This is a genomic window from Agromyces sp. H17E-10, assembly GCF_022919715.1.
Lineage (GTDB): Bacteria > Actinomycetota > Actinomycetes > Actinomycetales > Microbacteriaceae > Agromyces.
In genome coordinates this window covers 3,863,586-3,978,928 of the sequence record NZ_CP095042.1, presented here as the reverse complement: position 1 = coordinate 3,978,928, position 115,343 = coordinate 3,863,586, and the positions used below count along the sequence as shown (strand labels likewise).

96 protein-coding genes and 2 tRNA genes (2 of these 98 cut by a window edge) are annotated in these 115,343 nt (G+C 69.7%); 22 read left to right on the top strand and 76 right to left on the bottom strand.

What is annotated here, in order from left to right:
• A protein-coding gene (locus MUN74_RS17980; protein ID WP_244853974.1) for an aminotransferase crosses the window boundary here: on the bottom strand, positions 1–2,159 show its 5' portion. 736 nt of this gene lie to the left of the window's left edge; the window shows 2,159 of its 2,895 coding nt (coding positions 1–2,159); its start codon is at positions 2,157–2,159; its stop codon lies off the left edge, out of view.
• A 97-nt stretch (positions 2,160–2,256) separates the two neighbouring features.
• Between MUN74_RS17980 and MUN74_RS17975 the strand changes: the two genes are divergently transcribed.
• Positions 2,257–2,745 (top strand): Lrp/AsnC family transcriptional regulator, encoded by a 489-nt coding sequence (locus tag MUN74_RS17975; protein ID WP_244853973.1) that lies wholly within the window; start codon positions 2,257–2,259, stop codon positions 2,743–2,745.
• A gap of 105 nt (positions 2,746–2,850) precedes the next feature.
• Here the strand turns inward: MUN74_RS17975 and MUN74_RS19335 are convergent, their stop codons facing one another.
• From MUN74_RS19335 to MUN74_RS17915, 13 genes are all read right to left on the bottom strand, one after another.
• Positions 2,851–3,978 (bottom strand): GNAT family N-acetyltransferase, encoded by a 1,128-nt coding sequence (locus MUN74_RS19335; protein ID WP_370647316.1) that lies wholly within the window; start codon positions 3,976–3,978, stop codon positions 2,851–2,853.
• 121 nt (positions 3,979–4,099) lie between these two features.
• Complete coding sequence (locus MUN74_RS17970) at positions 4,100–5,428, bottom strand: flavin monoamine oxidase family protein (RefSeq protein ID WP_244853972.1); 1,329 nt, start codon at positions 5,426–5,428, stop codon at positions 4,100–4,102.
• A 160-nt stretch (positions 5,429–5,588) separates the two neighbouring features.
• A complete protein-coding gene (locus MUN74_RS17965) occupies positions 5,589–7,106 on the bottom strand; it encodes an APC family permease (RefSeq protein ID WP_244853971.1) in 1,518 nt (505 codons plus the stop codon).
• A gap of 126 nt (positions 7,107–7,232) precedes the next feature.
• On the bottom strand, positions 7,233–8,207 hold the full coding sequence (locus tag MUN74_RS17960; RefSeq protein ID WP_244853970.1) for a phosphotransferase family protein: 975 nt from the start codon (positions 8,205–8,207) through the stop codon (positions 7,233–7,235).
• Positions 8,197–9,024 (bottom strand): alpha/beta hydrolase fold domain-containing protein, encoded by an 828-nt coding sequence (locus MUN74_RS17955; RefSeq protein ID WP_244853969.1) that lies wholly within the window; start codon positions 9,022–9,024, stop codon positions 8,197–8,199. Before MUN74_RS17955 ends, MUN74_RS17960 begins: the two co-directional genes overlap by 11 nt.
• A gap of 13 nt (positions 9,025–9,037) precedes the next feature.
• Positions 9,038–10,441, bottom strand: a complete 1,404-nt coding sequence (locus tag MUN74_RS17950; protein ID WP_244853968.1) for a GH1 family beta-glucosidase — start codon at positions 10,439–10,441, stop codon at positions 9,038–9,040.
• Complete coding sequence (locus MUN74_RS17945) at positions 10,438–12,798, bottom strand: beta-glucosidase family protein (protein WP_244853967.1); 2,361 nt, start codon at positions 12,796–12,798, stop codon at positions 10,438–10,440. Before MUN74_RS17945 ends, MUN74_RS17950 begins: the two co-directional genes overlap by 4 nt.
• A 69-nt stretch (positions 12,799–12,867) precedes the next feature.
• A complete protein-coding gene (locus MUN74_RS17940; RefSeq protein ID WP_244853966.1) occupies positions 12,868–14,205 on the bottom strand; it encodes a family 4 glycosyl hydrolase in 1,338 nt (445 codons plus the stop codon).
• A 19-nt stretch (positions 14,206–14,224) separates the two neighbouring features.
• Entirely contained in the window at positions 14,225–15,184 is a 960-nt protein-coding gene (locus MUN74_RS17935) for an N-acetylglucosamine kinase (RefSeq protein WP_244853965.1), read from the bottom strand.
• A gap of 62 nt (positions 15,185–15,246) precedes the next feature.
• The gene (locus MUN74_RS17930) at positions 15,247–16,035 is read right to left on the bottom strand and encodes a 6-phosphogluconolactonase (RefSeq protein ID WP_244853964.1); all 789 of its coding nucleotides are present in this window, start codon (positions 16,033–16,035) and stop codon (positions 15,247–15,249) included.
• A gap of 37 nt (positions 16,036–16,072) precedes the next feature.
• Positions 16,073–16,879, bottom strand: a complete 807-nt coding sequence (locus tag MUN74_RS17925; RefSeq protein WP_244853963.1) for a carbohydrate ABC transporter permease — start codon at positions 16,877–16,879, stop codon at positions 16,073–16,075.
• 2 nt (positions 16,880–16,881) lie between these two features.
• On the bottom strand, positions 16,882–17,781 hold the full coding sequence (locus tag MUN74_RS17920) for a carbohydrate ABC transporter permease (protein ID WP_244853962.1): 900 nt from the start codon (positions 17,779–17,781) through the stop codon (positions 16,882–16,884).
• Between the two features lie 81 nt (positions 17,782–17,862).
• On the bottom strand, positions 17,863–19,200 hold the full coding sequence (locus MUN74_RS17915) for an ABC transporter substrate-binding protein (RefSeq protein WP_244853961.1): 1,338 nt from the start codon (positions 19,198–19,200) through the stop codon (positions 17,863–17,865).
• Positions 19,201–19,371: 171 nt separating this feature from the next.
• Here MUN74_RS17915 and MUN74_RS17910 point away from each other — a divergent pair, with 171 nt between their 5' ends.
• Positions 19,372–20,091 (top strand): GntR family transcriptional regulator, encoded by a 720-nt coding sequence (locus MUN74_RS17910; RefSeq protein WP_244853960.1) that lies wholly within the window; start codon positions 19,372–19,374, stop codon positions 20,089–20,091.
• A 58-nt stretch (positions 20,092–20,149) separates the two neighbouring features.
• On the opposite strand, the gene MUN74_RS17905 is transcribed toward MUN74_RS17910, so the two are convergent.
• From MUN74_RS17905 to MUN74_RS17870, 8 genes are all read right to left on the bottom strand, one after another.
• Positions 20,150–20,938 carry a GNAT family N-acetyltransferase gene (locus MUN74_RS17905; RefSeq protein WP_244853959.1) on the bottom strand — a complete coding sequence of 263 codons (789 nt, stop codon included), beginning with the start codon at positions 20,936–20,938 and terminating at the stop codon, positions 20,150–20,152.
• Between the two features lie 52 nt (positions 20,939–20,990).
• Positions 20,991–22,664: an amidohydrolase gene (locus tag MUN74_RS17900; protein WP_244853958.1), complete on the bottom strand. Its 1,674-nt coding sequence runs from the start codon at positions 22,662–22,664 to the stop codon at positions 20,991–20,993.
• Positions 22,665–22,780: 116 nt separating this feature from the next.
• Positions 22,781–24,466 carry a nickel ABC transporter ATP-binding protein NikE gene (gene nikE / locus MUN74_RS17895; RefSeq protein WP_244853957.1) on the bottom strand — a complete coding sequence of 562 codons (1,686 nt, stop codon included), beginning with the start codon at positions 24,464–24,466 and terminating at the stop codon, positions 22,781–22,783.
• Positions 24,463–25,326, bottom strand: coding sequence for an ABC transporter permease (locus MUN74_RS17890; protein WP_244853956.1), 864 nt, complete (start codon positions 25,324–25,326; stop codon positions 24,463–24,465). Before MUN74_RS17890 ends, nikE begins: the two co-directional genes overlap by 4 nt.
• Complete coding sequence (locus MUN74_RS17885; RefSeq protein WP_244853955.1) at positions 25,323–26,276, bottom strand: ABC transporter permease; 954 nt, start codon at positions 26,274–26,276, stop codon at positions 25,323–25,325. The genes MUN74_RS17890 and MUN74_RS17885 overlap by 4 nt, the downstream gene beginning before the upstream one ends.
• Positions 26,277–26,326: 50 nt before the next feature.
• Complete coding sequence (locus MUN74_RS17880) at positions 26,327–27,976, bottom strand: ABC transporter substrate-binding protein (RefSeq protein ID WP_244853954.1); 1,650 nt, start codon at positions 27,974–27,976, stop codon at positions 26,327–26,329.
• 66 nt (positions 27,977–28,042) lie between these two features.
• A complete protein-coding gene (locus MUN74_RS17875) occupies positions 28,043–28,522 on the bottom strand; it encodes a DUF3237 domain-containing protein (RefSeq protein ID WP_244853953.1) in 480 nt (159 codons plus the stop codon).
• Positions 28,519–30,195, bottom strand: a complete 1,677-nt coding sequence (locus tag MUN74_RS17870) for a CocE/NonD family hydrolase (protein WP_244853952.1) — start codon at positions 30,193–30,195, stop codon at positions 28,519–28,521. The genes MUN74_RS17875 and MUN74_RS17870 overlap by 4 nt, the downstream gene beginning before the upstream one ends.
• Before the next feature lie 147 nt (positions 30,196–30,342).
• Between MUN74_RS17870 and MUN74_RS17865 the strand changes: the two genes are divergently transcribed.
• Positions 30,343–30,915 carry a TetR/AcrR family transcriptional regulator gene (locus tag MUN74_RS17865; RefSeq protein WP_244853951.1) on the top strand — a complete coding sequence of 191 codons (573 nt, stop codon included), beginning with the start codon at positions 30,343–30,345 and terminating at the stop codon, positions 30,913–30,915.
• A 461-nt stretch (positions 30,916–31,376) separates the two neighbouring features.
• Here the strand turns inward: MUN74_RS17865 and MUN74_RS17860 are convergent, their stop codons facing one another.
• The 12 genes from MUN74_RS17860 to rplU form a co-directional block, all read right to left on the bottom strand.
• Entirely contained in the window at positions 31,377–32,693 is a 1,317-nt protein-coding gene (locus MUN74_RS17860) for a tyrosine-type recombinase/integrase (RefSeq protein ID WP_244853950.1), read from the bottom strand.
• A gap of 60 nt (positions 32,694–32,753) precedes the next feature.
• Entirely contained in the window at positions 32,754–32,981 is a 228-nt protein-coding gene (locus MUN74_RS17855; RefSeq protein WP_244853949.1) for a helix-turn-helix transcriptional regulator, read from the bottom strand.
• Positions 32,982–33,157: 176 nt separating this feature from the next.
• Positions 33,158–33,233: transfer RNA gene (locus MUN74_RS17850), tRNA-Ala, on the bottom strand.
• Positions 33,234–33,369: 136 nt separating this feature from the next.
• On the bottom strand, positions 33,370–33,732 hold the full coding sequence (rsfS, locus tag MUN74_RS17845; RefSeq protein WP_244853948.1) for a ribosome silencing factor: 363 nt from the start codon (positions 33,730–33,732) through the stop codon (positions 33,370–33,372).
• Between the two features lie 68 nt (positions 33,733–33,800).
• Positions 33,801–35,090 (bottom strand): hypothetical protein, encoded by a 1,290-nt coding sequence (locus MUN74_RS17840; RefSeq protein ID WP_244853947.1) that lies wholly within the window; start codon positions 35,088–35,090, stop codon positions 33,801–33,803.
• Entirely contained in the window at positions 35,087–35,650 is a 564-nt protein-coding gene (nadD, locus tag MUN74_RS17835) for a nicotinate-nucleotide adenylyltransferase (RefSeq protein ID WP_231430974.1), read from the bottom strand. Before nadD ends, MUN74_RS17840 begins: the two co-directional genes overlap by 4 nt.
• A 52-nt stretch (positions 35,651–35,702) precedes the next feature.
• Positions 35,703–35,927, bottom strand: coding sequence for a hypothetical protein (locus tag MUN74_RS17830; protein ID WP_244853946.1), 225 nt, complete (start codon positions 35,925–35,927; stop codon positions 35,703–35,705).
• Positions 35,928–35,995: 68 nt separating this feature from the next.
• Positions 35,996–37,264 carry a glutamate-5-semialdehyde dehydrogenase gene (locus tag MUN74_RS17825; RefSeq protein WP_244853945.1) on the bottom strand — a complete coding sequence of 423 codons (1,269 nt, stop codon included), beginning with the start codon at positions 37,262–37,264 and terminating at the stop codon, positions 35,996–35,998.
• Positions 37,265–37,347: 83 nt separating this feature from the next.
• Positions 37,348–38,130 carry a glutamate 5-kinase gene (proB, locus tag MUN74_RS17820; protein ID WP_244853944.1) on the bottom strand — a complete coding sequence of 261 codons (783 nt, stop codon included), beginning with the start codon at positions 38,128–38,130 and terminating at the stop codon, positions 37,348–37,350.
• Positions 38,127–39,686 carry a GTPase ObgE gene (gene obgE / locus MUN74_RS17815; RefSeq protein WP_244853943.1) on the bottom strand — a complete coding sequence of 520 codons (1,560 nt, stop codon included), beginning with the start codon at positions 39,684–39,686 and terminating at the stop codon, positions 38,127–38,129. Before obgE ends, proB begins: the two co-directional genes overlap by 4 nt.
• A gap of 81 nt (positions 39,687–39,767) precedes the next feature.
• On the bottom strand, positions 39,768–40,025 hold the full coding sequence (gene rpmA, locus MUN74_RS17810; RefSeq protein ID WP_022888079.1) for a 50S ribosomal protein L27: 258 nt from the start codon (positions 40,023–40,025) through the stop codon (positions 39,768–39,770).
• A gap of 27 nt (positions 40,026–40,052) precedes the next feature.
• On the bottom strand, positions 40,053–40,361 hold the full coding sequence (rplU, locus tag MUN74_RS17805) for a 50S ribosomal protein L21 (protein WP_231430969.1): 309 nt from the start codon (positions 40,359–40,361) through the stop codon (positions 40,053–40,055).
• Between the two features lie 238 nt (positions 40,362–40,599).
• On the opposite strand from rplU, the gene MUN74_RS17800 reads away from it, so the two are divergent.
• Positions 40,600–40,890 carry a DUF4031 domain-containing protein gene (locus tag MUN74_RS17800; protein ID WP_244853942.1) on the top strand — a complete coding sequence of 97 codons (291 nt, stop codon included), beginning with the start codon at positions 40,600–40,602 and terminating at the stop codon, positions 40,888–40,890.
• Here MUN74_RS17800 and MUN74_RS17795 read toward each other — a convergent pair.
• Positions 40,882–43,419, bottom strand: coding sequence for an Rne/Rng family ribonuclease (locus MUN74_RS17795; RefSeq protein WP_244853941.1), 2,538 nt, complete (start codon positions 43,417–43,419; stop codon positions 40,882–40,884). The genes MUN74_RS17800 and MUN74_RS17795 overlap by 9 nt on opposite strands.
• Positions 43,420–43,691: 272 nt before the next feature.
• Between MUN74_RS17795 and MUN74_RS17790 the strand changes: the two genes are divergently transcribed.
• Complete coding sequence (locus MUN74_RS17790) at positions 43,692–44,315, top strand: vitamin K epoxide reductase family protein (protein WP_244853940.1); 624 nt, start codon at positions 43,692–43,694, stop codon at positions 44,313–44,315.
• Positions 44,316–44,460: 145 nt separating this feature from the next.
• On the opposite strand, the gene ndk is transcribed toward MUN74_RS17790, so the two are convergent.
• The 5 genes from ndk to MUN74_RS17765 form a co-directional block, all read right to left on the bottom strand.
• Positions 44,461–44,883 (bottom strand): nucleoside-diphosphate kinase, encoded by a 423-nt coding sequence (ndk, locus tag MUN74_RS17785; RefSeq protein WP_244853939.1) that lies wholly within the window; start codon positions 44,881–44,883, stop codon positions 44,461–44,463.
• Positions 44,880–45,377, bottom strand: a complete 498-nt coding sequence (locus MUN74_RS17780; protein ID WP_244853938.1) for a DUF4233 domain-containing protein — start codon at positions 45,375–45,377, stop codon at positions 44,880–44,882. The genes ndk and MUN74_RS17780 overlap by 4 nt, the downstream gene beginning before the upstream one ends.
• Positions 45,374–46,738, bottom strand: coding sequence for a bifunctional folylpolyglutamate synthase/dihydrofolate synthase (locus MUN74_RS17775; protein ID WP_244853937.1), 1,365 nt, complete (start codon positions 46,736–46,738; stop codon positions 45,374–45,376). The genes MUN74_RS17780 and MUN74_RS17775 overlap by 4 nt, the downstream gene beginning before the upstream one ends.
• Complete coding sequence (gene ileS / locus MUN74_RS17770; protein WP_244853936.1) at positions 46,735–50,037, bottom strand: isoleucine--tRNA ligase; 3,303 nt, start codon at positions 50,035–50,037, stop codon at positions 46,735–46,737. The genes MUN74_RS17775 and ileS overlap by 4 nt, the downstream gene beginning before the upstream one ends.
• Before the next feature lie 221 nt (positions 50,038–50,258).
• A complete protein-coding gene (locus tag MUN74_RS17765; protein WP_244853935.1) occupies positions 50,259–50,675 on the bottom strand; it encodes a GntR family transcriptional regulator in 417 nt (138 codons plus the stop codon).
• A gap of 123 nt (positions 50,676–50,798) precedes the next feature.
• Here MUN74_RS17765 and MUN74_RS17760 point away from each other — a divergent pair, with 123 nt between their 5' ends.
• From MUN74_RS17760 to MUN74_RS17730, 7 genes are all read left to right on the top strand, one after another.
• The gene (locus tag MUN74_RS17760) at positions 50,799–52,451 is read left to right on the top strand and encodes an ABC transporter substrate-binding protein (protein WP_244853934.1); all 1,653 of its coding nucleotides are present in this window, start codon (positions 50,799–50,801) and stop codon (positions 52,449–52,451) included.
• Between the two features lie 4 nt (positions 52,452–52,455).
• On the top strand, positions 52,456–53,457 hold the full coding sequence (locus tag MUN74_RS17755) for an ABC transporter permease (RefSeq protein ID WP_370647315.1): 1,002 nt from the start codon (positions 52,456–52,458) through the stop codon (positions 53,455–53,457).
• Complete coding sequence (locus tag MUN74_RS17750; RefSeq protein ID WP_244853933.1) at positions 53,454–54,320, top strand: ABC transporter permease; 867 nt, start codon at positions 53,454–53,456, stop codon at positions 54,318–54,320. The genes MUN74_RS17755 and MUN74_RS17750 overlap by 4 nt, the downstream gene beginning before the upstream one ends.
• Complete coding sequence (locus MUN74_RS17745; protein WP_244853932.1) at positions 54,317–56,086, top strand: dipeptide ABC transporter ATP-binding protein; 1,770 nt, start codon at positions 54,317–54,319, stop codon at positions 56,084–56,086. Before MUN74_RS17750 ends, MUN74_RS17745 begins: the two co-directional genes overlap by 4 nt.
• A 163-nt stretch (positions 56,087–56,249) precedes the next feature.
• Positions 56,250–58,832: a valine--tRNA ligase gene (gene valS / locus MUN74_RS17740; RefSeq protein ID WP_244853931.1), complete on the top strand. Its 2,583-nt coding sequence runs from the start codon at positions 56,250–56,252 to the stop codon at positions 58,830–58,832.
• 8 nt (positions 58,833–58,840) lie between these two features.
• A complete protein-coding gene (locus MUN74_RS17735; RefSeq protein ID WP_244853930.1) occupies positions 58,841–59,287 on the top strand; it encodes a GNAT family N-acetyltransferase in 447 nt (148 codons plus the stop codon).
• Entirely contained in the window at positions 59,287–59,511 is a 225-nt protein-coding gene (locus tag MUN74_RS17730) for a hypothetical protein (protein WP_244853929.1), read from the top strand. Before MUN74_RS17735 ends, MUN74_RS17730 begins: the two co-directional genes overlap by 1 nt.
• Before the next feature lie 45 nt (positions 59,512–59,556).
• Here the strand turns inward: MUN74_RS17730 and MUN74_RS17725 are convergent, their stop codons facing one another.
• On the bottom strand, positions 59,557–60,378 hold the full coding sequence (locus MUN74_RS17725; protein ID WP_244853928.1) for a methyltransferase domain-containing protein: 822 nt from the start codon (positions 60,376–60,378) through the stop codon (positions 59,557–59,559).
• 9 nt (positions 60,379–60,387) lie between these two features.
• Positions 60,388–60,828, bottom strand: a complete 441-nt coding sequence (locus tag MUN74_RS17720) for a YdeI/OmpD-associated family protein (protein ID WP_244853927.1) — start codon at positions 60,826–60,828, stop codon at positions 60,388–60,390.
• Positions 60,829–60,941: 113 nt separating this feature from the next.
• Here MUN74_RS17720 and MUN74_RS17715 point away from each other — a divergent pair, with 113 nt between their 5' ends.
• Complete coding sequence (locus tag MUN74_RS17715; RefSeq protein WP_244853926.1) at positions 60,942–63,002, top strand: M3 family metallopeptidase; 2,061 nt, start codon at positions 60,942–60,944, stop codon at positions 63,000–63,002.
• 115 nt (positions 63,003–63,117) lie between these two features.
• Here the strand turns inward: MUN74_RS17715 and MUN74_RS17710 are convergent, their stop codons facing one another.
• From MUN74_RS17710 to sufB, 5 genes are read right to left on the bottom strand one after another with little or no spacing between them, the layout of a single operon-like run.
• Positions 63,118–63,447: a metal-sulfur cluster assembly factor gene (locus tag MUN74_RS17710; protein ID WP_231430951.1), complete on the bottom strand. Its 330-nt coding sequence runs from the start codon at positions 63,445–63,447 to the stop codon at positions 63,118–63,120.
• Positions 63,448–63,467: 20 nt separating this feature from the next.
• Positions 63,468–64,244 carry a Fe-S cluster assembly ATPase SufC gene (sufC, locus tag MUN74_RS17705; protein ID WP_244853925.1) on the bottom strand — a complete coding sequence of 259 codons (777 nt, stop codon included), beginning with the start codon at positions 64,242–64,244 and terminating at the stop codon, positions 63,468–63,470.
• 51 nt (positions 64,245–64,295) lie between these two features.
• A complete protein-coding gene (locus MUN74_RS17700; protein ID WP_244853924.1) occupies positions 64,296–64,622 on the bottom strand; it encodes a non-heme iron oxygenase ferredoxin subunit in 327 nt (108 codons plus the stop codon).
• A gap of 1 nt (position 64,623) precedes the next feature.
• Positions 64,624–65,793, bottom strand: a complete 1,170-nt coding sequence (sufD, locus tag MUN74_RS17695; RefSeq protein WP_244853923.1) for a Fe-S cluster assembly protein SufD — start codon at positions 65,791–65,793, stop codon at positions 64,624–64,626.
• A gap of 15 nt (positions 65,794–65,808) precedes the next feature.
• Positions 65,809–67,227, bottom strand: a complete 1,419-nt coding sequence (gene sufB, locus MUN74_RS17690; protein WP_244853922.1) for a Fe-S cluster assembly protein SufB — start codon at positions 67,225–67,227, stop codon at positions 65,809–65,811.
• A gap of 253 nt (positions 67,228–67,480) precedes the next feature.
• On the opposite strand from sufB, the gene MUN74_RS17685 reads away from it, so the two are divergent.
• Positions 67,481–68,383, top strand: a complete 903-nt coding sequence (locus MUN74_RS17685) for a COX15/CtaA family protein (RefSeq protein WP_244853921.1) — start codon at positions 67,481–67,483, stop codon at positions 68,381–68,383.
• 99 nt (positions 68,384–68,482) lie between these two features.
• On the opposite strand, the gene MUN74_RS17680 is transcribed toward MUN74_RS17685, so the two are convergent.
• Both MUN74_RS17680 and MUN74_RS17675 read right to left on the bottom strand, forming a co-directional pair.
• Positions 68,483–69,100: an endonuclease domain-containing protein gene (locus tag MUN74_RS17680; protein ID WP_244853920.1), complete on the bottom strand. Its 618-nt coding sequence runs from the start codon at positions 69,098–69,100 to the stop codon at positions 68,483–68,485.
• Between the two features lie 445 nt (positions 69,101–69,545).
• On the bottom strand, positions 69,546–70,466 hold the full coding sequence (locus MUN74_RS17675) for a heme o synthase (protein WP_244853919.1): 921 nt from the start codon (positions 70,464–70,466) through the stop codon (positions 69,546–69,548).
• A gap of 316 nt (positions 70,467–70,782) precedes the next feature.
• Here MUN74_RS17675 and tkt point away from each other — a divergent pair, with 316 nt between their 5' ends.
• From tkt to pgl, 6 genes are read left to right on the top strand one after another with little or no spacing between them, the layout of a single operon-like run.
• The gene (gene tkt, locus MUN74_RS17670) at positions 70,783–72,876 is read left to right on the top strand and encodes a transketolase (protein ID WP_244853918.1); all 2,094 of its coding nucleotides are present in this window, start codon (positions 70,783–70,785) and stop codon (positions 72,874–72,876) included.
• A 25-nt stretch (positions 72,877–72,901) separates the two neighbouring features.
• Entirely contained in the window at positions 72,902–74,011 is a 1,110-nt protein-coding gene (gene tal, locus MUN74_RS17665; RefSeq protein WP_244853917.1) for a transaldolase, read from the top strand.
• Complete coding sequence (locus tag MUN74_RS17660) at positions 74,008–75,612, top strand: glucose-6-phosphate isomerase (RefSeq protein WP_244853916.1); 1,605 nt, start codon at positions 74,008–74,010, stop codon at positions 75,610–75,612. Before tal ends, MUN74_RS17660 begins: the two co-directional genes overlap by 4 nt.
• Before the next feature lie 20 nt (positions 75,613–75,632).
• A complete protein-coding gene (zwf, locus tag MUN74_RS17655) occupies positions 75,633–77,174 on the top strand; it encodes a glucose-6-phosphate dehydrogenase (protein WP_244853915.1) in 1,542 nt (513 codons plus the stop codon).
• Complete coding sequence (locus tag MUN74_RS17650; protein ID WP_244853914.1) at positions 77,171–78,130, top strand: glucose-6-phosphate dehydrogenase assembly protein OpcA; 960 nt, start codon at positions 77,171–77,173, stop codon at positions 78,128–78,130. Before zwf ends, MUN74_RS17650 begins: the two co-directional genes overlap by 4 nt.
• On the top strand, positions 78,127–78,897 hold the full coding sequence (pgl, locus tag MUN74_RS17645; protein ID WP_244853913.1) for a 6-phosphogluconolactonase: 771 nt from the start codon (positions 78,127–78,129) through the stop codon (positions 78,895–78,897). The genes MUN74_RS17650 and pgl overlap by 4 nt, the downstream gene beginning before the upstream one ends.
• Before the next feature lie 78 nt (positions 78,898–78,975).
• Here pgl and MUN74_RS17640 read toward each other — a convergent pair whose 3' ends face one another.
• The 12 genes from MUN74_RS17640 to coaE form a co-directional block, all read right to left on the bottom strand.
• Entirely contained in the window at positions 78,976–79,341 is a 366-nt protein-coding gene (locus tag MUN74_RS17640) for an RNA polymerase-binding protein RbpA (protein WP_244853912.1), read from the bottom strand.
• A gap of 12 nt (positions 79,342–79,353) precedes the next feature.
• Positions 79,354–79,605 carry a preprotein translocase subunit SecG gene (gene secG / locus MUN74_RS17635; protein WP_231430937.1) on the bottom strand — a complete coding sequence of 84 codons (252 nt, stop codon included), beginning with the start codon at positions 79,603–79,605 and terminating at the stop codon, positions 79,354–79,356.
• 102 nt (positions 79,606–79,707) lie between these two features.
• On the bottom strand, positions 79,708–80,496 hold the full coding sequence (gene tpiA / locus MUN74_RS17630; RefSeq protein WP_244853911.1) for a triose-phosphate isomerase: 789 nt from the start codon (positions 80,494–80,496) through the stop codon (positions 79,708–79,710).
• Positions 80,487–81,701, bottom strand: coding sequence for a phosphoglycerate kinase (locus MUN74_RS17625; protein WP_244853910.1), 1,215 nt, complete (start codon positions 81,699–81,701; stop codon positions 80,487–80,489). Before MUN74_RS17625 ends, tpiA begins: the two co-directional genes overlap by 10 nt.
• Positions 81,702–81,712: 11 nt before the next feature.
• Entirely contained in the window at positions 81,713–82,717 is a 1,005-nt protein-coding gene (gene gap / locus MUN74_RS17620; RefSeq protein WP_244853909.1) for a type I glyceraldehyde-3-phosphate dehydrogenase, read from the bottom strand.
• Between the two features lie 96 nt (positions 82,718–82,813).
• On the bottom strand, positions 82,814–83,440 hold the full coding sequence (locus MUN74_RS17615; RefSeq protein WP_244853908.1) for a superoxide dismutase: 627 nt from the start codon (positions 83,438–83,440) through the stop codon (positions 82,814–82,816).
• A gap of 260 nt (positions 83,441–83,700) precedes the next feature.
• On the bottom strand, positions 83,701–84,681 hold the full coding sequence (whiA, locus tag MUN74_RS17610; RefSeq protein WP_244853907.1) for a DNA-binding protein WhiA: 981 nt from the start codon (positions 84,679–84,681) through the stop codon (positions 83,701–83,703).
• Between the two features lie 33 nt (positions 84,682–84,714).
• Entirely contained in the window at positions 84,715–85,593 is an 879-nt protein-coding gene (gene rapZ / locus MUN74_RS17605; protein WP_244853906.1) for an RNase adapter RapZ, read from the bottom strand.
• Positions 85,594–85,637: 44 nt separating this feature from the next.
• On the bottom strand, positions 85,638–87,602 hold the full coding sequence (uvrC, locus tag MUN74_RS17600; RefSeq protein WP_244853905.1) for an excinuclease ABC subunit UvrC: 1,965 nt from the start codon (positions 87,600–87,602) through the stop codon (positions 85,638–85,640).
• A 4-nt stretch (positions 87,603–87,606) separates the two neighbouring features.
• The gene (gene uvrA / locus MUN74_RS17595) at positions 87,607–90,498 is read right to left on the bottom strand and encodes an excinuclease ABC subunit UvrA (RefSeq protein WP_244853904.1); all 2,892 of its coding nucleotides are present in this window, start codon (positions 90,496–90,498) and stop codon (positions 87,607–87,609) included.
• 124 nt (positions 90,499–90,622) lie between these two features.
• The gene (gene uvrB / locus MUN74_RS17590) at positions 90,623–92,689 is read right to left on the bottom strand and encodes an excinuclease ABC subunit UvrB (protein WP_244853903.1); all 2,067 of its coding nucleotides are present in this window, start codon (positions 92,687–92,689) and stop codon (positions 90,623–90,625) included.
• Positions 92,690–92,698: 9 nt separating this feature from the next.
• Positions 92,699–93,328: a dephospho-CoA kinase gene (gene coaE / locus MUN74_RS17585; RefSeq protein WP_244853902.1), complete on the bottom strand. Its 630-nt coding sequence runs from the start codon at positions 93,326–93,328 to the stop codon at positions 92,699–92,701.
• A 50-nt stretch (positions 93,329–93,378) separates the two neighbouring features.
• Between coaE and MUN74_RS17580 the strand changes: the two genes are divergently transcribed.
• A complete protein-coding gene (locus MUN74_RS17580; RefSeq protein ID WP_244853901.1) occupies positions 93,379–93,990 on the top strand; it encodes a DUF4126 domain-containing protein in 612 nt (203 codons plus the stop codon).
• A 124-nt stretch (positions 93,991–94,114) separates the two neighbouring features.
• Here MUN74_RS17580 and rpsA read toward each other — a convergent pair whose 3' ends face one another.
• From rpsA to MUN74_RS17560, 4 genes are all read right to left on the bottom strand, one after another.
• Positions 94,115–95,566 carry a 30S ribosomal protein S1 gene (gene rpsA / locus MUN74_RS17575; RefSeq protein ID WP_244853900.1) on the bottom strand — a complete coding sequence of 484 codons (1,452 nt, stop codon included), beginning with the start codon at positions 95,564–95,566 and terminating at the stop codon, positions 94,115–94,117.
• 192 nt (positions 95,567–95,758) lie between these two features.
• A complete protein-coding gene (locus MUN74_RS17570; protein ID WP_244853899.1) occupies positions 95,759–97,432 on the bottom strand; it encodes a DUF885 domain-containing protein in 1,674 nt (557 codons plus the stop codon).
• Positions 97,433–97,534: 102 nt separating this feature from the next.
• Positions 97,535–100,228 carry a DNA polymerase I gene (gene polA / locus MUN74_RS17565; RefSeq protein ID WP_244853898.1) on the bottom strand — a complete coding sequence of 898 codons (2,694 nt, stop codon included), beginning with the start codon at positions 100,226–100,228 and terminating at the stop codon, positions 97,535–97,537.
• Between the two features lie 141 nt (positions 100,229–100,369).
• Positions 100,370–100,978, bottom strand: a complete 609-nt coding sequence (locus MUN74_RS17560; RefSeq protein ID WP_231430921.1) for an ANTAR domain-containing response regulator — start codon at positions 100,976–100,978, stop codon at positions 100,370–100,372.
• A gap of 36 nt (positions 100,979–101,014) precedes the next feature.
• On the opposite strand from MUN74_RS17560, the gene MUN74_RS17555 reads away from it, so the two are divergent.
• A tRNA-Leu gene (locus MUN74_RS17555) sits at positions 101,015–101,097 on the top strand.
• 25 nt (positions 101,098–101,122) lie between these two features.
• On the opposite strand, the gene MUN74_RS17550 is transcribed toward MUN74_RS17555, so the two are convergent.
• The 11 genes from MUN74_RS17550 to MUN74_RS17500 form a co-directional block, all read right to left on the bottom strand.
• Positions 101,123–101,542 carry an SRPBCC family protein gene (locus tag MUN74_RS17550; protein WP_244853897.1) on the bottom strand — a complete coding sequence of 140 codons (420 nt, stop codon included), beginning with the start codon at positions 101,540–101,542 and terminating at the stop codon, positions 101,123–101,125.
• A 152-nt stretch (positions 101,543–101,694) separates the two neighbouring features.
• Entirely contained in the window at positions 101,695–103,110 is a 1,416-nt protein-coding gene (pyk, locus tag MUN74_RS17545; protein ID WP_244853896.1) for a pyruvate kinase, read from the bottom strand.
• 86 nt (positions 103,111–103,196) lie between these two features.
• Entirely contained in the window at positions 103,197–104,654 is a 1,458-nt protein-coding gene (locus tag MUN74_RS17540; RefSeq protein WP_244853895.1) for a glutamate synthase subunit beta, read from the bottom strand.
• 53 nt (positions 104,655–104,707) lie between these two features.
• Entirely contained in the window at positions 104,708–109,300 is a 4,593-nt protein-coding gene (gene gltB / locus MUN74_RS17535; RefSeq protein WP_370647314.1) for a glutamate synthase large subunit, read from the bottom strand.
• A 100-nt stretch (positions 109,301–109,400) separates the two neighbouring features.
• Positions 109,401–110,390, bottom strand: a complete 990-nt coding sequence (gene lgt, locus MUN74_RS17530; RefSeq protein ID WP_370647313.1) for a prolipoprotein diacylglyceryl transferase — start codon at positions 110,388–110,390, stop codon at positions 109,401–109,403.
• 59 nt (positions 110,391–110,449) lie between these two features.
• Positions 110,450–111,244 carry a tryptophan synthase subunit alpha gene (gene trpA, locus MUN74_RS17525; protein WP_244853894.1) on the bottom strand — a complete coding sequence of 265 codons (795 nt, stop codon included), beginning with the start codon at positions 111,242–111,244 and terminating at the stop codon, positions 110,450–110,452.
• Entirely contained in the window at positions 111,241–112,449 is a 1,209-nt protein-coding gene (gene trpB, locus MUN74_RS17520) for a tryptophan synthase subunit beta (RefSeq protein WP_244853893.1), read from the bottom strand. The genes trpA and trpB overlap by 4 nt, the downstream gene beginning before the upstream one ends.
• Position 112,450: 1 nt before the next feature.
• Positions 112,451–113,221: an indole-3-glycerol phosphate synthase TrpC gene (gene trpC, locus MUN74_RS17515; protein WP_244853892.1), complete on the bottom strand. Its 771-nt coding sequence runs from the start codon at positions 113,219–113,221 to the stop codon at positions 112,451–112,453.
• Entirely contained in the window at positions 113,222–113,452 is a 231-nt protein-coding gene (locus tag MUN74_RS17510; protein ID WP_244853891.1) for a cytochrome c biogenesis protein ResB, read from the bottom strand.
• Between the two features lie 36 nt (positions 113,453–113,488).
• Positions 113,489–114,208 (bottom strand): Trp biosynthesis-associated membrane protein, encoded by a 720-nt coding sequence (locus MUN74_RS17505; protein ID WP_244853890.1) that lies wholly within the window; start codon positions 114,206–114,208, stop codon positions 113,489–113,491.
• Positions 114,205–115,343, bottom strand: the 3' portion of a protein-coding gene (locus tag MUN74_RS17500; RefSeq protein ID WP_244853889.1) for an anthranilate synthase component I. Its footprint extends 385 nt past the window's final position; only the last 1,139 of its 1,524 coding nucleotides appear in the window; its start codon lies beyond the right edge, outside the window; the stop codon is at positions 114,205–114,207. Before MUN74_RS17500 ends, MUN74_RS17505 begins: the two co-directional genes overlap by 4 nt.

Here is a 115,343-nt window from a genome sequence, read left to right as displayed (position 1 = left end):
CGGGCGTATCGATCTCCGGCGTCTGCACCGCGGTATCGCCCGCGGTAGGCATTCGGCGCCTCGAGCACGTGGACCCATGCGGGCCTTGTCTGCTCGGCGAGCGGATTGTCCGACACGCTCGTCGAGACCGCATCTGCCGCGACCGACCATCCGTGGTATGACTCGCTCACGCAGGCGACCGCCTTCCGCCCGGTGTGCGCACGCGCCAGCCGCAGCGCGAGGTCGACGGCCTCCGTGCCGCTGTTCACCAGGAGGACGGTGTCAAGCGCAGCCGGGACTGTTTCGAGGAGGCGTTCGCTGAATTCGGCGACCGAGGCGTAGTTGAATCGCGAGTTCGTGTTGAGCATGCGCCATTGATCGGCGACGGCCTCAGCGAGCCGAGGGTGACCGTGGCCGAGAACGGTCACGTTATTGACCATGTCGAGGTAGTGGCGGCCGTCGACATCGATCATGAACTCGCGCCATCCGCGCTCGATCCGTGGCGGCCGCCGGTAATAGTGCCCTTGCAGCGGAGCATACGATTCCGTGCGCCGCGTCAGGACGGATTTCTCCGTGAGCTTGGAGCGACCCGTGTGCCCGACGATGAGTGGCGTCGGGTCAAGGAACCCAGTCAGCCATCCAGGTGCTTCACTCGGACGCACGAAGAGCGGAAGCCGCACCATCGCCTCGGCACGATCGACCAGCAGATACCACAGCCTGACCGGTCCGTCGAACACGGCGATCCGCTGGCCGGCGCTGATCTCACCCTCATGGGTTCTTTCCTGTGGCTGGCCCTCGATGATGAGCGCGTATTCGCCGGCCGTGAGCGTGATCAGCCCGCCGTCGGCGTCGACCCGCCCGTCGACCGGCGCAATGAGCTCGACTGGCGCATGCGAGGCGACGTCGATGAACAGCGGCACGTTGACCGGCTCCTCAGGTCCCGCACCTCCGGCACGGGTAAGGCGCGGCTCGGCGAAGCGGGTGACGGCGAGTCCGCGGGAAGCGACTCTGCCGAGTTGGATTGCTTCCACAGCATCGGCGTCACCGAGCCACTCCCCGGCTTCGAGAGTTCGACTGTCATAGCCGAGCACCACCTCGTCGAACTCGTTGATGCCGTCAACCAACGGCCCAGGCGAATGCCATCCGCGCGGCCGAACAGGGTCGGGGCGAATCGCCGCACGAATCGCCGCGGTCATGGCATCGGCATCCCGATCGTGGGCGGCCGCGAACACAGCCCACTCCCGCTCGAGAGCGTTTCGGGCGTAATCGTTCTGCGGATCGATACTCACCTGCTGCAGTCCGCTCACGACGAGCGACGCGCCTCGCAGCACCAACAGCGGCCAGATGACACTGAGCTCCTCGTCCGTAAGGCGAACCTTCCGGTCGAACGCCGCAACGAGCGGCAGAATGGCGAGCGGCCGGCTCGGCTCGTGATGCAGAACGAAGCTGCAGGCGATGACGAGTTCAGCGACACGCCAGCTCTCAACGGCGTCACCGAAATCGATGATGCCACCCACCATGCCCTCACGATCGACCACGAGGTTGTCGTCGGTGAGATCACCGTGCACGGGCTGGACCGGAAGCTTGTTCGCGACCGGCTTGATCGCACGGAGCGACCGCACGGTCGCGTCCTCGATCGCCGACCGGTGGCTTTGATCGCCAACGAATCCCAGCAGCTCGAAAATCACGTCGCCCGCGCGACGAAGATCCCACTGGATGACACGGTCAAGACCCGGATGCGAGAACCCGGCAAGCGCCACGCTAACGTCCGCAACGAGATCACCGACGCTCTCGAGCACCTCCTCCGACAGGTGCGATCGCTCGATCAGCGGGGTGCCATCCACCCACGACAACAGCCGGACGACATGGCGGCCTTCACTGAGTTCGACAGAAGCTGTATCGCCGCCCTCGATCGCGAGCGCGGGGTGCGGAACATCGAGGCCGCGTTCGTGCAGACGGCGCATGAGCGAGTTCTGCGCCTCGATCTCCGCCTGAGAGAACGCGGGGTTGCTGACCTTGAGGAGCCAGCGGCTACCGCCGGCCTCCTCGATGAGGAAATTCCGGTCCTGCTGACTCCCGAGTTCGGTCGCGCGTCCTTCGATACCGAAGGTCCGCGTCGCGATCTCGCTCGCGGACACAGCATCGATCACCGGCCGAGGAAGCTCCCACGATTGATTCATCTGTCTAATCCGCCTTTCACTGCTGATTTTGCAGTCTAGCAATGTTGTCAAGGCTGATTCGGCATGCAGTCGTCTCGGTGGGGTCATACTGGTTGACATGAACACCGAGCCCGCGCATGGACGCAATCACGACTACGGGCTCGACGAGATCGACCGACAACTACTGACGCTGCTGCAAAAGGACGGCCGCCTCTCGTACTCCGAGCTCGGAGACGCCACAGGCCTCTCAGCCGGCGCGGCGCGCGCCCGAGTCCTGAAGCTGCAGGACGACGGCACCCTCCAGATCGTCGGCGTAACAGATCCGCTTCGACTCGGCTATCGCAATATGGCAATGCTCGCCATCAACGTCGACGGCGACATCGACGAAGCCGCCGATGCGATCGGACGAGTGAACGGCGTCATCTACGTCATCCTCGCCGCGGGTTCGGTCGATCTCCTCGTCGAAGTGATCGCAAGCAGTTCCGACGAACTCTACGAGATCATCAACCGTCACCTCCGCACGATCCCCGGAGTACGTGCGGTCGAGACGTTCACGTACTACCGCACCCACACGCACCGCTTCGCATGGGGAGCCGTGCCCGACTGAAGCAGAGTGTCCTCGAGCGAGCCGCACCAGGGCCGCGGCTGTAGTAGAGGCACCCAGCGTGTGGCGGCATCGACATGCGAGATCTCACACAGACGTGGGTCGCTCCTACGACCGCGGTGCCGAGCAGCGCTCGTGACAATTCCTGCCTGAGGTCGGCGATAGCCAGCGCCCTAGACAGTCGAGCCCGACGATCTCGAGATGTCTGCGTTCCCGGCCGCGTAGCTCAGGCGCAGATGCCTTGACGCCCGGACGCTGTCGCGCCTCCGAGGCTCGCCTCGTCGATGTGGACGCACACCAGTTCGACTTACACCCCGGCGTCCTCGCTCCGCCGTCCGACGCAACCACGATCAGTAGCGCTTCCAAGACGACCTGTCCGCCGAGCCTGCGCGACCAGGACCTCACTGCAGACGGCCTGTTTTCGATCGGCCTGGCCGGATCGTGGGGTAAACGACGGACCAATCGCTCCAAGCAGGTCGCGAATCCGGCGGCACGCAAGCTCGCTCGAAGAGACACCCCGCTGGAAGATGTAGGGACGTCCACCTGAATGGTCCAATAGCCGACACTCTGCAGTGCATCGACCGCCCGAGGCACAGCGGGTGGATTCGGACCCTTCTCGAGCGCGGAAGCGCTGAGTACGGCTATGCGATCGGACGACTGCCAGGTGTCGTCGGGACCGGGAACGATCGTCAACTGGAATCCGGACCGTTCAACAAGCTCAGACAGGCTCGCAGGCGTCCGCTCAGTGACCTCGCCGGCGGCCGGTCTCGATCGCATCCACAGCTCCGAGTTCGGCTCGAATCCTTGCCGGAGGTAGAGCGACTTCGCTCGTTCGTTCCCGGTCATGACGTCGAGCGCGGCGACCAAGCCGCGTCGGTGTACCTCACCGTCGAACGCAGCCATCAATCGTGTCCCCAGGCCGCTCCCCCGAGCCTCGGGAGCAACGCTCAGCGTCTCCAAGATCCTGCCCTCGGATCCATCGATGAGCTCGTCGAACGCGACCGCGTATCCGACCGCCGTGGATTCCCGCCGGGCGACCCAGAGAGTTGCGTTCGCCTCGCCAGCGAAAATGCGCTCGTAATGCGCGCGACGAAGCGACCAGGTCCACTCCCGAGGAATCACGGCGAACCCCGCCGCACCGATGGAGCAGTGATGATCGAACAGCGCCTCCCACAACGGCGCCACGACATCGATCGACTCGAAGCCGGCCTCGGCTACTGTCGCGCCCGCGCTCATACGTTCCTCCCCCGACGCCCTCGGGAGGAGGCATCCGTCTCACGATAGTTCGACTGCGCACCCGGCCGACAGGGCCGCGATCCGTTGTGGATCGCGGCCCTCATGTGGTGAGCACGTGTGATCAGTCGGTCCAAGCGGCTTCGATCGGGATCTCTTGGTGCAGGATGTTCGATGCGGCGCGGTGGCCGGAGTAGAGCGCTGCGGCGACGGTCGCCGGGTCATCGGTCCAGGTAGCCTCCCCTGCGAGGTGCAGCACCCCGCCCCCGATTGGGGTGGCGAGGTCGTCGTGGTCCGCTGTGGTCGAACCCACCGTCATGTACGCGTACGAACCCCGGGCAAAGGGGTCGTCCTGCCAGGTCGTCATCACGACATGCTCGGGCTGTTCGACGCGGTCGCCGTACAGTCGGCGCAGTTGAGCGAGTACGGACTCCACGACACGCTCTTGCGGCCAGTCCCGCGTCTCGATGGCGGCGGGCCCGGCCGGAAAGACGAGGAGGGTCGGCGTGCCGTGCATTTCGGTGAGGTCGTACCAGGAGTGCCACCAGACTCCTTCGGGTCCCAGTTGGCGGACGGCGTAGACCTCTTCGTCCCAGAACTTGGACGGGAAGCGGAGGAACAGTTTCTCGAACGCGTTCATCTTGAGGCGGCCGAGTGCGCCGGCGATCGGCTCGGGAAGGGGCGGCTCGATGACGAAGTCGTCCGACTGCAATACACCGACCGGAACCGTCACGACGACCGAACCCGCCGTGAAATCACCATTCGTTGTCGTGACCGTCGCGCCGCTTTCCGACCAGTGCACCTGGGAGACAACGTGCCCGAGGCGGATGTCGAGGCCCTGCGCCAAGTGCGCCGGGAGCCGGTCGTAGCCGTCGGGGAACACGACTTCGATGCCATCGATGCTGTCATCATCAAGCCCGTGTGCAGCCAAGTCCGCCGTGCGCACGCCGTACTGCTCCTCGGGGCGGTGATCCACATACTCGCGCACGCGTTGCGTGCGCGACTCGTCCCACCCCTGACGTTCCAGGGCTGCCTCGGTCACTTCGCGGTACGAAGCATCAGCCGCCGCATTCGCGATCTCCTCGACAATCGTGGCGTCCACCACAGTGAGATCGTCAACGAACTGCTGGACCTCCTCATCGGACATTCGCTGCCCGTCCGGCCCGTAGTACGCGATCGGCCTGCTGTCAGGCTGGTAGCCGCCGACGGTGTACTCCTTGGTCCGCATCCCGATCGCTTCGGCAGCAGCGGTGGTCGGGCTGCCATTGATGCCATGGATCCAGGACGCACCACGGTCAGTCACCCAACCATCGACACGTTCAGTGTGGACTCGTCCACCCACCCGATCGCGTGCCTCCAGCACCACCACTCGTCGACCGGCCCGCGCGAGGAGCCGAGCTGCAGTCAACCCTGCAACCCCGGCGCCCACGACGATCGTATCCAGGTCACTCATTTCCAAATCATCCTTCTGTGTGTGTACGGGTGGGTTGTCGATTTGTACCGTCATGCGGAAACGGCCTACTTTTCCTGCGTCTCCGCAACCAACGTCTGGCCATCCGGTCGGCACTCGGGCACAGCAGAGAGCGCGAAAAGTCACGGCCGCCGAAGACGGGCTACTCGGGGGCGAGCACCTCGGTGTCGCGGTTGAGCGAGCGCTTCTCGAAGAAGTCGCGCGCGCCCGGGAACATCGCCCACACGAACATGAGCACGGCGCCGAGCAGGAGCGAGCCGACGCCGATGATGAAGGCGCCGCCCACGCCCGCGAGCTGCGAGTAGCCGTAGTCGGGGTTCAGCATGTCGATCGCCGACTGCACGAAGGCCCAGGTCATGAAGACGCCGCCGATGAGCGGGAAGACGAGGCGGTAGAACACGTTGCGGCGGCTGGCGAAGAGCGTGCGGCGGAAGTACCAGACGCACGCGAAGCTCGCGATGGCGTAGAAGAATGCGATCGCGAGGCCCATCGAGAGCAGCGAGTCGGCGAGCACGTCGGTCGAGACCAGGTTCATTCCCGCGTAGTAGATGATCGCGATGACGCCGAGGAGCGTCGTCGAGAACGTCGGCGTCTTCGTGACCTCGTTCACCTTCGCGAACCGGGCGGGCAGTGCTTTGTAGATGCCCATCGCGAAGGTCCCGCGGGCGGTCGGCAGGATGGTGGTCTGCGACGACGACAGCGCCGAGATCGCGACCGCGATGACGAGGAACCAGCCGAAGGGACCCATCGCGGTGCCGGCCAGCACCGAGAACACGTCGTCGGCGTGCGCCTCGTTGGCGAGGCCCGTGCCGGTGTCGCCGAGGCCGGCGTACATCATCGCGACGACCGTGATGCCGACGTACGTGACGAGCAGGATCACCGTCGTGAGCGTCGCGGCGCGGCCGGGCGTGCGCCTCGGGTCCTTCGTCTCCTCGGTGAGCGCGAGGCACGTGTCCCAGCCCCAGTAGATGAACAGGGCGAGCAGGATCGCCTGCACCATGCCGGTGCCGTCGGCGAGGAACGGGTTGAACCAGTCGAGCGAGACCGGAGTGGGGTCGGGCGCGGTGCCGTTGAAGAAGCCGATGAGGCAGCCGACGACGAACGCCGCCATCGCGAGGTACTGGATGGCGAGCAGCACCTGCTGCATGCGCTCGCCGATCTCGACGCCGCGCAGCGACACCCAGGTCATCACGGCGATGATGACGCAGCCGAACGTCGTCACGACGAACCGGTTCTCGGCGAGGGCCCCGTCGCCGATGAGGCTCAGCAGGTAGGCGGAGGCGATCTCGGCGAGGTTCGCCATCACGAGCACGCCCGCGACGGCGATGCTCCAGCCGGCCATCCAGCCGGTGCGAGGCCCGAACGCCTTGGCCGCCCACGTGAACACGGTGCCGCAGTCGGGCACGTCGTCGTTGAGCTCCTTGTAGGCGAACGCCGTGAACAGCATCGGCACGAACGCGAGCACGAACGCGATCGGCGCCTGCGCGCCGACCGCGATCACGACGTAGCCGAGCGTGGCGGCGAGCGAGAACAGCGGCGCCGTCGAGGCGATGCCGATGACGGTCGAGCCCCAGAGCCCGAGCTTGCCGATCGCGAGCCCCTTCGTCGGGGTGCCGCCGGTCGGGTGCACGGGGGCGGTGGTGGTCGCCGTTGAGTTCATGGGGGTGCCTTCTCGTCGTCGAGTTCAGGGGACTCGACCGAGCATACATGACCGACCGACTAGTTGGTCGGTCCGTCCTAAGCGCGCGATCAGGAGGTGCAATCGGCCGCTCTTGATCCGCTTGCGTTAGGTCAAGAGTCGGCCGAGCGACGCATCGATGAGGGTGTGAGCTCGCTCGCGGTGTGCGGGTACCCACTCGGCGTCATAGCCACGGATATCGATCTCAGTGGCGAGAATGAGCGAGTAGTAGAGGCGGTACAGCGCGAACCGAACGATTCCGGTGGGCGAGCCGAGTTCGGTAGAGAGGACACCCCCAGCGGCCGAGTTGCCGGCGAGGAGGTCCGGGTCGATGTCCCATAGTCCGAGTTGGTCGGCGCCGATGAGGTCGAGCAGCGGATCCCCCCACACGGTCCGTTCAGTGTCGATGACGCCCGTGATGCTCCCGCGCTGATCGAGGAACAGGTTCGCCGGCCAGAGGTCGTTGTGCACGACGGCTGGCCGTTTGACCGCATCCAAGGCTGGTGCGTGCCGAGTCATCGCATCACGGATGCCAGCAGTGGGGAGGGTCGTGCTGGCGCTGGCCGCGTCTTGGAGGATGCCGTCGACCATGGCGGTGAACGCGGCGCTCCAGGTCGCCGCACGCATGTTCGCCTGCGGTGCCGGGTATCCGAACGCCGGGGGGTGAATGCGGTGCATCCTGGCCATAAGGCTCCCGAGACCACGGCGGACCCTTGCCGCTTCGACTCTGTCGAGGTTGCACTCACTCCACGGAGCCCCCGCGACGTGACTCGTCACGACAACATCGGCGTCGACAATCGTGCGGGAGAAGTCCGTGAGGAGCAGGTCCGGTACTGGGAGTTCGTGCTGAGCGAGCATCGTGTACGTTCGCGCTTCGGTCTGAGCGATGCCGCGTTCGTAGCGGCAGAGTCCACCGATATCTGTGGCGGTCAGCTTCACCACAACCAGCAGGCCAGAGTCGAGCGTCACACGATACGTGGAAGCGAACATGCCCCCGGTCAACGGTTCCGCATCGAGCAGTTCCCCAAGCGGCCGTACCAGTGCGTCCAGCGGCGGCTGGTCTCCAGGAGTGTCAGGCGCCATGCCGGTTCCCTGCTCCGACTCGTTCGAGCCAGCGCGTGATCTCGAGCATCCCCTGCTCGAAGTCTCCGCTCACCGGATCGTTGAGGAACCCATGCGACGAGCCGGGAACAACTGTCTCCGTGACGCAGACGCCGGATTCTCGGAGTTGTTCAGCGAAGCGCTGACCCGAGGCACGCAGGCTGTCACGCTCGGCATCCAGAATCAGTGTGTCGGGGAGCCCGGTTGGGGCGCCGGCTCCTGGAAACACCTTCGGGTCGGCGAGGAGCCCCCGCGAACCCGCGTAGTTCAGTGTCATGCGCTCCACCCACTCCCCTGCCCGCGCGTGCGTCGGGGACATCGGAGGATCGTCTTCCGCGCCGGTCGGCATCGGCAGTCTCGCGTGGAACACACCGTACGCGAGCACAAGGCCCAACGGAGGCGGGCCGCCTTCCTCTCTCAACCGTACGGCGACGCTCGCAGCGATGCAGGCTCCTGCGCTTGCGCCGCCCAGGAAGGCTGCACCGTGCGGTGCGACGTCGAGGAAGGCGGTGGTCACGTCGTCTTGCGCGGCGGGGTAGCGCCCCGGCGCAGGGTTGAGGTTGAGCGGTCCGTGCTCCGGCCACGGCGGAGCCAACCGATACTCCACCGTTCGGACCGGCCGACCGCCAGCGGCCAGCTGACGGGCAACGGCATCGGACTCCGCCATATCGATGCTGCCCCCGGCGAAGCCGCCCCCGTGCACCCAGAGCAACGCGGAACCCCGTGGCTGCTCGGGTACGTAGTCGCGAATCGTCGTCCGTGACTCCGTGAGCTGCCGGTTGTGCACGACGAACCTCACCGAGACTCCTTTCCTACTCCGCGATCGGAAAGCGCGCCTCACGATGAGCGTCGAGCACCTCGCGGTAGGCCGCACCCGACTGCTTCACGGTGCGCCGCTGCGTTTCATAGTCGACGCCGACGATGCCGAACCGCTTCGTGTAGCCCTCGGCCCATTCGAAGTTGTCCAAGAGCGACCATGCGAAATACCCCCGTAACGGCATCCCCGTATCGGTGCACCGAGTCGCCGCCGCAAGATGGTCCAGGAGGTACGCGACCCGGGACGAATCGACGATCGATCCGTCGGCGGCCTGCTCGTCCTCCCATGCGGAGCCGTTCTCTGTGATGTAGATCGCCTTCGGGGCATAACGTTCGTGCGTCTGGGCGACGATGTCGGTGAGCCCCTGTGGGTACACCTCCCAATCCATCGCCGTGTAGGTGCCATCAGGTCGGGTCTCGCGGGCGCGAGTCACTGGGACGGTTTCGTCACCCACCACCACGGCTCGCGAGTAGTAGTTGATGCCGACGAAGTCGATCGGTTCGGCGATCGTCTCGAGGTCGCCTTCTTCGACGGGGATCTTCTCGCGGAAGAGGTCCTCCGTGAGCGGGTGGTACTCGCCGTGCGTGATCGGGTGGAGGAAGAGCCAGTTGCGATACAGGTCGTTGCGCTCGGCCGCCGCAATGTCCTCGGGCGTGGGAGTGGCCGGTTCGGTCGGACTCATGCTGAGCGCGATCCCGATCTCTCGTTCGGTGGGGAGGGCCGCGCGGAGCGCCTGCACGCCGAGGCCGTGCGCCAGCAGCGAGTGGTGCATTGCACGCACGGCGCTCTCCTCGGAGGTCAGGCCTGGGGCATGGACGCCGGCGAGGTGCCCGAGGAAGACATACACCCACGGCTCGTTGAGCGTCATCCAGTGCTGCACCCGGTCCCCGAGCCGTTCCCCGACGTGCACGGCGAACTCCGCGAACCGGTGCGCGGTGGAGCGATCGGTCCACCCGCCGACGGTTTGCTGCCACTGTGGCAGGTCCCAGTGATAGAGGGTGATGAACGGATCGATCCCGCTCGCCAGCAGCTCGTCAACGAGTCGGTCGTAGAAGTCGAGTCCCGCCCGGTTCACGACGCCGTACGGCGAGGGCACGACGCGAGGCCACGCGATCGAGAAGCGGTACGCGCCGAGGCCGAGGTCGCGCATGAGCGCGACGTCGTCACGCCACCGCCGGAAGTGGTCGTCGGCGACATCGAGCGTGTCGCCCCCCGCGACGGCGCCCGGCACACGGGCGAACGTGTCCCAGATGCTGGGCGTGCGGCCCTCCGCCGAGACGGCGCCTTCGATCTGGGGCGCGGCGGTCGCCGCGCCCCAGACGAAGTCGGCGGGGAAGCGCCCGCCGAGGTCGCGTGCGCGTGCGGTCAGCGCGGCAGGCAGACGAGGGATGCCGCTCATCCGGCGTGCCCCTGGACGAAGCGGGAGGTGCTCGAGCCCTGCAGTTCGGCGTCGGTGACCAGCGTCGGGATCGTGGTGTCATCAGGCAACTCGATGACCTCAGAGAGGCGGATGTCGCGCGAGGACGCCCCGACCTCGATGCGGAACTCGCCCCCTTCCCTGCGCCAGAGCCCGAGACGACCTTCGCCGCGTTCGGCGACCGAGTCCCAGTATGAGAAGTCGCGGTTCTCGAGCTCGAACGCGACGCGGTTGGACTCTCCGGGCGCGAGTCGGACCTTCTCGAACCCCCGCAGCTCGCGGACGGGACGGTACACCTCGGCGTCGGGGTCGCCGACATAGAGCTGCACGATCTCGTCGCCGGCGACCGGACCGTCGTTCGCGATCGTGACCGACACGAGAACACGTCCGGCTGTGGCATCCGTGATCTCGACAGAGAGGTCGGAGTAGGCGAACGAGGTGTACGACAGTCCGTGACCGAACGGGTATCGCACCGACCGGTTCAGAGCGTCGTACCAGCGATACCCGATGAACACGCCCTCGCCGTAGAGCACGGTGCCGCGTTCACCGAGCCAGTTCGGCTGGCCGGGTGTGTCCTCGAGGGCGAGCGGGAAGGTCTCGGAGATCTTGCCGGCGGGGTTGACGCGTCCGAATAGGACGTCGGCGACGGCGCCGCCGAGTGCTTGCCCCGTGAGCCAGGACTCGACGACCGCATCGACGCGGTCGTGCCACGGGTCCATCGTTACGGCCGTGCCGTTGGAGAGGACGACCACGAGCGATGCTCCGGTGCGCTCCCGGAGGTCGGCGAGGCGACCGATGAGGGCGACCTGGTCTTGCGGCAGAGCGAGAGTATCGCGATCGTTGGCCTCCTGCTCGAAGGCGAGCGGCAGGCCGGCGAAGACGACGATCGTCTCGGCGGCTCCGGCAGCGGCGACGGCCTCGTCGATGAGTCGCGCTGCGGTCGGTGAGACCGGGCCGTTCACGGCGTGCTGCACGGCCTCCGCGAGCTGGAGTTCTCGTGCGAGGGTCGCCGAGCGGCGTGCGACGGTCGGGCGCTCCTCGACGAACTCGACCTCGTGCGCGGCGAGGGTGGCGATGTTGTCGTCCTGGTACGCGTTCTTGGGCAGGTAGACGTAGCCGGGCGCGTAGACGACGCGTTCTCCGGCGATCGCGCGGATGGCGTCGAGCGGCGCGTCGACTCGGGTGGGATCCACGCCCGACGAGCCGCCGCCCTGGATGCGGGTGTGCTGGGCGAAGGCACCGACGACCGCGACCGTGCCGGTGGCATCTTCGGCCAGTGGCAGGGCAGCAGCGCCGTGGGGCGCGGGTTCGTTGCGCAGCAGGGTGACGCACGCTGCGGCGGCTTCACGCGCGAGCGCATGGTGCTCGTCCGCGCGCAAGAGCTCCAGTTGCGCGGGAGTGAGGCGGTCACCGGCCTTATGACCAAGACGCATCACGGGGCCGTCGACGAGGTCGGCACCCGGGTAGGCGCGCGCCACGAGACGCAACACTCGACGGGCGGCCTCATCAACCACCGACTCGTCGAGCTCACCGGCGCGCACCGCTGCGACGACGTCGGCATCAGTGCGGCCCTCCGTGCCCGGCATCTCGAGGTCAAGCCCCGCGCGGATGGCGGCGACGCGGTCGTGCACGGCGTTCCAGTCCGAAACCACTGCGCCTTCGTAGCCCCAGTCCTCACGCAGCACCTCGGTCAGCAGCCACCGGTTCTCCGACGCATGCACACCCCGCAGGCGGTTATAGGAGCACATGACCGTCCATGGGTCCGCTTTGAGAACCACCCGCTCGAATGCGGCCAGGTAGGTCTCGCGAAGCGTCCTCTCGTCGGCGACGACCGAGATGCGGGTGCGCTCGATCTCCTGGTTGTTCGCCGCGAAGTGCTTGAGCGACGTGCCGACGCCGGTCGACTGCACACCCTCGACGTAGGCGGCGCCGAGCTCGCCGGAGTGCATCGGGTCCTCCGAGAAGTACTCGAAGTTCCGACCGCAGAGCGGTGAACGCTTCATGTTGACCCCCGGGCCGAGCACGACCTGGACCCCCTGCGCCCGCGCCTCTTCGCCGATCGCGGCTCCGACGCGGCGCATCAGGTCGCGGTCCCACGACGCGCCCATCGCCGACGCGGTCGGAAAACCGGTGGCCGGCACCCACACCATGTCGACACCGGTCTCCTTGCGCAGTCCGTGGGGGCCGTCACCGACCTCGATCGGCGGCACCGGGTCGGTCAACCCCGGGCGGTCGATCGGCTGTGTGAACCAGTCATCGCGCCCCGAGAGCAGTGACGCCTTCTCCTCGAGCGTGAGCTCTGACAGTACGGTGTCGACGTCGAACGGCGGGAGGGTCATGTTTCTGCTTTCTGGTGGAGGTCGTGTTGGCTGGGGGCGCGAACCCCGACGTGGGCCGCGCCCGGATGCTCAGGTGAGCGGGGGCAGGGCATCCTTCTGGAGTTCGAGGAACTCGTCGAGCATCGCGACCGCGCGGTTGTGGTTGTCGACGATCGGGTCGAGGAGGATCGCCTGCAGCAGCTTCGCCTTGGACCGCTCGACGTAGGCTTCGACGAGCAGCTTGTGGATCGATCCCTGGAGGCGCACCATCGCGAAGATGCCCTCGGGGAGCGCCTCCATCGACAGGGGCACCAGGGTGCCGTTCTCAGCCCGCGCGGGAACCTCGACCACCATGTCGTCGGGGAGCCCCGGGATCGCCCCTCGGTTCGGGATGTTCACCGCCGGGAGCGGTCGCTCGACGCCGCAGGCGACCCACTCGATGATGGGGATCGCGAGCTCTTCCGAGGCTTCGAGCGGTTGGTCTTCGAGCGCGCCGCTCGGGCGCGGAGCATGGAACGGACGGTCGGTGTCGGCGAGCCCGATGTGGTAGTGCCACTCGGGCGTCGATGCGCCTTGACGCCAGGGCGAACCATCGCCGGGGTCGTTGAAGTACTGCAGCTGCGCGGGCACGTAGTCGTCGGCCCACGAGATGTACTCGCCGATGTGGTTCGCGCTCGGCGACGGCCACAGGCCGAAACGGCGGAAGAGGATGCGGGAGAGCCCGATCTCGTGCCAATCCGACACCCAGTTCGCCTCGTGCTCGAGCTCACGCAGTCGCGGGTAGAGGTCTTCGCCCGTGCTCTTGTCGCGGACCGCCTGGAACCACGTGAAATGGTTGATGCCGGCGGCGGGCAGCTCGAGCTGATCGCTTGGAATGTCGAGCAGCGCCGAGATCTGCCGTACACCGTAGAAGTAGCCGTGGCAGAGCCCGACCACCTTCACCGAGGTGAGCCGCGAGATCGCCTCGCAGACCTTGTGCTCCGGGTTCGAGAAGTTGAGGAACAGCGCTTCAGGGGCATGTGCCTCGATCGCACTGGCGATCTCGAGGAGCGGGCCGAACTGGCGAAGGGCGTGGAAGAGGCCGCCGGGGCCGCCGTTCTCGCCATATACCTGCTTGAAGCCGTACTTGCGCGGAATCGTGAAGTCCTGCGACCAGTAGTGGTAGCGGTCGACCTCGATCGCGGTGACCACGAAAGCGGCCCCGGCGACGGCGTCGTTCAGGTCGGTGGTCGCCGAGACGGTGGCGGCATGGTCGAGCCGCTCGATGAGCTGTCGGGTATACATCTCCATCTGCGCGAGCGGCTCGACGGCGATGTCCATCAGCACGATCTCGAGGCCCTTTTCGGCGATGGGCTCGCTCAAGAGGAGGTCGCGGACGATCTTTCCGGCGAACTCGCGGCTGCCTGCTCCGATCAAGGTGACTTTCATGTGCGCGAACGCTCCGTTCTCAGGGGTTGTTGGTGGCTTCTCCGGCGATGCCGCGCGCGAGTGCGACGGCGCCCGTTACGGGCGACCGGGAAAGGATGTGCAATTCGACGTCGGCATGGTGCCGTACGAGGGCCGACCGCAACGCGTTCTGCAGCCGGGGTTGGCGTTCGATCACCGAGCCGCCCGCGACGACGGCATTCGTACGGACGCCGCGCGCGAGGAGCTGGTCGACGAGTCCAGCGAGTTCGCCGCCCGCGTTCCGGATGACGTCGACGGCGATCGCGGACCCTTCGTCCGCGGCGGTGAACACCTCGGGCGCATGAACGCCCCAAGCCCCGGCCGACGCGGCCCTCGTGACCGCGAGCGCGAGTTCGGCACCGTCACGGGCGGCGAAGGCGGCCAGCAACCGTTGCCCGAGCACGTCGATCGCCTCGCCCCGGTCGAGGTGGGCCAGTACGGCCCGAGTGGCATCGCGCACGAGGGCGGGCGCACTGCCCTCGTCACCGAGCAGCCAGCCCCAGCCCCCCGCCGTCAGCAGTTCGCCGCCGCCGTCGCGAGCTGTTGCGATCGATCCCGTGCCGACCACCACGCCGATCGCGCGGACCACGCCCATGGCCGGAGCCATGAGCTCCGAGTCGTTCACCACGACGACGGGACCGGTGAAGAGCCGGCGGAGTACGTGCTCGAGCTCGCGGCATTGATCGGTGTTGTCGCAGCCGTGCGCCCCCACCGCGAGCGGCGCCGAGAGCACCGACTCGCCGAGATGGCCGACGAGGAGGTCTCGCAGTGCGACACCGTCGGCCCGGAAGTCACCGAGCGCACCCCGCCAGGAGGCCGACGGGACGACGAACTCGCGGATCGGCCGACTCCTGACGGCTTCGATTCGTGCGACAGCCACATGGGTCTTGGTGCCGCCGATGTCGACGCCGACGACATGACCCGACAGCGCCAAGGCGCTGTCCGTCTCCAAGAGGGTCATGTCGTGCTCCTTCCTGTGCTGCTGAGATTCGGCGAGGACGCCGCCAGTCTTGTCGATGGGGCTCAGACCGGAAGGGCCGCAGCTTCGCGATCGACGAGCAACTCCGCATTGCGGCACTCGGTGACGATCGTGGCCGGCCAATCCGCTTCGTACGATTCCGCCGTCGTGATGCGCGCGAACGCGTCGCGCTTGTGCTCGCCGCACAGGATCATCGCGACCTCCGCGGACAGTCGCGCGATCGTGTCGATGCCGACCGTGACGCCGTTGCGCGGCACCATGTCGAGACGGGTGAATTCGGGGAACGTGCCCATGTTGTCGCGGCGGGTCGCCTCGCCGAGGTCGACGATGTGCGTCTTGGTCGCACGGGGGGTGCCCGGCTGATTGAACGCAATGTGGCCGTCGCTGTCGCCTGATGCGAGCAGGAACAGGTCGATGCCGCCGGCTGCGGCGATGCGCGCATCGAATTCCTCGGGGGCCTTCGGATCCGCGGTCCACAGTTCGGTCGGGGGCACGGTGCCGGCAGCGGCGCAGGCCTCGGCGATGGGCGCGAGGATGTCGCGACGGGCGAAGCCGAGACACGAGTACGACGCCTCGGGGTCGACGATGTGCAACTCGCCCCGCTCGTCGGGAACGACGTAGTCGTCCATCATCACGATGACCAGTCGGGACAAGTCGCTTCCCTCGGCGGCATGACGCGTGAGGGCGGCATAGACCGGCATCGCCGTACGGCCGCTCGGGCAGCCGAGCAGGAAGGGGGCATCGCCCTTCGCCGTCATCCGGTCGACGATGCGCGCCGCGAGGAGGTCGCCGATCGCGTTCGCGGTAGGGAGGATCTGTGGTGTCAGTTGCACGTTGTTGCCTTTGCTTGAGATTCGCGTCCGAGCGCGGTCATTCCTTGATCGCCCCGGCGAGCATGCCCGAGATGAACTTGCGCTGGAAGATCACGTAGAGGATGAGGACCGGTGCGGCGACGATGAGGCCGCCTGCCGCCATCAGGTTGATCTGCGTCACGTACTTGCCCTGGAAGACGCCGAGCGCGACGGTTGCGGTCTGGTTGTCACCATGGAGGAACACGAGCGAGAGGAAGTAGTCGTTCCAGGTCCACATGAAGCTGAGCAGGACCAGCGTGTACACCGCAGGCATGAGGTTGGGCACGGCGATCGACCACAGCATCCGCATCGGCCCGGCGCCATCCAGTGAGGCCGACTCGAAGATCCCCCGCGGCAGGGCCCTGAAGGCCGCACGCATCCAGAAGATCCCGAACGGCACACCCATTCCCAGGTGGATGAGGATGACGCCGAGGAGATTGTCGGTCAGCCCGAGCGTTCGGAACTGGTAGTAGAGCGGCACGATGATCGCTTCGAGGGAGATCATCATCCCCAGCAGGATCAGAGGGAAGAACCATCGATCGCCGATGACGCCCAGGACGCCGAACGCGTATCCGCCCATGAGCGCGAGAATGACGCCGATGACCACCACGGAGACGGTGATCACGAGCGAGACCGTCATGGAGCGGGCGAACTCGGCGTTCTCCCAGGCGGTGACGAAGTTGCCCCATTGCAGGTCGGCGCTCGGTCGCCCGGCCCGGTCCGGGCTGAGGGCCGCGGCCAGGAACGTGCCGACCGGCCACAGCACGACCAGTGCGAGTAGGCCGAGAATGAGATAGTTCCAGATCTTCTCCGCACGGGAGGACATGTTCACTCCTTCTCCGAGATGCGGGTGATCACGAGAGCGATGACGAGGCAGAGGATGGCCATGACAACTCCGATCGCGGCCGCTTGGCCGACATTCGGGTTGACGAAGGCCGCCTTGTAGAGCGCGACCGCCGGCGTCAGCGTGGACGTGCCCGGGCCACCCCGAGTCGTGATCCAAATGAGGTCGAACGCGCGCAACGCGGCGGTGATCGTCAGGGTGAGGGCGACGGCGAGCTGACCGCGCAGCCCCGGGAGGGTGACCGCGAAGAACTCGCGCACGGGGCCGGCGCCGTCCATGCGGGCGGCCTCGTACAACTCCGGCGAGATCGAAGACGCTCCGGCGATGAACAGCACCATGCAGAAGCCGAACGTCACCCAGGTTCCGATCAGTCCGACGGCGGGCAACGCCCAGGTGAAGTCTCCGAGCCAGTTCTGGGCGAGTTCACCGAGGCCGACCGCGCGCAGGGCTTCGTTGATCGGACCTTCAGGTGCGTACATGCGCTTGAAGATGAGCGCGATGACCACGCTCGTCAGGACCTGCGGCAGGAAGAAGATCCACCGGAACACGGCCATTCCGCGTCGGTTCGAGCTCGTGATCATCGCCGCCGAGAGCAGACCGAGCGCGATCGGCAGAATCGCGAAGAAGACGAGGAGGACGAGCACGTTCCCCAAGGTCGAACGCAGCACGGGATCGGTGAAGAAGTTCACGTAGTTCTGGAAGCCCACCCAGGTGGCGCTGCTGAACCCGTCCCACTTGTAGAACGAGTACTGCAGTGACTGCAGCAGCGGCCAGAGCACGACGGCCGCGTACAGCAGCAGCCCGGGCGCCGCGAACAGCAGTCCGACCCGGCGCGTCCTACGGTTCGCGTGCGAGCCGCGGCGCCGCTTTCGCGGGAGCAGCATCGCCCGAGTTGCGGTGGGGCCGCCGCCGTCCGCTACCGAAGTCGCGGCGGCCCCAACCTGCGTGATGCTCATCGTCGGTGCTTACTGCGCCAGGAAGGCGTCGCGGTCCGCGTCGACGGCGGCAGTGAGGTCTTCGGGCGTGGTCTTGCCTGCGAGCAGGAGCTGCGTGTTCTGCGTCAGGATGTCGAGCATCGTGGGGCTCGCCCAGTCGAAGTAGGGAACGTAGCCGTCATCGGCGTCGAGCGTCGCGGTGGCCGCGGCTTCGCCGCTCTGGCTGAGCACATCGGGGATGGTGACCTCGTTGAGCATCGGGACGAGGCCCAGGTCGACGGCAGTCTGGCTCGCGTCCTCCGACATGAGGAAGTCCAGGAACGCGGCGGCGACGTCGGGGTGCTCGGCCTTCGCCGAGATCACCATGGCGCCGGGGGCGGCGCCAACGCCGACGGTGGTGTCGTCGGCTGCCTGGGGCAGCTGAATGTATCCGAACTGGTCGAGCTGGTCACCGCTCAGGCCGAGTGCACCGGTGTAGTCGAAGCGGAAGACGCCGTCTCCGTCGAGGAAGTCGGCCAGTGAGGTCTGGTAGTCGATGCCCTCGAAGTCAGGGGTGAGCCAGCCCTTGTGGTTCCAGTCCTCGAGGGTCGTCGCGGCGTCGGTGAGTCCAGTGTCCTCCGCCTTGACGTCAGGGTCGCCGTAGACGAAGTCGTTGATGTCGGCTTCGGCGCCGTAGAGCGACTGCAGACCGAGGAGCGCTGCGGTGTTACCGTCCAGTCCGCTGTAACTGAACGGGATCTCGCCGGCATCCTTCGCAGCGGCTGCTGCCGACTCGAGTTCATCGAGCGTGGCCGGCGCCTCGATGCCGAGTTCCTTGAGCTTGGCGGCGTTGTAGTAGATGCCGATGAGGGACGCGCGGGCGGGAGGCGTGGCGAACCAGGATCCTTCGCCGATCGTGGCGAAGTCGGTCGTGAACTGGTTCTGCCGTGCGATCGTCGTCGGCACGCTGTCGTTCCAGTCATACAGGTCGGCGTACGCGTCGAGGTTGAGCACGAGGCCGGCCTTGGCGAGCGTCCCGAGCGACGACCAGCCGTTGTTCGCGGATGCGATGTCGGGCCCGCCCTCGTCCTGGAGCTGCAGGTTCAGCGTGCTCGTGAGCTGGCCCCAGTCCTCACGAGTTCGGTCGATGGTGACATTCGGGTATTTCTCCTCGAACTGGTCGATGAGGGAAACGATCCACTCCTCCTCGGCCGAAGTCCAGAAGTCCGAGAGCTTGAGCGTGACGTCGCCGGCGGCGGCCACGTCATCGGAGACCGACGTCGGCGCCGCCGGGCCGGGTGTGCTCGCCGCTGGGGCGCACGCGGTGAGTGCGAGCGCCGCCATCGAGCCGATCGCGACCGCCGCGAGGCGGGTCTTCTTCGAGTACATGTTCACTCCGTCGTGGTGTGTGGGGACGAGAAACCTCAACAGGCCTGATGCAGCAGCCCGGACGGCGGGGGGACCGTCACGGGCAAGCTACCACGAATAAACCAGTTATTCCAGTTGTAAACCAATTCTCAAGAATCTTGCACCAGTCTCGACGTGTGGTACCGTGTCGTCGTGACTCTCGCTGCCGCCGCCACGCAGGCCTATGACCAGCTCGCTCAGGAGTTGGACCAGGGCGTCTACGCCGCTGGAACGAGGCTGCCCGGCGAACGCGAGCTGTCTGCACGCTTGGGCGTCAGCCGCGTCACGCTTCGCGCAGCGCTCGCCGCGCTTGAAGACGAGGGCCGCCTCACCCGCTCGGCGCAGCGCGGCTGGTTCGTTCCCGCGAATGTGGTCGGCGAGCCGCCGAGCACCCTGCAGTCGTTCACCGAGATGGCACGCGCCCGAGGGCTGCGACCGACGGCGCGAGTGCTCCGACAAGAGGTGCGCCCGGCCACGTTGTCCGAAGCCGACACCCTCCGCGTCGCGCCCACCTCCCCCGTGATTCAGATCGATCGGCTTCGCGGCCTCGATGGGCGTCCGGTGTGTTTCGATGTCGTCGTCGTGGCCGAGGAACGAGCGCCCCAATTGGCCGATGCTCCACTCGACGACGCCTCGCTCTACGAAACACTTCGCGAGCGCTGCGGCATTGCCATCCACCGGAGCGCGTACAGCGTGATGGCCGCAACCGCCGATGCGTCGATGGCCCGGCTGCTCGACACGGTCGTGGGCGCCGCCGTGCTCATCGGCGAAGAGGTCGCTTACTCGACCGACGGCACTCCCATCCTCCTCGGCACGAACACGTACCGGGGCGACGCCTATCGTTTCCAGGCCGACCTCTTTCGCCGAGCCTGAGCGTTCACGATCTCGTTGCGAGCAGGCGGCTCTCGACGGCAACGGCTGCATCGCTTCGTCAACGCCGGACCATTCGCTCCAGACAGGGCGCGAACCCGGCGGCGCGCAAGCTCATTCGAAACGACACCCCGCTGGGAGACGCCGGCATCACGACCTGGATGGTCCAGCAACCGACACGCTGCAATGCATCGATCGCCTCGAGCGTGGCAAGTTGGTTCGAACCGGCCTCGATCGCTGAAGTGATGAGTACTGCGATTCGATCGGACGACTGCCAAGTGTCGTCAGGACCTGGAACGATCGTCAACTGGAGTCCTGCCTGCGCAACGAGTTCCGACAAGCTCGCAGGCGCCTGCTCAGTTCCTTTCCCGGCGGCTGGTCTTGATCGCATCCAGATCTCCGAGTGCGGCTCGAATCCTTGCCGAAGGTAGAGCGACTTCGCTCGATCGTTTCCACTCATGACGTCGAGCGCGGCGACGAGGCCGCGTCGGCGCACCTCGCCGTCGAACGCCGCCATCAGTCGTGTTCCCAGGCCACTCCCCCGCGCGTCGGGAGCAACGCTCAGCGTCTCCAGCATCCTGCCCTCGGATCCGGCGACGAACTCGTCGAACGCTACGGCGTACCCGATCGCCGTGGATTCCCGCCGGGCGATCCAGAGGGTGGGGTTCGCCTCCCCCGCGAATACACGCTCGTAGTGGGCGCGGCGAAGCGCCCATGTCCGCTCCCGTGGAATGACGGCGAACCCGGCCGCGCCGATGGAGCGATGATGGTCGAACAGCGCCTCCCACAGCGGCGCGACGACGTCGATCGACTCGAAGCCGACTTGGGTGATGGTCGTCCGCGCGCTCACGAAATCCTCCTTCCACGCTCTGGGTGAGTCATCTGTCCCTCACGATACGGGCTCACCGCTCGTACACGATTTCGCCCCCGACTACGGTGACGGCCGTCTGCAGAGAGACGATCGCCTCGGCGGGCAGGTCGAACGGGTCGCCCGTGGCGACCGCGAGGTCGGCTCGCTCGCCGACCCGCACACGGCCCGGGCGGCCGAGCACGAGCTCGGTCGAACCCGACGTGTAGGCCGCGAACGCCTGCTCGAGCGTGAGAGCCTGGTGCTCCGCGTCGAGGGTCGGCGGCAGGGCGCCGGACTCGGCACCCTCGGGCATCGGCGGCGCGGGGGCCTCGGGAGGCGGCGGCGCCCAGCGGTTCACGACCACGTGGATCGCGAGCCACGGGTCGGGAGGTGACACCGGCCAGTCCGAGCCCATCGCGAGCTGCGCCCCGCCGTCGGCCATCGCGCGGAAGGGGTAGCCGGCGAGCATCCGCTCCTCGCCGATCATCGGCACGACGTACGGGTCGGGAGCGGCCCACAGGCCCTGGATGTTCGCGGTGATGCCGAGCGGGCCGAACCGCGCGGCATCCTCGGGCTGCACCATCGAGAGATGCGCGATGTGGTGGCGCGGTGCCTGCGCGTGCACCGGCCCGTTCGCCGCGCGCGCCGCCTCGATCGCGTCGAGCGCGACCCGGATGCCGCGGTCGCCCATGATGTGCAGGTGCAGCGCGAAATCCGCGGCGTCGAGCTGGGCGACGAATGCCCGGATCACCGCCTCGTCGAAGTGCAGTTCGCCGGCGAATCCGTCGCCGTGGTTGCAGTACGGCTCGAGGAGCGCCGCCGTCTCCCCGTGCGGCACACCGTCGATCATCACCTTCGCGGTCGAGGTCGAGAATCCCGCACGAGCATTCCGCTCGCGCAGCTCGACGAACCGAGCGACGAGCGCGGGCACCTCGTCGAGCTGTAGCCCGGGCGCGATCCAAAGCGCACCAGAGACCGCGCTGCGCAGCCCGCCGTCGGCGATACCCTGTAGGTACGCGGGTGTGCAGTCGCCCTTGCCGTTGTACTCGCCGAGGATCGCCTCGTGCCACCCCGTTACGCCTATCGACCACAGGTACTCCTGCGCGTTCAGCAACCCGGCGAGCACCTCGTCGTCGGTGGCCCGTGGGATCGCCCGCCCGACCAGCTCGGCCGCGGTCTCGTTGAGGTAGCCGGTCGGGTCGCCGTCGGCGTCGAGATGGATGCGCCCGTTGTGCGGCTGCGGGGTGTCGCGGTCGACGCCCGCGAGCTCGAGCGCCCGCGAGTTGACCCACAGCGTGTGGTGCCCCGCGTCGCTCAGTGCGACGGGTCGGTCGGGCACGATGGCGTCGAGCTCGTGACGCGTCGGCGTCGGGAAGAGCTCGTGGCTCCAGCCACCGCCCGTGATCCAGCCGGCTTCGCTGCCCTCGGCGGCGGCCCGGATGAGTGCGAGCGTCTGCTCGATGCTCGTCGCGGGCGTCAGATCGAGACTCAGCCGCTCGACCCCCGCGAACGCCGCGTGCACGTGCGCGTCGACGAAGCCGGGGTGGATGACCCCGCCGGCCGCGTCGACGACGCGCGTTGCGTCGCCGCGGAGCTCGAGCACGCGTGCGTCCGAACCAACGCGCACGATGCGGTCGGTCGCGACCGCGACGGCGGTGTGCACAGTGCGCACGCGGCCGTCGAAGACTCGGCCGTTCACGATGACGAGGTCGGCTAGTTCAGTCATGTCGTTCTCGATTCTCTCCGCAAGTGCTGGGTCGGGGATGCCTCCGCCGCGGCATCCCAAGTGAAGCCCGCCTCAGACGAGCCGAAACAGCCTGATCGGCGATCCGGTCGACAGGGTCAGGCGTCGGGGATCATGGCGCTCGATCGGGTGACGGTCGGCAGGGACTGCGTACGACCCAGTCTGCGCCGTCTGGGCGTCCAGCCCTCGCGCGGGATCGAGTCGAGCAGCAGCCGGGTGTACTCGGCCGAGGGTTCGTCGAGGATCTGCGCGGCGGTGCCGCGCTCCTCGATGCGCCCCTGCCGCATGACGACGACCTGGTCGCACAGCCGCCGGATGACGGTGAGGTCGTGCGTGATCATGAGCAGCGCGACGCCTGTCTCGCGACGGATCGAGTCGAGGAGCGTCAGGATCTCGACCTGCGTCGTCACGTCGAGCGCCGATACCGCCTCGTCGAGCACGAGCAGCACGGGGTCTGCCGCGAGCGCGCGGGCGATCGCGACCCGCTGCCGCTGACCGCCCGAGAGGGCGCGCGGCCGGCTGTCGAGCAGCCCGGCGTCGAGGCGAACCTGCGACATGAGCTCCGCGATGCGGGCGTCGACGGCGGCCTTCGCGTCGCGCGGCCGGTGCACCCGCACCGCCTCGACGAGGCACTGCCGCACCGTCTGGCGGCGGTCGAGCGACTGGTACGGGTCCTGGAAGACCATCTGCGCGATCTTCGCGCGGCGCCGCCGTTCGGCGCCGCGGCGCGCGGGCACGCTCCAGTCCTCGCCGTCGACCGTGATCGTGCCGCCGTCGGCGCGCTCGAGGCCGAGCAGCAGGCGCGCGGTGGTCGACTTGCCCGACCCCGACTCGCCCACGATGCCGAGGGAGCCGCCCGGCGCGAGCTCCATCGAGACGTCGTCGACGGCGACGAGGGTGTCCCGGCGGCCGTTCGCACCGCGCACCAGGTACGCCTTGCTGAGGTTCGCCAGCGTCATGATCGGGCGCGCGGCAGGGGCATCCGTCTCGATCGGGGGCGCCTCGTCGAGCGACGCCGACATGAGCACCCTCGTGTAGTCGTCCCGCGCGTCCTGCCGCATGGTCGCGGCGCGGAGCGTCTCGACGATGCGCCCGTGCTGCATGACGTTCACCCGGTCGCAGACGGCCCCGGCGAGCGCGAGGTCGTGCGTGATGAACAGCAGCGAGAGCTCGCGGTGGGCCCGCAGGTCGGCGATGACCGCCATGACCTCCTCCTGCGTCGTCACGTCGAGCGCCGTCGTGATCTCGTCGGCGAGCAGGAGGTCGGGGTCCATCGCGAGCGTCGCGGCGATCATGACGCGCTGCAGCAGGCCGCCCGACAGTTCGGCGGGATGCTGCCGCATGCGCCGGGCGGGATCGGTGATGCCGACCTCGTCGAGGAGGTCCATGGCGCGCTTCGCGGCGGCATCCGGCCTCACGTCGGCGACGTGCACGAGCGCCTCGGTCATGAAGTCGCCGATCGTGCGGAGCGGGTTCAGGTGCGCCCGCGGCGTCTGGAACACCATGCCGAGGCGGCGGGCGCGCAGGTCGCGGAGCTCGCGGGCGCTCATCGCCCCCAGGTCGCGCCCGTCGATGCGGATCGTGCCGCTCGTCGTGAACCCGTCGGGCAGGAGGCCGGCGACGGCGCGCACGGTGAGGGTCTTGCCCGAGCCGGATTCGCCGACGAGGCCGACCGCCTCGCCGCGGCCGACCGCGAGCGTGCTGCCGAAGACGAGCTGACGGGGCCCGTCGGCGCCGGGCGCGAACACGTCGAGGCCCTCGATCTCGAGCACGGGTGCGTTCATCGTTCCTTCTCCTCGGCCCAGATTGTGACGCGCGCGCCGACGATGCCAACGGCGAGGACGGTGACGACGACGAGGATCGCCGGGAAGACCGACTGCTCGGGGGCGCCGGCGAGGATGCTCGCCTGGCCGCTCGAGATCATCGATCCCCAGTCGGGCGCGGGCGGTTGCTGCCCGAGGCCCAGGAACGAGATCGCGGCGAGGTCGAGCATCGCGTACCCGAAGCCCACCGCCATCTGCGCGGCGACGATCGGGATCATGGCCGGCACGAGGTGCCGGAAGCAGATGGCGAGGCTCGACACGCCCTGCACCGTGAGCGCCGCGATGTACGGCTTGCCGAGCTCGCGAGAGGCGGTGGTACGGGTCAGCCGGGCGACGACGGGGACGTAGGCGATCGCGAGCGCGACGACGGGGGCGACGAGCCCCTTGCCGAACAGCGTCACCGCGAGCACCGCGATCACGAGGCCCGGGATCGCGAAGATGACATCGACGAGTCGTGCGATGCCGCCCGACACCCACCCGCCGAACCACGCCGCGGCGAGCGCGAGCGCCACGCCGAGGAGGGTCGAGAGCAGCACCACGACGACGGGTGCGAACACGCTCGCCCCGGCGCCGACGAGCACCCGCGAGCGGATGTCGCGGCCGAGGTCGTCGGTGCCGAAGAGGTGCTCGACGCTCGGCGCGCCGTTCACGGGGCCGACGTAGAGCTCGTACGGGTCGTAGGGCGCGAGCCACGGTCCGGCGACCGCGATGACGACGACGACCGCGAGCACGGCGAGCGCGACGACGAAGGTCCAGTCGCGCTTCGCCGCGCGACGGGCCGCGGCGGGCACCGCCCCCGGTGCGATCTGCGCGACGCTCATGCGAGGGCACCCCCCTCGACGCTCGTCGGGTCGATGAGCGCGCTCACGAGGTCGGCGACCGCGTTCAGCACGACGAAGATCGTTACGAGGAGCAGCGACACGATCTGCACGACCGGCAGGTCGGCACGGGCCGCGGCCTGCACGAGGAGTGATCCGATGCCGCCGAGCCCGAAGGCCACCTCGGCGATCGCGGACGCCGCGAAGAGCCCGGCGATCGTCGTGCCCGCGATCGCGAGGATTTGCGGCGACGCGTTGCGGAAGACGTGCGCCCCGAACACCCGGCGTCGCGGGATGCCGCGCACCCTCGCCGTGTCGACGTGCTCGGAGTGCAGCTGCGCGACGAGCGCGCTGCGGGTGACCCGGCTGATGTACGCGATGAACAGCACCGCGAGCGAGATCGCGGGCAGCACGAGGTGCCACAGGCGATCCCAGGCGCCGTCGCCCTCCCCGTATACGGGGAACCAGCCGAGGCTCTTCGCGAAGATCCAGATCAGCAGGATCGCGACGACGAACGTCGGCAGCGCCATTCCCAGCGACGTCCCCGTCGCCACGGCGCGGTCGACCGCGCGGCCCCTCGTCGCGGCCAGGATGCCGGAGCCCACGCCGAACACGAGGATCAGCACGACCGTCAGCAGCACGAGCTGCAGAGTGATGGCGAACCGCGGCGCCACGAGCGTCGTCACCGCCGTCTTGTAGACGAACGACCGCCCGAAGTCGCCCTGGATCGCACCCGTGAGCCACTCCCAGTAGCGCTGCCAGACCGGGTCGTCGAGGTGGTACTCGGCCCGGATTTCGGCGATGAGCTCGGGCGTCGGCTTGGCGCCCCCGGCGAGCGCCGCGATCGGGTCGCCGGTGAGCAGCACCGCCGAGTAGATGACGATGCTCGCGAGGAACAGCGTCAGCAGCAGGCCGCCGAGCCGCTCCAGCAGCATTCGGGTCAGGGTGTTCACCGCACCGTTCCTCTCTTCGTTCGTCCTCGCGTGCGCGACCGCCGGCCGGCCTACTTGCCGCCGAGGTGCAGCGCCCAGGGGCTGCTGTACGCGGCGACCGACGTGGTGACGCCCGTGAGTTCGTCGTTCAGGTAGGTGAGCTGGTACGTGCCCGCGAGCGTGACCTGCAGCTGGTCGGGGGCGTAGACGGCCTGCGCGGCGACGAACTCGTTCGCGGCCGCCTCGACGTCGGTCGCATTGCGGGCGGCCATCATGTGCGCGGTCACCTCGCCGTCGTCGTAGCCGCTCCAGTTGAAGATGCCGCCCTGCTCGGCGGGCAGCACGAACAGCGACGGGTAGCCGAGCACGCCCGGGGTCTCGAGGTACCCCTGCGTGGCGACGAAGTCGACGCCCTCGCGCTTGGCGGGGTCGTAGAACAGCGCACCGAAGTCGGAGGCCTGCATCTCGTCGATCTCGAGGTCGAGGCCGATCTTCTCGCCGGCGGCCTGCATGATCGTCGCGGTCTGCTCGAACTCCTTGGCGCCCGCGGGCACCGCGACGACGAGCGGCTCGCTCACGTCCTCGCCGCTGTCGGTGACGAGCTGCTTCGCCTGCTCGAGGTCGACCTCGGGGTCCGCGAGCGCGTCGTAGCCGGCCTGGTACACGTCGGCCTCCGCCATCGACTGGAACGAGAACTCCGGCACGAGCGTCTTCTGCACGTAGCCGAGGCCGTTCACGACGGTCTGCAGGTACTGGTCGCGGTCGATGGCGAGGCTCAGCGCCTGGCGGATCTTCGGGTTCGCCGCGGGACCCGTTGCGGTCGTCGGGCCGAAGCTGTACGACGCGGTCGAGTGGCCGATCGTGAGTGTGCCGGCGCCGTCGCCCTCGAAGACCGCGCGCGAGCTCGGCGAGACGTTGATGGCCCCGTCGATCTCGCCCTGCGTGAGGGCGGTCGCGAGGGTCGACCCGTCGTTGACGAAGGTGTAGGTCAGCGTCTTCACGAGCGGTGCGCCGTTCCAGTAGTCCGCGTTCGCTGTCGTCGTGATCGCGCTGCCCGGCTTCCAGCCCCCGTCTGCGAGCTCGTACGGGCCCGTGCACATGAGGCCGCCGTCGGGCGTGCCGAGCGCGTCGCCCGCCGCCTCGCCGAACGCCTTCTGCATGACGGCGCCGCCCTGGCCGGCGAGCGCGTCGCGGAAGGTCGAGTCGGGGGCGACGAAGTGCACGGTGACCTCGTTCGGGCCGGTCGCGACGATGCCCGTGGCGGGATCGGGCACGACGAGCGCGAAGGCGCCGTACCACTGCGACTCGGGGTTCATGCCCTGCTGCAGGCTGTAGACCACGTCGTCGGCCGTCACGGGGCTGCCGTCCCAGAACGTCACGTCGTCGCGCAGCTCGATGACGAAGGTCACCGGGTCGACGAACTCGGCGCTCGTCGCGATGCCGGGCTCGATCGAGAAGTCGGGCTGCAGCGAGAGCAGGTTGTCGCACAGGTTGGGGATGATGAGGTTCGCCGACGCGGCCGGGTTCAGGGTGGCGGGCTCGCCCTCGGCGATCGCCCAGGTGACCTCGTCGACGGCCTTCGTGCCCGCGGGCAGCGCGTCGACGATCGTGAGCTCGCCGGGGTCGCCATCGACATCGGCGCTGTCACGCGGGGTGCACGCGGTCAGGGCGAGCAACGCGGCGCAGGCGACGGCGCCTGCCGCGAGTCGGGTTCGGTTCATGGTGGGGGTCCGTTCGGTTGGTGATGCGGGGTGATGGGGTCGTGTGGGGATGTCGCGGCCGGGGATTCAGGCGAGCAGGAAGACGCGGATGCAGACCTGGCCGTCCTCGTCGCGGGCGAGGCCGACGAACTGGTGCTCGGCGAGCCAGCGGTGCTGGGGCGCGTCGGTCTGGAAGACCGGCGCGGTGCGGAAGTAGAGGCCCGGGTCGTCCTCGGGCACGTGCTCGCCGCGGTCCATCCGCTCGAGCACCCCGGGGGTCGCCCGGAAGTAGCCGCGATTGAGGATGTCGACCACAGCGCCGTCGTCGGCCCGGATCAGGTATCGGGCCTCGAGCTGGGCGGTGCCGAACCGCTCGACCGCCCAGTCCCCGCCGCCCCCAAGCACCTCGCCGTTCAGCCGCGGCCCGGCGACGCTGCCGCCCGACACCGGGGTGAACGAGAGCTGCTCCTCGGGCCCGCGACCGATGTGGAACTCGGGGTCGATCGTGGCGCGGATCTCGAAGACGTACTCGAGGCGCGGCCACGATGCAGCGGCAGTGGGATTCACGGGAGGTCTCCATCGAGGACGGTGAGGGTGAGCTCGAACCCGTCGGCGCCGCCGACGACGAGCGACTGGGCGTTGGCGCGGGTCTCGCCCCAGGTCCATGGATCGGCGCCCGTGCCGGTCTGCGGTAGGAACTCGGGGTAGTCGCTGCTCGAGACGTGCACCCGCAGCCGGTGCCCCGCCCGCAGGCGGTACCCGACGTGGCCGAGGTCGATATCGACGACGGCGGGGCCGTCGGCGTTGTTCGCGTCGAGCAGCTGCACCTGGCCGCGCGCGATGCGCAGCGCACTGCCGTCGGGGGCGACGTCGAGCACTCGTACGAAGCAGTCCATGACCGGCCCGTCCGAGGCGATCCGCATGCGAGCCGAGACTGGACCCGCGAGATCGACGTCGGCGGCGAGCGGCGGGGAGTCGAAGTGCAACACGTCGGCACGCTCGCTGAGTGCCGCCTCGTCGGGAAGGTACAACAAGAAGGAGAACGCGTCGGGCACACTCGACGGCACGAGGTCGTCGGGATCATGGACCCACGCGAGCACCGTCTCATCGGCGGCGGGCTCGACTGCGAGGCCTCCCTCGCTGGTCGCGTACCGGATGACGCGACGCGCACCTGCGGGCGGCCATGCCGCGCTCTCGCGCATGCCGTCGGTGCCTGCGAGGTTCCAGGTGACGCGAGGCAGGCAGCCAGCCGATCCATTGCCGCGCACGAAGACCTCGAAGAAGGCGAGCGCGGGGTCGAGGATGCGCGGCAGGAGGTCGCGGATCTGCTCGTCGCTGCGGTCGGCGACGCGGTCGCCGTCGGCCTCGAACAGCTGATAGCTCTCGTGATCGATCGACTCGATGCGCAGGTAGTGATGCGCGTCCCAGTTCGGGCGGCGCGAGATCTGTTCGACGTCGGCCCACGACAGTGGAGCGCAGTTGTCCCACCACCCGATGGTGTGCAGCGCTGGTACCGATCGTCCGGCGAACGGGTCGCCGTTCGGGAAGCGGCGCAGCACGACCGGGTTCGGGTACCACTGGTCGTAGCTCAGCCCGCGGGCACCGACCTCGGCCATGAACTCCTCAGCCTGGGCCGCGAAGTCGCGACGCGTCCAGTCGGGCTCCCAGTGCAGCGTGTCGTTGGCGAAGAAGTTCGTGAGCGGATACATGTAGGTGACCCCCCACTCGACCGGGCGCGTGCGCTGCTCGGCGTTCCGGCGCACCGGCTCGCCGAGGCCGGTCCCGGTGACTCGCGGCGCGATGGCCTTGAGCGCCGGGTGCCCGCTCGCCGCGGCGGCCCACTGCGTGTAGCCGTAGTAGCTGTCGCCCCACATCGCGACGCTGCCGTTCGACCAGGACTGCTTCGTGATCCATTCGATCGTGTCGTAGCCGTCGTCGACCTCGTTGACGAAGAGCAGCGCGTCGCCCTCGGAGCGGAACTTGCCGCGCACGTCCTGCGCGACGACCCGGTAGCCATGCTGCGCGAGGTACTCGGCGACCTGCGGGATGAAACAGTAGACGCCCGACTTGTCGTACGGCAGGCGGATGAGAATCGTGTCGCCCGGCGCGGAGTCAGTGGCGTTAGGTGCACCGGGCAGGTAGACATCACCGGCGAGCAGCACCCCATCGCGCATCCGGACGCGCACGGGTTGCGAGAGCGGGCTCTCGGGCGCCGGGGGGATGCGCTGGATGTCGGTCATGTCACTCCTTTGAGACGGTGCTCGGCAGGGTATGCCGATGCGGTGACGGTCACGTTACGGAGATCCCCGTAAATAGTCAAGTCGGACTAGACTAAACTGGCCGGACGTTACACTCGGGCAGAGCACCCCACGAGAGGAGAAGGGTCGATGGCACGCCCCTCCGTCGCCGCAGAACGGCGCGAGCAGATCCTCGACGCGACGATGGCGACGATTGCCGAGCACGGCATCCACGGCACGACGCTCGACCGCATCGCCACCGCGACCGGTATGTCGCGCGGCCATGTGCGCCATTTCGTCGGTAACCGTGACAAGCTGCTGCTCGACGCGGCGATCGCGCTCTTCGGCGACCAGATCGGCGAGGTGGGCTCGATACTGCCAGCGGGAACGACCGACCTCGAGTCGGCGCTCGACTACCTGTTCGGCCCCGTGTTCAGCGCCCCCGACCGCGAGAACGCGGTCGTGCTCGGCTTCGTGCAGCTGTCGCGCACCAGCCCCGAGATCGCCGAGGTGCTTACCACCGCCTACACGGCGACCCGGCTCCAACTCGCCGACCTCGTCGCCGCAAGCCATCCCGATTCATCGCCCGACGCCTGCATGACCGTGGCATACGGCGTGCTCACCTGCGCTCTCGGCTCCGTCTTCCTCGGTGACTTCGATGCCGACCCGACTCGGATGACGCGCTCACGCGCCGCAGCCGATGCACTCGTCGCAGCACTTTAACGCTGTGCGGAGCTGATTGACGAACAGCACGGCTCGCGGTATGCGACCGCCTGGCCCCGCGAAGCCCAGGCGGATCAAGCAGCTGGAGACATTCTGCGCGGTCGCCCTCAACGCCCCGGAAGATACCTACACCGTTCGCGGGCGTATTCCTCTGCCGAACGCAAGCAGATGGATTTCCTCCAATTTGGAACCGCCACACGGCGCGGACCAGAGCCCCGCGCCCGAAGCCCTACGGCGTGAATTCTGCGTGCGCACGCCCTGACATCGCATGGAGGAGCCTTCGTTTCCGTCCGCATGTCCAGTTCCGCTGAAGAACGGCCGGCTGCTTTCTTGCTCGAAACCAGTCGCAGCATGTCGTTCACGTCGGAATCGACTTCGAGGTGATCGACGCGCGCCTGTCTGAGGCCCTCATTTCGAGGACGTCAGACCCGAATGGACGGGCACGCCCCGTCGCCAGAATTTCATCGAACAGTTCTCGAGTACGTCGACGATGCCGAGATACGGTTGGATGCTTCTGCGGCTGGATGCACGGGCGCCAGTCGTTTTCCCGACGAGAACACTTGCTCATCATGTCCAACGACCGAGCTCGCGACTTCGAGGTCAACTGCCTCGCCTTGCGTGCGCATAGCGCGCTGGAAACTACCGAGCACCACTGACGTGTCGGGAGCCTGAACGGCACGCTTCGCGTAGTACTGCTCAGTGACGCGCGAACGTTTGTGGCCGGCAAACTGGGCGGCCCCCTCAATGCCGAGTGCGTCGGCAACAGCTGTCACCGCTGACTTTCGGAGAGCGTGCGGCACGAGCTCTTCTTCAAGCCCGGCCCATTCGCGGACTCGCCGGAGCGACCGGTGCACATCTTGCGTGCCGCTGGGTGCCCCAGTGCGGGTATGAAAGACGAACTCGTTGCCGCCCGATGCAATCTTGCGGCGACGGAGCATTGGCACGAGTTCGACTGGAATTGAGATCCGCCGCCAACCTGACTCAGACTTGAGGTAGTCCTCGTAGTGCTTCGTCTGGCCTTTGGAGTCCACGATCTTCCCGGCGATCGTGATGCTCGGCCGTTCGGCGTCGAGGTCAACGAATTGCCACTTGAGGCCGACCGCCTCGCTCACGCGAGCGCCGGTGGCGAGGATCAGATCCACGACATCGCCGAGCAGATCGGATGGCCGCGGCCCCATCCGATCTTCGCGATCCTGGTAGTCGCGTATCAACGCCCGGAAGCTCTCCAGCTCCATCGCGTCCGGCGCGTAGATGGGTTTCGGTCGGCGCTTCGCGCTTTTCACCTCGCGCGCCGGGTTGGCGATCATGAGGTCGTTCATGACGGCGTAGGAGCAAATCTGGCTGATCAGCGCTTTGCACGAGTCGGCCTGTCGCGGCGTCGCCCGATGGATCGTCTTGTAGACCCGCAGCACCGTGCTCGCCTTGATCTCGCGAAGGGCGAGCGATCCCATCAGTGGCGCGATCTTCTTCTCGATCAGGCGCTGGTTCTCGTGCCGCGTCGTGTCGCGCTGGTCCCCCGTGAACGCCACGTGCTCCATGTACTCGTGCGCGAGATCGATGAAAAGCGAGTCCGGCGTGAGTCCGTCCCCCGTGGTTTGAACCGCCTCGTACTCGTCGCCAACCTTTTCGACCAACGTACGACGCGCGCTCGCCCTCGAGATCGCGCGGGTGCGGAGTTTGCCGTAGCTCCCGTCGATGCGGCGGAAGATGACGGTGCCGCGAACTCGGCCGTCGGGCAGGTCGTGGTAGGTGATTTCCCCGTGTGAGCCGGGTTCCATTCTGCTGCGTGGCATCGTAATCGCCCTCTGTGTTCACAGAGTATGAAGCCATCGCCGTCCTCACCGTCGATCCGTCCGGGCCTGTAGCCAAGCCTGAACGTTCTCGCGGCTGTATCGCAGATGTTTGCCGAGCTTGGTGGCCTTCGGGCCGGTGCCTTCGAGACGCCAGTGGTAGATCGTCTCTTTGGACAGCTGCAGGTACTGCGCCAGTTCGTCGACGCTGAGGTAGTCCCCCAGCTCGTCGACGAACCGGGATGCTGGAACGGTGTGATCGGTTGATGTGCTCATACTCCTCAGGAGTGCGCATCACGCCGCATTGCTTACTCTCTCAGGACATCGCATGTGGATGCCTGTGGAAGCCTGTCATCGTTCTGAAAAGTGACCCAAAACAGCCCCAACGGCCCGTTTCCGGCCCATTTCTACGAAACAACCCCTGACAAATCTCGCGATTCATCAGGGGTTCTTGGTGGATCTGAGGGGACTCGAACCCCTGACCCCCTGCATGCCATGCAGGTGCGCTACCAGCTGCGCCACAGACCCGTATCGGGAATCACCCGACGTGGTCGGAGCTCTCGCTCCGCTGTCTCCCGCTCTCGCGGGGCAACATGTCGAGCTTACACCAGCGGATGCCACCTCGCGAAATCGACGAGGGCACCCCGGGCGATTCGCCCGCCGATCAGCCCTTGGCCGCGAGCAACGGCTCGAGCGGGACCGCCGGGCAGTCGGCCCAGAGCCGCTCGAGCCCGTAGTACATGCGCTCCTCGCGGTGGAAGACGTGCACGACGAGGTCGCCGAAGTCGAGCAGCACCCATCGTCCCGCATCGTGGCCTTCGCGGCGGCCGGCCCGACCGAGCGCCTCTTCGACGGCGTCGGCGATCGCGACGACGTTGCGCTCCGAGTTTCCGGTCGCGAGGAGGAACACGTCGGCGAACGGCAACGGTCCCGACACGTCGAGCGCCACCAGGTCTTCGGCACCCTTCGCATCGGCTGCGCGCACCGCGCGTGAGAGGGCGTCGAGGGCTTGTGCGGATGCGGTCATTCGCTCACTTTCGGAATGAGAATCGGAGTCGGAGATCGTGGCGGGCGTCGGCTGCGGAGATGTCGAGCTCAGAAGAGTCCCGACATGGCGCCGATCACGAGCGTGCCGACCACACCGAGCGCGAGCACACCGGCGGTGACCGCGAGCACGAGGGGCACGTTCATGCCCTCCTTCTTCGGCGGGGCCATCATCGTGCGGGCGGCGCCCTGGGTGCTGATCGCGCTCGTCGCGGCCACCGGCGCGACCCCGGTGCCGACTTCTTCGACGCTGTCGAACAGACGGTCGACGTCGGACGAGTCGATCTGGCTCGGGTGCACGCCCGTCGCACCGTAGCTTCGCGGCAGGTCGATCGATCCGGTCGCGAGCACCTCGCCCGACTGCGCGAGCGAGTCGCCGAACGCCCCGCTGTCGGGCAGCGACGGCAGGATCAGCGCGTTCGTCGTCGTCGGGACCCCGTGGCTCAGCGAGCCACGAGACAGCAGCTGGTCGAACGGCCCCGAGGGCTCGTCGTCGGGAACGTCGAGCTGGGTGGTCCAGTGAGCGGGTGCGCTCGGCGCCGGGGTGGGCACCTGGTCGATCGGGGTCGCGAGCGACGCCGGCATCGCCGCCTGCGAACCGGGCAGCACGAGCGGCGAGGCCGTCTGCGGCGGTGCGGGCGGCGCCGGGTGCGTCGACGAGAGCGGCAGCCCCGTCTGCGGGTGCACGACCTGCGGGTGCGCGGCCTGCGGAGACGGCACGGCCTGCGATGCGCCCGGAACGTCGTCGCTGTCGAGTTCGCCGTCGAACTCGTCGAGCGCCGATCCCTCGAGCATCGCCCGCAGTTCACGCCGGGTCAGCGTGCGTTCGGGTGTCTGCGGCGAGGCAGGGGCCGCCGAGGCCGTCGGCGCCGACTCGACCGGAAGAGCCGATGCCGCGGCGATCGGGTTCGCGGGCGCGGGGATCACCGGCACCGGAGCCGCCACGGGAGGAGCGGCCTGAATCGGGGTCACGGGCTGCGGAGCGAACGGATTCTGCTGCGGAACCTGCGACTGCGTCGGCGCCTGCGGGGTCGCGAGCACGGCGTCGAAGCCGCCGGCAGGACGGGGCGGCGCGTAGCTGGGGCTCGGCGCGACCTGCGCGGCCGCAGCCTGGACCGGCGCGGCGAACTGCGGGTTGACCGGCTGCGGGGCGGGCGTCGCAGGCTGCGGCGCGGGAACGGCGGGTGCCTGCGGCGGAACCGCGGGAGTCGCCGTCGGAGCGGACGGTGCCGTGAACGGCTGTGCGGCGTCGGGGGTCGACGAAGCGGCCTGCTGTTCGCGCAGGCGCTCGCGCTCACGCAGCTCACGGCGCGTGAGCGGCGGTTCGTTCGACGACGTCATTCGACACTCCGGTAGAGATGGTGCTTGGAGATGTACTGGACGACCCCATCGGGGACCAAGTACCACACCGGGAAACCCCGGCGCACCCTGCTCCGGCAGTCGGTCGACGAGATCGCCAGAGCCGGAACCTCAAGCAAGCTTACGTCCTGCTCCGGCAAACCCGAAACGCTCAGCACATGTCCCGGGCGACTCACAGCAACGAAGTGCGCGAGCTCCCAGAGCTCGTCGACGTCCTTCCACGAGAGGATCTGGGCGATCGCATCGGCACCGGTGATGAAGAACAGGTCGGCATCGGGGCGTTCGCGCCGGATGTCGCGCAGCGTGTCGATCGTGAAGGTCGCCTTCTGGCGATCGATGTCGACGCGGCTCACCGTGAAGCGCGGGTTCGAGGCCGTCGCGATGACGGTCATGAGGTACCGGTGCTCGGCCGGGGTCACGACCGTCTTGTAGCTCGGCTGACCGGTCGGCACGAAGATCACCTCGTCGAGGTCGTGCGACTGCGCGACCTCGCTCGCGGCCACGAGGTGGCCGTGATGGATCGGATCGAACGTGCCGCCCATGATCCCGACGCGGGATCGGCGGCCCGGCACCGTCACCGGGCGACCACTCGCCTCAGTGACCGTGCCCGTGCGCGTCGCCGGCGTGACGTGCGGCGTACGCCTCGGCCTTGGCGCGGTGGCGGTTCGCGACGTCGCGGTACGACGCGGTGACGATACCGAGGATCGCGAAGATGATGAGGGCGATGAGCCCGAACACCCAGGTCTCGACCCCCAGCTCGTGCGCATGCACCGACTCGGTGAGCACCGTTCCGGTCAACGCTGCGGTGGTGAGGCTCATTCGGCCGTTCCTTTCGATCCTGCGGGTAACGCTCTCGCCAGTCTATCGAGGTCGAGGGTGCGCTGCGTTCAGGCGCGCACGTGACCCGCTCCCCTGACGATCCACTTCGTGCTCGTGAGCTGCGGCAGGCCCATCGGCCCGCGTGCGTGGAGCTTCTGCGTGGAGATGCCGACCTCGGCGCCGAATCCGAACTCCGCTCCGTCGGTGAAGCGCGTCGACGCGTTCACCATGACCGCCGCCGCGTCCACCTCGTTGAGGAAGCGCTCGGCGTTGGCGAGGTCGTTCGTGACGATCGCCTCGGTGTGCTTCGTCGAGTAGCGGCGGATGTGCGCGAGCGCGTCGTCGAGCGAGTCGACGACGCCGACCGACAGGTCGAGGCTCATGTGCTCGGTGGCCCAGTCCTCGTCGGTCACCGGAACCGTGTCGGGCCGGATCGCGCGGACGCGTTCGTCGGCGTGCACGGTGACCCCGGATGCCTCGAGCCGGTCGATCACGGCGGGCAGCAGCCGTTCGGCGGCAGCACGATGCACGAGCAACGTCTCGAGCGCGTTGCAGACGCTCGGCCGCTGCACCTTTGCGTTGTGCACGAGCTCGACCGCCCACTCCTCGGGCGCGCTCTCGTCGAGGAACATGTGCACGACACCGGCACCCGTCTCGATCACCGGGACCCTGGCCTCGTCGACGACGGCCCGGATGAGGCCGGCGCTCCCCCGCGGGATGAGCACGTCGACGTACTCGCGTGCCTGCATGAGATGGCGGGCGCCCGTCCGACCGAAGTCGTCGACCGTCTGCACGGCGTCGCCGGGGAGACCCGCACGCTCGAGCGCGGAGCGCAGCACCTCGACGAGGACGGCGTTGGTCTGCTCGGCGGCGCTGCCGCCGCGGAGCACCACGGCGTTGCCGCTCTTCAGGGCGAGCACCGCGATGTCGATCGTCACGTTCGGGCGCGCCTCGTAGATCGCCCCCACGACGCCCAGCGGCACCCGCACCTGGTCGATGCGCACCCCGCTCGGCAGCGATCGCCCGCTCACCGTCTCGCCGATCGGATCGGTCAGCGCGATCACCTCGAGCACCGCGTCTGCGAGCGCCCCGACGCGGCGCACGTCGAGCGCGAGGCGGTCGAGCAGGCCCGTCGAGAGTCCGTTGTCGCGCCCGGCTTCGAGGTCGCGCGCGTTCGCCGCGACGATCTCGTCGGCGCGTTCGCGAAGGATCGCCGCAACCTCGGCGAGGGCCGCATCCTTCTCGGCCGTCGAGGCCCGTGCCAGCCGGTACGACGCCGCCTTCGCGGCGGCGAGACGGTCGTCGAGCACGTCGGGATCCAGGTCGGGTTCGTCCATGGTCCAAGCCTAGGCGAGCCCGCCCTTCGCCGGTCCCGTGTGACGTCGGGCGGCGGGGTCGAGCACTGCCCCGCCGTGCGGCGTCAGCCGGCCGGTTCGAACCAGGTGCCGAGCTCGACGCCCGCCAGAGCCTCGGCCACGAGCGGCGTCGCCGTGATCAGTACGGCGGCCCCCGCCTCGGCCGCGACCCGCGCGGCGGAGACCTTCGTCTCCGCGCCGCCCGTGCCGACGCCCGCGCGACCGACCGAGCCGATCTCGACGCCGGCGAGCTCGTCGCCGAACGCCACGCGCGCGATGCGTTCGGCCCCCGGCAGGTGCGGCGGCTTCGTGTAGAGGGCGTCGACGTCGGAGAGCAGCACGAGCAGGTCGGCACCGATCAGTTCGGCGACGAGCGCGGCCAGGCGGTCGTTGTCGCCGAACCGGATCTCGTGGGTCGCGACGGTGTCGTTCTCGTTCACGATCGGCAGGATGCGCAGCGCCAGGAGCCGGTCGATCGCGCGCTGGGCATTCACGCGCGGGGTGTCGTTCTCCAGGTCGCCGGCCGTGAGGAGCACCTGGCCGGCGACGATGTCGTAGCGGTCGAGCGCGTCCTGATAGCGCACCATGAGCAGGTTCTGCCCGACCGACGCGGCCGCCTGCTGGGTCGCCAGATCGGAGGGTCGGGCGTCGAGCCGCAGGTAGGGCATGCCCGTCGCGATCGCACCCGACGAGACGAGCACGACCTCGGTGCCCCGCCCGTAGGCGGTCGCGAGCGCGTCGACGAGCGGCGCGATCTGCCCGGTGTTCTCGCCGCTGATCGACGACGAGCCGACCTTCACGACGATCCGGCGGGCCGTCGGGATCTCGGAGCGCGAGCGGAGGCTCACCGCTCGTCCTCGCGCTCGGTCGCCTCGTCACCGCCGGCGGTCGCCGCGGGGTCGATCTCGTCGTCGACCCAGATGCCCGCCTCGCGCTCGCGCTCGAGCTCGGCGCGGGCCTCGGCCTTCGCGTCCATCCGCTCGTGGTACTCGCTCTTGCGCTCGGCGCGGGTCGCACGACGGTTCTCGTCGAGGCGCGCGTCGGTGCCGCGCGGTGCGGTGATGAGCTCGGCGGTCGACGTGAGCGTCGGCTCCCAGTCGAACACGACACCCTGGCCCTTGCCGATCACGACCGTCGAACCGGCCACGGCGCCCGCCCGCACGAGTTCGTCCTCGACACCGAGCTTCGCCAGCCGATCGGCCAGGAAGCCGACGGCTTCGTCGTTCGCGAAGTCGGTCTGCTGCACCCAGCGCTCGGGCTTCTTGCCGATGACGCGGTACAGCGTGCCGTAGCTTCCGCCCTCGGCGCGAACCGTGAAGGCGACCTCGTCGACGGCCTTCGGGCGCATGACGATGCGTTCGGGCGCGGGAGCGGCTGCGGCTTCGGCCCGGGCGCGGTCGACGAGCTCGCCGAGCGCGTAGCCGAGGGGGCGGAGACCCTCGTGGCTCACGGTTGAGATCTCGAACACGCGGTAGCCGCGCGACTCGAGCTCGGGCCGCACGAAGTCGGCGAGCTCCTTCGCCTCGGGCACGTCGACCTTGTTGAGTGCGATGAGCTGCGGGCGGTCGAGCAGCGGGATCTGACCCTCCGGCACCGGGTACGCCGCGAGCTCGGCGAGGATGACGTCGAGGTCGCTGATCGGGTCGCGTCCAGGTTCGAGCGTCGCGCAGTCGATGACGTGCAGGAGCGCCGAGCAGCGCTCGACGTGGCGCAGGAACTCGAGACCGAGCCCCTTGCCCTCGCTCGCGCCCTCGATGAGGCCGGGCACGTCGGCGACCGTGAACCGGTGGTCGCCCGCTTGCACGACGCCGAGGTTCGGGTGGAGGGTCGTGAACGGGTAGTCGGCGATCTTCGGGCGCGCCGCGGAGAGCGCGGCGATGAGGCTCGACTTGCCGGCGCTCGGGAACCCGACGAGTGCGACGTCGGCGATCGTCTTGAGCTCGAGCGTGATCTCGATCTCGTCGCCGTCGGTGCCGAGGAGGGCGAACCCGGGCGCCTTGCGCTTCGTGGTCGCGAGGGCGGCGTTGCCGAGGCCGCCGAGGCCGCCGGCCGCCGCGACGTAGCGGAGTCCGGGCTCGGCGAGGTCGGCGAGCTCGTTGCCCTCATCGTCCTTCACGACGGTGCCCACGGGCACCGGCAGCTCGAGGTCGTCGCCGGCCGCGCCCGCACGGTTGTCGCCCATGCCGGGCTGGCCGTTCGACGACGACCGGTGCGGACGGCCGTGGTACGCGAGCAGCGTGGTCACCTGCGGGTCGGCGACGAGCACGATGTCGCCGCCGTGGCCGCCGTTGCCGCCGTCGGGGCCTGCGAGCGGCTTGAACTTCTCCCGCCGCACCGAGACGCAGCCGTTGCCGCCGTGGCCGGCGCGCAGGTACAGCGTCACCTCGTCGACGAAGCTGACCATGCCGACCCCTCCTCCTGAAATCCGAGTGATGAAACACGTGAGGGCGAGCCGAAGCCCGCCCTCACGAAGACCGTCGGTCGACTACTCGCCGACCGCCACGATGTTGACGACCTTGCGGCCGCCCTTGTTGCCGAACTGCACCGCGCCGGCTTCGAGCGCGAACAGGGTGTCGTCGCCACCGCGACCGACGCCCGCACCCGGGTGGAAGTGGGTGCCGCGCTGGCGGACGAGGATCTCGCCCGCGCTGACGACCTGGCCGCCGAAGCGCTTCACGCCGAGGCGCTGCGCGTTCGAGTCACGACCGTTGCGAGTGGAGCTCGCTCCCTTTTTGTGTGCCATGTCTGATTCTCCTTGGACGCCGCGGGGTTACTTGATGCCGGTGACCTTGACGCGCGTGAGCTCCTGACGGTGGCCCTGGCGCTTCTTGTAGCCGGTCTTGTTCTTGAACTTCTGGATCACGATCTTCGGGCCGCGGAGGTCGCCCAGAACCTCGGCCGTGACCGTGACCTTCGCGAGCGACTTGGCGTCGGAGGTGATCTTGTCGCCGTCGACGAGGAGGACCGGGGTGAGCTGGACGTTGCCGTCCTTGTCAGCCTTGATGCGGTCCATCGTCACGATGGTGCCGACTTCGACCTTCTCCTGCCGACCGCCGGCGCGCACTACTGCGTAAACCACTACTCGTACCTATCTCTGGGGAGCCGGAGCTCCGTCTGTCTGAAGGGATTGTCACTGCGCGGTCGCCCCAGCGGGAAGAAGGGTGGTGACTGCCAGAAAACGATGTGCAGCCTCGACTGCAAGATGGCGCCCACTGGGATAAGCAGCGGCACCAACGGTCGAGTTTACCGGATCAGTCTGAGAGGGTCAAACGCGCGGCGACGGCGCGTCGTGCGCCATCGCGGCGTAGCATCCCCTCATGACCGTCCTCATCGACACGCCCCTGTGGCCGAAGCACGGCACGGTCTGGGCGCACCTCGTGAGCGACGAGTCGATCGAGGAACTGCAGGCGTTCGCCCGCCGCGCCGATCTGCCGCCCAGGGCGTTCGACCTCGACCACTACGACGTCCCGATCGAACGGTACGACGACCTGGTCGCGGCCGGCGCCGAACCGGTGAGCCCGCGTGAGCTCGTCCGTCGCCTGCGGCGAAGCGGCCTGCGGGTCACGCCGCGCGAACGGCGCGACCGCGCAGGCAGCACGTCATTCTGACCGGTCGGATGCCTCGTCGCCGGCGTCGCCGTCGGCACGGGTGATCACGGGGATCGAGCCACCGGCGCTGAGCGCGGCCGTCGAGACCCGGCGGCTGCGGGTGCGGCCCTCACCGGCCTTCTTCGGCGCCGGCAGCGCGTCGAGCACCGAGTCGAGGAGCACCTCGGCCTCGGCGGTCGGCACGGGACGCTTGCGGTCGGAGGCCGGCTCGGGCAGGTCGATGATCGGGAGCGCCGCCTCGACGGGCTCGGCCGACGGCGCGGGCGCTGCATCGGCGGTCGCGGCGGTCGCGCCCTCCGGGCGGCCCGCCTCCTGCGACACGCGGCGGTGCCGGCCACGACGGCGGCCACCGGTGGGGGCGTCGGTCGCTGCGGATGCGGCGGCCTCGGTCTCGGCCAGTGCCGCCGCCGCCTCGAGGCCGGACTCGTCGCCCTTGGCGTCGGTGTGGGGAATCGTCGACGCGGCGATCTGGGCGAGCGCGTGCTTCGCGTCGTCGGTGATCGCGTGCGTTCCGGCGTGCGGGGCGGCCGGGGTCGCCGGCTGCTGCTGCGGCTGGGACTGGCCGCCGCCGCGGTTGCGACGGCGCTCGGGCTGCTGCGGGGCGCGGTGCTTCAGGATCGGCTCGTGGTGCACGATGATGCCGCGGCCCGCGCACACCTCGCAGGGCTCCGAGAAGGACTCGAGGAGGCCGAGGCCGAGCTTCTTGCGCGTCATCTGCACGAGGCCGAGCGAGGTCACCTCGGCGACCTGGTGCTTCGTGCGGTCGCGCGACAGGCACTCGACGAGGCGGCGCAGCACGAGGTCGCGGTTCGACTCGAGCACCATGTCGATGAAGTCGACCACGATGATGCCGCCGATGTCGCGCAGCCGCAGCTGACGCACGATCTCTTCAGCAGCCTCGAGGTTGTTCTTCGTGACCGTCTCTTCGAGGTTGCCGCCCGAACCGACGAACTTGCCGGTGTTGACGTCGACGACGGTCATCGCCTCGGTGCGGTCGATGATGAGCGAGCCGCCCGACGGCAGCCAGACCTTGCGGTCGAGCGCCTTCTCGATCTGCTCCGTGATGCGGAACTCGTCGAACGAGTCGCGGTCGCCGGCGTACGCCTCGACGCGCTCGAGCAGGTCGGGCGCGACGGCGCGCAGGTAGCGCTCGATCGTCTGGCGCGCGTCGTCGCCCTCGATGATGAGCTTCTGGAAGTCCTCGTTGAAGACGTCGCGCACGATCTTGATCAGCAGGTCGGGCTCGGAGTGCAGGAGCGCGGGCGCCTGCACCTTCTCGAGCGTCTGCTGGATGTCGGCCCACTGCGCGATGAGGCGGTTGACGTCGAGCGTCAGCTGCTCCTCGGTCGCACCCTCGGCCGCGGTGCGCACGATCACGCCCTGGTTCTCGGGCAGCACCTCCTTGAGGATCTTCTTGAGGCGCGCGCGCTCGGTGTCGGGCAGCTTGCGGCTGATGCCGTTCATCGAGCCGTTCGGCACGTACACGAGGTAGCGGCCGGGCAGCGAGACCTGGCTCGTGAGGCGGGCGCCCTTGTGCCCGACCGGGTCCTTCGTGACCTGGACGAGCACGCGATCGCCGGGCTTCAGGGCGAGCTCGATGCGACGGGGCTGGTTCTTCTCGCCGTTCTCGGCGGCGGCCTCCCAGTCGACCTCGCCCGAGTAGAGCACGGCGTTGCGGCCGCGGCCGATGTCGACGAACGCCGCCTCCATGCTGGGCAGCACGTTCTGCACGCGGCCGAGATACACATTCCCGATGAGGGATGCATCCTGGTTGCGCGCGACGTAGTGCTCGACGAGCACGCCGTCTTCCAGCACGCCGATCTGGATGCGGCCGCCCTTCTCGCGGACGACCATCGAGCGGTCGACCGACTCGCGGCGTGCGAGGAACTCGGCCTCGGTGATGACCGCACGACGGCGGCCCGCGTCGCGGCCGTCGCGGCGGCGCTGCTTCTTGGCCTCGAGGCGGGTGGAGCCCTTGACCTTCTGCGGCTCGGTGATGAGCTCGGGCTCGCGGGGCTTGCGCACCTTGACCACGTTGTTGGCCGGCTCATCGCCGGTCGGACGGCTCTCTTCACCCGAACGGCGACGGGTGCGGCGTCGGACGGTCGAGCCCTCGTCGGTTCGCGGTTCGTCGCGCTCGGCGACCTCGAACACGGGCGGTGCGTGGAAGATGAGCGACGTCGTGGTGAGCGTCGCGGGGATCGGCGAGACCGCCGGCGCGGTCTCGTCGGCAGCGGGCGCCTCGTCGCCGGATGCCTCGTCGGCAGGCGCCTCGGCCGTCGACTCCCCCGCGGTCGACGACCCGGCGTCTGCCGCGGCATCCGCGTCGCGTGCCGGCGTCACGGCTTCGGCCGGCTCGCTCGGCGCCGCGGGCGACTCGGGGGTCACGCCCTCGGTGGCTGCCGACTCGAGCGCGGGCTCGCTCGAGGCCCGACGCGACCGTCGGGCGCCGAACAGGCCGCCGCGCCGCTTGGGGGCGCTGCCGCGCGAATCGGGTTCGTTGCTGTTCTTCTCGTTGCCTTCCACCATCTCTGGTGCACTCCTACACCGGATGCCGCGGCCGCGCCGTGGATCCGTACTCCTCTGGAGCGGCACCGCGTTTCGCGCAGTGCCGCCGAACCATCAATTCTGCGATCGGCGGTTGCCGTGATCGCCACGTCTTGCGGGTTTCTCCCGCCCACTCGGATGCGTCGCATCCTCAAAGCCTTCGTTGGCGCCGTGCCGGGCGCGGCCCGGACGACTCCCTCGATTATCGCATGCTCTGGCAGCGCCTTGGGGAATCGGCGTGCCATAATCCGAGCATGCCCGACACCGCCGAGCGCTCCAAGCCGCTCGCCCTCGCGATCTTCCTCATCATCGCCGGAGCCCTCGGGCTGCTCGCCGCCTTCGAGTTGTCGGTCGAGAAGGTGCTCACGCTGCAGGATCCGAGCCACGTGCCGAACTGCAACGTGGGCGTGCTCGTCGGGTGCAGCACGAACCTGGCCTCGTGGCAGGGCGCGGTCTTCGGGTTCCCGAACCCGTTCGTCGGGCTCATGGCCTGGCCCGTCGTCATCACGATCGCCGTGGCGATCCTCGCGGGCGCGACCTTCGCGCGCTGGTTCTGGATCGGCTTCAACGTCGGCGTGGCGGGCGCACTGGTGTTCGTCGGCTGGCTCATCGCCCAGAGCATCTACGTGCTCGACGTGCTGTGCCCGTGGTGCATGCTCACGTGGGCCGTCACCATTCCGACGTTCTGGGCGCTGACGCTGTACAACCTGCGCGAGGGGCATATTCCGGCCTCGGCACGCGTCCGCCGGCTCGCCGGCGCGTGGTTCAAGTGGGTGCCCCTCATCACCGTCATCAGCTACGCGATCGTCATCCTGCTCGCGCAGGCGCAGATGGACGCGATCCCGCGCGTCATGATCGACCTGCAGAACCTCTTCTGAGCCGCCCGTTCACGGGTGTGCCGGCCCGCAGCGACGCAGCACCCCGGTGGTCGAGTAGCGCCGGCGGGCAGCGACGACGCGTATCGAGATCCGCAGGAGGGTCTCGATACGCTCCTTCGTCGCTACTCGACCACCGGTGGCCGCGTCAGGCGAACCAGAGAGCGAGCTCGCGCTCGGCCGACTCGGGCGAGTCGGAGCCGTGCACGAGGTTCTGCTGCACCTTCAGGCCCCAGTCGCGACCGAAGTCGCCGCGGATCGTGCCCGGCGCGGCGGTCGTCGGGTCGGTCGTGCCGGCGAGCACCCGGAATCCCTCGATCACGCGGTTGCCGGCCACGCGGATCGCGACGACGGGGCCCGACTCCATGAACTCGACGAGCGGCTCGTAGAAGGGCTTGCCCTCGTGCTCGGCGTAGTGCTTCGCGAGCAGCCCACGGTCGGCCTGCACGAGGCGGATGTCGACGAGCGAGTAGCCCTTGGCCTCGATGCGGCGAAGGATCTCACCGGTCAGGTTGCGGGCGACCCCGTCGGGCTTCACGAGGACGAGGGTCTCTTCGATCGCAGTGGTCATTGCTGGTCCTTTCCCGGCGCGGCGAATGCCGCGCGCTCTCGGTCGATCCGGCTCCCGGCCACCATGCAGTACCACCACATGCCGCCGAAGAGCGCCCCGACGACGAACATCGCCGGGTTGATGAAGCCCGAGACGACGATGAGCACCTGCAGCACCCAGCCGAGCGTGTAGGCCCAGCGGTAGCGCAGCAGTCCGATCGTCGCGATCAGGCCGAGGATGATGACGCCGCCGGCGGCGAGCGCCGCCCACGACGGAAGCGCCGACTCGACGCCCAGGGCGGCGTCGCCCTGCGCGAGCCCCCAGATGACGAGCGCCGCGAGGAACACCACGATCGTCTCGAAGGCGAGCACGATCGCGGCGAGGCTCTGCCGGATCGACCGCGGCGCCCGAGCGGGCGCGGTGGCGGCATCGGATGCCGGATCGCCGGGAGTATCGATGCCGTGCGCTTCGTCGGTGCCGTTCACGTCATCGGGACGCTGTACGTCGTCGCTCATGCGCTCCCCCATTCGTGATCGTCCGCGTACGCCATCGCCTCGCCGACGAGCACGATCGAACCGGTGACGAGCACCGCTCGCTTCGGCCCGGCGCCGGCCCAGTCGCGCGCCTGCTCGAGCGCGTCGTCGAGGCGCTCGGCCACGGTCACGCGGTCTCCGGCACGGGCGGCCACGATCGGCGCGAGCACGTCGGCGGAGAGCGCACGCTCCGAGTCGGGCGCGGTCACGAGGAACGGCCCGGTGATCGCGGAGAGTTCGCCGACGATGCCCTCGGCGTCCTTGTCGTCGACGACGCCGAACACGACGGCGATCTCGTCGAAGTCGAAGACCGCGTCGAGCGCGGCCACGAGCGAACGCGCGCCGTGCGGGTTGTGCGCCGCATCGACGAGCACCGTCGGCTCGGTGCCGATGACCTGCAGGCGGCCGGGCGACGTGGCTTCGCCGAGGCCGCGCTCGACGACCTCGTCGGCCAGCCGGACGGTTCCGCCGCCGATGAAGGCCTCGACCGCGGCGACGGCGACGGCCGCGTTCTCGGCCTGGTGGGCACCGAACATGGGCAGCAGCACGTCTCGGTACTCCCCCGCGAGCCCGCGGATCGTGACGAGCTGCCCGCCGACCGCGACGGCCGTGGACGTGACGGCGAAGGCGTCGTCCTCGACGGCGAGCGTCGACTCGGTGAGCTCGGCCGCGTCCTCGAGCACGCGCAGCGCCTCGTCGGACTGCCGGGCGGTCACGACGGCCGCGGCGGGCTTGATGATGCCCGACTTCGTTCGCGCGATCGCCTCGATCGTGGAACCGAGGCGAGCCTGGTGGTCGAGCGCGATGGGCGTGAACACGGCGACCTGGCCGTCGGCCACGTTCGTCGAGTCCCACTCGCCGCCCATGCCGACCTCGAGCACGACGACGTCGACCGGGGCATCCGCGAAGCACGCGAACGCGAGCACGGTCAGCGCCTCGAAGTAGGTGAGCGGCTGTTCGCCCGCCTGCTCGAGCTCGGCGTCGACGATCGCGATGAACGGGAGGATCTCCTCCCAGTTGCGGGCGACCGCCTCATCGGAGATCGACTCACCGTCGATCCGGATGCGCTCGGTGAACCGCACGAGGTGCGGGCTCGTGAGCAGGCCGGTGCGCAGGCCCGAGGCGCGCAGCAGGCTCTCGATCATGCGACTCGTCGACGTCTTGCCGTTCGTGCCCGTGATGTGGATCACGGGTGCCGACCGGTGCGGGTCGCCGAGCAGTTCGACGGTCCGGCGGGTCGGTTCGAGACGGGGTCGCGGCGCGCCCTCGCCGACACGCGCGATGAGCGACGCGTACACGGCGTCGGCCGCGTCGCGGGCTTCGGGTTCGAAGTCGTCGTTCACGCCTTCTCCAATCCGATGTGCACCTTGGTACCGCCGGCGAGCGCCTGCGTCGCGTCGGCATCGCCGCCGTCGAGGTCGCGGAGTTCGAGCGTGGTTGCCAGGGTCTCACCGACGATCAGTTCGCGATGCACCGTGGCCGCCGCACGACCGGCGGAGTCGAGGGTGAGGGTCAGCGCGATGCGGTCGCCCACTTCGAGCCCGGCCGACTTGCGCGCCTCCTGCACTGCGCGCACGACGTCGCGCGCGAGCCCCTCGGCCTCGAGCTCGGGGGTCGTCGCCGTGTCGAGGATCACGAACCCGCCGTCGCCGAGCAGTCCGAGCGCTCGCTCGCCGTCGCCCGAGCCCGCCTCGAGCACGAGGTCGTACTCCGCCGGCTCGAGCGCGACGCCGCCCGCGACCACCGTCTCACCGTCGAGCGACCAGTCGCCCGAACGCGCGGCCTGGATCACCTGCTGCACCTGCTTGCCGAGGCGGGGACCTGCCGCGCGGGCATTGACGGTGAGGCGCTTCGTGACCCCGTAGGCCTCCGCGCTGTGCTCGTCGAGCTGCACGAGCTCGACGCCCTTGACGTTGAGCTCGTCGCGCAGGATCGCCTCGAACGGCGTGAGCGCCGCGGCATCCCCGCTGACGACGGTGAGCGTCGCGAGCGGAAGCCGCACGCGACGACCCGCCTGCTTGCGCAGCGAGAGCGCCGTCGAGCTGATCTCGCGCACCGCGTCCATCGCCGCGACGAGCGCGGGGTCGGCCGGGAACTCGCTCGCCTCGGGCCAGTCGGTCAGGTGCACGCTGCGCCCGCCGGTGAGGCCGCGCCACACCTGCTCGCTCACGAGCGGGAGCAGCGGCGCCGCGAGGCGCGTCAGCGTCTCGAGCACCGTGTACAGCGTGTCGAACGCCTCACGGCCGGAGCCGTCGGCGCCCACGCCCTGCCAGAAGCGGTCGCGCGAGCGGCGCACGTACCAGTTGGTGAGCACGTCGCCGAAGTCGCGCAGCTTCTGCGCGGCGAGCGGCGAATCGAAGTCGTCGAGATCGGCGGTGACGTCCTCGACGAGGTCGCGCAGCTTCGCGAGCAGGTAGCGGTCGAGCACGTCGGTCGAGGCCGTCGACCGGGATGCCTCGTACCCGCCCTCCTTCGCGGTGTTGGCGTACAGCGAGAAGAAGTACCAGGTGCTCCAGAGCGGCAGCATGAGCTGGCGCACGCCCTCGCGGATCCCCTCCTCGGTGACGACGAGGTTGCCGCCGCGCAGCACCGAGCTCGACATCAGGAACCAGCGCATCGCGTCGGAGCCGTCGCGGTCGAACACCTCGGAGACGTCGGGGTAGTTGCGCAGCGACTTCGACATCTTCTGCCCGTCGCTGCCGAGCACGATGCCGTGGCTCACGACGTTCGAGAAGGCACGGCGGTCGAAGAGCGCGGTCGAGAGCACGTGCATGACGTAGAACCAGCCGCGCGTCTGCCCGATGTACTCGACGATGAAGTCGGCGGGGTTGTGCGTGTCGAACCACTCGCGGTTCTCGAACGGGTAGTGCACCTGGGCGAACGGCATCGAGCCCGAGTCGAACCACACGTCGAAGATGTCGGTGATGCGGCGCATCGTCGACCGTCCGGTGGGGTCGTCGGGGTTCGGCCGGGTGAGCTCGTCGATGTACGGACGGTGCAGGTCGGGCTTGCCGTCGGGGCCGAGCGGCATGCGGCCGAAGTCGCGCTCGAGCTCCTCCAGCGATCCGTACACGTCGATGCGCGGGTACTCGGGGTCGTCGCTCTTCCACACCGGGATCGGCGACCCCCAGTAGCGGTTGCGGCTGATCGACCAGTCGCGGGCGCCGGCGACCCACTTGCCGAACTGGCCGTCCTTCACATTCTCGGGCACCCAGTTGATGTCCTGGTTGAGCTCGCCCATGCGGCCCTTGAACTCGGGCACCTTGATGAACCAGCTCGAGACGGCCTTGTAGATGAGCGGGTTGCGGCAGCGCCAGCAGTGCGGGTACGAGTGCTCGTAGCTCGCCTGTCGGAGGAGCCGACCCTCGGCCTTCAGCAGCTGGGTGAGCGGCTTGTTCGCATCGCTCCAGAGGAGGCCGGCGACGTCGGTCACGGCGGGCAGGAACTTGCCGCCCTCATCGAGGGAGATGATGACGGGGATGCCGGCGGCTTCGCCGATCTTCTGGTCCTCCTCGCCGTAGGCGGGAGCCTGGTGCACGATCCCGGTGCCGTCCTCGGTCGTGACGTAGTCGGCCACGAGGATGCGCCAGGCGTTCTGCAACCCGTACGTCTCGACGTCGGCGTAGTAGTCGAAGAGACGGTCGTAGGTGACCCCCTCGAGCTCGGCGCCGCGCACGGTGCGCGACACGGCCGCGCGCGCCTCGTCGGCCGACTCGTAGCCGAGCTCCTTCGCGTAGCCGCCGACGAGGTCGACCGCGAGCAGGTATTCGGCTCCGAGCACCTCGGGCGCCTCGCCGCCGTCGGCCAGTTCGCGGAGGACCGTCGCGTCGGGCGTGCCCGCAGGGCCGGCGGGCACCACCGCGTACTCGATGTCGGGGCCGACCGCGAGGGCGAAGTTCGTGGGCAGCGTCCACGGCGTCGTCGTCCAGGCGAGCGCCCGCACCGCGGTGAGGCCGAGCGACTCGGCCTTCGGACCCGTGAGCGGGAACGTCACCGTGACGGTCTGGTCCTGTCGCATCTTGTAGACGTCGTCGTCCATGCGCAGCTCGTGGTTCGACAGCGGGGTCTGGTCGCGCCAGCAGTACGGCAGCACGCGGTGGCCCTCGTAGGCCAGGCCCTTGTCGTAGAGGGTCTTGAACGCCCAGATCACGCTCTCCATGAACGTGACGTCGAGCGTCTTGTAGTCGTTCTCGAAGTCGACCCAGCGGGCCTGGCGGGTGACGTAGTCCTCCCACTCCTTCGTGTACCGCAGCACCGATTCGCGGGCGGCGCGGTTGAACGCGGCGATGCCCATCTCCTCGATCTCGCTCTTGTCGGTGATGCCGAGCTGGCGCTCGGCCTCGAGCTCGGCGGGCAGGCCGTGCGTGTCCCAGCCGAAGCGACGGTGCACCTGGTGCCCGCGCATCGTCTGGAACCGCGGGAACAGGTCCTTCGCGTAGCCGGTCAGGAGGTGGCCGTAGTGCGGCAGGCCGTTGGCGAACGGCGGGCCGTCGTAGAAGACCCACTCGGGAGCGCCCTCGCGCTGGTCGATCGAGGCCTGGAAGGTGCCGTCGGCCTTCCAGAACGCGAGCACCTCGCGTTCGACGGCGGGGAAGTCTGGTGAGGGGGCGACACCGTGGTCGTCTGGGGTGCGGGGGTACACGCTCGCTCCTTGTGGGACGGATGCTCTCACGAGGACGCCGGCCGCTCGATCGAGCCGCCACCGCGGTACCACCTCGTTTGCGAATCGGTCCGTCGACTGGCTCGGAACCGCTTCACCCCTCATTGCCGGCTGTGACGGGCCGCCCGTTCGGTTCTACTTGCGGGCCGGGCCCGCGTTCTTCCGAAGACTCCCCGGTGATGGCCGGATCGACGTCGTTGCCGTCAAGAATACCGTGTCGACGGCGGCCCCGCGGGACGCAGCGGCCGGACGACCCCGATCTGCGGGGCCGAGCGGTACGCGGCGCGCACGAGTTCGAGGAGGGCCGCCTCGGGCAGCCCGTGCTCGCGCGCCTCGTCGACGAGGTCGTGCACGGCGCCGGCGAGCGCGGCGTGGCCGCCGATGCGCACGGCGACGACGGCGCCCCGCCCGCGGTGCACCTCGATGAGCTGCTCGTCGCGCAGCCGGTGGTAGGCGCGGAGGACGGTGTGCACGTTGACGCCGAGCTCGCTCCCGAGCTGTCGCGCCGACGGGAGCCGCTCGCCACCCGTCAGTCGACCGTCGATGATCGAGCTCCGAAGCGCCGAGGCGAGCTGGTCGGCCAGCAGGGTCGGCGAGGCAGGATCGAGTCGGATGAGCACCCTCGCATCCTAATTGTTCTACTTGAATGCGAACAACTCGCTTGTCCGGACCCGATCGCGGTGTCAGGATGACTCCGGGCCGGCGTCGTCCCGCTCAGATCCCTTCTCCCCTTCGAGGACTCGATGCACGCTGCACTCCGCACCATCCACCGCCCGCTCGGGCTCGCCGTCGTGGCGCTCGCCGGTACGGTCGCCCTCGCCGGCTGCCAGGCCGCCGAACCCGCCGCCTCCGACGAGCCGGTCTCGGGCGGCACGCTGCGGTACGCGTCCGGCGACGCCGAGCCGACCTGCCTCGACCCGCACGTCGGCGGCAACTACCCGCAGGCGCTGCTCGCGACCCAGTTCCTGGAGTCGCTCGTCTCGCGCGACGAGTCGGGCGAGATCATCCCGTGGCTCGCCGAGTCGTGGACGGCAGCCGACGACGGCCTGAGCTGGGACTTCACGCTGCGCGACGACGTCGCGTTCACCGACGGCACGCCGTTCGACGCCGAGGCCGTCAAGGCGAACGTCGAGCACCTCAAGGACCCCGCGACCGAGTCGTCGACGGGCTACCTCGCGCTCGGCAAGGTCGACCACGTCGAGGTCGTCTCGCCCGAGGTCGCACGCTTCGTGCTGACGGCGCCCGACAGTGCTCTGCTCGAGTCGCTCTCGCAGCCGTGGCTCGCGATCGAGTCGCCCGCGGGGATCGCCCGTGGCATGGAGGAGAACTGCCAGGCACCGATCGGCACCGGGCCGTTCGTCGTCGATGACTGGGTGAAGCAGGAGCGCGTCTCGCTCGTGCGCAACGACGACTACGTCTCGCCGCCCGCCGACGCCGCACACGAGGGGCCGGCGTATCTCGAGGCGATCGACTGGCGCTTCATCCCCGACGCGGCCTCGCGCTACGCCGCGCTGCAGGGCGGGCAGGTCGACGTCATCGACAACCCCCAGCCCGACACGGCCGCCGCAGCCGAGAAGTCCGGCGACCCCACGTGGATCGATGCCCCGCGCCCCGGAGCCTCGAACCGCATCGAGCTGAACTCGGGCCAGGCGCCGTTCGACGACGAGCGCGTGCGCGAGGCGTTCATCGCCGCGGTCGACGTGAACGACGGCATCGACTCCCTCTACTTCGGCACCGCCGAGCGCTCGTACTCGGCGCTCTCGTCGGTCGAGGCGCTCGCCTACTCCGACCCGTCGCTCTTCGAGACCGACCTCGACCGGGCGAACGCCCTCCTCGACGAGGCCGGCTGGACCGAGCGCGACGCCGACGGCACCCGCATGAAGAACGGCAAGCGCTTGGTGCTGCGGTTCCCCGTGAGCACGAACCAGTCGGTGCCCGCCGAGCAGTCGCTCTTCGAGCAGGTGCAGGCCACCGCGAAGGAGGCCGGCTTCGACGTGCAGATCTCGCTGCTCGACCTGTCGAGCTGGTATGGCGCCCTGTTCGCGCACGAGTACGAGATCGTCAGCGCGCCGTACACGAAGGTCGGCCCCGACGTGCTGCGCATCCTGTACCACTCCGACAGCATCACGCCTGCGCCGAGCGGCTACTTCGCGAACCTCGCGCAGGTCGACGACCCCGAGATCGACCGGCTGCTGACGGATGCCGCGTCGACGAGCGACGCCGACGAACGCGCCGACCTCTCCGAGCAGGCGCAGCGACTCATTCTCGGCGGGCACTACCTGCTGCCGCTCTACGACCAGCAGAACAGCTTCCTCGTGGCGAAGTCGGTGCACGGCGCCCGCGCCCTGCCGACGGTGTCGACGCCGACCTTCTATGACGCCTGGATCGCCGACTGACCCGGTGCCGGTCGACGGCGGAGCATCCCCGTCGCCGATCGACCGGCCGGTCCCCCGCAGCGGGGGCCGGCCGGTGCGTCATGTCGCGCTGCTGCTCGGCGGCGCGATCTTCGTCATGTGGGCGGTCGCGACGCTCACGTTCTTCGCGATCCGGCTGATCCCGGGCGACCCGGCACAGGCGATCCTCGGCGGGCCGGGCTCCCAGGCCTCCCAGGAGGCGCTCGACCAGGTGCGGCGCGACTACGGACTCGATCAGCCCCTGCTCGTGCAGTACCTCGCGATGCTCGGGCGACTCCTCACGGGCGACCTCGGTAGTTCGTACGCGCTGAAGGTGCCCGTCGCCGAGCTGCTCGGCGCGCAGATCGGCGGCACCCTCCTGCTCGCCGTGTGCTCGCTCGCGCTCGCGTGGGTGCTCGCGCTCGCCCTCGCCATCTGGTCGACGGGCCGGGGTCGCATCGCCGCGGCGCTCGGCCAGGGCATCGAGCTCGTCGCCGCGGCGTTGCCGCACTTCTTCCTCGCGGCGGTGCTCATCGCCGTGTTCAGCTCGGGCCTCGGCTGGCTGCCGCCGGTCTCCACGGGAACGCCCGCGGGTTTCGTGCTGCCCGTCGTCACGCTCGCGGTCCCACTCGCCGGCTTCCTCGCGCAGGTGATGCGCGAGAGCCTCCTCGAGGCGATGCGGCAGCCGTTCGTGATGTCGGCACGGGCTCGCGGCGAGAGTGCGCTGGGCGTGCGACTCCGGCACACGCTGCGGCACGCCGCGCTGCCCGGCATCAGTCTCTCGGGCTGGGCGCTCGGTTGGCTGCTCTCGGGCGCCGTCGTCGTGGAGACGATCTTCGCGATGCCCGGGCTCGGCCGCACGCTCCTGCAGGCGGTCACGCTCCGCGACATCCCCGTCGTCACCGGCGTCGTGCTGCTCGTCGCGTTCGTCTACGTCGTCATGACGGTCGTGACCGACCTCGCGATGCGCGTCGCCGACCCGCGCCTGGCCGTGGAGGCGAGCCGATGAGCGACCTCGAACTCCAGCAGGCGACGGTCGACGCGGCTGTCGCCGACACGCCACGGACGGGGCGGCCGCGAGTCGGCACGGTGCTCGCGATCATGTTCGTCGCCTTCCTGCTGGTCGCGACGTGCTTCCCGTGGCTGCTCGAGACGTACGACCCGAACGCGATCGCGCCGGCCGATGCCTTCCAGCCGCCGTCGGGCGCGCACTGGTTCGGCACCGACGAGTCGGGGCGCGACATCTACAGCCGTGTCGTCGCGGGCACTGCGACCTCGCTCGCGATCGGCGTGACGGCGACCGCGATCGGCCTCGCGCTCGGGCTCGTGCTCGGCGTCGCCGCGAGCTTCGGCGGGCGAGCGGTCGACTTCGGCGTCGGGCGGCTCGTGGAGGTGCTCTTCGCGTTCCCCGGGCTCCTGCTCGCCCTGCTCGTCATCGTCGTCGCCGGCCCCGGCCCGGTGACCGCGACGATCGCCGTGGGCCTCTCCACCGCCCCGGGTTACGCCCGCATCATCCGCGGTCAGCTCATCGCCATCCGCTCGGCGCCGTTCGTCGAGGCCGCGACCGTGCTCGGCCGCTCCCGTGCTCGCATCCTCGGTGCGAACATCCTGCCGAACGCGCTGCTCCCGCTCGTCGTGCTGGCGACCCTCGGCATCGGTCAGGCGATCGTCTGGGCCGCTGCGCTCAGCTACCTCGGCCTCGGCGCCGAGCCGCCCGCGGCCGAGTGGGGGGCGATGCTGTCCGCGGGTCGCACGTACCTGTCGACGGCCTGGTGGATGACCGTGTTCCCCGGACTCATGATCGTCGGCACGACCATCGCGACGACCGTGCTCGGGCGTGCGCTGGCCCGGCGCGAACGGCGGGCCTCATGAGCGGCTCCACGACCTCGGCGCAGCGGCCGCCGGTGCTGGAGGTCGACGGGCTCTCGGTCGACTTCGGCCCGACGAGGGTCGTCGACGGCGTCGGCTTCGAACTCGGCCCGGGCGAATGCGTCGCCCTCGTCGGCGAGTCGGGATCGGGCAAGTCGGTCACGGCGCGAAGCCTGCTCGGCCTGGCCGGCGACGGCGCGCGCGTCGAAGCAGCCACGCTCCGGATCACCGGGCGCGACCTCCGCACCGCCACCGAGCGCGAGTGGCGTGCGGTGCGCGGCCGCACCGTCGGCCTCGTGCTGCAGGACGCGCTCGTCGCACTCGATCCGCTCCGCCCGGTCGGTCGCGAGGTCGGCGACGCGCTGCGCATCCACGACCGGATGCCGCGTGCCGAGCGGCGCGCGCGCGTGCTCGAACTCCTCGACGAGGTCGGCATGCCCGACCCCGCGTCAGCCGCACGGCAACGATCGGGCGAGCTCTCGGGCGGCCTGCGCCAGCGGGCGCTCATCGCCGCCGCCCTCGCGCTCGAACCGCCGCTGCTCATCGCCGACGAGCCCACGACGGCGCTCGACGCGACCGTGCAGGCGAGAGTGCTCGACCAGCTGGCCGCGATCCGCGACCGGGGCACCGCGCTCCTGCTCATCAGCCACGACCTCGCCGTCGTCTCGCGGCTGGCCGATCGCGTGCTCGTGATGCGCGACGGGCGGGTGCTCGAGACGGGGGCCACGGCCGACGTGCTCGGGGCCCCGCGCGATCCCTACACGCGCGCACTGATCGCCGCGGTGCCGGCCGACGTGCCGCGGGGCGTCGCGCTCAGCCGGCCGCACGATCGCGAGAGTCCGCCCGAGCGCGCACGCATCGCACCGCATGTGCTCGGCGCGCTCGCCGACCGCGCACCGGCCGCGCAGGACGTCGACCCGGCCTCGACCGACCGCGCCCGGTCCGCGACGGATCCGCACCCGCTCCTCATCGTCGAGCACGCGAGCAAGACGTTCACCGCCCCCGGCCGACGTCGGTTCGCCGCCGTCGACGACGTCTCGCTGCACGTCTCGCGCGGAGAGACCCTCGGTCTCGTCGGCGAGTCGGGGTCGGGCAAGTCGACGCTCGCACGGCTCGTGCTCGCGCTCACCGCCCCCGACGCGGGGACGATCACGTTCGACGGCGCGCCGTGGTCCGCGCTCGACGAGCGCGTGCGGCGCCCCGGACGCCGCCGGATCGGTGCGATCTACCAGGACGCGCTGAGCTCGTTCGATCCCCGTTGGACGGTCGGCCGGATCCTCGCCGACGCCGGTGCCGGCGTCGGCGCGGACGTGTCGGCCGACGAGGCATCCGCATCGCCGAAGGACCGACCGGGCGGACTCGGCCGTGCCCGGCGCGTCGCCGAGCTGCTCGATCTCGTGGGCCTGGCCTCGACGGTCGCCCACCGCGAACCGCTGACGCTCTCGGGCGGCCAGCGGCAGCGCGTCGCGATCGCGAGGGCGATCGCCGCACGCCCCGACCTGCTCGTGTGCGACGAACCGGTCTCGGCGCTCGACGTGACGATCCAGGCGCAGATCCTCGACCTGCTCGACGAGCTGCAGCGCGAGCGGGGCCTTGCGATGCTCTTCATCTCGCACGACCTCGGCGTCGTGGGCCACATGGCCGACCGGGTCGCCGTGATGCGCGCGGGCGTCGTCGTCGAGCAGGGCCCCGCCGACCGTGTTCTCGGCGCACCCGAACACCCGTACACCGCGCGCCTGCTGGCCGACGCCCCGCGACTCGTGCACTGAGCGCGACGCGACGCCGGTGGCCCGGTCCGCCGCCGCGCCTCGTCGCACGGCGCGCCGCTTTCCGCGCTCACCGGGTGTTCCCCGCCGCGCTCCGCTAGGCTTGAGCGTCACATTCAGGCACCTCATCACGGACTCGGTGCCGCAGATATCGAACCGGAGCATCATGACCGACACCTCCCGCATCCCCGACAAGCCCGCGCTCGAGGGCCTCGAGAACAAGTGGGGCGGCGTCTGGGAACACGACGGCACCTACCGGTTCGACCGCACCGAAGCCACCCGCGAGGGCGTGTACTCGATCGACACGCCGCCCCCGACGGCGTCGGGTTCGCTGCACATCGGCCACGTCTTCTCGTTCACCCACACCGACCTCGTGGCGCGCTTCCAGCGCATGCGCGGCAAGCACGTCTTCTACCCGATGGGCTGGGACGACAACGGGCTCCCGACCGAGCGCCGGGTGCAGAACTACTACGGCGTGCGCTGCGACCCGTCGCTGCCCTACGACCCCGACTTCACCCCGCCGTTCGAGGGCGGCGACAACAAGAGCACGAAGGCGGCCGACCAGCTGCCGATCTCGCGCCGCAACTTCATCGAGCTCTGCGAGCGCCTCACGGTCGAGGACGAGCAGCAGTTCGAGTCGCTGTTCCGCCAGCTCGGCCTCTCCGTCGACTGGACCCAGTCGTACCGCACGATCGCCGACGAAGCGCTGCGCACCTCCCAGCTCGCGTTCATCCGCAACGTCGAGCGCGGCGAGGCGTACCAGGCCCTCGCACCGACCCTGTGGGACGTGACCTTCCGCACGGCCGTCGCCCAGGCCGAGCTCGAGGACCGCGAGCAGCCGGGCCACTACCACCGGGTGTCGTTCCACCGCCCCGACGGCGGCATCGTCGAGATCGAGACGAGCCGCCCCGAGCTGATCCCCGCGTGCGTCGCGCTCGTGGCCCACCCCGACGACGAGCGCTACCAGCCGCTGTTCGGGACGACCGTCACGACGCCCGTGTTCGGCGTCGAGGTGCCGGTTGTCGCGCACCACCTCGCCCAGAAGGACAAGGGCACCGGCATCGCCATGATCTGCACCTTCGGCGACGTGACCGACGTCGTCTGGTGGCGCGAGCTCGACCTGCCGAACCGCGCGATCATCGGCTTCGACGGCCGGGTCATCGCCGAGACGCCCGAGGCCATCACCTCCGACGCCGGCCGTGCCGCCTACGCCGAGCTCGCCGGCAAGACGACGTTCAGCGCCAAGCAGACCATCGTGCAGCAGCTGCGCGACTCGGGCGACCTGCTCGCCGACCCCAAGGCCATCACCCACCCGGTGAAGTTCTTCGAGAAGGGCGACAAGCCGCTCGAGATCGTGTCGACCCGCCAGTGGTACATCAAGAACGGCGCCCGCGACGAGGCGCTGCGCGAACGCCTGCTCGAGCACGGGCGCGAGATCGACTGGCACCCCGACTTCATGCGGGTGCGCTACGAGAACTGGGTCGGCGGACTGTCGGGCGACTGGCTCATCTCGCGCCAGCGCTTCTTCGGCGTGCCGATCCCGGTGTGGTACCCGCTCGACGCACAGGGCGACCCGGTGTTCGACGAGCCGATCATCGCGACGCAGGAGATGCTGCCGGTCGACCCGTCGTCGGCACCGGCGCCCGGCTACGACGAGGCCCAGCGCGGAGCGCCGGGTGGCTTCGTCGGCGAGCACGACGTCATGGACACCTGGGCGACCTCGTCGCTCACGCCGCAGCTCGCGGGCGGCTGGGAGCGCGACCCCGAGCTCTGGGGTCTCGTGTTCCCGTACTCGCTGCGCCCGCAGGGTCAGGACATCATCCGTACCTGGCTCTTCTCGACGACCCTTCGCGCCGAGCTCGAGCACAGGGTCGCGCCGTGGTCGAACGCCGCCATCTCGGGCTTCATCGTCGACCCCGACCGCAAGAAGATGTCGAAGTCGAAGGGCAACGTCGTGACGCCGGCGGGCCTGCTCGAGCAGCACGGCACCGACGCGGTCCGCTACTGGGCAGCGTCCAGCCGCCTCGGCACCGACGCCGCGTTCGATCCGCAGAACCCGACGCAGGTCAAGATCGGCCGCCGCCTCGCGATCAAGGTGCTGAACGCCGCCAAGTTCATCCTCGGGTTCGAGGGTGCGGCCGATGCCGCCGTCACGATGCCGGTCGACCGCAGCATGTTGGCCGAACTCGCCACGGTCGTCGACCGCGCCACCCGTGCGCTCGAGTCGTACGACCACGCCCGCGCGCTCGAGGTCGCCGAGACGTTCTTCTGGACGTTCTGCGACGACTACCTCGAACTCGTCAAGGAGCGCGCGTACGGCGAGGCGAGCCCCGAGCAGGCCTCGGCGGTCGCGGCGCTGAAGACCGCCCTCGGCGTGCTGCTCCGCCTGTTCGCACCCGTGATCCCGTTCGCGACCGAAGAGGCCTGGCGCTGGTCGCACGACGGCTCGGTGCACGTGGCGGCGTGGCCCACGGTCGACGAGCTCGCGGCCCGCGGCGAGGCGAGCGGCGAGCTGCTCGAGCTCGCGAGTCTCGCGCTCACGGGCATCCGTCGCGCCAAGACCGACGCCAAGGCCTCGCAGAAGACGCCCGTCGCGCACGCGACGATCGCCGCGCCGGCTGCGACGGTCGAGCTGCTCGAGCACGTGGCATCCGACCTGCGCGCCGTCGGCCGCATCGCAGAACTCGCCTTCACCGAGGCCGAGGAGTTCGAAGTCCGCGACGTCGTCTTCGAGGCGGCGTCCGAATAGGGGGAACCATGACCAACGAGATCCGGATGGCCGGGGACGACGACTTCTTCGGCTGGCTGCCGCTCTTCGAGGCGTACTGCACGTTCTACGAGACCGAGCTCGACGACCAGAAGGCGCTCATCGTCTGGAACTGGCTGCGCGACGAGCACAACCCGCTGCAGGCGGCGCTCGCGGTCGACGAGGAGGGCACACCGGTCGGGCTCGCCCACTTCCGCCAGGTTCCCGAGACGCTGAGCGCGACGTACGGCATGTACCTCGACGACCTGTACGTCGTCGACTCGCAGCGCGGCACGGGCACGGGGCGGGCGCTCATCGAGTTCGTGCACGCCCGCGCGGCCGAGGTCGGTCACGGCGGCGTCGCGTGGATCACCGCCGACGACAACGAGACTGCACAGCAGCTCTACGACCGGCTCGCCGAGCGCACCCGCTGGGTGACCTACGAGATGAGGGCCTGATGCGCCTCGGTACGCGCTGGGCGTTCGGCACCGAGCCGCCGGTCTCGGTGCCGGGCGACCTGCGGCCGCGCATCGCCGCGGCCGAGGCCGCGTTCGAGGGAGACCCGGCCGGCCGCCATTGGACGCTGACGTGGCTCGAGGGACGGCCCATCGCCGAGCTCGACGACGGAACGGTCGTGCGCGAGGTCATCGCCGACGCGCTCGACTCCGACGAGGACTGGTAGGCGCCGCCGCCACGACGAGCGGCCGCCCGGACAGCGCGCCGCCGGCTACGCCCGGGCGAGCACCTCGCCGTGCGGCATGAGCAGCCAGCCGTCGCCGTCGGCCGCCCAGTCGCGCCACGCCTGCGCGATGCGGCGCAGTTCGTCGGGGTTGGAGTGCCCCGACTCGATCGCGTGCCCGGCGAAGCTCGACTCGGTCGCCCGCTCGGCCCACGAGCCGCCCCACCATTCGCGCTCGAGGTCGCTCGCGAACACCCACACCGACCCCGAGGCGGTGACGTCGGCGAAGCCGGCCTCACGCACCCAGCGCTTGAGGTGGCGACCGGCATGCGCGTCGCCGCCGTTCCAGTCGTGCACGTCGTGGTAGAGCGCGAGCCAGCGGTCGAGCCCGGCCGACGCCGGACTCCAGATGACGCCGCCGTAGTCGACGTCGCGCACGGCGAGCAGCCCTCCGGGCTTCAGCACGCGTCGGAACTCGCGGAGCGCGTCGACGGGCCGCGCCAGGTGCTGGAGCACCTGGTGCGCGTGAACGACGTCGAACGCCCCGTCGTCGAACTCGAGTGCGTAGGCGTCGCCGGTGCGGAACTCGACGTTGCCGACGCCCTCGCTCGCGGCGAGCCCGGCCGCCTGCGAGACCACTTCGGCCGACGCGTCGATGCCGACCACGTGCCCCGGCCGTACCCGGCGCGCGAGGTCGAGGGTGATCGTGCCCGGACCGCTGCCGACGTCGAGCACGTCGACGCCGGCCTCGAGACGGGGCGCGAGATAGGCGGCCGAGTTCTCGACGGTGCGCCACGCGTGGATGCGCAGGACGCTCGCGTGGTGGCCGTGGGTGTACGCGTCCCGTGCGGGCGCCGTTTCGCTCTCCATGACCCGAGCCTACGCGCGCAGCGACTCGACGGCGGCCTCGATACGACGCGCGCGCGTCTCGGGCCGCTTGGCCTCGGCGACGCCGCGTGCGAGCTCCTTGCGTCGCGTGTACGACAGCGCGTCGAACGAGCGTCGCAGCGCCGGCTCGGCGTCGAGCGCGGCCGCGAGATCGTCGGGCACCTCGACCGCGCGCTCGGCCGTATCGAGTGCGACGGTGGCCTCGACCGCGTCGCCGATCTCGACGCCGAGCTCGGCGCGAGCCGCCTTGGAGATGCCGATGACGTTGCGCCCGTCCATCACCGCGAGCCGCAACCGGGCGGTTCGTCCGCCGATGCCGACGACGACTGCGGCGCGCCGGCCGCCGCCGAGCTCGTCGACCTGCGCGTCGGTGAGTTCGAGCGCGGTGGCGGGTCCGAAGGGGGCGAGCACAGTGCTGATCGAGACGGTCATGGTTCGATCATGCCCGCCGCGGGCGGCCGCGCAAGTCACTGCGGCGCGCCGGGTCGCAATTCGAACGTCCACGGCGACCGTGTCGCGCCCCACCCCGCCCATAGGGTGGACGGATGACCGAGCCACGCCGCAATCCCCTGCTCGAGCCGAGTCCGCTGCCGTACCGGCTGCCGTTGTTCGCCCTCATCACGCCCGACGACTACCGCGAGGCGATCGAGGCCGGCATGGGCGAGCAACGCGCAGAGCTCGACCGCATCGCCGGAGAGACCGGGCCTGCGACGTTCGAGAACTCGGTCCTGGCGCTCGAGCGCTCGGGTGCGACGCTGCGGCGGGTGCTGCCCGTCTTCGAGAACCACAGCTCGGGCGACGCCGACGAGGCGATCGACGCGATCGAGGCCGAGTTCGCGCCGCGCCTCGCCGCGCACCGCGACGCGCTGCTGCTCGAGCCACGGCTGTTCGCCCGCCTCGACGAACTCGTCGCCCGGCTCGACTCGGGCGACCTCGCACTCGAACCCGACGCTGCCTATCTGCTCCGGCGTCGGCACCGCACCGCCGTGCTCGCGGGCGCGGGCCTCGACGACGCGGGCCGCGCCGAGCTCGAGTCGCTGGGCGGGCGCATCGCACGGCTCACGACCGCATTCCAGCAGGCGCTCCTCGCCGACTCGAACGATCGTGCGCTGCACCTGACCGACGAGCACGACCTCGACGGGCTCGACGAGCGTCGCCGGGCAGCCGCGCGCGCCGCGGCCGAGGCACGGGGAGTCGACGGCTGGCTCATCCCGCTCGTGCTGCCGACGCAGCAGCCCGCCCTCGCCGAGCTCGCCTCGCCGTCCGCCCGCGACCGGCTGCTCGCCGCGTCGCTCGGTCGCGGCATCTCGGGCGGGCGTCACGACACGCGCGCGACGCTCGTGCAGCTCGTCGCAGCACGCGCCGAACGAGCACGCCTGCTCGGCTTCGCCGACCATGCGACGGCCGTGACCGCCGACGAGACCGCGGGCTCCCCCGAAGCCGTCGCCGAACTGCTCCTCCGGCTCGTGCCGCCCGCGGTGGCGAACGCGCGCCGCGAGGCGGCCGCCCTCGCCGAGCGGGCCTCGCGCGCAGGCGGGCGCGAACTCGAGGCATCCGACTGGATGCACCTGGCCGAGCGCGAACGAACCGAGCGCCACGAGGTCGACCTGTCGGCGATGCGTCCCTATCTCGAAGCCGATCGTGTGCTCCACAACGGCGTCTTCCACGCTGCGACGCTGCTCTACGGGCTCCGGTTCGCGGAGCGCGCCGACCTCGTCGGCCACCACCCCGACGCGCGCATCTTCGAGGTCCGCGAAGCAGACGGCTCCCCCGTCGGGCTCTACCTGCTCGATCTCTACGCCCGCCCGTCGAAGCGCGGCGGCGCGTGGATGAGCTCGCTCGTCGACCAGTCCGACCTCACGGGCGACCTGCCCGTCGTCGTCAACCACCTCAACGTGCCGAAGCCGGCTGCCGGCGACGCGACGCTGCTGACCTTCGACGAGGCCGAGACGCTGTTCCACGAGTTCGGTCACGCGTTGCACGGCCTGCTCGCGCGGGTGCGGTTCCCGAGCTTCGCGGGCACGAACGTCTTCCGCGACTTCGTCGAGCTGCCGAGCCAGGTGAACGAGCTCTGGATGCTTCGCCCCGAGATCCTCGAGCACTACGCCGTGCACCACGAGACGGGCGAGCCGCTGCCGCACGAGTACGTCGAGCGCCTGCTCGCCTCGAGGACGTTCGGCGAGGGCTTCGCGACCACCGAGTACCTCGCGGCGGCCGTGCTCGACCAGGCCTGGCATCGCCTCGACGCCGTGGCGGCGGCCGCACTGTCGCCCGAGGACGTCGCCCGCTTCGAGCACGAGGCGCTCGACGCGGTCGGCCTCGCCGACCCGCTCGTGCCGCCGCGCTACTCGAGCGGATACTTCGCCCATGTCTTCGCCGGCGGGTACGACGCCGGCTACTACTCGTACGTGTGGAGCGAGGTGCCCGGTGCCGACATCATGGCGTGGTTCGAGGAGCGCGGCGGTGCGACGGCCGAGAACGGCGCCCGTTACCGCGCCGAGATCCTCGCGCCCGGCGGCTCCCGCGACCCCGGCGAGTCGATCCGCGCCCTGCTCGGCCGCGAGCCGCGCATCGACGCCCTGCTCGCGCGGCGCGGCCTCGGCTGAGGCACCGGCCTCGCCTGAGGCCACCCGCCCCGAGACGACGGATGCCCCGTGCAGCGCTGCTGCACGGGGCATCCGCCGACGTGGTTCTCGACACCCGTCGATCGGGCCGAGCGGGTCAGATCGCGAAGCCGAGCGCCCGCATCATGTCGCGACCGTCGTCGGTGATGCGCTCGGGGCCCCACGGCGGCATCCACACCCAGTTGATGCGGAACGCCTCGACGACCCCGTCGAGCGCCTCGGCCGTCTGCTCCTCGATGACGTCCGTCAGCGGGCAGCCGGCGCTCGTGAGGGTCATGTGGATGACGAGCGCGTCGTTCTCGTCGTCCCAGCCCAGGTCGTAGATGAGCCCGAGGTCGACGATGTTGACGCCGAGCTCCGGGTCCATCACGTCTTTCAGGGCCTCGGAGACCTCGTCGTAGCGCTCGGGCGCGAGTGAGGTGACCATGGTTCGAGTCTACCCGCGCCCTATTCGGCGGCGGCCGAGGCCGACTCGGCGACCTGGTAGCGGTCGTAGCCCTCTTCTTCCAGGCGGTCGGCGAGCTCGGGGCCGCCCTGCTCGGCGATGCGGCCGGCCACGAAGACGTGCACGAAGTCGGGCTTGATGTAGCGGAGGATGCGCGTGTAGTGCGTGATGAGCAGGATGCCGAGGCCGGTGTTCGCCTTGGCGCGGTTCACGCCCTCGGAGACGATCTTGAGCGCGTCGACGTCGAGGCCCGAGTCGGTCTCGTCGAGCACCGCGAACTTCGGCTTCAGCAGCTCGAGCTGGAGGATCTCGTTGCGCTTCTTCTCGCCGCCCGAGAAGCCCTCGTTGACGTTGCGCTCGGCGAACGCCGAGTCCATCTTGAGGTTCGACATCGACTCGCGGACGTCCTTGACCCAGGTGCGGACGCTGGGCGCCTCGCCGTCGATCGCGGTCTTCGCGGTGCGGAGGAAGTTCGTCACGGTGACGCCGGGGATCTCGACCGGGTACTGCATCGCCAGGAAGAGCCCGGCGCGGGCGCGCTCGTCGACCGACATCTCGAGCACGTTCTCGCCGTCGAGGAGGATCTCGCCCTCGACGACCGTGTACTTCGGGTGACCGGCGATCGTGTACGCCAGGGTCGACTTGCCGGAGCCGTTGGGGCCCATAATGGCGTGGATCTCGCCCTCGTTGATGACGAGGTCGACGCCGCGGAGGATCTCGCGGGTGCCCTGGTCGGTCTCGACGTTGACGTGCAGGTTCTTGATCTCGAGCACAGACATGTTCTGGGATTTCTCTTTTCGGTGGTCCGGCCGAGGCCGGAGAAGCATGGGTCAGACGGTCAGCGTGACCGCGGGGTCGATGTGGACGTCGCCGCCCGAGACCTCGACCTGGTAGACGGGGACCGGCTCGTACGCCGGGAGGGTGAGGGGCTTGCCGGTCTTCAGCGAGAACTTCGACCCGTGCGCCCAGCACTCGAGCGTGTCCTCCTCGACGAACCCCTCGGCGAGCGAGATGTCGCCGTGGGTGCAGGTGTCGCCGATGGCGAAGACGTCGCCGGCGGAGTCCTTCACGACCGCGATCGGCACGCCCTCGAGCACGAAGCGCGAGGCCTGGTTCTCGACGAGCTCGTCGAGCGAGCACACACGAACGGCGGCCACGTCAGTTGCCCTGCAGTTCGGCTTCGAGGGCGGCGGTGAGACGCTCTTCGAGCTCGGGCGAGCCGATCTTCTGCACGATCTCGGTGAGGAAGCCGCGCACGACGAGGCGGCGCGCCTCGTCCTCGCGGATGCCGCGGGCCATGAGGTAGAAGAGCTGCTCGTCGTCGAACCGCCCGGTCGCCGACGCGTGCCCGGCGCCCTCGATGTCGCCGGTCTCGATCTCGAGGTTCGGCACCGAGTCGGCACGGGTGCCGTCGGTGAGCACGAGGTTGCGGTTCTGCTCGTAGCTGTCGGTGCCGGTGGCCTTCTGCCCGATGAGCACGTCGCCGATCCAGACGGTGCGCGCACCCTCGCCCTGCAGCGCGCCCTTGTAGGTCACGCGGCTCTTGGTGTGCGGTGCGTCGTGGTGCACGTAGACCTGCTGCTCGAGGTGCTGGCCTGCGTCGGCGAAGTAGAGGCCGAGCGCCTCGACGTCGGCGCCCTGCTCGGCGAGGTGGGTCTGCGGGTTCACGCGCACGACCTTGCCGCCGAGCGAGACGACGATGTGCTTGAGGAAGGCGTCGCGGCCGACCTTCGCGAACTGGCTCGCGAGGTGCACCGAGTCGTCGCTCCACTCCTGCAGCGAGACGACCGTGAGCTGGGCGCCATCGCCGACGAGGATCTCGAGGTTCTCGGTGAGGCGGGCGTCGCCCGTGCCGCGGAGCACGACGAGGCCCCGGCTGTTCGGGGCGATCTCGATGATCGTGTGCGCGGCGCGGGGCGCGTTGCCGAGGCCCGAGCGCGTGACGGTCGCGACCTTCTCGCCCTCACCGGTGACCGAGATCAGGAGCGCCTCGCTGAAGCTCGACCAGGCGTTCGCGCTCGCGCGCTCCTCGGGGGTGCCGGTGGTGCCGATGCGGGCGTCGTCGCGGCCGACCCACGAGACGGCCACGCCGTCGACCTCGTCGGCCTCGATCTCGGGGCGCGAACCGTCGAGCTCGCCCGACGTGAGGTCGGCGAAGGCGGCGACGGGCGACAGCTTCCACTCGTGCTCGCGGCCGTTCACGGGCTCGAAGTCCTCGACGTTCACCGAGCGGAAGCGCTCGGAACGCGTCTGGACCGGCACGAACGCGCCGTCGGAGTGCGCGACGAGGCCGTGCTGCTCGGCCGTGGGCATAGCGGTGCTCTGCATTGCGGTGGTCATCGCTTAGCCGACCGATCCTTCCATGCCCATCTCGATGAGCTTGTTGAGTTCCATCGCGTATTCCATCGGCAGCTCGCGGGCGATCGGCTCGATGAAGCCGCGCACGATCATGGCCATGGCCTCGTCCTCGGGGATGCCGCGGGCCATGAGGTAGAAGAGCTGCTCCTCGGAGACCTTCGACACCGTGGCCTCGTGGCCGAGCTGCACGTCGTCGACGCGGATGTCGATCGCCGGGTAGGTGTCGGAGCGCGAGATGGTGTCCACCAGCAGGGCGTCGCAGCGCACGGTGTTCGCCGCGTGGTGCGCGTTCGCGTCGACGCGGACCTCGCCACGGTAGCCGGCGCGGCCGCCGCCGCGGGCGATCGACTTCGAGACGATCGACGACTGCGTGTACGGCGCCATGTGGATCATCTTCGCGCCCGCGTCCTGGTGCTGGCCCGGGCCCGCGAAGGCGACCGAGAGGGTCTCGCCCTTGGCGTGCTCGCCCATGAGGAAGATCGACGGGTACTTCATCGTCACCTTCGAGCCGATGTTGCCGTCGACCCACTCCATGGTGGCGCCCTCGGCGGCCGTGGCGCGCTTCGTGACGAGGTTGTAGACGTTGTTCGACCAGTTCTGGATCGTCGTGTAGCGAACGCGCGCGTTCTTCTTCACGATGATCTCGACGACGGCCGAGTGCAGCGAGTCGCTCTTGTAGATCGGCGCCGTGCAGCCCTCGATGTAGTGCACGTACGAGTCTTCGTCGGCGATGATGAGCGTGCGCTCGAACTGGCCCATGTTCTCGGTGTTGATGCGGAAGTAGGCCTGCAGCGGGATCTCGACGTGCACCCCCTTCGGCACGTAGACGAACGAACCGCCCGACCACACTGCGGTGTTGAGCGCGGCGAACTTGTTGTCACCGGCCGGGATGACGGTGCCGAAGTACTCCTCGAAGAACTCGGGGTGCTCGCGCAGCGCCGTGTCGGTGTCCATGAAGATGACGCCCTGGCGCTCGAGCTCTTCGTTGATCTGGTGGTAGACCACCTCGGACTCGTACTGGGCCGCGACGCCCGCGACGAGGCGCTGGCGCTCGGCCTCGGGGATGCCGAGCCGCTCGTAGGTGTTCTTGATGTCGTCGGGCAGGTCCTCCCAGGTCTGGGCCTGCTTCTCGGTCGACCGGACGAAGTACTTGATGTTGTCGAAGTCGATCTCCGACAGGTCGGCGCCCCAGGTCGGCATGGGCTTGCGCTCGAACAGCTGCAGGCCGCGCTGGCGACGCTGCAGCATCCACTCGGGCTCGTCCTTCAGTCGCGAGATGTCGGCGACCACCTCCGCCGACAGCCCGCGCCGGGCCGAGGCCCCCGCAGCGTCGGAGTCGGCCCAACCGAACTCGTAGTTGCCGAGCCCTTCGAGCTCGGGGCGGTCGATCAGTACGTCCGTCATGCTCTCTCTCTTCTCCTCCCGTGCGACCGGCTATCAGTCCGGCTCACCCCGCCTGCGAGTCGAGGCTCTCGCCGAGCGGTGGATGATGTGCGGGTGGCTTCAGTGCGAACCTAAGATGGCTGGTGCCTGCGTGCCGCGCTCTCGCGCGCGTCGCAACAGTTGCGCCAACCACTCAAGTCTATAGGGTCGCCTGCGGTGTGGGTCCGGGACTCCCAGCCCCGTCACAGCGCGATCCGGATCAGGAACGTCCCGCGTGCCCCGTTCACTCCGCTTCTTCGCCTGGGCCTCCTTCGTCGCGCAGACGACGATCATCGCCACCGGCGGCGCGGTCCGCCTCACTGGTTCGGGTCTCGGATGCCCCACCTGGCCGACCTGCACGCCCGAGTCGCTCGTGCCGACCGAGGAGCTGAGCTACCACTCGCTCATCGAGTTCGGCAACCGCACGATGACGGGTGTCGTCGGCATCATCGCGCTCATCGTGTTCCTGCTCGTGTGGCGGATCCGCCGCGAGCGTCGCGACCTGTTCGTGCTGTCGCTCGTCGTCGGCCTCGGCATCGTCGCCCAGGCGATCGTCGGCGGGATCACGGTCTGGACGGGCCTCAACCCGTTCATCGTCGGATTCCACTACGTCTCGTCGCTCGTGCTCGTGTGCGTCACGGCGGCGTTCCTCGCCCGCATGGACGAGCCCGTCGGACCGCGCGAGCGCGCGGTGCCCGGCTGGTACGCCGGCCTCACCCACGCGACGAGCGCGGTGCTCGCGATCTCGATCGTCTTCGGCGTGCTCACGACGGGCTCGGGCCCGCACTCGGGCGACGCAGAGGCCGGTCGCAACGGATTCGACTCGGAGATCCTCGAGCACGTGCACGCCTGGCCGGGATACCTGCTCTTCGCGCTGACGCTCGTACTCGTGATCGCCGCCTGGCGCGACCACCTGCCGACCCGCGCATGGGTGACGGGCCTGCTCGCCGTCGAGGTCGTGCAGATCGCCGTCGGCCTCTACCAGGCCCGCAACGGCCTGCCGCCGCTGGCCGTCGGCGTGCACATGGTGCTCGCCGCCCTCACCGCCGCGGCGATGACCGTCGCGATCCTCCGCCTCAAGCGCCCGGTCGGCGCCGACGCGCCCGAACCCGCCCCGGCCGCGGCATCCGCCGCCTGACCCGCAGCGCGCACCAGAACCTCGGCGATCACCACGACTTCGGACGATTGTCCGCCAGGCGTCCGAAATCGTGGCGATCACCGATTCTGCGGCGGTCGCTCAGCGCCGATGCAGGCCCTGTGCGACCGCCCGCGCAATCCGGTCCTGCACCGTCGGCCAGTCGTCGACGACCTGTCGATACCCGACCCTGATCACGCAGAAGCCGCGCAACACCAGTTCTGCGTCATGGGCGTTGTCGGATTCGCGCTGCGCACCGACATGGTGTCCGCCGTCGACCTGCACAACGAGCCGGTCGCCGATGAGGAAGTCGACCCGGTGACCCGCGATCCACGCTTGCGGGACGATGCGAACCCTGAGCCAGCGCAGCCTCGTGAGCACGAGCGACTCGAGCCCGGAGTCTGAGAAAGCACCCGACGCCTCGAGGAGCCGGCGGGCGTGCGGACCGAGCGGAAGTCGCGACAGCACGTCGCGATCGACGAGTCGCATGCGCAGCGCGGACTCCCACACCACGAGCGCCCGTTCGTACGGCTGGCAGGCTGCCACGAGCGCGAGCGCGTTCTCGATCGAGTCGCGAAGCGCGTCGGGATGCCTCGGCACGAGCGGCTTCGACCAGTGCACGTGGGCGTCGATCGACGGGACTGCGTCGTGCCGCCCGGCGGCGACATGGAGCGCCGGCCCGTCGAGCACCCAGAGTCCCAGTCGCTTCACCTCAGTCACGCACGAGATCACGACACCGGCCCGCGCCGCAGCGACGAGCAGCGGATCCGACCCCGGCAGCGCAACCCAGTTGCGCCGCACTCGGAGAAGACGACCCTCCTCGAGGGCACAGCGGAGATGGTGCCTGCTGTGCCCCGCGGTTTGCAAGGTCGTCACTCGCGCGACGCCGTCGTATCGGCGCAGCGTGCGTTCGAGATCGGCCATGCGACCCATCGTCGCGGCCCCCGGAGGACACGATGGGCCGGATGTACGCGCGATGTGGATGGAACGCGCGGCCGACCTGCTGCCGAGGAGAGGTGGCCAACGCCATCGATTCGGCGATCGCCACAACCTCGGTCAGATCGCTGCGAATGAGCCGAAAACGTGGCGATCGCCGAAATCGTGGCGTGCACGGTGGCCGAGCATCCAGGCCGCTCGTGCCGCGCGCGAGGCGAGTGCGACCGGCCTAGAAGGGCAGGAGCGGGTCGATGCCGACCGCGAGGAACAGCAGCGACAGGTAGGCGATCGACCCGTGGAACACGCGCATGGGCGAAACCTGCACGTGGCGGATCGCGAGGTTGTAGAGGCGGTGCGTCTCGTAGATGAACCACACGCCCGTCACGACCGCGACGGTCGAGTACACGAGCCCCATGTCGGCGATCGGGATGAGCAGCAGCGAGCAGGCGACCGTCGCCCACGCGTAGAGGATGACCTGCAGGCCGACCTGGGCTCGACCGCGAACGACCGCGAGCATCGGCACGCCGGCCGCCGCGTAGTCATCCTTGTACTTCATCGACAGCGGCCAGTAGTGCGGCGGCGTCCACAGGAAGATGATGAGGAACAGGATGAACGGCGCCCAGTCGAGGCTGCCGGTCACCGCGGCCCACCCGATGAGCACGGGCATGCAGCCGGCGATGCCGCCCCACACGATGTTCTGCGCGGTACGGCGCTTGAGGATGAGGCTGTAGAAGACGACGTAGAGCAGGATGGCGGCGAGCGAGAGCAGGGCGGCGAGCCAGTTCGTGAACACCCAGAGCCAGACGATCGAGGCGACGCCGAGGCCGTAGGCGAAGACGAGCGCCTCGCGGTCGGTGAGCTCGCCGGTGACGAGCGGTCGACCCTGCGTGCGCTTCATGACCCGGTCGATGTCGCGGTCGATGTAGCAGTTGAACGCGCCCGCGCTGCCCGCGCTCATCGCGCCGCCGATGAGGGTCGCGAGCATGAGCCACAGGCTCGGCAGCCCCTGCTGCGCGAGGATCATCGTCGGTGCGGTCACGACGAGGAGCAGCTCGATCACGCGCGGCTTGGTCAGCGCGAGGTAGGCGGCGAGCTTGCGCCGAACGGTCATCGCCGGTCGGGCGTCACGGGTGTCTACGGCTGCCTGCATCGTTCCTTCTCCGAGGCGCGCGCGCAGGCAGATGCCGGGCGCCGCGCCGCCTCCCCACGATTCTAGGCCATCCGGTCGCACGGGCCCGATTCCGCGCCCGGGCGGCTCACATGGGAGGGTTCGCGGTGTGAGTCATACCCCGTCATCGCGCGTCACGAAGTCCATATACTGAGGATTGCGCGCTTGGCGCTGCGATCCCACGATTCCCCCGAGGCATCCCCCACGGTTCGCACGCCCGGCGGTACCGCGCCGCAACGTCCTCGGCGGGTCGGGGACGAGTTCCCGTCGCCGTCACGAACGGAAGGAACTGCACCTCGTGGCAACTCTGCACTGGGAATCCATCGACGATCGCGCGGTGGACACCGCCCGGGTGCTCGCGGCTGACGCCGTCGAGAAGGTCGGCAACGGCCATCCCGGAACGGCGATGAGCCTGGCCCCCGCCGCCTACCTCCTCTTCCAGAAGGTGATGCGCCGCGACCCGGCCGACCACGCCTGGCTCGGGCGAGACCGGTTCATCCTGTCGGCGGGCCACTCGTCGCTCACCCAGTACGTGCAGCTCTACTTCGCCGGCGACGGCCTCGAGCTCGACGACCTGAAGGCGCTCCGCACCTGGGGCTCGAAGACCCCCGGGCACCCCGAGTACGGCCACACGGCCGGCGTCGAGATCACCACGGGCCCGCTCGGCCAGGGCCTCGCCTCGGCGGTGGGCTTCGCCTACGCCGCCCGCTACGAGCGCGGCCTCTTCGACCCCGAGACCCCGGCCGGCGAGAGCCCCTTCGACCACTTCGTCTACGTCATCGCGGGCGACGGCGACCTGCAGGAGGGCGTCACCAGCGAGGCATCCTCGCTCGCCGGTCACCAGCAGCTCGGCAACCTCGTCGTGATCTACGACTCGAACCAGATCTCCATCGAGGACGACACGAACATCGCGTTCACCGAGAACGTGGCCGAGCGCTACGAGTCGTACGGCTGGCACGTGCAGACAGTCGACTGGAAGAAGACCGGCGAGTACGTCGAGGACGTCGCCGAGCTCCACCGCGCGATCGAGGCCGCGAAGGGCGAGCAGTCCAAGCCCTCGATCATCATCCTGAAGACGATCATCGGCTGGCCCTCCCCCGGCAAGCAGAACTCGGGCAAGATCCACGGCTCCGCACTCGGGGGCGCCGAGCTCGCCGCGACGAAGGAGGTGCTCGGGTTCGATCCCGAGGAGAGCTTCGTCGTCGCCGACGACGTGATCGCGCACACGCGCGGCGCCCGTGAGCGCGGTGCGGCCGCGCGCACCGAGTGGCAGCAGTCGTTCGACGCCTGGGCCGCGGCGAACCCCGAGCGCAAGGCGCTCCTCGACCGCCTCGAGGCCGGCGAGCTGCCCGAGGGCATCGCCGACGCGCTGCCCGTCTTCGAGGGCGGCACCGAGGTGTCGACCCGCGCGGCGTCCGGCAAGGTGATCAACGCCCTCGCCGCCCAGCTGCCCGAGCTGTGGGGCGGTTCGGCCGACCTCGCCGAGTCGAACCTCACGACCATCAACGGCGGCGGCTCGTTCGTGCCGACCGAGCACTCGACGCACGAGTGGGCGGGCAACCCCTACGGCCGCGTGCTGCACTTCGGCATCCGCGAGCACGCGATGGCCGCGATCGTGAACGGCATCGTGCTGCACGGCCCGACGCGCGCCTTCGGCGGCACGTTCCTCATCTTCAGCGACTACATGCGGCCGTCCGTGCGCCTCGCCGCGCTCATGCAGGTGCCGTCGATCTTCGTCTGGACGCACGACTCCGTCGCGCTCGGCGAGGACGGCCCGACCCACCAGCCGATCGAGCAGCTCGCCACGCTCCGTGCGATCCCCGGACTCGACGTCGTGCGTCCCGCCGACGCGAACGAGGTCGCCCACGCGTGGCTCGAGATCCTCAAGCGCCGCGGCGGCCCGGCCGGCATCGCGCTCACCCGCCAGAACATCCCGGTGTTCGAGCGCGGCGAGGGCGAGGCTTCCGGCGACGTCCTCGCGAGCGCCGCGAACACGTCGAAGGGCGCCTACGTGCTCGCCGACGCCGCTTCGGGCTCGCCCGACGTCATCATCATCGCGACCGGCTCCGAGGTGCAGCTCGCGCTCTCGGCGCGCGAGACGCTCGCCGCCGAGGGCATCGGGGCGCGCGTCGTCTCGGCTCCCAGCCTCGAGTGGTTCGACGAGCAGGATGCCGCCTACCGCGAGTCGGTGCTGCCGGCATCGGTCACGGCGCGGGTCTCGGTCGAGGCCGGCCTCGCCCTGACGTGGCACCGCTACATCGGCGACCGCGGCCGCGCCGTCTCGATCGAGCACTTCGGCGCTTCGGCCGACTACAAGACCCTGTTCCGCGAGTTCGGCATCACGGCCGAGGCCGTCGTCGCCGCCGCGAAGGAATCGCTCGCGTCGGCCTGACGCGAGCCAGAAGAGGAGACACCCCATGACCAGCTCCCCCACCGCCGCCCTCTCCGAGGCCGGCGTCAGCATCTGGCTCGACGACCTCTCGCGCGAGCGCCTCGTGACGGGCGACCTCGCCCGCCTCATCGCCGAGCGCAACGTCGTCGGCGTCACCACGAACCCGACGATCTTCGCGAACGCCCTCACCGCCGGCAACGGCTACACCGAGCACCTGCACGAGCTCGCCGTCGCGGGCGCCGACGTGAACACCGCCGTGTTCGACATCACGACCGACGACGTGCGCTCTGCGGCCGACGTGCTGCGTCCCGTCTACGACCGTACGGGCGGTGTCGACGGCCGCGTCTCGATCGAGGTCGAGCCCGGCCTCGCCCACGACACCGCCGGCACGATCGAGGAGGCGAAGGCGCTCTGGGCCAAGGTCGACCGGCCGAACGCGATGATCAAGATCCCGGCGACCGTCGAGGGCCTCGACGCGATCCGCGAGACGATCGGCGCGGGGATCAGCGTGAACGTCACGCTCATCTTCAGCCTCGACCGCCACCGCGAGGTCATCGAGGCGTACCTCGCGGGCCTCGAGCAGGCGAAGGCTGCGGGCCACGACCTGTCGCAGATCCACTCGGTCGCCTCGTTCTTCGTCTCGCGTGTCGACACCGAGATCGACAAGCGCCTCGCCGCCATCGGCACGCCCGAGGCCCTCGCGCTCAAGAGCAAGGCCGGCGTCGCGAACGCACGCCTCGCGTACGAGCTGTTCGAGGAGCAGTTCGCAACGGAGCGCGCCCAGGCCCTCCTCGCTGCCGGTGCCAACCTGCAGCGCCCGCTCTGGGCGTCGACGGGCGTCAAGGACCCGGCGCTGCCCGACACGCTCTACGTGACCGAGCTCGTGGCTCGCGGCGTCGTCAACACGATGCCCGAGAAGACGCTCGAGGCGACCTTCGACCACGGCGTCGTCGAGGGCGACACCGTGACCGGCAATTACGGCAGCGCGGCCGAGGTCCTCGACGCGCTCGCGACCGTCGGCGTCGACTACGACGACGTGACGGCGCTCCTCGAGCGCGAGGGCGTCGAGAAGTTCAACGTGTCGTGGGGCGAGCTGCTCGACTCCGTGACCGCAGCGCTGGAGGCCGCCCGATGAGCTTCCGCATCTCGGTCTCGGGCGCCGCGGCCGAGGCCGTCCGCCGCACCGTCCCGACGCTCGTCGCCGACCTCGTCGCGAGCGGCATCACCGCCCAGGACCCGGCCCTCTGGGGTGCCGCCGCGGAGGCGGAGGCCGACAAGCGCCTCGGCTGGACCGAGGCCGTCGCGATCTCGCGCCCGCTCGTGCCGCAGATCGAGGCGCTCCGCGAGGAGCTCGAGGCCGCGGGCGTGCGACACATCGTGCTCGCGGGCATGGGCGGCTCCTCGCTCGCGCCCGAGGTGATCACGCGCACCGCGCGCGTCGAGCTCACCGTGCTCGACTCCACTGAGCCCGGACAGGTCCGCGCCGCGCTCGGCGACCGCCTCGAGGCGTCCGCCCTCGTCGTGTCGTCGAAGTCGGGCTCGACCGTCGAGACCGACAGCCAGCGCCGCGCGTACGAGCAGGCGTTCCGCGACGCGGGCATCGACCCTGCCGCCCGCATCATCGTCGTCACCGACCCGGGCTCGCCGCTCGACGAGTCGGCGCGCGCGGCCGGGTACCGCGTGTTCAACGCCGACCCGAACGTGGGCGGCCGCTACTCGGCGCTGACGGCCTTCGGGCTCGTGCCGTCCGGCCTCGCCGGAGTCGACATCGCCGAGGTGCTCGACGAGGCCGAGACGATCGAGCTCTCGCTCGCGATCGACAGCCCCGAGAATCCCGGCCTCGTGCTCGGCGCCGCGATCGCCGCGACCGCGCCGCTGCGCGACAAGCTGGGCATCGTCGCCGACGGCACGCACATCGTCGGCTTCGCCGACTGGGCCGAGCAGCTCATCGCCGAGTCCACGGGCAAGGAGGGCACCGGCATCCTGCCCGTCGTGCTCGACGTCGACTCCCCCGAGCTCGGCGAGTCGCTGCCCGACCTGCAGGTCGTGCGCCTCGTCGACGACGCGGGCGACGAGATCTTCTCCGACGACCCGTCGGGCGAGATCCGGGTGTCGGGCACGCTCGGCGCCCAGCTGCTCGTCTGGGAGTACGCGACGGCCGTCGCCGGCCGCCTGCTCGGCATCAACCCGTTCGACCAGCCGGACGTCGAGTCGGCGAAGATCGCCGCCCGCGGCCTCCTCGACGCCCGACCGGCGCCCGAGCCCGCCGCGTTCGTCGCCGACGGCATCGAGGTGCGCGGCACGCCCGAGGTGATCGGAGCCGCGAGCGACCTCGTGTCGGCGATCGACGTGCTGCTCGAGGAGCTGCCCGCGAACGGCTACGTCTCGATCCAGGCGTACGTCGACCGCGTCGCGCACCCCGAGGTCGCGAAGCTGCGCGATCTCGTGGCGGCACGGGCGGCGCGTCCCGTCACGTTCGGCTGGGGCCCGCGCTTCCTCCACTCGACCGGCCAGTTCCACAAGGGCGGCCCGGCGGTCGGCGTGTTCCTGCAGATCACGCAGACCCCGGTCGACGACCTCGCCATCACCGAGCGGCCGTTCACCTTCGGCGAGCTCATCGCGGCCCAGGCCTCGGGCGACGCGAGCGTGCTCGCCGAGCACGGCCGCCCGGTGCTGACGCTCACGTTCACCGATCCGGCCGCGAACCTCGGCTCGCTCATCGACGCCATCGGGTGACCGAACGAAAGGACCCGCACGTGGTTTCGGCAGAGATCTCGGCGCAGCACAACCCCCTCCGATCTCCCAAGGACTACCGGCTCAACCGCATCGCGGGGCCGTCGAGCCTCATCATCTTCGGCGTCACGGGCGACCTGTCGCGCAAGAAGCTGATGCCGGCCGTGTACGACCTCGCGAACCGGGGGCTCCTGCCCCCGGGGTTCGCGCTCGTCGGATTCGCCCGGCGCGACTGGGAGGACGAGGACTTCGCACAGGTGGTGCACGACTCGGTCAAGCAGTACGCCCGCACCGAGTTCCGTGAGGACGTGTGGCAGCAGCTCGCGCGGGGCATCCGCTTCGTGATGGGCACGTTCGACGACGACGCCGCGTTCGACCGGTTGCGCGACGTCGTCGAGTCGCTCGACCGCGAACGCGGCACGATGGGCAACCACGCGTTCTACCTCTCGATCCCGCCGAAGTCGTTCCCACTCGTGACCGAGCAGCTCAAGCGCTCGGGGCTCACCGAGCAGCGCGACGGGCAGTGGCGGCGCGTCGTGATCGAGAAGCCGTTCGGCAGCGACCTGGCGTCGGCGCGCGACCTCAACGACGTTGTGGCGAGCGTGTTCCCGCCCGACTCGGTGTTCCGCATCGACCACTACCTCGGCAAGGAGACGGTGCAGAACATCCTCGCGCTGCGCTTCGCCAACCAGTTGTACGAGCCGATCTGGAACGCGAACTTCGTCGACCACGTGCAGATCACGATGGCCGAGGACATCGGCGTGGGCGGCCGGGCCGGCTACTACGACGGCATCGGCGCTGCTCGCGACGTCATCCAGAACCACCTGCTGCAGCTGCTCGCGCTCACGGCGATGGAAGAGCCCATCTCGTTCGACGCGGCCGACCTGCGGGCGGAGAAGGAGAAGATCCTCGCCGCCGTGCGCATCCCCGAAGACCTGGCCGCTGGAACCGCACGCGGCCAGTACTCGGGCGGTTGGCAGGGTGGCGAGCAGGTCGTCGGCTTCCTCGAGGAGGACGGCATGAACCCCGCCTCCACGACCGAGACGTATGCGGCCATGAAGCTCACGATCGGCACCCGCCGCTGGGCCGGCGTGCCGTTCTACCTCCGCGCGGGCAAGCGCCTCGGCCGGCGGGTCACCGAGATCGCGGTCGTGTTCAAGCGCGCACCGCAGCAGCTCTTCGCCGACAGCCAGACCTCCGAGCTCGGCCAGAACGCGCTCGTCATCCGGGTGCAGCCCGACGAGGGCGTCACGATCCGCTTCGGCTCGAAGGTGCCGGGCGCGGGCATGCAGGTGCGCGACGTGACGATGGACTTCGGCTACGGCCACGCGTTCACCGAGGCGAGCCCCGAAGCCTACGAACGACTCATCCTCGACGTCCTGCTCGGCGACCCGCCCCTCTTCCCCCGTCAGGAGGAGGTCGAGCTCAGCTGGAAGATCCTCGACCCGATCGAGGAGTTCTGGGCGACCCAGGGGCAGCCCGAGCAGTACCGCCCCGGCACCTGGGGCCCCAGCTCGGCCGACGAGCTCCTCGCCCGCGACGGACGCACCTGGAGGCGGCCATGATCGTCGAACTGCCCGACACGACCACGAGCCAGGTCTCGAAGGCCCTCGTGAAGATCCGCGAGGAGGGCGGCGTCGTCGCGCTCGGCCGCGTGCTGACGCTCGTCATCGCCACGACGCCCGACGCCGAGGAGGAGGCGATCGAGGCCGCGAACGACGCCTCGCGGGAGCATCCGATGCGGGTCATCGTTGTGTCCATCGAGCCCGGCACGGCAACCGACGCGGTCGAGGCGCGCCTCGACGCCGAGATCCGCGTCGGCGGCGACGCCGGCGCGAGCGAGGTCATCATCCTGCGCGCTCGCGGTGACGCGGCCCGTTACGAGGAGAGCCTCGTCATGGCGCTCTTGCTGCCCGACGCCCCCGTGGTGACGTGGTGGCCGGGCGCAGCCCCCGAGGTGCCCGGTCGATCGCCGCTCGGGCGCATCGCGCAACGGCGCATCACGGATGCCTCGACCCAGGCCGATCCGCAGGCCGCGCTGCACGCGCTCGCGGCGAGCTACACGCCGGGCGACGCCGACTTCGCGTGGACGCGGCTCACGCTCTGGCGTGCGCAGCTGGCCGCCGTGCTCGACCAGCCGCCGTACGAGCCCATCACCGCCGTGCACGTGTCGGGAGCGATCGACTCGCCGTCGACGACGCTGCTCGCGGCGTGGCTGCGCCTGCAGCTCGGGTGCGCGACCGAGGTCGAACTGACCGGGGTCGACGAGGGCTCGCACGGCATCCACGGCGTGCGACTCGACCGACCGAGCGGTCCGATCGAGCTCGTGCGCGACGTGCCCGGCGTGGCGACCCTGCGCCAGCCCGACCAGCCGCTGCACGATGTGGCCCTCCCCCGGCGCAGCCTTCGCGACTGCCTCGCCGACGAACTGCGCCGCCTCGACCCCGACGAGCTGTACGGTGAAGTGATCGCGCAGGGGCTCCGACTCCTCGCTGACGACGGTGCGGAGGAGATCGCGTGACGAACGAACGACGGGTGCTCGTGCACCCCGACAAGGCGACGCTGGCCGGAGCGGTGGCGGCGAGGTTCATCACGAAGACCCTCGACCTGCTCGACGCGCAGGCCGTCGTCCACGTCGTCCTCACGGGCGGCTCGATGGGGTCCGCCGTGCTCGAGGCCGTCGCGGCCTCCCCCGCCCGCATGTCGGTCGACTGGTCGCGCGTGCACTTCTGGTGGGGCGACGAACGCTGGGTGCCGTCCGGCGACGCCGACCGCAACGACCGCCAGTCGCACGAGGCGCTGCTCGACGACCTCGACCTGCCGGACGACAACCTGCACCCGTTCCCCGCGTCCGACTCGGGGCTCACGCTCGACGAGGCCGCGGTCGACTACGCGGCCGAGCTCGCCGATCACGCGGCGGAGGGCTTCGCGCACCCGGTCTTCGACATCACGTTCCTCGGCGTCGGGCCCGACGGCCATGTCGCGTCGCTCTTCCCGCACCGCTCGGGCATCGAGGTCACCGACCAGACGGTGATCGCCGTGCGCGAGTCGCCCAAGCCGCCGCCCGAGCGCCTGAGCCTCACCCGGCCGGTGCTGAACGCCTCGCAGCGCGTCTGGATGGTGCTCGCGGGCGCCGACAAGGCGTCGGCCCTGGGCCTCGCACTCGCCGGCGCCAGCCGCGACGAGGTGCCCGTGGCCGGCATCAAGGGCCGGCGTCGCACCGTCTTCTTCGTCGATCAGGATGCCGCGGCGGAGGTGCCCGAAGCGCTCATCGCACGCGAGTACTGAGTCGTCGAGTACCACGTGACATGACGAAGGGCGGGCCGATCGGCCCGCCCTTCGTCATGTCAGCACCGTGCGGTGCGGTCAGTCCTTCGACACCTGTCCGCGCCGCGCGCGGAGCTGGTTGAGCGCGTCGTCGAGGAGCTGCGCCGCCTCGTCCTCGGTGCGGCGCTCCTTCACGTAGGCGAGGTGCGTCTTGTACGGTTCGAGCTTCGTCACCGCAGGCGGGTTCTCACGGTCGCGGCCCGCCGGCAGCCCGGTCGACGGGCTGTCGATGACGTCGGGGATCTCCTCTTCGGGCAGGTTCGCCGCGAAGTAGCGCACGGTCTCGTTGCCCTGGGCGTCCCAGTAGCTCACCGCGACGCGGTCGGCATGGAAGCCGCGGTCCTGCTCGCCCATGGGACCGGCTCCGACGCGGGAGCCGCGGATGGCGCTGTTGCCTGATGCCATGTCGTCTCCTCGTCAGGCGCCGGTCTGGAACTTGGTGATCAGGCCGAGGATCACGATGCACGTGATCCACACGAGCCCGAGCACCACGGTGATGCGGTTCAGGTTGCGCTCGGCGACGCCGGATGCACCGAGGCTCGAGGTGACGCCGCCGCCGAACATGTCGGACAGACCGCCGCCGCGACCCTTGTGCAGCAGGATGAGCAGCGTCAGGAGCAGGCTCGTGAGGCCGAGCAGCACCTCGAGCACGACTTGGAGAATCTCCACGGTGAACCTTTCCGGGCACGACGCAGGGGGTCGATGCCGACAATCGAGTATAGCCGGGTGCGGCACCGGGGTCCGGAGGCTCGCCGCGGACCCCGGCCGCGTTCAGGCGCCGACGTGCTTCTTGAAGCGGACGATGCTCGAGAACTCGTCGATGTCGAGGCTCGCACCGCCGACGAGCGCGCCGTCGACGTTCGGCTCGCGCAGGAACGCCGCGATGTTCGCCGCCTTCACCGAACCGCCGTAGAGGATGCGCGTGGATGCCGCGATCTCGTCGCCTGCGATCTCGGCGAGCACGGTACGGAGGGCGGCGGCCACCTGCTCGGCCTGGGCCGGCGTCGCCGCCTGGCCCGAGCCGATCGCCCAGACCGGCTCGTACGCCACGACGAGGCCCTTCGAGGCGTCGACGCCCTCGAGGGCGGCGCGCAGCTGCGCGACGGGCACGGCGCTCGCGCCGTGCGCCTCGAGGTCTTCGGCGGTCTCGCCGACGCAGAGCACCGGCACGATGCCGTGCCGGTGGGCCGCGATGACCTTCGCGTTCACGTCGGCGTCGGTCTCACCGTGCAGCGTGCGCCGCTCGGAGTGGCCGATGATGACGTAGCCGCAGTCGAGCTGCTTGAGGAACGCCCCAGAGATCTCGCCCGTGTACGCCCCCGAGTCGTGCTTCGAGAGGTCCTGCGCGCCGTAGCCGATCGAGAGCGAGTCGGCCGCGACGAGCGTCTGCACGCTCCGCAGGTCGGTGAACGGCGGGAAGACCGCCACCTCGGCGTCGGCGTAGTCGTGCTTCGCGTCGTCGAGCGCCCATGCGAGCTTCTGCACGAACGCGATCGACTGCAGGTGGTCGAGGTTCATCTTCCAGTTGCCCGCGATGAACGGGGTGCGCTTCACTGCCATCCGAGGACCTCCAGTCCGGGGAGCTTCTTGCCCTCGAGGAACTCGAGGCTCGCGCCCCCGCCCGTCGAGATGTGTCCGAATCGTTCGTCGTCGAAGCCGAGCACGCGCACGGCCGCGGCCGAGTCGCCTCCGCCGATGACGCTGAGGCCGTCGACCTCGGTGAGCGCCTCGGCGACCGCACGGGTCCCCTCGGCGAAGGGTGCGAGCTCGAAGACGCCCATCGGACCGTTCCAGAAGACGGTCTTCGAGTCGCGGATGAGCTCTGCGAACCGCGCAGCCGTCTCGGGGCCGATGTCGAGGCCGAGACCGGATGCACCGAACGACGTCTCCTCGATCGCGTCGGCGGGCGTGACGACGTGCTCGGCGTCGGCCGAGAACGATGCGGCGACGACCACGTCGGTCGGGAGTACGAGTTCGACGCCGCGCTCGGCCGCCTCGGCGAGGTAGCCGTCGACCGTCTCGATCTGGTCGGCCTCGAGCAGGCTCGAGCCGACCTTGTGGCCCTGTGCGGCGAGGAAGGTGAAGAGCATGCCGCCGCCGATGAGCAGCCGGTCGACGCGCGGCAGCAGGTGCGCGATGACGCCGAGCTTGTCGGAGACCTTCGAGCCGCCGAGCACGACCGTGTACGGCCGCTCGGGGTTCTCGGTGAGCCGGTCGAGCACGTCGAGCTCGGCGGCGATGAGGAGGCCTGCGGCGCTCGGCCGGAGCTCGGCGAGCTCGTAGACGCTCGCCTGCTTGCGGTGCACGACGCCGAACCCGTCGGAGACGACGGCGTCGGCGAAGCCGGCGAGCTCGCCGGCGAACGCGGTGCGCTCGGCCTCGTTCTTCGAGGTCTCACCCGGGTTGAAGCGCAGGTTCTCGAGCACGAGCACGTCGCCGTCGCCGAGAGCGGCCACCTTGGCCGCGGCATCCTCGCCGACCGTGTCGGTCGCGAACGCGACCGGGGCGTCGAGCAGTTCGCCGAGACGGGTCGCGACCGGCGCCAGGCTGTACTTCGGGTCGGGCGCCCCGTCGGGACGGCCGAGGTGGGAGACGACGATCACTCGGGCGCCCTGCGATCGCAGGGCGTCGATCGTGGGCACCGATGCGCGCACGCGGCCGTCGTCCGTGATGGACCCCTCGTTCAGCGGAACGTTGAGGTCGCAGCGGACGACGACGCGCTTGCCCGCGAGGTCACCGAGTGAGGAGATGGTTCGCAGGGTCACGTGTTCTCGTTTCAGAGTCGGTCGGCGACGTACTCGGTCAGGTCGACGAGACGGTTGGAGTAGCCCCACTCGTTGTCGTACCAGCTCGAGAGCTTCACCTGGTCGCCGATCACGCGCACGAGACCTGCGTCGAAGATCGACGAGTGCGGATCGGAGACGATGTCGGACGAGACGATCTCGTCCTCCGTGTACTTGAGGATGCCCTTCAGGGGCCCCTCGGCGGCCGCCTTGTAGGCGGCCTTGATCTCGTCGACCGTGACCGGGCGCGATGCCGTCACGGTCAGGTCGGTGATCGAACCGGTCGGCACCGGCACGCGCAGCGCGAAGCCGTCGAGCTTGCCGACGAGTTCGGGCAGCACGAGGCCGATCGCCTTCGCGGCGCCCGTCGACGTCGGCACGATGTTGATCGCGGCGGCGCGGGCGCGACGCAGGTCGCGGTGGGGGCCGTCCTGCAGGTTCTGGTCGGCCGTGTACGCGTGCACCGTCGTCATGAGGCCGCGCTCGATGCCGAAGGCGTCGTTGAACACCTTCGCCAGGGGCGCGAGACAGTTCGTGGTGCACGACGCGTTCGAGATGATGTGGTGACGCTCGGGCACGTACGTGTCCTCGTTCACGCCCATGACGAAGGTCGCGTCCTCGTCGGTCGCGGGAGCCGAGATGAGCACCTTCTTGGCGCCCGCCTCCAGGTGCTTGCGCGCGTCGGCGGCCTTCGTGAAGAAGCCGGTCGACTCGATGACGATGTCGACGCCGAGGTCGCCCCACGGCAGGTTCGCGGGATCGCGCTCGGCGAAGGCCTTGATCGGCTTGCCGTCGACGATGATGTGGTCGTCGTCGTAGTCGACGCTCACGTCGAGCCGGCCGGTGACGGAGTCGTACTTGAGCAGGTGCGCGAGCGTCTTGTTGTCGGTGAGGTCGTTCACCGCGACGATCTCGAGGTCTGCGCCCTGGGCGAGTGCGGCGCGGAGGTAGTTGCGGCCGATGCGGCCGAAGCCGTTGATGCCGATCTTGACAGACACAGGTGTCTCCTCAATGACGAGGCGCGACGGCGCCGTTTTCATGGATGGACTGATCGGACGGCGGTGTCCCCGGAGTGGCCGGGGACACCATCCGGTTTACGACAGTAGCAGCAGCCCTGAGGTCTTCTCACCAGCCGCGGTGAAGCGCTGCTGGACGTTGGCCCAGTCGACGATCGTCCAGAACGCCTTGACGTAGTCGGCGCGGACGTTCTTGTAGTCGAGGTAGTACGCGTGCTCCCACACGTCGAGCATGAGGAGCGGGACGATGCCGGCGGGCAGGTTGCCCTGCTGGTCGAACAACTGCACGATGATCAGCCGCTGACCGAGCGAGTCCCACGCGAGCACCGCCCAGCCCGAACCCTGCACGCCGAGCGCGGTGGCGGTGAAGTGCGCCTGGAACTTGTCGAACGACCCGAACTGGTCGTCGATCGCCGCGGCGAGCTCGCCGGTCGGCTTGTCGCCGCCGTTCGGCGACATGTTGGTCCAGAAGATCGAGTGGTTGACGTGGCCGCCGAGGTTGAACGCGAGGTCCTTCTCGAGCTTGTTGACGTTGGCGAGGTTGCCAGAGTCCCGAGCCTCGGCCAGTTGCGCGAGCGCGGTGTTCGCACCGGTCACGTACGCCTGGTGGTGCTTCGAGTGGTGCAGCTCCATGATCGTGCCGCTGATCGCCGGCTGGAGGGCCGAGTAGTCGTAGGCGAGATCGGGGAGGGTGTAGTCAGCCATTGCTTCTCCTTGTCAGACATGCCGGGGCGCCCGGGCGTCTCCCCGGGCCTCCGCGGCCGCTCTCCCGAGTCTATGCCCGGGGCACCCGGCGGCACCGGGGCTTGTCATCGAGGGCAACGGCGATCGGGATGCCCCTGCGCAGCGTCGGCCGTCAGGCCTCGTCGAGGTCTGCCGAGTCATGCACGACCGCCTCGCCTCCGTGCCGTCAGACCTCGTCGAGGTCCGCCGCCACCGGTGGCCCCGCCTCGCCTCCGTTGCGGTCAGACCTCGTCGAGGTCCGCCGGCAGACTCGCCTCCGTGCCCGGCACGCCGAGGTCGGCCGCGCGCTTGTCGGCCATCGCGAGGAGTCGCCGGATGCGACCGGCGACCGCGTCCTTCGTCATCGGCGGGTCGGCGTGGTGGCCGAGCTCGTCGAGGCTCGCGTCGCGGTGCGCGAGGCGCAGCTCGCCGGCGTAGCGGAGGTGGTCGGGGATGTCCTCGCCGAGGAGCTCCATCGCACGCTCGACCCGGGCACAGGCCGCGACCGCCGCCTGCGCGGAGCGGCGGAGGTTGGCGTCGTCGAAGTTGACGAGCCGGTTCGCGGTCGCGCGAACCTCGCGACGCTGTCGCAGCTCCTCCCAGTTGCGAACCGTGCCGGTGGCACCCATCGCGGAGAGCATCGCGCTGATCGCCTCGCCGTCGCGGATGACGACGCGGTGCACGCCGCGCACCTCGCGGGCCTTCGCGGAGATGCCGAGGCGGCCGGCAGCGCCGACGAGCGCCATCGCGGTCTCGTTGCCCGGGCACGTCACCTCGAGCGCGGCCGAGCGGCCCGGGTCGGTGAGGCTGCCCTGGGCGAGGAACGCACCGCGCCACACGGCGGCGATCTCGTCCCGCGAGCCGGTGGTGAGCTTGTTCGGCAGCCCGCGCACCTGCCGGCGCCGGGCGTCGAGCAGGCCGGTCTGGCGGGCGAGCGTCTCGCCGCCGTCGAGCACCCGGATGAGGTACTGGTTGGTCCGACGCACACCCGAGGGCGAGATCACCGAGACGTCGGGGCGAACGCCGTAGATCTCGCCGAGGTCTCGCGTGACGCGCTTCGCGACGGTCTTCGAGTCGAGTTCGGCCTCGATCGCGATGCGGTTCTGGATGATGTGCAGTCCGCCTGCGAAGCGCAGCACGGAGGCGAGTTCGGCGACGCGTACGCTCGTCTTGGAGACCTCGACGCGTGCGAGCTCCTCTTTCACATCAGCGGTCAATGGCACCTGGTGTTTCCAATCTGTGTTGCGGGCCCGGCGTCACTCGCGACCGAGGTCGCGATGCTTGACACTCACGACGACTCCGGGCATCTCGGCGACCCGCTCGCTCAGCGCTCGGACCATCGCCACCGAGCGGTGCTTGCCGCCCGTGCAGCCGATCGCGATCGTCGCGTGCCGCTTGTTCTCTCGTTGATAGCCGGCGAGCACCGGCTCGAGCGCTTTCGCGTAGGCGTCGATGAACTCCATCGCGCCGGGCTGGCCGAGCACGAAGTCGCGCACGAGGGCGTCTTCGCCCGTCAGGTGGCGCAGCTCGGGATTCCAGAACGGGTTCGGCAGGAAGCGGGCGTCGGCGATCAGGTCGGCGTCGGTGGGTGCGCCGTACTTGAACCCGAAGCTCTGCATCGTCACGCGCAGTCCCGCGTGGTCGGCATCGGCGAACGTCTCGGTGATGAGGTTCGCGAGCTGGTGGATGTTGAGGTCGGAGGTGTCGACGACGAAGTCGCTCGCCTCGCGCAGCGTCGCGAGGCGCGCCCGCTCGGCGCCGATGCCGTCGAGGAGCGTGCCGTTGCCCTGGAGCGGGTGCGGGCGTCGCACGGCTTCGAAACGCCGCACGAGCACGGCGTCGTTGGCGTCGAGGAAGACGACGCGCACGTTCACTCCGGTGCGGAGCGCCTGGATGATGTCCTGCAGCTCGGCGAAGAAGTCACGGCCGCGGATGTCGACGACGGCGGCGATCCGCGGCAGCGACGTGCCGGCCCGTTCGACGAGTTCGACGAGCGGCCGCAGCATCTGCGGCGGAAGGTTGTCGACGACGTACCAGCCGAGGTCTTCGAGCGCGTTGCCGACGGTCGACCGCCCGGCACCGGACATCCCCGTGACGATCAGCATCTCCTGCCGTTCGGGCTCCCCCGCCGCCATTCAGGCCCCCTTCCAGCCGAAGCCAACCCAGCCGACACACCAGCCTAGCGGGGTGCGGGCGCCATGTCGGCGTGCAGCTGCGCGTGCACCGTCGCGGCGAGCGTCGGTCCGATGCCCTTCACCTCGGCGATGGCCGCCTCGTCGGCGGCGCGGAGACGCGTGACCGACCCGAAATGACGCAGGAGTTCCTTCACCCGTGCCGGCCCGAGTCCGGGGATCTCGGCGAGCACCGACCCGATGTCGCGCTTGCGTCGCTGGCGTTGATGGGTGATGGCGAAGCGGTGCGCTTCGTCGCGCACGCGCTGGAAGAGGAAGAGCGCATCGCTGTTGCGCGGAAGGATCACCGGGAAGTCGCTCTCGGGAGTCCAGATCTCCTCCAGCCGCTTCGCGATTCCGCACAGGTAGATGCCCTGCACGCCGGACTCGCGGAGCGCCCTCGCGGCGGCGGCCACCTGCGGCTGCCCGCCGTCGACGACGAGCAGGTTGGGCGGGTAGGTGAACTTCTTGCGACGTTCGGGAGTGACGAGTTCGTCGGCGGACGTGCCTTCGACGTGCCCGTCGCCCTCGGGACGCACCTCGGTCGCGGCATCCGTATCGGTGACGGCGCCGCCGGGTGAGAGGTAGGCGAGCCGACGGGTGAGCACCTGGTGGATGGAGTCGGTGTCGTCGCTCGACTGCGGGATGGTGAAACGGCGGTACTCGTCTTTGCGCGGCAGGCCGTCTTCGAAGACGACCATGGATGCGACGATGTTGGTGCCGCTCAGGTGCGAGACGTCGTAGCACTCGATGCGGAGCGGCGCCTCGGCCATGCCGAGCGCCTCCTGGATGTCTTCGAGCGCGCGCGACCTGGTCGTGAAGTCGGCACTCCGACGGGTCTTGTACAGCATGAGCGTCTGCCGGGCGTTCTGCGTCGCCGTCGCGAGCAGCGACGCCTTGTCACCGCGCTGGGCGACCTTGAGCCGCACCTTGCGACCCGCCTCGGCGCCCAGCCAGTCTTCGAGCGCCGCGGCGTCGTCGGGCAGCTCGGGCACGACGACCTCGGCCGGCGGAGTGAGGCCGTCGGCGTAGGCGTTCTGCACGATCGAGTCGACGAGATCTCCGAGCGGCACGTCGAGCTCCTTGTCGACGGTCCAGGAGTGCACACCGCGAACCCGGCCGCCACGGACGATGAACAGCTGCACCGCGGCGGCGAGCTCGTCGTGGTCGACGCCGAACACGTCGAGGTCGACCGTGTCGCCGAGCACGACCGCGCTCTTCTCGAAGAACGCGTTCGCCGCCTGCAGCCGGTCGCGGTAACGTGCCGCCGCCTCGTACTCCTGGGCGGCGGCGGCGGCCTGCATGCGATCGGTGAGCTCGCCGACGATGCGACGGTCTTGATTCTGCATGAACCCGACGAACCGGTCGACGTTCTCGCGGTGCTCCTCGATCGTGACGAGCCCCGAGCACGGCCCGAAGCAACGGCCGATCTGGCCCGCGAAGCAGGGCTTGCCGCTCGCCATCGCCCGGCGGTAGTCGCTGTCTTTGCAGGTGCGGATCGGGAACAGCCTGAGCAGGATCTCGAGCGTCTCGTTGATCGCCCACACCTTCGGGTACGGTCCGAAGTACCGCGCCCCGCGGATCTTGCGATTGCGGGTCACGAAGGCCCGCGGCGCCTCATCGGCCATCGTCACCGCGAGGTACGGGTACGACTTGTCGTCCTTGAACCGGACGTTGAACGGCGGGTGGAACTCGTTGATCCACGTGATCTCGAGCTGCAGCGCCTCGACCTCGCTGCCGACGACCGTCCACTCGACCGACGACGCGGTCGTGACCATTCGGCGCGTTCGCTCGTGCAGGCTGCGGAGCGGGGCGAAGTAGTTCGACAGCCGCGCACGGAGGTTCTTCGCCTTGCCGACGTAGAGCACCCGCCGCTCGGCGTCGCGGAAGCGGTAGACGCCCGGGCTCGTCGGGATCTCACCCGCCTTCGGACGGTACGGAACGGTGTCGCCGCCGCCGTGCGCGCTCGCCATCGGCTCAGCTGGCGACGTCGGCGCGCTCGGCCGCCGCGTCGAAGATCTCGCGCAGGAAGTAGCCGGTGTGGCTCTCGGCCACCGTCGCGACGTGCTCGGGGGTGCCGGTCGCGACGATCTGGCCGCCGCCCGAGCCGCCCTCGGGCCCGAGGTCGATGATCCAGTCGGCCGACTTGATGACGTCGAGCGAATGCTCGATGACGATCACGGTGTTGCCCTTCTCGACGAGCTTGCCGAGCACCTTCAGGAGCTTCTGCACGTCTTCGAAGTGCAGACCGGTGGTCGGCTCGTCGAGCACGTAGACGCTGCGGCCGTTCGAGCGGCGCTGGAGCTCGGTCGCGAGCTTCACGCGCTGGGCCTCGCCTCCGGAGAGCGTGGTCGCGCTCTGGCCGAGCTGCACGTAGCCGAGGCCGACGTCGACGAGCGTCTTGAGGTACCGGTGGATCGCCGAGATCGGCTCGAAGAACTCTGCCGCCTCGGAGATCGGCATCTCGAGCACCTCGGCGATGTTCTTGCCCTTGTAATGCACCTGCAGCGTCTCGCGGTTGTAGCGCTTGCCCCCGCAGACCTCGCACGCGACGTAGACGTCGGGCAGGAAGTTCATCTCGATCTTGATCGTGCCGTCGCCCGAGCACGCCTCGCAGCGGCCGCCCTTGACGTTGAAGCTGAACCGACCGGGCAGATAGCCGCGGGCCTTCGCCTCGGTCGTCTCGGAGAAGAGGGTGCGGATGCGGTCGAAGACGCCCGTGTAGGTCGCGGGGTTCGATCGCGGCGTGCGCCCGATCGGCGCCTGGTCGACGTGCACGACCTTGTCGAGGTGCTCGAGCCCGGTGACCCGCCGGTGCTTGCCCGGCACCTTGCGCGCCCCGTTGAGCCGGTTCGCGAGCACCCGGTAGAGGATGTCGTTGACGAGCGAGGACTTGCCCGAACCGCTCACCCCCGTCACGGCGGTGAACGTGCCGAGCGGGAACTCGACGTCGACCCCGCGGAGGTTGTTCGCTGCGGCGCCCTCGACCGAGATCATGCGCTCGGGGTCGATGGGGCGGCGACGCGTCGGGATCGCGATCTCCTTGCGGCCCGAGAGGTAGTCGCCCGTGAGCGACCGGGTGTTCTTCAGCAGGTCGGCATAGCTGCCCGAGTGCACGACCGTGCCGCCGTTCACGCCGGCGCCGGGGCCGATGTCGACGACCCAGTCGGCGGTGCGGATGGTGTCTTCGTCGTGCTCGACGACGATGAGCGTGTTGCCGAGGTCGCGGAGCGCGACGAGCGTGTCGATGAGGCGCCGGTTGTCGCGCTGGTGGAGGCCGATGCTGGGCTCGTCGAGCACGTACAGCACGCCCGTCAGCCCCGAGCCGATCTGCGTCGCGAGCCGGATGCGCTGCGCCTCGCCGCCCGAGAGCGTGCCCGCGGCACGTGCGAGGTCGAGGTAGCTGAGGCCGACCCGGATCAGGAAGTCGAGCCGGAGCTTGATCTCGCGCAGCACCTGCGCGCCGATGGCCTGTTCGCGGTCGGTGAGCTCGAGCCGGTCCATGAACGCCCGGGCGTCGGTCAGGCTCAGCAGCCCCACGTCGGCGATGCTGTGGTCGTGGATGAGCACCGAGAGCACCTCGGGCTTCAACCGCTTGCCATCGCACACCGGGCACGGCACCTCGCGCAGGTACTCGGCCCAGCGGGCCCGCTGCACGTCGGTCTCGGCCTGGAGGTACTGCCGCTCGATGTAGGGCACGACGCCCTCGAAGCCCGAGGTGTAGCTCATCTCGCGGCCGTAGCGGTTGCGCCACCGCACCTTGACCTCGAAGTTCTGACCGCGGAGCACGGCTTGGCGTGCCTCGTCGGGCAACTCGGTCCACGGGGTGTCGAGCGAGAAGCCCAGGTCGCGGGCGAGCCCGTCGAGCAGCTTCTCGTAATAGTTGTAGAGGCTCTTGCCCTGCGAGGTCCACGGCAGGATCACGCCGTCGGCGATCGAGAGTGCCGGGTCGCCGAGCAGCAGCTCCTCGTCGACCGACATGCGGGTGCCGAGACCCGAGCACTCGGGGCACGCGCCGAAGGGCGCGTTGAACGAGAACGTGCGCGGCTCGATCTCGGTGAGCTGGATCGGGTGCTGGTTCGGGCACGAGAGCTTCTCGGAGAAGGTGTGCCACGCGTCGGGGCCCGCTTCGTCGACGAAGTTGACCTGCACGAGCCCGTCGGTGAGCCGCAGCGCGGTCTCGAGCGAGTCGGTGAGCCGGCCGAGCACCTCGGGGCCGGCGACGAGGCGGTCGACGACGACCGAGATGTCGTGCTTGACCTGCTTCTTGAGCTTCGGCGGGTCGTCGAGGCGGACGACCTCACCGTCGACGACGGCGCGCGAGTAGCCCTGCGCCGCCAGGTCGCGGAAGAGGTCGACGAACTCACCCTTCTTCTTCGACACGACCGGGCTCAGCACCTGGAATCGCGTGCCCGCCTCGAGCTCCATCAGCCGGTCGGCGATCTGCTGCACCGTCTGGCGCTGGATCTTCTCGCCGCAGACCGGGCAGTGCGGCACGCCGATGCGCGCCCAGAGCAGACGCATGTAGTCGTAGATCTCGGTGATCGTGCCGACGGTCGAGCGCGGGTTGCGGTTCGTCGACTTCTGGTCGATCGACACCGCCGGGCTCAGGCCCTCGATGAAGTCGACATCGGGCCGGTCGACCTGTCCGAGGAACTGCCGGGCGTACGCCGACAGCGACTCGACGTAGCGGCGCTGCCCCTCGGCGAAGATCGTGTCGAACGCGAGCGACGACTTGCCCGAGCCCGACAGGCCCGTGAAGACGACCATCGCGTCGCGCGGGATCTCGACGTCGACGTTGTGCAGGTTGTGCACGCGGGCACCGCGGACACTCAGGCGCGAATGGGCATCGAGACGTGAAACTGGCACCCTTCGAGTCTAGAGAGCACCACCGACACGGAAGCTGCGAGGGCTGCGCTGTGGGCGAACAGATGTTCGAATGAGGGCCGACGCGGTCACTCCGACGGCCCGCAATCCCCCGGCTGCCGACGCCTCAGCCCAGATGGCCGGCCTTCTCCATCTGCCGCAGTTCGCGCTTGAGCTCGGACACCTCGTCGCGAAGGCGCGCGGCCAACTCGAACTTGAGTTCGCCGGCGGCCTCGAGCATCTGGTCGTTGAGGTCGCGGATGAGCTCTTCGAGGTCGTTCGCCCCCTCGGCGGCGATGCCCTCGGTGCGCAGGTTCGGCACGGGCGACTTCTTGCGGCCCTCGCGACCGGCCAGGAGCGCAGCGGTGTCGGCCTCTTCTCGGGCGAGCACGTCGGTGATGTCGGCGATGCGCTTGCGGAGGGGCTGCGGATCGATGCCGTTGACGCGGTTGTATTCGAGCTGCTTGTCTCGGCGGCGCGTCGTCTCGTCGATGGCCTGCTTCATCGAATCGGTGAGGACGTCGGCGTACATGTGCACCTCGCCGGAGACGTTGCGGGCCGCACGCCCGATCGTCTGGATGAGCGAGGTCGACGACCGCAGGAAGCCCTCTTTGTCGGCGTCGAGGATCGAGACGAGCGACACCTCGGGCAGGTCGAGGCCCTCGCGCAGCAGGTTGATGCCGACGAGCACGTCGTAGACGCCCGCACGCAGCTCGGTGAGGAGTTCGACGCGGCGGAGCGTGTCGACGTCGGAGTGCAGATAGCGCACCCGAACGCCGGCCTCGGTGAGGAAGTCGGTGAGCTCCTCGGCCATCTTCTTCGTCAACGTCGTGACGAGCACGCGCTCGTCGCGCTCGGCGCGCTTGCGGATCTCTTCGAGGAGGTCGTCGATCTGCCCCTTCGACGGCTTCACGACGATCTGGGGGTCGACCAGCCCGGTCGGCCGGATGATCTGCTCGACGACGCCGTCGGCGACGCCCATCTCGTAGCGGCCGGGCGTCGCCGAGAGGTACACGGTCTGACCGACGCGGTTCTTGAACTCGTCCCACTTCAGCGGCCGGTTGTCGAGCGCGCTCGGCAGGCGGAAGCCGTGTTCGACGAGCGTGCGCTTGCGCGACGAGTCGCCCTCGTACATCGCGCCGATCTGCGGCACCGTCACGTGCGACTCGTCGATGACGACGAGGAAGTCGTCGGCGAAGTAGTCGAGCAGGCAGTGCGGCGCCTCGCCCGGCGCGCGCCCGTCGATGTGCCGCGAGTAGTTCTCGATGCCCGAGCAGAAGCCGATCTGCTCCATCATCTCGAGGTCGAAGGTCGTGCGCATGCGCAGGCGCTGGGCTTCGAGCAGCTTGCCCTCGCGCTCGAGCTCGGCGAGCCGTTCGTCGAGCTCGTCGCGGATGGTGCCGATGGCGCGCTGCATGACGTCGGTGGACGCCACGTAGTGCGACCCGGGGAACACGGGCACGGCGTCGAGCTTCGCGACGACCTGCCCCGTGAGCGGGTGCAGGCTGTAGAGCGCCTCGATCTCGTCGCCGAACATCTCGATGCGGATGGCGAGCTCTTCGTAGATCGGGATGATCTCGATCGTGTCGCCCCGAACCCGGAAGTTGCCGCGGGAGAAGTCGACGTCGTTGCGCTGGTACTGCATCGACACGAACTTGCGGATGAGCCAGTCGCGGTCGACCCGCTGGCCGACCTGCAACGGCATCATCGCGCCGAGGTACTCTTCGGGCGTGCCGAGGCCGTAGATGCACGAGACCGTCGAGACCACGACGACGTCGCGCCGACTGAGCAGCGAGTTCGTCGTCGAGTGACGCAGCCGCTCGACCTCGGCGTTGATCGAGGAGTCCTTCTCGATGAAGGTGTCGGTCTGCGGCACGTACGCCTCGGGCTGGTAGTAGTCGTAGTACGAGACGAAGTACTCGACGGCGTTGTTCGGCAACAGCTCTCTGAACTCGGTCGCGAGCTGCGCTGCGAGGGTCTTGTTGTGCGCGAGCACGAGCGTCGGCCGCTGCACCTGCTCGATGAGCCACGCGGTCGTCGCCGACTTGCCGGTGCCGGTCGCGCCGAGCAGCACGATGTCGGTCTCGCCGGCGTTCACGCGGCCCGCGAGCTCGGCGATCGCCTGCGGCTGGTCACCGCTGGGACGGTACTCGCTGACGACCTCGAACGGACGGACTGAGCGCGTGGCCTGCATGCTCCAAGTCTAGGAGCGGCCTCCGACATCGCGTCCGGCGCGCTCCGCCGCGACACGCGCCCACAGTGCGTCGGTCTGGCTCATCGTGCTCGCGAGCGAACCGTCGGTGTCGATCACGACGTCGGCGATCGCAAGGCGCCGGGTGTTGTCGACCTGGGCGTCGACGCGCGCCTCGGCCTGCATGAGGTCGAGCCCCCGCTCCTCGACGAGCCGCTTCACCTGGGTGCGACGCGGCGCGTTCGTCACGACGATGAGGTCGAACGGGTGGTCGACGGATGCCTCGACCAGGAGCGGCACGTCGTAGACGACCACCGCGTCGGGGTCGTCGGCCTCGGCCCGCGCGATCAGTCGCGATGAGAGCTCGCGAACTGCCGGGTGGACGATCGCGTTGAGTCGTGCCCTCGCCGCGTCGTCGTTGAAGACGATCTCGCCGAGCCTCACCCGGTCGAGCGATCCGTCGGCGCGCAGCACGCCCTCGCCGAACTCGGCGACCACCGCCGCGAGTCCCGGCGTGCCGGGCTCCACCACCCGGCGGGCGAGGTCGTCGGCGTCGATGTGCACGGCACCGTGCTCGTACAGCCTGCGCGCGACGGTCGACTTTCCGGAGGCGATCCCGCCAGTGAGCCCGATCAGATACACGACACCACTCTAGCCATGCGAGACTCGACACGATCCGACGAGGAGGGCCGATGATCGAACTGCTCACGGGCACCGGGCTCGCGCTCGCGGCCGGGCTCAACGCGTGGATCCCGCTCGTGGTGCTCGGGGCGCTCGACCGGTTCACCGACCTCGTCGAGCTGCCACCCGCCTGGGCCTGGCTCTCGAACGAGTGGGTGCTGCTCGTGCTCGTGGTGCTGCTCGCGATCGAGTTCATCGCCGACAAGGTGCCCGGCCTCGACTCCGTGAACGACCTCGTGCAGACCGTCGTGCGCCCGACGGCCGGCGGCATCGTCTTCGGCACGGGCATCGACGCCACGACCGCCGTCGTGACGGATCCCGAGTCGTTCTTCGCCTCGAACGCGTGGGTGCCGGTGGCGATCGGCGCAGGCCTGGCGCTCCTCGTGCATCTCGTGAAGGCGGGGGCCCGCCCGGTCGTCAACGCGGCGACCTTCGGCTTCGGCGCACCCGCCGTGAGCGCCGCCGAGGACGCCGGGAGCTTCGCGCTCGCGTTCGCGGCCGTCCTCGCGCCCGTGCTCGTCGTCTTCGGCGTCATCGCCCTCGTGGTTGGGCTCGTGCTCGTCGCGCGCCGGCGCCGTGCGCGCAGGACGGCGGCCACGGCGCATCCCGCTTCAGCGCCCTGACGACCGCCCGCTCGGCGTCGCACGGCCGTCGCCGAACCGCACGGGGCATCCCGCGAACGCCGCCCGGAAACGGCCGAAGGCCGGTTCCAGAGGGAACCGGCCTTCAGTCGTGTCGCGGATGCGATCAGTTGTTGCTCGAGAGCTTCTCGCGCAGTGCCGCGAGCGAGGCGTCGTCGGCGAGGGTGCCCGCGCCGGCCGAGTCGCTCGAGTAGGAGGCACCGCCGGCCGAGAACGAGTCGTCGGCAGCCTGGGCGGCGAGCGAAGCAGCAACCTGCTTCTTGTGCGCCTCCCAGCGAGCCTGAGCGGCAGCGTAGTCCTGCTCCCACTTCTCGCGCTGGGCCTCGAAGCCCTCGCGCCACTCGTTGGTCTCGGGGTCGAAGCCCTCGGGGTACTTGTAGTTGCCCTGCTCGTCGTACTCCGTGAGCATGCCGTAGAGCGCCGGGTCGAACTCGGTGCCCTCGGGGTCGACGCCCTCGTTCGCCTGCTTCAGCGAGAGCGAGATGCGGCGACGCTCGAGGTCGATGTCGATGACCTTGACGAAGACCTCTTCGCCGACCGACACGACCTGCTCGGCGAGCTCGACGTGCTTGCCCGACAGCTCCGAGATGTGCACGAGGCCCTCGATGCCGTCGGCCACGCGGACGAACGCACCGAACGGCACGAGCTTCGTGACCTTGCCCGGTGCGACCTGGCCGATCGCGTGGGTGCGGGCGAAGACCTGCCACGGGTCCTCCTGCGTCGCCTTGAGCGACAGGGAGACGCGCTCGCGGTCGAGCTCGACGGAGAGCACCTCGACGGTGACCTCCTGGCCGACCTCGACGACCTCGCTGGCGTGCTCGATGTGCTTCCACGACAGCTCGGAGACGTGCACGAGGCCGTCCACGCCGCCGAGGTCGACGAACGCACCGAAGTTGACGATCGACGAGATGACGCCCTTGCGGATCTGGCCCGGGTGCAGGTTCGCGAGGAACGTCGAACGCGACTCGGACTGCGTCTGCTCGAGGAGCGCACGGCGCGAGAGCACGACGTTGTTGCGGTTCTTGTCGAGCTCGAGGATCTTCGCCTCGATCTCCTGGCCGAGGTACGGCGTGAGGTCGCGCACGCGGCGGAGCTCGATGAGCGACGCCGGGAGGAAGCCGCGGAGGCCGATGTCGACGATCAGGCCGCCCTTGACGACCTCGATGACCGAACCGGTCACGACGCCGTCGGCTTCCTTGATCTTCTCCACGTCGCCCCAGGCGCGCTCGTACTGCGCACGCTTCTTCGACAGGATGAGGCGGCCTTCCTTGTCCTCCTTCTGGAGAACGAGGGCCTCGACGGTGTCGCCGACGCCGACGACCTCGCTGGGGTCGACGTCGTGCTTGATGGAAAGCTCGCGCGAGGGGATGACGCCCTCGGTCTTGTAGCCGACGTCGAGGAGGACCTCGTCGCGGTCGATCTTCACGACGGTGCCCTCGATGAGGTCGCCGTCGTTGAAGAACTTCAGAGTCTTCTCGACCGCGGCGAGGAAATCGTCAGCAGATCCGATGTCGTTGATCGCGACCTGCTTGGGCGCCTTGGTCGTTGCGGTTGTCATGTAGTGAATGCTCCGTAAAGGACAATATCGAGCCCATCGCGCGGTAGAGCGTTGTTGTGTTTCCGCGATGGGCATGCGGACAGGGATGTCACAAGAGTGACGTTCCATCCTAACGGCATCGATCCGGTCCAGGCAACCGGACGGATTCCGGGAGCCGCAACCCCCGGAATCCGCCGCATCCGACGCCCGGGCTCAGCCCAGCAGCGCCGACCTGAGCGTGTCGAGCCCGACCCCGCCGAGGCCGAGCGCGCGCCGGTGGAACTCGCGGATGTCGAACGCATCGCCCTCGCGGCGGGCGACCTCGTCGCGCAATTGCTCCCAGATGCGCTGACCCACCTTGTACGACGGCGCCTGGCCCGGCCAGCCGAGGTAGCGGTGCACCTCGAAGCGCACGAACCCCTCGTTCATGTTGACGTTCTGCCCGAGGAACTCGAACGCGTAGTCGCCCGTCCACACACCCTGACCGTCGGGGCGCTGCTTGCCCAGGTGCACGCCGATGTCGAGCACGACGCGGGCCGCGCGCATGCGCTGCCCGTCGAGCATGCCGAGCCGGTCGGCCGGGTCGTCGAGGTAGCCGAGCCCCTCCATGAGCCGCTCGGCGTACAGCGCCCAGCCCTCGGCGTGGCCCGAGGTACCGGCGAGCTGGCGCCGCCAGGTGTTGAGCTGCCCGCGGTTGACGACGGCCTGGCCGATCTGCAGATGATGTCCGGGCACGCCCTCGTGGTAGACCGTCGTGAGTTCGCGCCAGGTGTCGAACTCGGTGACGCCCTCGGGCACCGACCACCACATGCGGCCGGGGCGCGAGAAGTCGTCGCTCGGGCCCGTGTAGTAGATGCCGCCCTCCTGCGTGGGGGCGATCATGCACTCGAGCGTGCGGATCTCGGCGGGAATCTCGAACTGGGTGCCTGCGAGCTCGGCGACCGCGCGATCGCTCGTCTCCTGCATCCATCGCTGGAGCGCGTCGGTGCCGTGCAGCTTGCGGCTCGGGTCGCCGTCGAGGAACGCGATGGCCTCCGACACGGATGCCCCGGGCTTGATCTCGTTCGCGATCGACTCCTGCTCGGCGACCATGCGCGCCAGTTCCTCGATGCCCCACTCGTAGGTCTCGTCGAGGTCGATCACCGCGCCGAGGAACCGTCGCGACTCGAGGGCGTAGACGTCACGCCCGACCGCGTCGGCGTCGCCCGCGACCGGCGCGAGCTCGGACTCGAGGAACTCGGCGAGCCGTCCGTACGCCTCGCTCGCGGTGCCCGCGCCGGCCTCGAGGTCGCGCCGGAGCGACTCGGGCAGTGCGGTCTCCCCCGCGGTCGCGTTCGCCGCGAGGTTCGTGAAGAAGCCGTCGGCCTTCGCGATGCGCCGAGCCTGGGCGGCGACCTCGCGCACCTGGCGCTCGGCCGGAACGGTGCCGGCGGCGATGCCGGCACGGAGCGTCTCGACATAGCCGTCGAGGGCCGCCGGCACCGCGCTCATGCGCGTCGCGATGCGCGACCAGTCGTCGACGTCGGCGGTGGGCATGAGATCGAAGACGTCGCGGATCTCCTGCGTGGGGCTCGCGATCACGTTGAGGTCGCGCAGGTGGAGGTCCGCGTCGTACCGTTCGAGGTCGAGCTCCAGCTCGGAGCCGAGGTCGGCGACCGTGATCCGGTCGACCTCGTCGGCCGGCGACGCCGAACGCAGCGAGTCGACGGTCGCACGGATCGCCGCGACACGGCGCTCGTGCCCCGCGGGCGAGTAGTCGGCGAGCCGGTCGTCGTGGCTCGTACGGCCGATGTAGGTGCCGACGCTCGGGTCGAGGTCGACGAGGGTGTCGACCCACTCCTCGGCGATGCGGTCGACGTCGGTCGGGGTGCGCTCACTCGATGCCATCCTCCGAACCTAGGACAGCGGCCCCGCCGGTGTCGACATCGAGGATCCCTCGCACGACGCGTTCGAGCGTCGGCCATCGGTCGATCGGCCGACACCCGGGCGTCAGTGCGCCGCGTCCTCCCAGTCGCGGCCGCGCCCGACCTGCACGTCGAGCGGCACCTTGAGCTCGGCCGCGTGCGCCATCTTGTCGCGCACGACCGCCTCGAGCGCCTCGGACTCGCCGGCAGCGACCTCGAAGATGAGCTCGTCGTGCACGGTGAGGAGCATGCGACTCTCGAGCCCCTGCTCGCGGATCCCGCGTTCGACGCCGACCATCGCGATCTTCATGATGTCGGCCGCCGAGCCCTGGATCGGCGAGTTGAGCGCCGCTCGCTCGGCGTTCTCGCGGTGCACCCGGTTCGGGCTGTTGAGGTCGGGGAACGGACGGCGCCGGCCGAAGATCGTCTCGGTGTAGCCGTCGATCTTCGCCTGCTCGACGACGCCGCGCAGGTAGTCGCGCACCGCACCGAACCGCTCGAAGTACTCGCGCATGAGTTGCTGCGCCTCGCCGCGGTCGATGCGCAGCTGCTTCGACAGGCCGAACGCGCTGAGACCGTAGGCGAGGCCGTAGGACATGGCCTTGACCTTCGTGCGCATGAGCGGTGTGACGTCGGCCGGATCGACCGAGAACACCCGCGCGCCGACGAACCGGTGCAGGTCTTCTCCGGCGTTGAACGCCTCGATGAGACCCGGGTCGCCCGACAGGTGGGCCATGATGCGCATCTCGATCTGCGAGTAGTCGGCGGTGAGCAGCTCGACGTACTCGGCACCGTGCCGGAAGGCCTTGCGGATGCGGCGGCCGTCCTCGGTGCGGATCGGGATGTTCTGGAGGTTCGGGTCGTTCGACGACATGCGCCCGGTCGCCGCACCGATCTGGCCGTAGTTCGTGTGGATGCGGCCGTCGGCCGCGATCGACTTGTCGAGCGAGTCGACGATCTGGCGGAGCTTCGTCGCGTCGCGGTGCTCGAGCAGGTAGCCGAGGAACGGGTGGGGGCTCGACTCCTGCAGGTCGGCCAGCGCGTTCGCATCGGTCGTGTAGCCGGTCTTCGTCGCCCGCGTCTTCGGCATGCCCAGCTGGTCGAACAGCACCTCTTGGAGCTGCTTGGGCGACCCGAGGTTCACCTCGCGACCGATCTCGGCGTACGCCGCCTCGGCGAGGCCGGCCGCGCGTTCGCCGAGTTCGGCCGAGAGCGCCGCGAGCTCGTCGTGGTCGACCGTGACGCCGCGCAGCTCCATCGCCGCGAGCACCGGGACAAGCGGCATCTCGACGTCGGCGAGCAGCTGCCGCGAGGGTTCGGGCAGCGCGCGCAGGACCGCCGGTGCCGCCCGAACCGTGAACCAGGCGTGCTCGGGTGCGCCGGCATCGGTGCCCTCTTCGGGCACGAGCTGTGCCGGGTCGGCCTGCGGCACCGTCTCGCCGAGATACCGGTCGACGACGTCGGGCAGGCTCTTCTCGACGAGGTTCGGGCGAACGAGCCAGGCGGCCACGAGCACGTCGAGCACGAGTCCGCCGAACGCGAGGCCCGAACGCGCGAGCGCCTGGAGCTGCGGCTTGGCGTCGCTCATGACCTTCGGGGCGTCGGAGGCGAGCCAGGCCTCGAACGGTGCGGCGTCGGCAGAGCCGGCCCGCCACGGCACGTGGATCGTCTCGGTCGTCGTCGCGACGCCCGCGCCGACGACGACGCCGTCGATGACCTCGAGGGTCAGGCCGAGACCCGCGGGTTCGGCCGCGATCGCGCGCTCGAGCCACGACGCGAGGTCGTCGCCGACGGGGCTCTGCGAGGTCGGCATGGTCGGCGCGGCGATGAGCGGTGCGGGCTCGGCCGCCGTCGCTGCGCCGCCGCCGTTGCCGTTTCCGTTCGCCTCTCCGGCGACGAGCTTGCGCAGGCGCTCGAAGAGCGTACGGAACTCGAGCTGCTCGAACAGCGGACGCACCGCCTCGATGTCGATGGGGCGAGCCGCGAGCTCGTCGATCACGACATCGAGCTCGACGTCGTCGACGAGACGGTTGAGCTTGCGGTTGCGGATCGCGTTCTCTTTCTCGTCGCGCAGGTTCTGGCCGACCACGCCCTTGATCTCGTCGGCGTGGGCGAGGATGCCGTCGAGGTCGCCGTAGAGGCCGAGCCACTTGACCGCGGTCTTCTCGCCGACCTTCGTGATGCCCGTGAGGTTGTCGCTCGTCTCGCCGACGAGCGCCGCGACGTCGGGGTACTGCTCGGGCCGGATGCCGTAGCGTTCGACGACGGCCTCGGGGTCGTACCGCTTCAGCTGCGACACCCCCTGCGCGTTCGGGTAGAGCAGCGTGACGTCGTCGTTGACGAGCTGGATGGTGTCGCGGTCGCCCGACACGAGCAGCACCCGGTAGCCCTCGGTGCGTCCACGTGCGGCGAGCGTCGCGAGGATGTCGTCGGCCTCGAAGTCCTCTTTCTCGAGCACGCGGACGCCCATCGCCTGCAGCGCCTCCTGCAGCAGCGGCACCTGGCCCTTGAACTCGGCCGGAGTCTCGCCGCGGGTGCCCTTGTACTCGGCGTACTCGCGCGTGCGGAACGAGTGCCGCGACACGTCGAACGCGACCGCGAGGTGCGTCGGCTTCTCGTTCTGGAGCAGCAGGAGCAGCATCGAGAGGAAGCCGTGGATGGCGTTCGTGTGCTGGCCGTCGCGCGTCGTGAAGCTGTCGACCGGGAGTGCGTAGAAGGCTCGGAAGGCCAGCGAGTGGCCGTCGACGACGAGGAGGGTGGGCTTGTCTGCGTCCGTCACCGCACCAGCCTACAAGCGGCCGCCGACACCGCCCGACGCGCGGGCCCGGGTGCCGAGACGGCCGGCCGACACGACGAACGGCGGATGCCTCGACGAGTGCGTACTCGTCGCGGCATCCGCCGTTCGGGGGTTCTCGAACCCCTACTTCTTCGGGGCGAGCTGTTCGATGATCGCCTGCGAGACGTCCTTCATCGTGAGGCGGCGGTCCATCGACGCCTTCTGGATCCAGCGGAACGCCTCGGGCTCGGAGAGGCCCATCTTCTCGTTGAGCAGACCCTTCGCCCGATCGACGAGCTTGCGCGTCTCGAAGCGCTCGACGAGGTCGCCGACCTCGGCCTCGAGGGCGATGATCTGGGCGTGGCGGGCGAGGGCGATCTCGATCGCGGGGAGCAGGTCGTTCGGCGTGAACGGCTTGACGACGTACGCCAGGGCGCCCGCCTCGCTCGCGCGCTCGACGAGCTCCTTCTGGCTGAAGGCGGTCAGCAGCACGACGGGGGCGATGTGCCCCTTCGAGAGCCGCTCGGCCGCGGAGATGCCGTCGAGCTGGGGCATCTTGACGTCCATGATGACGAGATCGGGGCGAAGCTCGGTCGCGAGCGCCACGGCGGTCTCGCCGTCGCCCGCCTCGCCGACGACCTCGTAGCCGTTGTCGCGCAGGATCTCGACGATGTCGAGGCGGATGAGCGACTCATCTTCGGCCACGACCACGCGGCGCGGAGCTGCCGGCTGAGTTGATTCGGTGTCAGTCACGCAGGAAAGCCTACGGTATTCTGGGCGAGGCCTCTGGCCGGTGTGGCGGAATGGCAGACGCGGAGCACTCAAAATGCTTTGCCCGAAAGGGCGTGTGGGTTCGACCCCCACCACCGGCACCTTCGCCCGTTCGACGGGCGCCCCTCAGGTCGGGCCGAGGTCGGCGATGTGGGCGTTCCGGCTCTCGATGAGTCGGCGCAGGTACGGTCCGAGCACCACCTCCGCCATCCTGCCGAGCGGACCGAACGGCGCGACGAACTCGATCTCGTCGACCATGAGCGCGCCCTCGCCATCGGCTGCCGGCTCGAACCGATGCACGTGCCGGAACGACCGGAACGGACCGTGCACCTGCTCGTCCGTGAACGACCGGGGCCGGTCGTACGCGACGATCCGACTCGTCATCCGGAACGGCAGGCCGAAATGCCACGCCCGCCACGTCACCTGCTCCCCAGGTCCGATCAGCCCCGTCGTCACCCCGGCGACGGCGCGCTCGCGGGACCGAGCCATCGACGCCTGATGCAGGTCGATGTCGAGCGAGCGGTCGAACGCGACCTCCCGGCTCATGTGAAGCGTCGTCCGGCATTCGAATCTCACGACCACGTTGGGATCATGCCACGACGCGTGCCGCGGCATCCGATTCGCCATGCCCTCGCTCTGGGCACGACCGGCATGCCGAAGGGCCGGCCATCACTGGCCGGCCCTTCGGGACGGAACCGCTAGAGCACCTCGCCGACGACGTGCACGCGCACGTCGTTGGTGGTGCCGGGGATGCCGGGAGGCGAGCCGGAGATGATGACGACCTTCTCGCCGTTGACCGCCTTGCCGGTCTTCGCGAGCGCCTCGTCGACCTGGCCGACCATCTGGTCGGTGTGGGTGACCCGCGAGACGACGAACGACTCGACGCCCCAGTTGAGCGCCATGCGGCGACGGATCGCGGGGTCGGGCGTGAACGCGAGGATCGGGATCTTCGAGCGCAGGCGCGTCATGCGGCGCACCGTCTCGCCCGACTCGGTGAACACGCAGAGGTACTTCGCCTCGACGAAGTCGGCGACCTCGACGGCCGCAGCCGTGATGGCCCCGGACTGCGTGCGCGGCTTCGTGCCGAGCGGCAGGATACGGTCGAGGCCGTGCTGCTCGGTCGACTCGACGATGCGCGCCATGGTCTGCACCGTGATGACGGGGTACTCCCCCACGCTCGTCTCGCCCGAGAGCATGACCGCGTCGGCACCGTCGAGCACCGCGTTCGCGACGTCACTGGTCTCGGCGCGCGTCGGCACCGGGCTGTGGATCATCGACTCGAGCATCTGCGTCGCCACGATGACGGGCTTCGCGAGCCGGCGGGCGATCTCGACCGCGCGCTTCTGCACGATCGGCACGGCCTCGAGCGGCAGCTCCACGCCGAGGTCGCCGCGGGCGACCATGATGGCGTCGAACGCCTCGGTGATCTCCTCGAGGGCGTCGACCGCCTGGGGCTTCTCGACCTTGGCGACGACGGGCACTCGACGGCCGACCTCGTCCATGATCTCGTGCACCCGGGTGATGTCTGCGGCGTTGCGCACGAACGACAGCGCGATGAGGTCGGCGCCGAGCTCGAGGCCCCAGCGCAGGTCGGCCTCGTCCTTCTCGGAGAGCGCCGGCACGTTGACCGCGACGCCGGGCAGGTTGATGCCCTTGTTGTTCGAGACCGGGCCGGCGACGACGACCTTGGTCGTGACGACGGTGCCGTCGGTCTCGAGCACCTCGACCCGGACCTTGCCGTCGTCGATGAGCAGGAAGTCGCCGGGCTTCACGTCGTTCGGCAGGCCCTTGAACGTCGTGCCGACGATCTCCTTCGTGCCGAGGATGTCGTCGGTCGTGATCTTGAAGATGTCGCCCTCGGCGAGCTCGTGCGGACCGTCGGCGAACTTGCCCAGGCGGATCTTCGGCCCCTGGAGGTCGACGAGCACTGCGACCGCGCGACCGGAGTCGGCAGCGGCCTTGCGCACGTTCTGGTAGACGCCCTCGTGGACGTCGTAGCTGCCGTGGCTGAGGTTCATGCGGGCGACGTCGACGCCCGCATCGACGATCGCACGGATCTGCTCGTAGCTCGATGTCGCCGGCCCGAGGGTGGCGACGATCTTCGCTCGTCTCATGTGGTGATACTCCCGGTGTTCTGCGTTGTTCGGCGCCGGAGCGCCGAACCTTGTTCGGACGACGCGCCGAGCGGCGCGCCTGGGGCTCAGACGGCGATGGCCCGTGCCGTCGCCGCGATGGGACTCGGCAGCGAGGTCTCGCCTTCAAGGTACCGGTCGACGGCGGCGGCCGCAGCCCGGCCCTCCGCGATCGCCCAGACGATGAGCGACTGACCGCGGCCGGCGTCGCCGGCCACGAAGACGCCGGGCTCGGCGGTCGCGTAGGCGGCGTCGCGGGCGAGGTTGCCGCGATCCGTGACCGCGAGCTCGAGCTGCTCGTCGAGCTCGGCGGTCTCGGGCCCGGTGAACCCGAGCGCGAGCAGCACGAGGTCGGCCGGGATCTCACGTTCGGTGCCCGCCTTGGGCACCCGACGGCCGTCGAGGTACTCGGTCTCGGCGACGCGGATGGCCCGCACTTCGCCGGCGTCGTTCGCGAGGAACTCGACGGTCGAAGCGAGGAACTCGCGGCGGCCGCCCTCCTCGTGGGCGCTCTGCACCTCGAAGACGGTCGGGTGCATCGGCCAGGGCTGGTGGTCGGGCCGTTCCTGCCCGGGCTGCTTGCCGATCGCGAGGTTGGTCACCGAGAGGGCGCCCTGCCGGTGCGCTGTGCCGATGCAGTCGGCACCCGTGTCGCCGCCGCCGAGGACGACGACGTGCTTGCCCTCCGCCGTGAGCTGGTCGAAGACCTGGTCGCCGGCGACGTGCCGGTTCGACTGGGTGAGGTATTCCATCGCGAAGTGCACGCCGGGCAGGTCGCGGCCGGGAACCGGCAGATCGCGCGGGACCATCGCGCCGGTGGCCACCACGACGGCGTCGTAGCGCTCGCGGAGCGCGTCCCACGTGATGTCCACGCCGATGTTCATTCCGGCGCGGAAGCGCGTGCCCTCGGCCGTCATCTGGGCGAGACGCGCCTCGAGGTGCTTCTTCTCCATCTTGAAGTCGGGGATGCCGTAGCGCAGCAGGCCGCCGATGCGGTCGTCACGCTCGAACACCGCGACCGTGTGGCCCGCGCGCGTGAGCTGCTGCGCGGCGGCGAGCCCGGCGGGGCCCGAGCCGACGACGGCGACCGTCTTGCCCGTCAGGCGTCCGGGCGGCTGCGGCTGCACCCAGCCGTTGCCGAACGCCTGGTCGATGATCGAGACCTCGACCTGCTTGATCGTGACGGCGGGCTGGTTGATGCCGAGGACGCACGCCGACTCGCACGGGGCCGGGCAGAGCCGGCCCGTGAACTCGGGGAAGTTGTTCGTCGCGTGCAGGCGCTCGATCGCCGCGCGGCCCTCACCGCGGTACATCAGGTCGTTCCACTCGGGGATGAGGTTGCCGAGCGGGCAGCCCTGATGGCAGAACGGGATGCCGCAGTCCATGCAACGACCCGCCTGCCGGCGCAACTGCGCCGGGTCGCCCTGTTCGTAGACCTCTTTCCAGTCCATGATGCGCACCGGCACGGGACGCCGCTTGGGCAGCTCGCGCTCGGTGACCTTCAGGAAGCCCTTGGGGTCAGCCATTCGTCGCCTCCACGCAGTTCGTGCGCACAGCCGTCCCCATCGTCTGCAGGGTTTCAGCCATTCGTCACCTCCAGGATTCTCGTCCAGACGACGTCGCCGTCGGGGTCGAGCCCCTCGTCGACCGCGCTCTGGCGGGTGCGGAGCACTGCCGCGTAGTCGCGCGGCAGCACCTTGGTGAAGCGGTCGAACGCGGCGTCGCCCTCGGCGAGGAGCGACGCGGCGACCGCGGAGTCGGTCTCGGCGACGTGCTGCTCGAGCAGGTCGCGCACGATCACCCGGTCGGCACTGCCGAGCGGGAGGAGCTCGAGCTCGCCGGCGGCGAGCGACTCGCGGTTGATCCGACCCTCGCGGAGTCCGAGCACGTAGGCGGTGCCGCCCGACATGCCGGCGCCGAGGTTGCGGCCGGTCTCGCCGAGGATGAGCGCGAGGCCGCCGGTCATGTACTCGAGCGCGTGGTCGCCCACGCCCTCGACGACGGCGGTCGCCCCGGAGTTGCGCACGAGGAACCGCTCGCCCACGATGCCGCGGATGAACATGCTCCCGCTCGTCGCGCCGTAGCCGATCACGTTGCCCGCGATGACGTTGCGCTCGGCCGCGAACCCGCTGTCACGGGCCGGCCGCACGACGATCCGCCCGCCCGAGAGGCCCTTGCCGACGTAGTCGTTCGAGTCGCCCTCGAGTCGCAGCGTGATGCCGCCGGGCAGGAACGCGCCGAGCGACTGCCCGGCCGAGCCCGTCAGCGTCACGTCGATCGAACCGGTCGGCAGCCCCTGCTCGCCGTGGCGGGCGGTCACCTCGTGGCCGAGCATCGTGCCGACCGCGCGCTCGGTGTTCTTGATGGGGAGTTCGATCGACACCGACCCGCCGTCCTCCAGCACGATGCCGGCCCGACGGATGAGCTCGTTGTCGAAGTGCTCGTCGAGCTCGTGGTCCTGCGCGCGGGCGTTGCGGCGGGCGTCCGCCTCCGAGAAGTCGGGGCCGACGAGCACGGGGGTGAGGTCGAGACCCGACGCCTTCCAGTGGTCGACCGCGCGGTCGACGTCGAGGAGCTCCCGCCGTCCGACGATCTCGTCGATCGAGCGGTAGCCGAGGGCGGCGAGGTACTCGCGCACCTCCTGGGCGATGAACTCGAAGAAGTTGACCACGAACTCGGGCTTGCCGCTGAAGCGCTTGCGGAGCTCGGGGTTCTGGGTCGCGACGCCGACGGGGCAGGTGTCGAGGTGGCAGACGCGCATCATGACGCAGCCCTCGACGACGAGCGGGGCCGTCGCGAAGCCGAACTCCTCGGCCCCCAGCAGGGCGCCGATGACGACGTCTCGGCCGGTCTTCAACTGCCCGTCGACCTGCACGACGACGCGGTCGCGCATGCCGTTGAGCATGAGCGTCTGCTGGGTCTCGGCGAGCCCGAGCTCCCACGGGGTGCCCGCGTGCTTGAGCGAGTTCAGCGGGCTCGCGCCGGTGCCGCCGTCGTGTCCGGAGACGAGGATGACGTCGGCGAGGGCCTTCGCGGTGCCCGCGGCGACCGCGCCGATGCCCGACTGGCTGACGAGCTTCACGTGGATGCGCGCCTTCGGGTTCGCCCGCTTGAGGTCGAAGATGAGCTGCTTGAGGTCTTCGATCGAGTAGATGTCGTGGTGCGGCGGCGGTGAGATGAGCCCGACGCCCGCGGTCGCGTGCCGGGTGCGGGCGACCCACGGGTAGACCTTCGTCGGCGGCAGCTGCCCGCCCTCGCCGGGCTTCGCGCCCTGCGCGAGCTTGATCTGGATGTCGTCGGCATGGGTGAGGTACATGCTCGTGACGCCGAAGCGGCCGGATGCGACCTGCTTGATCGCGCTGCGACGCTCGGGGTCGAGCAGCCGGTCGAGGTCTTCGCCGCCCTCACCGGTGTTCGACTTGGCGCCGAGCCGGTTCATCGCGATCGCGAGCGTCTCGTGCGCCTCCTTCGAGATCGAGCCGTAGCTCATCGCGCCGGTGGAGAACCGCTTCACGATCGAGGAGACCGGCTCGACCTCGTCGATCGGCACCGCGGGCCGCGTGCCGGTGCGCAGGGCGAACATGCCGCGCAGCGTGAGCAGTTGCTCGGCCTGCGAGTCGACGAGCGAGGTGTACTCGCGGAAGACGTCGTAGCGACGGTTGCGGGTCGAGTGCTGCAGCCGGAAGACGGTCTCGGGGTTGAAGAGGTGCGGCGAGCCGTCGCGCCGCCACTGGTACTCGCCCCCGGTCGCGAGGCGCTCGTGCGCACGCACGGCCTGGTCCTGCGGATACGCCTGGGCGTGCCGGTCGAGGGTCTCGGTCGCGATGACGTCGATGCCGACCCCGCCGAGCTTCGACGTCGTCCCGGTGAAGTACTCGTCGATGAACGCCTGCGACAGCCCGACCGCCTCGAAGGCCTGGGCGCCCGCGTAGGAGGCGATCGTCGAGACGCCCATCTTCGACATGATCTTCAGGACGCCCTTGCCGAGCGCCTTGATCACGTTGTGCACGGCCTGCTCGGGAGAGACGCCCGTGATGACGCCCGAACGCACGAGGTCCTCGCAGGTCTCCATGGCGAGGTACGGGTTCACGGCCGAGGCGCCGTAGCCGACGAGCAGCGCCACGTGGTGCACCTCGCGCACGTCGCCGGCTTCGACCACGAGGCCGACCTTCATGCGGTTCTCGGCCCGGATGAGGTGGTGGTGCACGGCCGAGAGCATGAGCAGCGACGGGATCGGAGCGAGGTCCTTGTTCGAGTCGCGGTCGGAGAGGACCACGAACTTCGCCCCCTCCTCGATCGCCTCGTCGACCTCGGCGCACATCGCACGCAGGCGGTCGCGCATCGCGTCGGGGCCCTCGTCGAAGCGGTAGAGCCCGCGGATGGTGGCGGTCGTGCGCCGACCCGGCAACGGGTCGATGTGCACGATCTTCGCGAGCTCGTCGTTGTCGATCACGGGGAAGCCGAGGGTGACCTGACGAGCGTGCTCGGGACCGGCGGCGAGCAGGTTGCGCTCGGGGCCGATCTGCGTGCCGAGCGAGGTCACGACCGCCTCGCGGATCGAGTCGAGCGGCGGGTTCGTCACCTGGGCGAACTGCTGCGTGAAGTAGTCGAACAGCAGACGCGGACGCTGCGAGAGGACGGCGATCGGCGTGTCCGAACCCATGGCGCCGAGCGGCTCCTGACCGGTCTTCGCCATCGGCGTGAGGAGGATCTTCACCTCTTCCTCGGTGTACCCGAAGGTGCGCTGGCGACGGTTGACCGAGGCCGGCGGGTGCACGATGTGCTCGCGCTCGGGCAGTTCGGCGAGGCGGATGCGGCCCTCTTCGAGCCACTCGCCCCAGGGCTCGGACTGCTCGAGCTCGGACTTGATCTCGTCGTCCTCGATGAGGCGGCCGCGTTCGGTGTCGACGAGGAACATGCGGCCGGGCTGCAGGCGCCCCTTCCGCACGATGCGCGACTGCTCGAGGTCGAGCACCCCGATCTCGCTCGCGAGCACGACGAGGCCGTCGTCGGTCACGACGTAGCGGCCCGGGCGGAGTCCGTTGCGGTCGAGCGTCGCGCCGACGAGGGTGCCGTCGGTGAAGACGATCGCGGCGGGGCCGTCCCACGGCTCCATGAGCATCGAGTGGTACTCGTAGAACGCCCGGCGCTCGGGGCTGAGCTCGGCCTGGTTCTCCCAGGCCTCGGGCACCATCATCATGATCGCGTGCGGCAGGCTGCGCCCTGCGAGGGTCAGCAGCTCGACCACCTCGTCGAACGAGGCGGAGTCGCTCGCGCCCGGCGTCACGATCGGGAGGATCGGACCGAGGTCGCCGAGCACCTCGGACTCGAGCTGCGACTGGCGGGCGCGCATCCAGTTGCGGTTGCCCTGGATCGTGTTGATCTCGCCGTTGTGCGCGATCATGCGGAAGGGCTGCGCGAGCGGCCACGACGGGAAGGTGTTGGTCGAGTAGCGCGAGTGCACGAGGGCGAGCTTCGACGTGAACCGCTCGTCGGAGAGGTCGGGGTAGAACGGCTCGAGCTGGAGCGTCGTCACCATGCCCTTGTAGACCATGGTGCGGCACGAGAGCGAGGCGAAGTAGAGCTCGAGCTCGCGCTCGGCGCGCTTGCGGAACCGGAACGCGAGCCGATCGAGCGCGATCCCCGCGAGTCGGGCGCCGGTCGACGTCGTCGCGGTCGACTGCACGAAGAGCTGCTGCACCGCGGGCATCGCGGCACGCGCGAGGGTGCCGAGCACGTCGGGCCGTACGGGCACCTCGCGCCAGCCGAGCACCTCGAGGCCCTCGGAGGCCGCGAGCTCGGCGAGCTGCTGCTTCACCCGGCTGCGCGTGGTCGGGTCGACCGGCAGGAAGGCGTTTCCGACGGCGTACTCGCCGGCCTCGGGCAGCGGGAAGCTCGCGACGGCCCGCAGGAACTCGTCGGGGATCTGCGTGATGATGCCCGCACCGTCACCGGTGCCGGCATCCGAGCCGACCGCCCCGCGGTGTTCGAGGTGCCGCAGCGCATCGAGCGCCGCGGTGATGATGTCGTGGCCGGCGGTGCCACGCAGCGTGGCGACCATGGCGAGACCGCAGGCGTCTTTCTCGGCGGCGGGGTCGTACATGCCCTGGGCAGGCGGAACGGTTCCGAACCGCGAGAAGGGTGGGGTGAGCGACACAGGGACCGTCCTCATCACATCAGGGGAATGGAAGCGGGGACGCCATCGGCCCTACACGGGGATGCACGACGCGAGGTGCGGCGTCGCTTCGGAGAACGGGGTTCGGGCGGCCTGTCTACGAGGTGGTACGGCTCGGGCTTGTGGCCGCCGTCTCGCCCTGGGGCTCGTTCTCGCCCTCGACGCCGTCGTCGAGAGAGTCTGAGTCGGACTCGATTTCGTCTGAGTCTACCTCAGCGTCGGGGCCCTTCCATTCACGTCCGGGAACGTACGGGCTGGGCTCGTCGCCGGTGTGGCGACGACGCTGGACGAGGTAGAGGACGATGCCGAGCACGATCGCCGCGAACGACGTCCAGACGTTGACGCGGATGCCGAGGAACATCTCGCTCGGGTCGACGCGGATCGACTCGAAGAACGAGCGACCGAGGCCGTACCAGATGAGGTAGATCGCGAAGGCCTTGCCCCAACGCAGGTTGATGCGACGCTCGAGGAGCACGATCACCGCAGCGCCGAGCAGGTTCCAGACCAGCTCGTAGAGGAACGTCGGATGGAAGAGCGTGCCCTCGGCGAGCCCCTGCGGCCAGGCGGGATTGTCGAACTCGATCTCGAGCCCCCAGGGCAGGTCGGTCGGGGCGCCGAAGAGCTCGTGGTTGAACCAGTTGCCGAGGCGGCCGACCGCCTGGGCGACCAGGAGTGCGGGCGCGAGGGCGTCGGCGAAGGACCAGAACCGCAGGCCGGTGAACCGGCAGCCGATGATGACGCCGATCGCGCCGCCGATCAGCGCGCCGTAGATGGCGTTGCCGCCCTCCCAGATGGCGAAGACCTTCCACCACTCCTGACCCGCGAAGTAGTCGGCGGGATGCGTCAGCACGTGGTACAGGCGGGCGCCGATGATGCCGAGCGGCACGGCCCAGAGCGCGATGTCGAGGACCACGCCGGGCTCCGCGCCCCGCTTCGTGAGCCGGCGCGAGGTGATGATCACCGCGAGGATGATGCCGGCGAGGATGCAGAGGGCGTACGTCTGGATAGGGATGATGCCCCAGGGCACCGGGATCTCGATGGTGCGCCAGCCGTAATCGGGGCTCGGAATGCTGATCGGAGCGATCACTCGGGCTCTTGCCTTTCCTCGGAAGCGACGTCGGCCGCGTGGGCCTCAGCCAGCGTACTTCACTCGCGGCGCGTGCCGCGTGCGAGCTCGGCGGCGAGGGCGCCGGCGCCGCGGACACCGCCGTCGGCGAGTGCCTTCACGAGGGCCGAGCCCACGATCGCGCCTTCTGCGTAGTCGAGCACCTCGGCGACCTGGGCCGCCGTGGAGATGCCCACGCCGACGCAGCTCGCGGGCGCTCCCGCCGCGTGCAGCCGGTCGACGACGCCGCGGGCGGCCCGGTCGACGTCGGCGCGCGCACCGGTGATGCCCATCGTCGACACGGCGTAGACGAAGCCGCGGCTGGCCTCGACGACCCGGGCGATGCGCGCGTCGGTCGAGGTCGGCGCGGCGAGGAACACCCGGTCGAGCCCGGTGCGCTCGGATGCCGCGATCCAGTCGGCCCCCTCGTCGGGGATGAGGTCGGGCGTGATGAGCCCGGCTCCCCCGGCCGCCGCGAGGTCGTCGGCGAAGCGCTCGACGCCGTACTGCACCACGGGGTTCCAGTAGGTCATGACGAGCACGGGAGCGTCGACCCGCTCGGTGATGCGACGGACGGCCTCGAAGCCGTCCGCGAGGCGGAATCCGTTCTGGAGCGCCTGCTGGGTCGCCGCCTGGATGACCGGGCCGTCCATCACGGGGTCGGAGTAGGGCAGCCCGAGCTCGAGCGCGTCGACGCCGTTCTCGACGAGGGCCACGGCCGCCTCGACGCTCTCGTCGAGCGTCGGGAACCCGACGGGCAGGTAGCCGATCAGGGCGCCGGATGCCTCGGCGTTGCGTCGCGCGATGACCGAGCCGACCGTCTTCAGGGCGCTCATTCGGCGTTCTCCTCGTCGTACAGCTCGAAGTACCGGGCCGCGGTGTCCATGTCCTTGTCGCCGCGCCCCGAGAGGTTGACGAGGATGGTCGCGTCGCCGCCGAGCTCCCGCCCGAGCTCGAGCGCGCCCGCGAGGGCGTGCGACGACTCGATCGCGGGGATGATGCCCTCGGTGCGGGTGAGCAGGCGCAGCGCCTGCATCGCGGCATCGTCGGTCACTGGTCGGTACTGCGCCCGGCCGATCGCGGCGAGCCACGAGTGCTCGGGGCCGACGCCCGGGTAGTCGAGCCCGGCCGAGATCGAGTGCGACTCGATCGTCTGGCCGTCGTCGTCCTGCAGCATGTAGCTGCGCGCGCCGTGCAGCACGCCGGGACGCCCCTTCGTGATCGTCGCGGCGTGGCGCGGCGTGTCCACGCCCTCGCCCCCGGCCTCGAAGCCGTAGAGGCCGACGCCCTCGTCGTCGAGGAACGCGTGGAAGATGCCGATCGCGTTCGACCCGCCGCCGACGCAGGCCGCGACGGCCGTCGGCAGCGAGCCGGTGAGGTCGAGCACCTGCTGGCGCGCCTCCTCGCCGATGATCTTCTGGAAGTCGCGCACCATCTCGGGGAAGGGATGCGGCCCCGCCACGGTGCCGAAGATGTAGTTGGTGGACTCGACGTTCGTGACCCAGTCGCGCATGGCCTCGTTGATCGCGTCCTTCAGGGTGCGCGAGCCCGCCTTCACGGCGACGACCTCGGCCCCGAGCAGGCGCATTCGGGCGACGTTGAGGGCCTGCCGCTCGGTGTCGACCTCGCCCATGTAGATCGTGCAGTCGAGCCCGAAGAGCGCCGCCGCGGTCGCCGTCGCGACGCCGTGCTGGCCGGCGCCGGTCTCGGCGATCACGCGCTGCTTGCCGATGCGCTTGGTGAGCAGCGCCTGGCCGAGCACGTTGTTGATCTTGTGCGAACCCGTGTGGTTCAGGTCTTCGCGCTTCAGGATGACGCGTGCGCCTCCGGCGTGCTGTGCGAAGCGCGGCACCTCGGTGATGATCGAGGGGCGCCCGGTGTAGCTGCGCCCGAGTTCGGCGAGCTCGGCGCCGAACGCCGGATCGAGCTTCGCGAGGTCGTAGGCCTCGCCGAGCTCGTCGAGGGCGGCGACGAGGGATTCGGGCACGAAGCGCCCGCCGAAGTCGCCGAAGTACGGACCGGTCTGCGCACGAAGCGCCATGTCACACCGCCAGGAAAGCTGAGAGGTTGGCAATCGGGTCGCCCGTGACGAGCGCCTCGCCGACGAGCACGACGTCGGCGCCCGACGAGCGGTAGTGCGCGACATCGGCGGGCGTGAGCACCGCCGATTCGGCGACGCGGATCGCGTCGTCGGGGAAGCGTTCGGCGAGCCGGCCGAACAGGTCGCGATCGAGTTCGAACGTCGTCAGGTCGCGCGCGTTCACCCCGATGAGCCGCGCACCGAGCGCAGCCGCACGGTCGAGCTCGTCGGCAGAGTGCGTCTCGACGAGCGGCGTCATGGCGAGCGAGACGATGAGGTCGAAGAGCTCGCGGAGCGTCGCATCGTCGAGTGCGGCCACGATGAGCAGCACGAGGTCGGCGCCCGCTGCACGGGCCTCGAACACCTGGTACGGCGTCGCGATGAAGTCCTTGCGCAGCACGGGCAGTGCGACCGCCGCACGGACGGCCTCGAGGTCGGCGAGCGATCCGCCGAACCTCCGGCCCTCGGTGAGCACGCTGATCGCGCTCGCGCCGCCGAGCTCGTAGCTGCGCGCGAGCGCTGCCGGGTCGGCGATCGCCGCGAGTGAGCCACGAGACGGGCTCGAGCGCTTGATCTCTGCGATCACCTTGACGTGCGACGCCGGGCGGAGCGCCTCGAGGGCGTCGATCGCCGCGGGGCGGGCGAGGGCTGCGGCCTCGACCTCGTCGATCGGGTGGTCCTCACGGCGCGCGAGCGCGTCGGCGACCGCGTTCGCCGTCAGCTCGGCGAGCACCTAGTGCGCCTTCTCGGCGACCTTCGCGCCGCCGACGCCGTAGCCGGCACGGGCGAGCACCCAGCCGACGATGAGGCCGACGACGAGCAGCCCTGCCGACGCCCAGACGAGCCACTGCACGTCGAGGAAGAACGCGACCGTGCCGATCGTGAACGCGATGAGCATGATGGTGACGGAGGTCCACGCCGCGGGCGAGTGTCCGTGGCCGGGATCTGCGGTCTCGATGCTCATTGATGCTCCTTCGTGCGGGGGTTTCCGCCCGCCAGTCTAGCGGGTCGGTTCGGGGCCGGTCGTGTCATCGGCGGGGTCGACGGTCGTGTCGGCGGTGTCGTCGGCCGGGTCGGTGGAGGCCTCGGCGTCGTCGACGGCATCGTCGGTGGGGTCGTCGCCGCGGCTGAGCTCATCCCAGTCGTCGACCGCACGCTCCGCAGCACCCCGCTGGGCCGGCTGCGAGCCGTCGGCGGGCTCGAGGCCGCTGCGGTAGCGCCGCGACGAACCCGCCCAGCGGGTGCCGGTGGCGAGCACGAGCACGCCCGCCGCCACGACGAGCACGCCGCCCGCGACGGCGACGGTCGGCCAGGCGGTCGCGACGGCAGCACCGACGAGCTCCGCCGTCGGGCGGTCGCCGGCGACGCCCGTCGCCTCGGTGACCGACGCCGAGACGGCGGCCACGGGGTCGGCGAGTGCGAGGGCGGAGGCGAGCACGAGGCATCCACCCAGCACGACCTCGAGCACGCCGAGCACGATGCTGATCGCCGGGCCGGCCAGGGCGAGTGCCGCCGCGAGGGCGAGTCCGGCCAGGCCGAGCGCCGCGAGCGCCGGCGAGGCTACGCTGCCCGGCACGGCGATGACCTCGGCGTCGACGTGGGCGCCGGCACCGCTCGCGAGCACGAGTCCGAACCAGGTCTGGCTCCACGCGAGCAACGCGATCGCCGATCCGGCGATCGACGTGACGATCGCGATGAGCTTCATGCGGGAGCGCTTCACGCCTCGACCCTCCGCATCGCGTTCGCGACCGCGACGGCCCGGAGCGGCGCCGCCGCCTTGTTGCGGGACTCCTCGAACTCGCTCAGCGGGTCGGAGTCGGCCACGAGACCGGCACCGGCCTGCACCCGGGCGACGCCGCCCGCGATCGTCGCGGTGCGGATGGCGATGGCGAGATCGGCGTCGCCGCCGAACCCGAAGTAGCCCACCACTCCCCCGTAGAGGCCGCGCTGGGCGGGCTCGAGCTCGTCGATGATCTCGAGCGCCCGTGGCTTCGGCGCACCCGACAGTGTGCCCGCCGGGAAGGTGGCGCGGAACACCTCGATCGCGTTGACGTCGGGCCCGAGGTCGCCCTCGACCGAGGAGACGAGGTGCATGATGTGACTGAAGCGCTCGACCCGCATGAACTCCGTCACCTCGACCGAGCCCGCCGTGCAGACCTTCGCGAGGTCGTTGCGCGCGAGGTCGACGAGCATGAGGTGCTCGGCCTGCTCCTTGGGGTCGGCGACGAGGGCGGACTCGAGGTCGGCGTCCTCCTCGGGCGTCGATCCGCGCGGCTTCGAACCGGCGATCGGATGGGTGAAGACCCGGCCGTGCTGCACCTTCACGAGCGCCTCGGGCGACGATCCGACGATCCAGTACGGCTCGCCCGAGCCGTCTTCGAGGTGGAGGAAGTACATGTACGGGCTCGGGTTGAGACTGCGGAGCACCCGGTAGACGTCGAGCGCCGGTGCGGTCGCCTCGTGCTCGAACCGCTGCGAGATGACGACCTGGAAGACGTCGCCGTCGCGGATGAAGTCCTTCGACCGATCGACGGCCGCGAGGAAGTCCGCTTCGTCGGTGCGATGCACTGGCGACGCCGACCGGCCGAGGTCGATGTCGGCCAGCCACGCCTCGGCCGGCGCGGCGAGACCCCGCTGCATCCCGTCGAGCCGCGCCTGCGCGTCGGCCCAGAGCTCCTCGGCCGGCGCACCGGTGTCGTTCAGCGCGGAGGCGATGAGCTGCACCGTGCCCGTGCGATGGTCGATCACGACGAGCTCGGCGACGAAGGCGAACGCCTGCCCGGGGATGGACGACTCGGCTGGCGGCCGGTTCGGGAGGTGCTCGATCTGGCGCACCGCCTCCCAGCCGATGAAGC

Excerpts from the sequence above, each read along its gene's own strand:
- MUN74_RS17975 (WP_244853973.1), top strand. The coding sequence starts at position 2,257 with ATGAACACCGAGCCCGCGCATGGACGCAATCACGACTACGGGCTCGAC.
- MUN74_RS19335 (WP_370647316.1), bottom strand. The coding sequence starts at position 3,978 with ATGAGCGCGGGCGCGACAGTAGCCGAGGCCGGCTTCGAGTCGATCGAT.
- MUN74_RS17970 (WP_244853972.1), bottom strand. The coding sequence starts at position 5,428 with ATGAGTGACCTGGATACGATCGTCGTGGGCGCCGGGGTTGCAGGGTTG.
- MUN74_RS17965 (WP_244853971.1), bottom strand. The coding sequence starts at position 7,106 with ATGAACTCAACGGCGACCACCACCGCCCCCGTGCACCCGACCGGCGGC.
- MUN74_RS17960 (WP_244853970.1), bottom strand. The coding sequence starts at position 8,207 with ATGGCGCCTGACACTCCTGGAGACCAGCCGCCGCTGGACGCACTGGTA.
- MUN74_RS17950 (WP_244853968.1), bottom strand. The coding sequence starts at position 10,441 with ATGAGCGGCATCCCTCGTCTGCCTGCCGCGCTGACCGCACGCGCACGC.
- MUN74_RS17945 (WP_244853967.1), bottom strand. The coding sequence starts at position 12,798 with ATGACCCTCCCGCCGTTCGACGTCGACACCGTACTGTCAGAGCTCACG.
- MUN74_RS17940 (WP_244853966.1), bottom strand. The coding sequence starts at position 14,205 with ATGAAAGTCACCTTGATCGGAGCAGGCAGCCGCGAGTTCGCCGGAAAG.
- MUN74_RS17935 (WP_244853965.1), bottom strand. The coding sequence starts at position 15,184 with ATGACCCTCTTGGAGACGGACAGCGCCTTGGCGCTGTCGGGTCATGTC.
- MUN74_RS17925 (WP_244853963.1), bottom strand. The coding sequence starts at position 16,879 with ATGTCCTCCCGTGCGGAGAAGATCTGGAACTATCTCATTCTCGGCCTA.
- MUN74_RS17920 (WP_244853962.1), bottom strand. The coding sequence starts at position 17,781 with ATGCTGCTCCCGCGAAAGCGGCGCCGCGGCTCGCACGCGAACCGTAGG.
- MUN74_RS17915 (WP_244853961.1), bottom strand. The coding sequence starts at position 19,200 with ATGTACTCGAAGAAGACCCGCCTCGCGGCGGTCGCGATCGGCTCGATG.
- MUN74_RS17900 (WP_244853958.1), bottom strand. The coding sequence starts at position 22,664 with ATGACTGAACTAGCCGACCTCGTCATCGTGAACGGCCGAGTCTTCGAC.
- nikE (WP_244853957.1), bottom strand. The coding sequence starts at position 24,466 with ATGAACGCACCCGTGCTCGAGATCGAGGGCCTCGACGTGTTCGCGCCC.
- MUN74_RS17890 (WP_244853956.1), bottom strand. The coding sequence starts at position 25,326 with ATGAGCGTCGCGCAGATCGCACCGGGGGCGGTGCCCGCCGCGGCCCGT.
- MUN74_RS17880 (WP_244853954.1), bottom strand. The coding sequence starts at position 27,976 with ATGAACCGAACCCGACTCGCGGCAGGCGCCGTCGCCTGCGCCGCGTTG.
- MUN74_RS17870 (WP_244853952.1), bottom strand. The coding sequence starts at position 30,195 with ATGACCGACATCCAGCGCATCCCCCCGGCGCCCGAGAGCCCGCTCTCG.
- MUN74_RS17865 (WP_244853951.1), top strand. The coding sequence starts at position 30,343 with ATGGCACGCCCCTCCGTCGCCGCAGAACGGCGCGAGCAGATCCTCGAC.
- MUN74_RS17860 (WP_244853950.1), bottom strand. The coding sequence starts at position 32,693 with ATGGAACCCGGCTCACACGGGGAAATCACCTACCACGACCTGCCCGAC.
- MUN74_RS17855 (WP_244853949.1), bottom strand. The coding sequence starts at position 32,981 with ATGAGCACATCAACCGATCACACCGTTCCAGCATCCCGGTTCGTCGAC.
- rsfS (WP_244853948.1), bottom strand. The coding sequence starts at position 33,732 with ATGACCGCATCCGCACAAGCCCTCGACGCCCTCTCACGCGCGGTGCGC.
- MUN74_RS17840 (WP_244853947.1), bottom strand. The coding sequence starts at position 35,090 with ATGACGTCGTCGAACGAACCGCCGCTCACGCGCCGTGAGCTGCGTGAG.
- nadD (WP_231430974.1), bottom strand. The coding sequence starts at position 35,650 with ATGGGCGGCACGTTCGATCCGATCCATCACGGCCACCTCGTGGCCGCG.
- MUN74_RS17830 (WP_244853946.1), bottom strand. The coding sequence starts at position 35,927 with ATGAGCCTCACCACCGCAGCGTTGACCGGAACGGTGCTCACCGAGTCG.
- MUN74_RS17825 (WP_244853945.1), bottom strand. The coding sequence starts at position 37,264 with ATGGACGAACCCGACCTGGATCCCGACGTGCTCGACGACCGTCTCGCC.
- obgE (WP_244853943.1), bottom strand. The coding sequence starts at position 39,686 with ATGGTCAGCTTCGTCGACGAGGTGACGCTGTACCTGCGCGCCGGCCAC.
- rpmA (WP_022888079.1), bottom strand. The coding sequence starts at position 40,025 with ATGGCACACAAAAAGGGAGCGAGCTCCACTCGCAACGGTCGTGACTCG.
- MUN74_RS17800 (WP_244853942.1), top strand. The coding sequence starts at position 40,600 with ATGACCGTCCTCATCGACACGCCCCTGTGGCCGAAGCACGGCACGGTC.
- MUN74_RS17795 (WP_244853941.1), bottom strand. The coding sequence starts at position 43,419 with ATGGTGGAAGGCAACGAGAAGAACAGCAACGAACCCGATTCGCGCGGC.
- MUN74_RS17790 (WP_244853940.1), top strand. The coding sequence starts at position 43,692 with ATGCCCGACACCGCCGAGCGCTCCAAGCCGCTCGCCCTCGCGATCTTC.
- ndk (WP_244853939.1), bottom strand. The coding sequence starts at position 44,883 with ATGACCACTGCGATCGAAGAGACCCTCGTCCTCGTGAAGCCCGACGGG.
- MUN74_RS17780 (WP_244853938.1), bottom strand. The coding sequence starts at position 45,377 with ATGAGCGACGACGTACAGCGTCCCGATGACGTGAACGGCACCGACGAA.
- MUN74_RS17760 (WP_244853934.1), top strand. The coding sequence starts at position 50,799 with ATGCACGCTGCACTCCGCACCATCCACCGCCCGCTCGGGCTCGCCGTC.
- MUN74_RS17750 (WP_244853933.1), top strand. The coding sequence starts at position 53,454 with ATGAGCGACCTCGAACTCCAGCAGGCGACGGTCGACGCGGCTGTCGCC.
- MUN74_RS17745 (WP_244853932.1), top strand. The coding sequence starts at position 54,317 with ATGAGCGGCTCCACGACCTCGGCGCAGCGGCCGCCGGTGCTGGAGGTC.
- valS (WP_244853931.1), top strand. The coding sequence starts at position 56,250 with ATGACCGACACCTCCCGCATCCCCGACAAGCCCGCGCTCGAGGGCCTC.
- MUN74_RS17735 (WP_244853930.1), top strand. The coding sequence starts at position 58,841 with ATGACCAACGAGATCCGGATGGCCGGGGACGACGACTTCTTCGGCTGG.
- MUN74_RS17730 (WP_244853929.1), top strand. The coding sequence starts at position 59,287 with ATGCGCCTCGGTACGCGCTGGGCGTTCGGCACCGAGCCGCCGGTCTCG.
- MUN74_RS17725 (WP_244853928.1), bottom strand. The coding sequence starts at position 60,378 with ATGGAGAGCGAAACGGCGCCCGCACGGGACGCGTACACCCACGGCCAC.
- MUN74_RS17720 (WP_244853927.1), bottom strand. The coding sequence starts at position 60,828 with ATGACCGTCTCGATCAGCACTGTGCTCGCCCCCTTCGGACCCGCCACC.
- MUN74_RS17715 (WP_244853926.1), top strand. The coding sequence starts at position 60,942 with ATGACCGAGCCACGCCGCAATCCCCTGCTCGAGCCGAGTCCGCTGCCG.
- MUN74_RS17710 (WP_231430951.1), bottom strand. The coding sequence starts at position 63,447 with ATGGTCACCTCACTCGCGCCCGAGCGCTACGACGAGGTCTCCGAGGCC.
- sufC (WP_244853925.1), bottom strand. The coding sequence starts at position 64,244 with ATGTCTGTGCTCGAGATCAAGAACCTGCACGTCAACGTCGAGACCGAC.
- sufD (WP_244853923.1), bottom strand. The coding sequence starts at position 65,793 with ATGCAGAGCACCGCTATGCCCACGGCCGAGCAGCACGGCCTCGTCGCG.
- sufB (WP_244853922.1), bottom strand. The coding sequence starts at position 67,227 with ATGACGGACGTACTGATCGACCGCCCCGAGCTCGAAGGGCTCGGCAAC.
- MUN74_RS17675 (WP_244853919.1), bottom strand. The coding sequence starts at position 70,466 with ATGCAGGCAGCCGTAGACACCCGTGACGCCCGACCGGCGATGACCGTT.
- tal (WP_244853917.1), top strand. The coding sequence starts at position 72,902 with ATGACCAGCTCCCCCACCGCCGCCCTCTCCGAGGCCGGCGTCAGCATC.
- MUN74_RS17660 (WP_244853916.1), top strand. The coding sequence starts at position 74,008 with ATGAGCTTCCGCATCTCGGTCTCGGGCGCCGCGGCCGAGGCCGTCCGC.
- MUN74_RS17650 (WP_244853914.1), top strand. The coding sequence starts at position 77,171 with ATGATCGTCGAACTGCCCGACACGACCACGAGCCAGGTCTCGAAGGCC.
- MUN74_RS17640 (WP_244853912.1), bottom strand. The coding sequence starts at position 79,341 with ATGGCATCAGGCAACAGCGCCATCCGCGGCTCCCGCGTCGGAGCCGGT.
- tpiA (WP_244853911.1), bottom strand. The coding sequence starts at position 80,496 with ATGGCAGTGAAGCGCACCCCGTTCATCGCGGGCAACTGGAAGATGAAC.
- MUN74_RS17615 (WP_244853908.1), bottom strand. The coding sequence starts at position 83,440 with ATGGCTGACTACACCCTCCCCGATCTCGCCTACGACTACTCGGCCCTC.
- rapZ (WP_244853906.1), bottom strand. The coding sequence starts at position 85,593 with ATGGCGGCGGGGGAGCCCGAACGGCAGGAGATGCTGATCGTCACGGGG.
- uvrC (WP_244853905.1), bottom strand. The coding sequence starts at position 87,602 with ATGGCGAGCGCGCACGGCGGCGGCGACACCGTTCCGTACCGTCCGAAG.
- uvrB (WP_244853903.1), bottom strand. The coding sequence starts at position 92,689 with ATGCAGGCCACGCGCTCAGTCCGTCCGTTCGAGGTCGTCAGCGAGTAC.
- MUN74_RS17580 (WP_244853901.1), top strand. The coding sequence starts at position 93,379 with ATGATCGAACTGCTCACGGGCACCGGGCTCGCGCTCGCGGCCGGGCTC.
- rpsA (WP_244853900.1), bottom strand. The coding sequence starts at position 95,566 with ATGACAACCGCAACGACCAAGGCGCCCAAGCAGGTCGCGATCAACGAC.
- MUN74_RS17570 (WP_244853899.1), bottom strand. The coding sequence starts at position 97,432 with ATGGCATCGAGTGAGCGCACCCCGACCGACGTCGACCGCATCGCCGAG.
- MUN74_RS17550 (WP_244853897.1), bottom strand. The coding sequence starts at position 101,542 with ATGAGCCGGGAGGTCGCGTTCGACCGCTCGCTCGACATCGACCTGCAT.
- pyk (WP_244853896.1), bottom strand. The coding sequence starts at position 103,110 with ATGAGACGAGCGAAGATCGTCGCCACCCTCGGGCCGGCGACATCGAGC.
- MUN74_RS17540 (WP_244853895.1), bottom strand. The coding sequence starts at position 104,654 with ATGGCTGACCCCAAGGGCTTCCTGAAGGTCACCGAGCGCGAGCTGCCC.
- gltB (WP_370647314.1), bottom strand. The coding sequence starts at position 109,300 with ATGAGGACGGTCCCTGTGTCGCTCACCCCACCCTTCTCGCGGTTCGGA.
- trpA (WP_244853894.1), bottom strand. The coding sequence starts at position 111,244 with ATGAGCGCCCTGAAGACGGTCGGCTCGGTCATCGCGCGACGCAACGCC.
- trpB (WP_244853893.1), bottom strand. The coding sequence starts at position 112,449 with ATGGCGCTTCGTGCGCAGACCGGTCCGTACTTCGGCGACTTCGGCGGG.
- MUN74_RS17510 (WP_244853891.1), bottom strand. The coding sequence starts at position 113,452 with ATGAGCATCGAGACCGCAGATCCCGGCCACGGACACTCGCCCGCGGCG.